The organism is Micromonospora sp. BQ32 (assembly GCF_059358895.1).
The window spans coordinates 56,451-169,912 of the sequence record NZ_JCADBI010000002.1 but is presented as its reverse complement, the minus strand read 5'-3'; the positions used below and the strand labels follow the sequence as shown (position 1 = coordinate 169,912).

The following is a 113,462-nucleotide window of genomic DNA, read 5'->3' as shown; positions in this document are numbered from 1 at the left end:
AGTGGCCGCCACTCCTGCCACCGGTCCGGGAACGAAACTCTTCCCAGGTACGCCGCGGTCCGCGCTACGTCCGGCGGATCGAGCACCACGTGGCCCGGCCCGCCGCCGGGGTCCGGTATGTGCCGGCCTCCGAAGACCGGGAGTTCCCGGTCGTCGTCCAGCTGCGACTGGAGCAGGTAAAGCTCATTCAGCTGAAAGAAGCCGCTCTCCAGCCATGCTGCGGTACCTGTCCGGACCCGTCGGCCCAGCTCGTCAAACTCGACATCGAACAGGGCGTCAAAACCTGCTGTGTTTACGGGGAGGCTGGGGGACTCGAGCCCTTGGAAGTAGACCCACATGCTCACCCTCGGCAAACTACCTGGCATCACCGACGGGAGCCCCGAGGCCAACAGACACCGCAGGCACGAGCGCGTCGTCGACGAAGACCAGGTCCAGGCCACCGACAGGTCAAACGCCAGGTATGAGGGCAGCGAACTGAGGCAGCCGGGAGGCAACAGCAAGACCGGCATAGACGACATGGGTCGGCGATGATGCCGGGTGCCGCTGTGTAACGTCAGGCTGACCGACGACGCCGGATGAGTGGAGATCTTGATCTCCACGCCGGCCTTCGCCGTCCTGGCAGGGCCGCAACCTGCGACGTGAGGAACCTATGCTCCCTCGTTCCCTTTCCCGCTCGATCCGACGTACCTTCTCCACCTCGCTGGCCACCCTCGCCCTCGTCGGGGGCGCGGCGGCACTCGCTCCGGCCGACGCGGTGGCGGCCGGGCGACTCCAGCCCGATCTGGTCGTCGATCTGATGATGACCGACGTGCTGAATCCGGCGGAGGGAGAGACCTTCTCCGCCGAGATCGACATCCGGAACTACGGCACCGGAGCGTCGGACCCGATCAGCGTCACTGTGGCGGTGCCCGCCGGGCTCAGGACCACGACCCCGCCGGTCGTTGACCCTGACTGGACCTGCACGGCAGTGAGCACGACGAGCTACACGTGCTCGTATCCGCAATTGGCGGCCAGCGGTCGGGCCAGCCGGCTGTTCGTGCCGTTCGTCGTGGCCGGCGCGGCACCGGGCAGCAGGGTGCCCATCACCACGAGCATCACCCCGCAACGCCGCGAGGCGAACACCGACAACAACACCGAATCCGTCACGGTGGCGATCTCGGGCACGTGCGTCATCCGCGGCAGTGTGTGGCACGACCTTGACCGGGATGGGCAGCGCGAGGCGGATGAACCGGCCATCGAGGGTGGCCCGGAGGGCGTGTTGGAGGTGAGTCTGTCGAGTCCGCAGCGACAGGCAATTGGCGGTGGCTCGGCCACCGTCAACCCGGACGGAACCTGGTCGATCACCGCCCGCACCGAGATGCTGTACGAGGTCCGGCTGGAGGCAGCCGCCACGTACGGCCGGACCGTCGCAGACGTGGGGGACGACGCCACGGACTCGGACATCGTGAGGTCGTACCAGTTCGAGCCGACCCTGCTCGTCGCCAGCGCCGAATTCCAGGCCGTGCATGGCGCAGAGTACGTGGTCGACGCCGGCCTGGTCAGCCAGAGCTGAGCCCCTCGCCGCCCGCCTGAGATGTTTCGGGCGGGCGGCGATGCGGACAGACAGCAGCAGCTGTCGATCGCCGCGCCGTCCAGACGGCTCCAATCGACGACGAGTTTGGCACCTGGCGCCGGGAGCTGACGAAGATATTCTCTTCAGGTGCTGGCCCGTGTGGAGATCGTTGACACGGGTCGGGCACTGCGAAGGGACTATCGACATGCCCCGTGTGGTACCGGCGGTCATCCGCGCGCTCGACGTCCTCGAACTGTTCCTGGACTGCCCTCAGTTGTCGGCCCGCCAGGTGATGGAGCGGCTCGACCTACCCCGTACCACCGTCCACGAACTGCTGGTCACGCTTGAGGCTCGCTCGTATCTGATCTCCGTACCGGGTCAGCCGGTGCAGTATCGGCTCGGCATGCCGCTGTTTCAGCTCGGCGCGGCGTTCGCCGGTCGGCTTGACCTGGTCCGGGAGGCGCAGTGCGTGGCGCGGGACGTGGCGGCCGCGTGCGACGAGGCGGTTCATGTGGCCGTGCTCGACGGTGCCGACGTCATCTACCTGGTGAAGTTCGACAGCACGCACCCTGTCCGGATGGTGTCGGCGGTCGGGCGGCGGCTGCCGGCCCATTGCACGGCGGTCGGCAAGGTGCTGCTCTCCGGCCTCGATCAGGCGGGCCTGGACGCCGTCCTGATGAAGGGTGACCTGCCGGGCATGACGCCGGACAGCATCACCGACCCGGACCGGCTCCGCGAACATCTTGAACGGGTCCGGGCGGAGAGCGTCGCGGTCGACGTCGGCGAGTCCGACAGTGCCATGCGCTGCGTCGCTGCGGCGATCCGGGACCACTCCGGCACCACCATCGCCGCGATGAGCCTGTCCGCGCCGATCATCCGTTGGACGCCCGAGGCGCACGTGGAGTGGACCGGGCTGGTTCGCGAGGGCGCGGCGGCGCTATCGGCTCGCATGGGTTACCGGGCCCAGCCGCGATAGCGGGCCTCCCGTTTTCGGTTCGAAACCACATCGAAACATTGACATTCGTCTTGGCGCTGCTCTAGCGTCGCGACCACTCGATACGGTATCTCGAACTCAGTTCGAAATCTCGAACGGTGGTGGTCTCGTGGCCCGACCGAACTGCAAAGTCAGCGCAGCTTTCTCGGCCCGGTCGCCGATCGCCTCAACCTCGTCGCGCTACCCGGCGAGCGGCACGCGGATTCTCTCGCGCGGCTCGCTCGGCTACCACGACGAAACGTGCGTCAGCGGACTCCCGGCGGTGACCGGCGGCAGGGATTTCCCCACCGCCACCGCGACAACCCCACCAACTCCAACAACGGGTACGCGAACGCGCTGATCGATGCGGGCGACGCGTCCGTGGTCGCCGTCATAGGGACACCTGGAGCACAAGCACGCCTTTGGCGTGCGGTGGTGCGGGAAAAAGAGGAGGCGAGTGTCCATGGAGGACAACCCGATGTGGTCCCGGCGCGGCTTTCTGGGGATGGGGGTGGGGGTGCTCGGCGCGGCTGGTCTGGCCGCGTGTGAGGGCAGCTCCGAATCGCCCACCAGGGTGCAGCCGGAGGTTCCGCAGGAGCTGATCGACGCCGCGGCGGCGATGAAGGGCTCCTCGATGGGGATGCTGTCGCAGAAGCTGTACTCGGCGGCGGCGAACGAGGCCCTGGACAGCTCGATCAAGAAGTTCGCCGACACCACCGGGACGAAGATCGAGAACAGTCTGGTCCAGGCCGACGCCGGTGACGTGGTGGCCAAGATCGACGCCGAGGTCAAGGGCGGGGTGGCCCGTGACCTGGCGTTCATGACCGACTCGCGGTTCGTCGCACAGTTCCAGGCGCTGGGCGACCTGGAGGACGTGACGGACGTCGTCCAGGCGCTGACCGCCAAGTACGGCGAGCCCTGCGCCGAGGCCAAGAACTTCTGCGTCTTCGACGGCAAGTGGTTCGCCATTCCGTACCACTTCATCGGGATCGGGTCGTTCCTGCGCAAGGACTGGATGCAGGACAAGGGCATCTCCCCCAAGGACATCTACAGCTGGGAGGAGCTGCGGGACCTGTGCCTGGAGATCTCCGATCCGGGCAAGCGCCGGTTCGGCTGGGGCATGACGGTGAACCGGTCCGGTGACGGCAACGGAATGATCGAGGCGCTGATCAACGCCTACGGCGGGTCGATCGCCTCCAACGACGGCAGGAAGGTCACCTTCAACACCCCGGAGACGGTGCAGGCGGTGGCCTTCCTCGGCGACATCTACACCAACCCCAAGTACAAGCCGATGTTGCCGCCGGGGATCGCGAGCTGGACCGACACCAGCAACAACGAGAACTGGCTCGCCGGAATCCTCGGCTACACCCGCAACCAGTTCAGCGTCTACGCGGACTCCAGGACCAAGAAGAACCCGGTGCACGCGAACACCCACGTGTTCTCCGACTGCATCGGCCCGGCGACCGACAATCCGCTGCTGCTCGGCCAGTCGCAGGGCTTCGTCGTCTTCAAGGGTGCCAAGAACCCGGCGCTCGCCAAGCTCCTGGCGCAGTACCTGGTCAGCGCGCCCGCACTGCTCGGGGTGGCGAAGGAGGCACCCGGCCTGGTGATGCCCGCCTGGGAGAAGGTCTGGGACGCCGACCCGTTCTTCACCAGCGGCGATGCCGCGTTCCCCATGCTGCGCAAGATCACTGAACTGAAGCTGCCGCTGAACACGAAGAACGGCCTGGCCTTCCCGCAGAAGGCCAGCGCGGGCCAGCAGGCCGTGGGGTCGGCCTACGTCCTCACCGACATGATGCAGCAGGTCGTCCAGGGAGCGGCGCCGGCGCAGGCCGTGACGGCCGCCCACGAGAAGATGGTGCAGATCTTCAACCAGCAGGGGCTGCGCCAGTGAGGTCAGTTCGCCCTGCGCGGGTCCCGGCGGCGAGGAAGCCCCCGCCGTCGGGACCTGGCTCCCTCACGGCGGTCCAGCGGCGGTTGGGGCGTGACTGGCGGCTGGCCGCGCTGTTCCTGGCACCCATGGCCGTGCTGGTCGGCGGGCTCGTCCTCGTGCCGATCGCCCGGTCGATCATCACCAGCACCACGGAACGGCACGGGCAGGACACCGTCTTCGTCGGCCTGGACAACTACCTCGCGCTCGTCGGCGACGAGCAGTTCCACACCGGCGTGGTGAACTCGTTCGTCTTCACCGCGTACGCCGAGGTTTTCAAGGTCGTGCTGGGGTTGGCGGCGGCCCTGCTGCTGCACCATCGACGCCGTGGGCGGGCCGTGCTGGCCGGGCTGCTCCTGGTGCCGTGGGTGGTGCCGACGGTGGTGACGGCGTTCAGCTGGCGCGCGCTGCTCGACCCGATCTTCGGCAGCGTCAACACGCTGCTCACCGCCACCGGGATCGGGCCGCTGCTGGCCAGCGCGCACCTGGTCGACAGCTGGCCCGCGGGCTGGCTCTCCGACCCGTCGCTGGCCATGCCGTCGGTGATCCTCGTCAACGTCTGGAAGGGGGTGCCGTTCTTCACCGTGTGTTTCCTCGCGGGGTTGAAGGCCATCCCGGCGGACCTCTACGAGGCGGCGACCATCGACGGCGCCTCGGCGTGGCAGCGGTTCAGAAGCGTGACGCTGCCCGGCCTGCGCCACGTGATCACCGTGACGGTGACCCTGTCGTCGATCTGGACGTTCAACAACTTCGACCTCGTCTGGTTGCTGACGCAGGGCGGCCCGGGCGACGTGACCGCGCCGTACGTGCTCATCGCCTACTCGAAGGCGATCTTGCAGCTCCAGTACGGTGCGGGCGCGGCGGTCACGCTCGTCATGCTGCCGATCATCGGCGGGCTGGTGTTCGTGCTGGTCCGGTTGTTGCGCCAGGACACCAACATCAAACTGCCCCGGCGACGCCGGGCGGCGCGGTGGATCAGCACGCGGCGGTGGGCCGCGACGGCGCGGAAGGCGCTGCCGTGGTTCGTCACCGCGCTGGTCACGGGTCTGCTGATCTGGGCATCGCCGGAGATCTTCTGGAAGGCGGCGGTGGTCCTCGGGGTGATCCTGCTGATCGCGGCGGGGGTCGGCCGGGTGGTCTCGACCCTTCAGTCGCGGGGCGGGCGCCGGTCGTCGTCAGTGGTGTCGGGGGTGGGGTCCTGGGTCGCGCTGGCCGGTCTGCTCTTCTTCGTGCTGGGCCCGCTGTACTGGATCGCCGTCACGGCCTTCAAGTCCGAGGGTCAGGTCGTCATGCGTACCGACGACCTGTGGCCAACGCCGTGGACCCTGGAGCAGTTCGGCGCCCTGTTCGCCAACCAGCCGTTCGGCCGCTGGTACCTCAACACCCTGCTGGTGTCCGCGGCGTCCACCGCGGTGGCACTGGTCTGCGCCGCCCTGGCCGGCTACGCGCTGGCCCGGCTGCGGTTCCGGGGTGCGCAGGGCTTCACCGTGACGGTGCTGCTCACCTACGTGATGCCGGGCGCGCTGCTGTTCATCCCGCTGTACCAGATGCTCATCGGTGCCCGGCTCACCGACTCGTTGTGGTCGCTGGTGGTGACGTACCCGACCTTCACGCTGCCGTTCGCCACCTGGCTGCTGGTGGGGTACTTCTCGTCGATCCCCATCGAGCTGGAGGAGGCCGCGCTGGTCGACGGTTGCAGCCGCATCCAGGCGTTCGGCCGGGTGGTGCTGCCCCTCGCCAAGCCAGGGTTACTGGCGGTCGCGCTCTTCACCCTGACCAACGCCTGGAACGAGTTCCTCTTCGCCTTCGTGTTCATCACCAAGGACGAGTACAAGACACTCCCGGTGGGGATGCAGTCGATGATCGCCGGAGACGTCGTGCCACAGGGACAACTCGCCGCGGCGTCGCTGCTGGTCAGCATCCCCGTGGTGATCATGTACGCCCTCGGCCAGCGCTTCCTGACCGAGGGGCTCACGGCGGGGGCGGTGAAGGGCTGATCGGGGAGCTGACCGCTCGCGCTACCAGGGGGTGGTGATCATGCGGACTCGTCTCCGGCCTCGGTGCGGGTGTAGGTCAGGAAGAGGGCGCCACTGTCCAGCACGGTGTGGTCGGTCAGCCGCCAGGTACGTGGTGCGAAGACGGCGTCGCGGCCGAACAGCGGGATGCCGGCGCCGATGGTCAACGGGGCAAGCTTGATGATCAGCTGGTCGATCTCGGGATAGAGGGCACCGGCCAGGGCACCACCGCCGATCACCCAGACGTCCCTGCCGTCGTGCCGCTTCAGCTCTCGTACCGTGGCAATTGGGTCCTGGTCGATGACCTCGACGGCCGGGTCCGGGCTGCTGCCCAGCGTGCGGGAGAACACCAGGTGGCGCAGGTGGGGGTACGCGTCGGTCACGCCGGCCTGCAACCCCACGTCGTAGGAGTGGCGCCCTTCCAGCACGGTGTCGAACCGACTGCCCTGGTCGGTGATGCCGAACGCCTGCCGGGCCGGGCCGGGCAGGGTCTCCGGATACTCCGCGACGAGGTGGCGCAGATAGTCGTCCGGAATGGGCCAGAACCCGCCGGGGCCGGTGGGATCGGCGCCGTCGGGGCCGGCGATGAAGCCGTCCAGGGTGGTGGCGATGTAATACACGAGCTTGCGCACGAACAACTCCTTGCCTGAGGTCGGATGCTGATCATCGCTCCGACGTCCCTCAGCCTTCCGCAACGGGTCCGAGGCGGCAAGATCAGATTGTCGACGTACACGCTTCCGCAGCACGCCGCCGTCACCGCTCGATGTGCTTCTCGAACCAGTGATGGGCGTAGCGCTCGGTGTTGTACGCCTCGATCTCCCGGTAACCGGTCGCCCGGTACAGGGCGATCGCCTCGGTGAGGTTGCGGTTGGTGTCCAACCGGACCGCGGTCGCGCCGCGCTCGGCGGCGTACCGTTCCAACTCACCGAGCAGCCGCCGCCCGACGCCGAGCCCGCGTACGGTGTCGGCCACCCACACCCGTTTGACCTCGGCGGGCGCGTCGGGGTGGAGTTTGACCGCGCCGCAGCCGATCGGTTCGCTGTTGAGGGTGGCGAGCAGGAGCACCCCGTTGGGCGGGACGAGCGCTTCGTCGGGGAGCGGTTTGCTCAGTGCGGGGTCGAACCCGCCGTCGAATCGTCGTTCGATGTCCCGGACGTAGGCCCGCAGGCACGCACGGGCTCGCGGGTCGCTCGGTGGGCACGGCTCGATGACGACCATCGAGCCGATGAGCAGCCGTTCGACCTCGGCCATGGCGGTGACGAGTCGTTCGCGGCGGTGTTCGGTGAGCGGTTCGAGGATCGACGCGGCGAGATCGTCCGACCGCTGGTCGAGGTCGGCCCACTGGGTGCGGCCGGCGTCGGTGAGCGTGGCGACGCGTACGCGGCCGTCGCCGCCGGACTGGTTGGCCGGTCCGACGGTGACGAGGCCGTCGTTCTCGAGGGTGCGCAGGAGTCGGCTGAGGTATCCGGAGTCCAGGCCGAGCCGGGCCCGTAACGCGGCGACCTCGGCGCCGGCGGGGCCGATCTCCCAGAGCAGCCGCGCCTGCCCCAGGGGGCGCCCCTGGGCCATGTACTCGTCGTCGAGCGCACCCACCCGCTGGGTGACCGTCCGGTTGAACCGCCGCACGGCGGCGATGAGAGCGGAGTCCACACATCTGACTTTAGTCAGGCTTCTCGGCTACGCGCCAGATCGGCGCCGGTAGGAGCCGATGCCTGCGTGGTCCAGGACGACCACCACAAGCACCACCCCGGTGGCGACCGCGCTGACCGCCAACAACGGCAGCCGCAGAGCGGCCGCCGCAACGCCCAGCACGAACAGGGCGGCCACCCGGGGCCAGGAGAGTCGCCGGTGGATCGCCGCCGAGAAGAGGATCCGCCCGGCCAGGAACAGCGTCGGACCGCTCAGGATCACCAGGACCGCGGTCGTGTCACCGGTCCGCGTAGGGTGGGCGATGCTCAGTTCCGCACCGACGGCGGTGACCACCAGCCCGGCGACCATCACCAAATGCAGGTATCCGGTGATGACCCCGAGCCGGGACGGGTCGGCATGCTCGATGGCCGGGCCGAGGCGCTGACCAGCGGGTGTGACGTAGAGCAGACCGATCAGCACCGCGGTGGCGAAGACCAGCAGGAACGCGGTGGTCTGCGGGAGGGCGAGGTCGGTGTCGGCGTACGAGAGGCCGGCGACCAGGACGAGTTCGCCGAGCGCAATGATCATGATTTGTTGGTACCGCTCGGCGAAGTGCTCGCCGGCCAGGTGCAACTCCTGTGGCCTGGTCCGGCCCATCCATGGCGTGGGCCAGCCGAGTCGAGGGGCGGTGAAATCGATGGCGATGGCGAGCAGCCAGAGCGGCACCCGCCACTCCGGCAGAAACCCACCGGCCAACCACGGTACGGCGGAGACGCTGAACCAGCAGAGGATGCGCAGCGCCCGGATCTGCCGCGGGTGACCGCGTAGCGCGATGGCGGTGACCGCGCCCCGGGCGAGGTGCACCGACACGTACGCGCCGGCGAAGAGCAGGCCCCGCCCGTCCAACGCCTGCGGGATCGCCACCCCGGCCAGCAGGCTGCCCAGCGCGGCACCGACCAGCAGCCAGCGCACCGCCGGGCTCTCCGGGTCGTACCAGTCGGCGAACCAGGTGGTGGTCACCCAGATCCACCAGACCCCGGTCAACAGCACTGCGGTATGCAGCGCGCCGGCCAGGCTGAGGTCATGCAGCAGGTGGGCGGCCAGCTGACTGAGGGCGAGCACGAACGCCAGATCGAAGAAGAGCTCCAGGAACGAGGCGCTCAGCGGCGAGTCGCCACGCCGCAGCAGCCGTTCGGGTCTGCTCGCCATCGGCGCTCCTCCCGCCGGCGCACGCCCTGCGTCCGTCGTACCACCCGAGGCCGGCCACCGGAGGCGAAAGCGAGGTCAGGGGCGGACGCCACGCCTCGGGGCGACGACCCGCTGACCCCTCGTGTCGTTGATCTGGCTGCGCCCATGGTCACCGCTGACCACGGTGGGGGCACCGACTCAACGAGGAGGGACGCCGATGACCGCTCAGCGCGAGACCGTGCAGGTCGACCACGATCTGTTCCGCGCCGTGTACGACTCGCCCGCATCACTGCCCGGCCGACACCGCTGGACCACCCCCGAGTCGGACGTCCGGCGGCTGGAGAAACTGCTCGGCATGCCGGCGCGCAGCATCGGCGCTCCGCTCTGGGTCAGCGGCGACGAACCCGACTGCCCGAAGTGCCGTCGGCGGATCACCTGGTACGACATCGTCTCGTCGGCGCTCTCCGGCCTGCACGACAAGGCCATGATCGCCACGGTCATCCTGGGCGAGCGCAAGTACGTCAACACCGAGATCCCGGCTGCCATCGCCGGGGTGCGCTGCTCCGACTGTCACACCGCGATCGACGGTTTGCGCAGTTTCAAGTGCCACAACTGGGCGTACGCCTTCGAGGCGCTGGAGGCCGTCCGCGAGCGGATGGCCGGCGGCCCCGTGCCGACCTGAGCCGACGCCACGCGGCGGCCGAGCCGGAGCGAGTCGGCCTGAACCGGAGCCGCGGCGGCCCCCGAACCGGCCGGAGCGGCTCAGTCGGCCGAGCGGCGGGTGGGTCGGCGGCCGGGTGGGGAGGGTGGCTCCGGGCCGGGGTCGGGCACCGGCGGCATCGGCCGGGTGACCGGCTCGGCGCCGGTGACCCGCAGCGACTCGCCGTGGTGCCACAGCTCGACCTCGGCAGCTGCGGCGGCGTCGGGCAGCTCGTAGCGGGCCTCGGCCGGAGTCAACGTGACCCGCAGTCGGTGGCCGCGCCAGCGCAGGCTGAACGCCAGCCGGTCGATCCGTCGCGGCAGCCGGGGGTCGAAGGAGAGCACCCTCCGGTCGTCGCGCAGCCCACCGAAGCCCTGCACCAGCGCCAGCCACGCGCCGGCCAGCGAGGCCAGGTGCAGCCCGTCGGCGGTCTTGTCCCCCAGGTCGGCCAGGTCCTGTAGGACCGACTCGGCGAACAGGTCGTACGCCAGATCCAGGTGCCCGACCTCGGCGGCCAGCACGGCCTGCGGGGCCGCCGACAGCGACGAGTCGCGGACCGTGCGGGCCTGGTAGTAGGCCAGGTTGCGGGCCTTCTCGTCGGCGGTGAACTCACCGGGGCAGAGCTGCATGGCCAGCACCAGATCGGCCTGCTTGACCACCTGCTTGCGGTACAGCTCCAGGTACGGAAAGTGCAGCAGCAGCGGGTAGTCGTCGTCGCCGGTGTTCGCGAAGTCCCACTCGGGTTGTTCGGTGAAGCCGGCGGCCTGCTGGTGCACCCCGCGCTCGCGGTCGTACGGGATGGCCATCGCGTCGGCGGCGGCCCGCCAGCCGGCCACCTCTTCGCGGTCCACGCCGAGCCGGCCGGCCAGCTCGGGATGCCCCTCGGCGGCGTCCGCCGCGCCGCGCAGATTGCGCTTCGCCATCAGGTTGGTGAAGACGTTGTCGTCGACCAGCGCGGCGTACTCGTCCGGGCCGGTCACGCCGTGCAGGTGGAAGGTGCCGTCCTCCGACCAGTGGCCGAAGCCGTGCCAGAGCCGAGCGGTCTCCACCAGCAGTTCCAGCCCCGCCTCGGCCAGGAACCCCTGATCGTCGGTGGCCGCCAGGTAACGCAGCACCGCGTCGGCGACGTCCGCGTTGACGTGCAGCGCGGCGGTGCCCGCCGGCCAGTAGCCGGAGCTTTCCCGGCCGCCGATGGTGCGCCACGGAAAGGTCACGCCGGTCAACCGCAGCTCGGCGGCCCGCTCCCGCGCTTCGGGGAGGTGGGCGTGCCGCCACCTCAGCGCCGAGCGGGCCACCGCCGGGGCCAGGTAGGTGAGCACCGGCAGGACGTAACTCTCGGTGTCCCAGAGGACGTGCCCGTCGTAGCCGTTGCCGGTCAACCCCTTGGCGGAGATGGTCCGGTCGGAGTCCGGGCGACCGGCCTGGATCAGGTGGAACATCGCGAACCGAACGGCCTGCTGAAGCTCCGGATCACCGTCGAGCTGCACGTCGGCCACCTGCCAGGCCGCGTCCAGGGCGGTGCGCTGGTCGGTGAGCAGGGCGTCGAAGCCGTCCGCGCGGGCCGCGTCCGCCTCGGCGGCGACCAGGGCGGCCAACTCGTCGGCGGGCGTCGCGTCGACCGCCGCCCACTCGTAGGCGGCGAACTTCGTCAGCCGCAACCGCTCCCCCCGGTGAAGCCGGCCGGTCACGGTCAGCCGTACCCGGTCCGGGGTGCAGTCATCGGTGATGGTCACCGTCCCCGGCCCGTCCAGCAGGTGACTGACCGCGACCGCGACGCGCTGGCCGCTGCGCTCGGGGCGGTGCACCAGCACGCCGTCGAGGCCAGTCGCACGGTACGTCTCGGCGGTCAGCGGGTCGGTGGGCGCCGACGCCGCACGAGGGTCGTCCGAACGCTCCGGCACCGTCTCGTTGGCCAGCAGATCCGAGCAGACCCGCAGCTCGACGGCGGCGTCCAACGGCTCGACCTCGTACCGGACGGCGGCCACCGGGCGATGCGGCAGGGACACCAACCGGGTGCTGCGGATGCGTACGCCCCGCCCGGCCGGTGAGATCCACTCGGTTTCCCGGCGCAGCACGCCGGCACGCAGGTCGAGCACCTGTTCGTGGCTGCGCAGCGTCCCGGTCCGGAGATCCAGCGGTTCGTCGTCGACCCAGAGCCGGATCAGTGCGGCGTTCGGTGCGCTGATGACGGTGTCGCTGGCCGACGGGAACGCGTACCCCTCCTCGGGGTAGCTCAGCTCGCGCCGCTCGTGGAAGCCACTGACGTAGCTGCCCGGCATCCCGCACGGGGCGCCCTCGTCGAGCACCCCACGCCAGCCGAGCCACCCGTTGCCCAACGCGAAGATCGACTCGGTCTCGCCGAGCCGGTCCAGGTCGGCCTCTGTGCGCCGGATCCGCCAGGTCTCGTCGTCCGCCGTCGCGGCGCTGGACTGTGGTTGATCGGTGGCCGAACCGGTCTGCACGAAGCCTCCTGTGGATACTGACGTCGTCCTGGAACAGCCAACCAGGGCTGGCTGTGCGAATCCTGGACGAAGATCGGGCAGACCGCTCGACCTTCGACAGGAGCGGCGCCCCCTGCCGTGTTCCTAGGGTGTCCCCAAGGTGAACAGGGTATGAACGTGAAGTGAGGTGATGCATGGTCGACAACGGCAGCATGGACGTTCCGGAGATCAGCGCCGAGTGGTACCGCGACGTCGTCGACGCCGCCGCCGGCAGCCCAGAGCCGGTGCAGTGGTTCGCCGGACACGCCACCGAGGGGGTGGTCCTGCTGCTCGGCGCGCTGCTGCTGATGGCCGCGCTGAGCCGCCGGTCCGGCGGCCCGCGTAACCGGGCACTCGCCCTGATCGCGCCGGTGCCAGCCCTCCTGGCGTACGTGGGCAGTGAGTTCTTCAAGACCGTGGTGGACGAGGAGCGCCCCTGCCGGACCATCGGCCGGGAGATTATCGCGAGCGCCTGCCCACCCCCGGGTGACTGGTCGTTCCCCAGCAACCACGCCACCATCGCCGGCGCGCTGGCGGTCACCACGTTGCTGCTCTCCCGCCGAATCGGCCTGGTCGCGCTGCCCCTGGCCGCGCTCGGCGCCTTCTCCCGGGTCTTCGTGGGCGTGCACTACCCGCACGATGTGATCGCGGGTGTGCTCTTCGGCGCCCTGGTCGCCGTGGTGGCTACCCCGTTGCTGGCCCGCCCGACCAGCGAGGTGCTCCGCCGTCGGGCCGACCGCTCCGAGGGCCCGGTCCCCAAACTGGCCAGCCGCTCCCGCCCCTGACCAGCGACGCCCCCTGGATCGGCGGCGGCATTCAGCGAATGAGCAGTAGCGCGCCGACCGTGCCCAGCAGCAGGAACGGGCCGAACGGTAGGTGGGTGCTCCAGGTGGCGCGGCGGGTGGCCAGCAGGCCCAGACTCACCAGGGCGGAGAGCCCGAAGGTGAGCAGCAGTCCGAACAGCAGCACCGGCCAGCCGTACCAGCCGAGCAGCGCGCCGACGCTGAGCGCCAGCTTGGCGTCACCCAGCCCGAAGCCGCGGCGGCCGAGCAGCACCGCGGTGCTGGCGAAGAAGAGCGCCAGCCCGGTGCCGCCGATGACGGCCCGCAGCCAGTGCCCCGGGTCGGCGTCGAGCGCGGCCACGCCGAGCAACAGCCAGGTGCCGGCCGCCGCGGGCAGGGTGAGCCGATCCGGCAACCGGTGCACCGCCAGGTCGACGAAGATCGCCGGAATCGTCCAGCCGAGCCACCAGATCAGCGCCGGCAACGCCCCGCCCGGCGGACCGGCGAACGCCAGCAGCACCGCCGCCGTGAGCACGGCCACCTCGACCGTGCCCGGCGGTGGGCCGACCCGGGCGAGGCAGCGACCGCACCGGGCCGCCGGGCCCAGCGCCGGCCAGGGCCGGGTCAGGCCGACCGGCGCGCCGCAGGCGTCGCAGCCGGTCCGGCTGGGCAGGCCCGAGGGTACGGCGTAGCGCAGCGCGGCCAACCGCATCAGCGGGCCGATCGCGAGGATCGCGAACACGGTCGAGACCCGGGTACGCGCCAGCGCCGAGACGAGGCCCGATGCTCGTTCGCCCCGCTGGGCGGGCGCTGCCCGGCGGGCGGGTTCCGTCGTACCGCCGGACGGCGGGAGTGCCGGGCTCCGATCGGGTGGCTCTTCCCGACCCGGGACGGCCGCCGGGGGGCCGGTCAGCGCCATGTCGCCTCCGTTTCGGCTGGATGCGCCCCCGTCATAGCGAACACGGATCGTGACTGAGCACTCGCTCCGGTGTAGCGGATGGCGCAGAAAGCGACCTGCCGACCCAGGCCCGCGAGGATGCTTCTGGCCGCCTCCGGGCCGGGCACCCCGTCGAACGAGGAGGCCGCCGGTCGGCCGGCAACGCCGTTCGAATGCCGGGATGAGGCCGCGATGTCCCACTCCCGCGACCAGTGACGAGACGTCGGTGAGGCCATCCGAGCCGGTGACGCCCCATCAATAACGACCTTTCGCTCCACCATTGCTCGGGATGCGGTGCGGACACCCATCACCACCACCTGTCATCACACAGAGTGTTCACGTGAATTGCCTCTGTTGCATCGGCGAGCGTCAGCCTATGCTCGCCCCTTGGGTGTGACGCAAGCCTCACCTTCAGCATCGGACGACACAGGACCCTGCATTTGTAAAAGATCCGTAACGGTGAATGCAGAAGCGCAATGAACGGCTCCGGATGTGCTGATCCGGGCGCGCTTCCGCATGCCCGACGGCGGTGAACCCGTCACCGCCTCGGGCGACCACGAGGAGGCTCGACGGTGCGCGGACGGCAGCTCAGACGAGCGGCAATCTGCCTGCTGGCGGTCGTGGCGGCGATGCCGGTCACCGCCTGCGCCAGTGGACGGGAAACGGTCGAACGGCCGACGGCAGCCCGCGACGACGGACCCCGGATCGATCCCGACGTCGAACGGCGCGCTGCCGAAAAGGCGGCACTTGACGCGTACTCCGGGTATCTCGCGGCCTCACGCACGGCGGGCCTGCGCAGCGATCCGCGCGCGCCGGAACTGTCCCGATTCCTCGCTGACCCACTTCTCACTCGGGTCCAATTGTCCATTCGCGACGCAAAGGAGCACGGCGCCATGCGTACCGGGACGTTGAAGTCCGACCCGACCGTGACCGCCGTCAGCCTGGACACGAAGCCGGCCACCGTGGAGATCCAGGACTGCCTGGACACGACCGGCTACCGGCTGGTCTACGCCAAGAACAAACGCCCCGTCCCGGGCAGCGGCGGCGGCAGACACCTCTCCACCGCCACCGCGACCCGCTACCCCGACGGCCGCTGGCTGATCAGCTCCGGTACGACGCACCGGGACCAGCCGTGCTGACCCGGGCCGCGACAACCCGACGGGCGATCGCCGGAATCGGCCTCACGCTCCTGCTGGTGGTCGGCGCGACCCTGCCGGCCGCCGCCGCTCGACGGGCCGACCCGGGAGCCGGCTGCCCGCCCGCCCAGCCCGACTGCAGCGTCTGGGACGACGAACCCGGCAACCCGGGCGATCCCGGCGGCGGCGGGGACGACGGTGGGGATGACGGTGGCGGCGGGGGTGGCAGCGGCACCTGTCAGTGGAACGGGCGAACCATCCCCTGCTACGACGAGGTGTTGGGCTGGTTCAGCAGTAGCGACGGCTGCTACTACAAGTTGGCCGAGCCGCAGGGCGAGGCACCCGAGGGTCAGCAGTGGTACGTGAAGACGTGCAACGGCGGCGCCGACGTGGGCAACCAGACCGTCGTGCTGCTGGACGATCCGCCGGCCGGCTTCGGCGCGCCGCCCAACCCGGAGGAGTTGGCCCGTCGCGCCCTGGCGTCGATCAGTCTGCTGCCGGCGAGGCTGAAGGTCGCCCCCCGCAAGGACATCGGGCCGGGCCTGGTCGGTCTGCCGGTATGGATGTGGGCGACACCGACCCCCAGCTACTTCGGCCCGCTGACCGCGTCCGCGTCAGACCGGGGCGTCACCGTCTCCATCGAGGCGAAGGTCGACCGGATCGTCTGGGACATGGGCAACGACGAGTACGTCACCTGCGACGGTCCCGGCACCCCGTACGACCCGAAGGGCAGTCGCGCCGGCCTCACGTCCCCCGACTGCGGCTACGACGAGGGCTACTCGGAGGCCGACACCTACGACGTCACCGCCACCACCCACTGGACGGTGACCTGGCGCGGCGGTGGCGAGAGCGGAGAAATCCTGGTGACCCGTAACAGCGGCATCGTTCAGATTCAGATCAACGAACTCCAGGTGGTCACCAGATGAGCCTCGCGACGCGCAACGGGACCCCGCCGGTGGACGCACCCGTCATCCCGCCCACGGTGGTCCGCCAGCGCCGGGTCCGTCCCGGGCTGCTCGGTCTCGCCGTCCTCCTGATCGCCCTGGGCGGGCTGGGCGCGGCGTTCGCGGTCACCTCGGTACGGGCCACCGGCAGCTATCTGGCGGTGGCCCGCCCGGTGGAGGTGGGCCGGGAGATCAGCGCGGCCGACCTGGTCACCGTGCAGGTCGCCGGCGGCCAGGGGCTGCGCCCGGTGCCCGCCGCACGGCTCGACGAGGTGGTCGGCAAACGGGCCGCCGTCGCGCTGCTTCCGGGCACCCTGCTCACCCTGGGACAGGTCACCGACGACCCGCTGCTCGGCCCCGGCCAGCAGCAGATCGCGCTCGGCCTGAAGACCGCCCAGGTGCCGGCCCGCAAACTGCACCCCGGTGACAAGGTCCTGCTGGTCAGCACCCCGGACAACAACGCCGACGGAGACACGGCCGCCGCCGGCACCCGGTTCGCGGCCACCGTCATCGACATGGTCAGCCCGGCCAACGACGACAAGGTCCTGTACCTGGCGCTGCTCACCCGCGATGTGCCCGCGGTGGTGGCGCTCGCCGCACAGGAACGGCTCGCCGTCGTGCTGACCGAGGCGGCCTGAGCATGGCGATCATCGCGCTGGTGTCCGCGAAGGGTTCGCCCGGCGTCACCACCTCGGCGCTGGCCTGCGCGTTGGCCTGGCACCGGCGGCTGGTGGTCGCCGAATGTGACCCGGCCGGCGGATCGATCCTCGCCGGATATCTCGGCGGCCAACTGGACGGCCCACGCGGCATCGGAGAGCTGGCCGTCGGGGAGTTGCGCGACGGCAACCTGGAAACCGCGTTCTGGTCGCAGCTGGTCGACCTGGACGCGCCCCGTCGGGAACGGCTTTTGCTGCCCGGCCTCGTCGACCCGGCCCAGAGCGGCAGCGTCACCCCGCTCTGGCAGCGCTTCGCCGACTACTTCGACGCCCTCGACCGCGGCACTCCCGGCTACGACGTTCTGGTCGACTGCGGCCGGCTGCACGTCACCGGGCCACCATGGCCGCTGCTGCGGGCCGCCTCGGTGGTGCTGTTGGTGACCCGGGCACACCTGCCGGACCTCTCCGGCACCCGCGCGGTGGTCACCACGATCGAACGGGACTTCGCCGAGCACCGGGTGCCCCCGGGCACCCTGCGGCTGCTGCTGGTCGGCGACGGACACGGGCGGGCCGAGATCAGCCGGGCCCTGAAACTGCCGGTCATCGCACGGCTGCCGCACGATCCGCGTACCGCCGGGGTGCTCGCCCTGGGCGGGACCGTGCGGGCCGGTCGGCCGCTGATGCGCGCGGCGGCCGCGCTGGAGGTGCCGGTCGGGGCGCTGCTGGAACGGCGGCGGGCCCGGTTGTCGTGGCCCGTGCAGCAGGGGGTGCCGGATGCGGTTTGAGCCGGTCTCCACCGACCCGCGCCAACAGCCACCGGGCGTGACCTCCACCGCGCCGCCCCTGGCCGCGCCGAACGGTCGGCACCACCAGTCCGTGCCGCTGCCGCAGCCGATGCCCGCGGCCACCCCGCCGCCGGAATCGCCGCCGCGGCCCCGGATGGACTTCCAGGTGGTCCGGGAACTGCGCCGGGAACTCACCGAACGGCTCACCCTGTGGCAGCGCGGCCGGGAGTTCACCGTCGACGAGGAGGACACCGAGCGGGCCCGACTCGCCGTCACGGTGGTCGCCGCGTACGCGGACTCGGTGCGCCGGTCCGGCACGCCGATGGCCGCCGGCGAGGAACGCCTGCTGCTCGACCAGGTGACCGCCGAGCTGGTCGGGCTCGGCCGGCTACAGACCCTGCTGGTCGACGACACCATCGAGGAGGTGCACATCCTCGGCTGCGACCAGGTACGCATCACCCGGCACGGCGGTGGGGTGGACTGGGCCGAACCGATCGCCGACAGCGACGCCGAACTGGTGGAGATCCTCCAGGCGGCGGCCCGCCGGGCGGGCGCGACCGAGCGGTCCCTCTCCACCGTGAAGCCCACCCTCGACCTGCAACTGCCCGACGGCAGCCGGCTGGCCGCGGTGTTCCTGGTCAGCCACCGCCCGTACGCGGTGATCCGCAAGCACAACACCCTGGACGTGAGCCTCGACGACCTTGCGGGCGCCCGAGGTGACCTGGACGAGATGATCGACCCGCTGCTGCGCGACTTCCTGCGCGCGGCGATGCGCGCCGGCCTGAACATCATGGTCGCCGGGTTGGCCGGCGCCGGAAAGACCACGGTCATCCGGGCGCTGATGAACGAGATCCCGCCCGACGAGCCGTACGTGCTGCTGGAGGAGAGCCGGGAGTTGCTCCCGGCCCGCCGCCGGGAGCGGCACCGGGCGGTGATGAGCTTCGAGGCTCGGGAGGGTCACGGCGAGCGCGGCTTCGACGGCCGCCCGGCCGGTGAGGTGACCATCGCCGACCTGATCCCGCTGTCGCTGCGGATGGGCGTCCTGCGGATCATCGTGGGCGAGGTGCGGTCCCGGGAGATCGTGCCGATGCTCCAGGCGATGACCACCAGCCGGGGGTCGATGTGCACCATCCACGCCCGCACTTCCGCCGGCGTGGGGGAACGGATCGTCGAGCTGGCCTTGGCGCACGGCCGCGAGATGACTGTCGACCAGGCCCGCCGGATGGCCGGCAACGCGCTCGACCTGATCGTCTACGTCACCATCGAGGACGAGACCGCGATCGGCGGGCGGAAACACCGGTTCGTCTCGCATGTGGAGGAGGTGATCGGGGCCGGCGAAGCGGGCCGGATCACCACCACCACGGTCTTCGGGCCCGGCCCGGACGGTCGTGCTGTCCCCCGGCACCTGCCGGAGCGGGTCCGCGACCAGTTGCTGCGGGTGGGTTACGACGCGCGGCTGCTGACCCGGTGGGTCGAGGCCGGTGCCGGTGCCTGGCGGCGGCCCCGGCAGACCCGACTGGCCCGGCGGTGACCTGATGCTCGGCAGCCTGGAGTTGATCGCGGTGGTCTCCGGGGCCGCCTGTGTGGCCGGGCTGCTGCTGGCCGTGGTCGCGCTGGTCGGCACCCGCCGGCCCCCCGGGCCGCGGCCAGGCAGCGGGCCGGGGCTGAGCCGACTGTGGCGTGGGCCGGGCAACACCCCGGCCGAACAGCGGGCCTACCAGGCGCTGCTGGTCGCCGCGCTGGCCGCCGGCGCGTTGGCGTTCCTGCTGACCGGGCTGCCGGTGGTGGGCCTGCTGGTGGCGGTGGCGGTGCCCGGCACCCCGTGGCTGTTCGGGGTCGGCAAGGCCGAACAGCGGGCGATCGCCCGGATCGAGGCGGTCGGCGAGTGGACCCGCCGCCTCAAGGACGTCTCCGGCACCGGGCAGGGTCTCCAGCAGTCGATCATCGGCACGATCGGCAGCGTGCCACCCGGCATCGAGGACGAGGTACGGCTGCTCGCCGCCCGACTCCAGGCCGGCTGGATGGCCCGCTCCGCGCTGCTGGCGTTCGCCGACGAGATCGCCGACCCGGTCTGCGACCAGGTCGTCGCGGCGCTGATCCTGCACCTGTCGGACCGGGGTGAGCGGCTGGGCGACGTGCTCGGATCGATCGCCGGCGCGGCGTCCGCCGAGGTGGCCACCCGGCGGGAGATCGAGGCCAAGCGCACCCAGCCCCGGTTCGCGGTCCGCTTCCTCACCGGAATGACCCTGGCCACCCTGGCGTACGGGCTGATCAACACCGAGTACATCAGGCCGTACGGCACGCCGGTGGGCCAGGTGGTGATGGCCGCCCTCGGCGCCGCCTTCATCGGCCTGCTGGCCTGGGTGCGGTCGATGAGCCAGCCGCAACGGCCGGCCCGGTTCCTGCCGGCGCCCGACCCCAGCGAGGTGATCGCGTGAGCGCGCAGCGGAGCCCGGCAGTCGCGACCGAAGGGCGGCTCCCGTGATCGTCAACTGGCAGTTGGTCGTCGCGGTCTGCGGTGGTGCCGGGATCGGCCTGGGCGTCTTCCTGGTGGTCCGGGAGCTGGTGCCGGCCACACCGGCGCTCGGGCCGGCGCTGCGCCGACTGCATCAACCGCCGGGCTCCGGCCGGCCCGCCACGCCCGCGTCCCGGCGACTCGACTGGCTGACCGGCATGTCCCGCTGGTTACGGCCGCCGCAGATGCAGCTCGCCCTGATCGGTCAGACCTCCGAGCAGTACGCCCTGTCGGTGCTGCTCTCCGCGCTGATCGGGTTGGCCACGCCGACTCTGCTCGGGGCGGCGTTGTGGGTGCTCGGCGTTCCGTTTCCGCTGGTCGTGCCGGTGCTCGGCAGCCTCGGCCTGGCGCTGCTGGGCGGCCTGCTGGCGCACCGCGCCGTGCTGACCAAGGCCAACGCCGCCCGCGACGAGTTCCGCCAGGCCGTCTGCACCTATCTCGACCTGGTGGCGTTGCAGCTCTCGGCGGCGCACGGGCCGGTGCAGTCGCTGGAGCGGGCGGCGGCGGTCTGCGACGGTTGGGTGTTCGACCGGCTCCAGGAGTCGCTGCGGATCGCCCAGATGCAGATGCACGCGCCCTGGGACGAGCTGCGCGACCTCGCCGACAAGATCGGCATTCCGGAGTTGGGTGACGTCGGCGCGATCATGCGCTCCTCCGGCAGCGAGGGCGCGCAGGTGCACGAGACGCTGCGCAGTCGGGCCGACTCGCTGCGCGACCAGATCCGCACCGACAACCTCGCCCGTGCCGAGGGGATCACCAGCAAGCTCGACATCCCGGGCGCGCTGCTCGTCTTCGTGCTGCTCGGGTTCGTCCTCTATCCGTTCATCGCCCGTGTGTGACCCGTCCCCTGAAGGAGTACGCCATGTCCATCCTCAGCTACCTGCACGTCGTGGTGACGACGCGCCTGGCCGAGCTGCGCCGCGACGGCGAGCGCGGCGACAGCCCGGTGCCCACAGCGGTGATCATCGCCGGCCTGGTCGTGGTCGCCATGGCTGTCACCGCGCTGGCCCTGACCAAGGCAGAGAACTGGATGGACAACATCCCGGACTACACGGAGCCGGAGTAACCGGGATGCGCCGAGCCGCGTTCGCAAGGTGGCACCGGGCGGTCACCGCCGTCCGGCGCCACCTCGCGGCCGGCGACCGGGAGCAAGGTGCCAACCCGGTCGAGTTGGCCGTGATGATGCCGCTGATCCTGGTGCTGCTCTTCGCCTCGATCCAGGTCGCGGCCGTCTTCCTCGCCCGTTCCACCGCGTTGAACGCCGCGCAGAGTGGCGTCAACGCGCAGCGGACGTACGAGGCGCGCAACGGCGCCGGGGTGGACAGCGCCTCCCGCTTCCTCACGGCCGCCGGCGGCTGGCTGGTGGGCTGGGACACGCCTGGCCCGACCTGCGTGACCACCACGACCGACGTGACCTGCACGGTGAGCGGCCGGTCCCTGTCGGTGGTGCCGGGCGTGGACTTCGCGGTGCGGCAGACCGCCCACGGAACGGTGGAGCGGGTGACCCCGCCATGACCCGTGCCGCCGAGCGGGGCTCGGTCTCCATCGAGGTGGCGGTGCTCGCGCCCGCGTTCATCGCGCTGATGGTGCTGGCAGGTGTGGTCGGGCGCAGCGCGGTCGCCGCGGAGGCGCTCGACGCGGCCGCGCACGACGCCGCGCGGGCCGCCTCGATCTCCCGGGATTCCGACACCGCCAAGGAAGAGGCGGCGGAGGCCGCCCGAAAGCAGCTCGACTGGCACGGTCTGGCCTGCTCCAACGACCTGAACCCGACGTTCACCGGCTCGATGGCCGGTAGTGACTCCAGCTTCGACGAAGCCTTCAGCAGCTCGGTCGGTACGGACGCCACGGTGACGGTGACGATCAGCTGCGTGGTGTCCTTCCGGGACATCACCCTCGACATCCTGCCCGGGATGGAGAGTGAACGGCTGATCACCGCGGAGTTCACCTCCCCACTCGACCGTTACCGGGGTCGGCAATGACGGCCATCACGTCGGCTGCCAGGTCCTCGCGGTCAGGTGAGCACGGCCGGGTGAGCATCTTCCTCGCGGTGACGATGGTCGGCGTACTGGCCATCATCGGCCTCTCCTTCGACGGCGCCGGGCAACTCCGCACCCTGCAACGCGCCCAGAACCTGGCCGCCGAGGCGGCCCGGGCCGGCGGTCAGGCCATCGACCGGGCCACCGCCATCGAGGGCGGGCCGAAGCGGATCAACGAGCCGGGGGCGCGCGAGGCGGTCGCCAACTACCTGGCCGCCGTGGACACCGCCGGCCACACCGTGAGCTTTCCCCAGGTCGACGGGGAGACCCTGATCCAGGTGACCGTCTCCATCACCTACCACCGCTCGATGATCGGACCGTTCGTCCAGGACAAGACGGTCACCGTCACCGGCGAGGCGACCGCGCGTGCCATCACCACCGCAGCACCGTAGGAAGGAAGGCAGCCATGCCCGTTTCGGGTGGGTCCGTCGTACGGCGGACCGGACGGATCCTCACCGGCATCGGCGCGCTGGCCGTGCTCCTGGTGTTGCTGGTCGGCGCGCCGATCGCGCTGCTCGCCTTCGCCGGTAACCCGCTGCCCGACCACCTACCCACGATCAGCGAGGTGGGCACCGCGCTGACCAGCCGGGACGACGGTCAGCTCTTCCTGCGGGCGTTGGCGGTGGCCGGTTGGTTCGGCTGGGCCACGTTCGCCTTCTCCGTTCTCGTCGAGCTGGGTGCACAAACCCTGCGCCGGCCGGCGCCGAAGCTGCCCGGGATGGGCCGCCAGCAGAAGGCCGCCGCCGCGCTGGTCGGCTCGGTCGCGCTGATCCTGGTCGCCAGCCCGGCCGCCGCCAGCGCCGCAGCGGTCTACGGCGCCCCGGCGTACGCGAGTACGAGCGCACCGGCCGTCACCACCCTGGCCGCGCCGACCCGCGCCGCGACGACACCCGACACGGCCGCGCCGGTGTACCGGGTGGCGCGGGGCGACTACCTCGGGGAGGTGGCCGACCGGTACCTGGACGAGTTCGGCGACTACCGACAGCTCGCCAAGTTGAACAAGCTCGACGACCCGGACCGGATCCGCCCCGGCCAACTGCTCCGACTGCCCACGGAGGCCGCCGACCAGGGGGCCCGGCAGCACGCCACCGGCCGGCTCGTCGACCAGCCGGCGGCGCCGAAGCCGCCTGCGCCCCGGCCGGCGCCCGAGCGGGCCGCACCGCCGCGGGTGGCCCCGGCACCACCCAGCGGTACGGAGTCAGCGGGCCAACCACCAGCGATGACGGTCGGTGCAGCCGGGGCTGGTGCCGCCGATCGGGTGAACCGCCCGCTGGCGGTCTCCGCCGTACTGGCGGTGGCGAGCATCGTCGGTGCCCAGATCGGCGCGGTCCTGGGGCTGCGCCGCCGCCCAGCCACCGCCGGAGCGGCTCCCCGGCTGGCCGCGTCCTCCCGCAAGGCTCGGGGTGGCACAGGCCGGACCAGCGGTGGAGGTGCAGGCCGGAGCAGCAGTGGCGAGGGCCGGCGGGCCAGTGGTGGGGCGGCCGGGAGCGGTGCCGCCTGGGCTGCCAGCCGGGCGGCGGTGGCCATCGAAGCTCCCGCGACAACGAGCGGCGGTACGGCACCGAGCGGGAACGACTTTGGACCTCACGGCGGCGGATTGACACCCGGCAGTGGGGGGGCACCTACGGGCAGCGGGTTGGCACCTACCGGCAGCGGGATGGCAGCTACGGGCGGCGGAGCGGCACCCGCCGGCAGCGGCATGGCTTTCCCCGGCAGCACGGCGTTCCCGGGTAGCGGGATGGCTCTCTCCGGCGGCACGACACCCCCCGGCGGAATGGCGACCGCTGGCGCAGCGGGGTGGAGTGGCGACGACGGCTGGGCCGGTGCTGGTGGTGAGGGCGGGCTGTTCGACGGCGGGCACGGCCTGGACTCCGTACCGGACGGTCCGCCGGTCGGCCGACACCGACGCACCTGAGCGGCCGGCACGTGCCGCGACGGTTGCCGGGTGGCACACCGCGACGCCGGAGGCACCCGGGGTGGGCCAGCGAAGCCGGGCCAGGGCAGGCGGGTCAGGGCAGGCGGGTCTGGAGCACGCCGTTCTGGATCCGGGTGGGCAGGATCTGCTGGTCGTTGCCGGACGGTCCCTGCACGACCTCACCGCCGTTGAGCCGGAACGCGCTGCCGTGCCACGGGCAGACCACGCAGGCGTGGCCGTCGATCTCCTGCACCTCACCCTCGCCGAGCGGCCCGCTCTGGTGTGGGCAGCGCTCCAACATCACGGTCACCTCGTCACCGTGCCGGTAAAGGATCACCGAGATGTCGTCGTCCACCTCGCGGGTGATCAGGGTGCGTTGCGGCAAGGTCGCCATGTCAGCCAGCGAGTGCCAGCCGTCGCTCATCCGGCGCAGCTCGGAGATGCTCTGGTTGACCTGCGCCCCCTGCTTGTACGCCAGGTGGCCCCCGATGTACGCCCCGAGGCTCACGCTGGAGAGCCCGAGGAAGCCGAGGGCACGGCCCATTCCGTGGCGGCCGGAGAGTCGGGCGGCCAACGAGCCGGCGTAGAGCGTCAGGCCGAGGGTGTTGGCGGCGGCGTGCACCAGGCCGACCCGGCGCTGGTCCCGGGCGAGGGCCGCCCAGTCGTTCAGACCGGCGACCGCCGCCGGCAGCGCGCTGACGGTGCCCAGACCGACCAGTACGGTGGCGGGCCGGCGCTGCCCGGGCATGAGGTCCAGCACCGCGGCGCTGATCCACGCGCCGACCGGCACCTGCACCATCGCCGGGTGCAGCGGATGCCCGAGGGTCACCCCGTGCAGCAGGTCGCGCAGCCGGCGCGGACGCAGCGTTCCCAGGACCACCTTCTGCAACCGGTCACCCGCGCGGTCCAGCCGGGAGTCCTGCTCAACTTTCGTCAAAAGTGCTCGCACGAGTACCGACTTCCCGGCGATCGCCGTCGCAAACCGGTCGGCGGCGACAAACCTGCCGCACCGCCCCGCACCGCCCCACGCCGCCGATCTTGCAGGTTCTGTTCCGAGAATCCGGGGCACAAGCCGCAAACCAACAGCCCAACCTGCAAGATCGACGGGGATTGTGGGGGTGGGGCGGGGCGGGCATGCTGGCGAGATGGGTGTGCGGGTGGAGCGGGTCGGGGCGGTTAGCACCGTGGTGCTGGATCGGGCCGAGGCGCGGAACGCCGTGGACGGTCCTACGGCGCGGGCGTTAGCCGACGCCTTTCGGGCCTTCGAGGCCGATCCGGACGCGGCGGTGGCCGTGCTCTGGGGCGCCGGCGGCACGTTCTGCGCCGGCGCTGACCTCAAGGCGATCGGCACGCCGAGCGGCAACCGGGTCGAGCCGGAGGGGGACGGCCCGATGGGTCCGACCCGGATGACGCTCAGCAAACCGGTGATCGCGGCGATCTCCGGGTACGCGGTGGCGGGCGGGCTCGAACTGGCGCTCTGGTGTGACCTGCGGGTCGCCGAGTCCGACGCGACACTCGGGGTGTTCTGCCGCCGCTGGGGGGTGCCGTTGATCGACGGTGGCACCGTCCGGCTGCCCCGGTTGATCGGCGAGAGCCGGGCGATGGACCTGATCCTCACCGGCCGCCCGGTGCCGGCCGACGAGGCGTACACGATGGGGTTGGTCAACCGGTTGGTGCCACCCGGCCAGGCGCGGGCCGCGGCCGAGGAGTTGGCGGCCGCGATCGCCCGGCATCCGCAGACCTGCCTGCGCAACGACCGGGCGGCGCTGCTGGCCGGCGCGGGGCGAGGAGAGCCGGAGGCGCTGGCGACCGAGTTGGCGTACGGGATGAACTCACTGGCCACGGACGCGGCGGCCGGCGCGGCCCGGTTCGCCGCGGGCGAGGGCCGACACGGCGCGACGCCGCCGGGAGGGGTACGCCCCCCGGCGGCGTCGGCTACCGGCTAGCTCAGTTGCGGTTGATGGTGAAGGTTGTCGTGGGGTTCTGGATGTCCACCGCGTTGTTGCTCAACCGGAGGTTGTTGAAGGTGACCGACCCGACGGCCGGCCCCTGCCCGGCCTCCGGCATCGGGTTCGCCCAGATAGCGAAGCCGGACTTCGCGTCGTAGGCGTCCCCGCTCTTGCGGGCACCGCTGATGGAGATGTTCGTGAAGACCGTGTCGGTGATCGGGTTCTGCGGCTGCCCGCCGACGTAGTTGGTCTGGAACATGATGCCGCTGTAGGTCGGATCGATGATGTCGACATCGCTGACCCGGATGCCCTGGAACACCTTCGAGGCGGAGAAGACCCAGATCGCCGGGAAGGTTTGTGAGCCCCAGAAGTGCCCACCGGCCCGCACGATCGAAATGTTCTCGAACCGGGTGGGCGGGCTGGCGCCGAAGCCGTTCATCGGATAGCCGAAGTCGAGCGAGCTGATGGTGATGCCGGAGTAGACCAGCGTGTCCGCGATGTAGATGTTGCGGAACGTGTTGCCGTAGCCGCCGTACACGGCGACACCGGCTGCCCGCCAGGTCAGGGTCGAGGTCAGGTTCTCGTAGATGTTGTCCTTCATGTCGGCGCCGCCCGCGTCGATGGCCGAGAACAGCGCGAAGCTGTCGTCGCCGGTGGCCCGGGCGTCGTTGTTGCTGACCAGGTTGTTGGTGCTCCCGTTGGTCATGTTGATGCCGTCGGCGAACATGTTCCGGATCCGGGAGTTCTTGATCGTCATGTAGTCGGTGTTCGCGCCCCAGTAGAGGCACACCATGTGCTCGTTCCAGATGTTGTCGATCACGATGTTCGACACGTTGGAGAAGTCGAACACCTTGCCCGGACCGTCGATCCGCGAGGTGTAGTTGCCGAAGTACGCGAAGTTCTTGAACGACGAGTTGGCCGCCGAGTTCTCGGCCCGGAAGCCGATGTCGGTGTTGTCCTGGCCCGACGGCGCGTTGAACCGGGTGTACCAGGGGCCGGCGCCGGTCACCTGGACCGCCTTGCCGTACACCTGGAACTTCGACGAGGTGGAGTAGTTACCGGCCGGCAGGTACACCCCGATCAGGTTGCCGGTGGTGTCCATCCGCACCCGGTCCAGGGCGTTCTGCACGTCCTGGTGGGTGAAGCCGGTCGGCGTGGTGTAGCGCGCCGGGTCCGGGTTGGCGATCGGCGCCACCTGCTCCGTGTTGATGAAGTCGATGGCGTACGTGGTGGTGTTGGCCGGGTCCTTCTGAAGGCGGATCTTGCTGCCGGCCGGAACGGTGGAGTTGAGCATGACGTTGGCTTCGTCGTAGATGTGCCGCGGACCGCCCGCGCTCGGCGAGTTGCCCGGGCTGGTCTCGTTGCCGTACAGCCAGGCGTACCGGGACGTCAGATCGATGGCCTTGTGGAACGTGCCATTGACGTAGACGTTCAGCGTCGAGTTGATCCCGCCACCGCCGGGGGCGTCCGGGATGGAGAAGCGGGTGACCAGCGTGTTGGTGCTGGCCCGAGTGGTGAACTCGACGTAGCTGCCGTTCGAGTTGAGGGTCACCGCCCGCCGACCGGACGCCTCGCCGGCCAGGTCGCCGACCTCCCGGTTCGGTCCGACGACGGTGGCGCCGCCGCCGATCACGCCGTCCTCAGCCTCGTACATGTCGTACGGCATGTTGGCACCGCGCCCCACGAAGAGCGGCCGGTCGCTCGTGTTGTTGGCCTGCTTGACCGGCAACTCGTTGCCGTCCACGGCGAGTACCACCCGAACGGTGTACTTGCCGTTCGCGGCGGTCCAGGTGCCCAGGCTGATCGGGCCGACCGTGGCGCCGGCGTTGATCACGCCGGAGTACGAGCCGGTCAGGGTGCGGACCACGGTGCCGGACTCGTTGAGCACGGTCAGGGTGATGCCGTGCGCGCCGGACGCGGACGCCTGGTTGCCGGCGTTGCGGATGGACACGGAGAAGGTCACCGTGTTGCCCGCCGACGGGTTGCCCGGCGACCAGGCGACCGCCGAGGCGACCAGGTCGGAGCTGGCGACCGCGGCGACGACCAGTGGGCTGGGGTTCGTGTAGCTGTTGTTGGTGTCGTCCTGCTCGACGACGGTGTTCGACTCGTCGACCTTGGCGCTGAGCGGGTAGCTGCCCGAGTCCCGGGTGCCGATGCTGGCGCTGACCGTGGTCGAGGCACCGGCCGCGAGACCGCCGACCGAGGCCGTGCCGACCCGGGTGGAGCCCAGGTAGAAGTTGACGTTGGTCGCGGCGGAGGCGGCCGAGCCCGCGTTCCGCACCGTCGCGGAGAGCGTGATGGTGCTGGTCTCCACCGGTGCGGACGGGCTGAACGACATGCCGGTCACGGTCAGGTCCGGGTTCGGCGCCGGAGTGCCGAAGACCTGGAACTCGGCCACCTGACCGGCCGGAGCGCCGGTGTTCGAGGCGATCGAGAGCCGTACGTCGGCCGCCGCGCCGGAGACCGGGATGGTCACCGTGTTGCCGCTGCCCGGGTTGAAGGCGTAGTTCGCCGCGCCGACCAGGGTGGTGAAGCTCGACGAGCCCTGGTCCCGGCCGAGCACTGTGATGTTCTGGGTACGCGCGCCCCACGCCGAGTCCGGGTTGAGCTTCACGACGACCTGGCTGAGGCTGGCGTTCGCGCCGAGCTGCACGGTCAGCGTGCTCGGGTTGCCGTTGCCCTCCCAGTAGGTGGCCACGTTGTTGTCGTTGGCGTTGGTGGCCACGAACGTGTGCACGTACCCGGAGGCGGTGATCGGCTTACCGATCGCCAGGTTGGAACCGGTCGGGTTGCCGGTGCCGGTCCGGGTCACGGTGTTGCTGTTCGCCGACTGGTTGCCGGCCGCGTCCTTGGCCCGCACGTAGTACGAGACCGTGGCACTGGTCGGCTGGCTGTCGGTGTACGTGAGCGTCGAGCTGTTGACGCTGCCGCGCAGCGCGCCGTTGGCGTAGACGTCGTACCCGGTCACCCCGACGTTGTCGGTCGACGCCGACCAGGTGAGCCGGATCTGCCCACTGGCCGGCTGGGTGTAGGCCAGGTTGCCCGGGACGCTTGGCGCCTGGGTGTCGGTGCTGCCGGTGGCGCCGTAGACCTCGACCTCGGAGAGCTGCGCGGCCGGCCACCCGGTGTTGGCGGTGACCTGCACGCGTACGTAGCGGGTGCTGGCGGCGGTGAAGCTGACCGTCGCGGTGTTGCCGCTGGCCGGGTTGAAGGTGTAGCCGGCGGACGCCTTCAGGGTGGTGAAGGACGAGCCGTTGGTCGAGCCCAACACCGACAGCGTCTGGGTGCGGGTCTGCCAGTCCGACGCGGGCGGCAGCTTGAGCACCACCCGGTCCACGCTGACGGTGGCGCCCAGGTCCGCCTGGATCCACTGCGGGAACGCGTTGTTGGCGCTCTCCCAGTAGGTCGACGCGTTGCCGTCGTTGGCGTTGCCCGCCACGTAGTTCTGGTTGTGGCTGCTGGCGGTCATGGTGGCGGAGAGCCCGGCGAGCATGGCCACCCGGGCGGCGGCCGCGGACGGGTCGGCCGCCGGTGCCGCGCTCGCCATGGGGGTGACGACCGGGGCGGTGGCGAGGAGCATCCCGGCGAGCGCGCCGGCGAGCATCCGACGGCGGCCCGTGCGGGCGGTGCGGGGGACAGTGGTGGGCGCGCCGGTTGGCGGCGTGCCTCGTCTGGTGCCGGTCCTGGACATGGGGTCGCTACACCTCTTTCGGGGGTGGGTGTGGGTGCGTTGCCCGGCGACGGGTGCAGGGGTACGCCCGTCGTTCCGCGACAGGTGGGGGACGGTGCGGGTTGGGGACGGGGGGTCGGACGGCCGGCGCGGCGCTGCGCCGGGGCGCCCGGCCTAGCTGGAGTAGACCTCGAACTCGCTGAGCTGGCCGGCTGGCCAGCCGCTGTTGCCGGTGACGGTCAATCGCAGGTACCGCTGGGTGGTCGCCGTGAAGGTCACGGTGACCGTGTTGCCGCCGGCCGGGTTGAAGCTGTAGCCGGCGGACGCCTTGAGCGTGGTGAACGTCGAGCCGTTGGTGGAGCCGAGCACCGCCAGCGTCTGCGTACGCGTCTGCCAGGCCGATGACGGTGGGAGCTTCAGCACGACCCGGGACACCGACCGGTCGGCCCCCAGGTCCACTGTCAAGGACTGCGGGAACGCGTTGTTGGCGCTCTCCCAGTAGGTGTTCGCGTTGCCGTCCACCGCGTTGGGGGCGGCGTACACGTCGGAGTGGCTGGTCTCGGTGATCGACCGCCCGGCCGCCAGGTTGCCGCTGGGCGGCGGCGTGGTCGGGGGCGGGGTGGTCGGCGGCGGGGTGGTCTGGGTGCCGCCGTACACCTCGACCTCGGAGAGCTGCGCGGCCGGCCAGCCGGAGTTGCCGGTGACGGTGACCCGGAGGTAGCGGCGGTCACCGGACGGCAGCCCGATGGACACGGTGTTGCCCGCACCGGGAGCGAAGACCCGACCGGCGGACGACGCCAGCGTGGTGTACGACGAGCCGTCGGTGGAGCCGAGCACCGACAGGGTCTGGGTGCGTTGCTCCCAACCGCTGGGCAGCTTGAGCGCCACCCGGTCGACCGACCGGGACGCGCCCAGGTCGATGGTGACCGACTGCGGGAAGGCGTTGTTGGCGCTCTCCCAGTACGTCGACGCGTTGCCGTCCACCACGTTGGTGGCCGCGTAGCTCTGGTTGGTGCTGGTCGCGGTCGTCGATCGACCCAGCGCCAGGTTTCCGCTGGTCGGGGGCGGGGTGGTCGGGGGCGGCGGGGTGGTCGGCGGCGGCGAGGTGGGGCCGCCGCCCCACTGGGGGTTTGGCCACGGCCCGCAGTACGGGGTCGGGGTGTACCAGCCGGAGTTGCCGGAGCCCTGGGTGATCTGGAAACCGGCGCCGACGCAGTTGTGCATCGGGTTGCTCTGCGCGATGTTGGTGGCCCGCACGTTGGTGAACGACACCTGACTGTTCGCCTGCACCTGGAGCGCGTAGGTGCCGGCACCGTCGATCCGTACGTTGTTGAGGTTGATCCCGTTGGTCTGGCCCTCGATCCAGTGCAGCGCCGCGTACGAGCTGTCCAGGATGTCGGTGTCGGTGATGTTGATGGTGGGGTTCTGGAACGCCTCGTTGAGCGCGGAGAACCAGATCGCGCCGACCCCGAAGTTCCAGTTGTAGTCCGAGTTGCCGTTACGGATCAGCGTGTTCCGGGCGATCGTCCAGGTGCCCTGGACTCCGGTGGCGCCCTGCACGCCGGGGTAGCGGTTCGCCACGTGGATGCCGCCGCCGTTGGTCAGCGAGTCGGCCGTCACGTTGTCGGTGATCTTGATGTCCCGACCGCCGTAGCTGACCAGGTGGTTCGCCAGCAGGGTCACCCCGATGGTGTTGCGGGTGAAGGAGTTGTTGACGTTCGGCACGCCCTGCGCCCACATCGCCAACGCGTCGTCGCCGGTGTTGCGGACGAACGTGTTCGTCACCGTCGAGTTGGTCACCCCGGTGTGGAAGTTCACCCCGTCCGCGGTCTGGTCCAGGATCCGGCTGTTACGGATGGTGAAGTTGTCCATCGGGCCGTCCATCCACGCCCCGACCTTGGTGTTCTCCAGCCAGAGGTTGTCGACCACCGAGTTGGTCATGGCCCCACCCAGGGCGTTGACCTGGTCGTCGTCGACCCGCTCGCGGATGTCGCCGATGATGGCGAAGTCCCGCAGCGTGACGTTGCGGCTGGGCCCGTTCGCCTCGTGCGCCCGGACCGGGCCGGTGTAGCCGCCACCGGGGACGTACTTGCCGTAGATGCCGACGGACCGTTTCCGGTCGGTGGGGTGCCGGCCGCCGAGCACCGAATACCAGGGGCCCGCGCCGCGCAGGGTCACCCCGTCGACCACCACGTGATCCCAGAGGGTGAAGGTGCCGGTCGGAATCCAGACCGCCCGGCCCTGGGCCTTTCCGGCGTCGACCGCCGCCTGGAACTTCGCCGTCGAGTCGGTCGCGCCGCTCGGGTCGGCACCGAAGTCGGTGACCACGTCGAGCACACCGGAGGGCTTCGTGATCGCCGGGGCGACCAACTCGAAGTCGGCCAGGTCGATGGTGAACGTGGGCGACTGCGCGGTCGAGGAGACCTGGAGCCGGATCTTCGTGCCGGCCGGCTGGGTGCTGCCGAACATCGCCCGGGTCTCGTCGTAGAAGTGGTGCGGGTTGGTGTCACCCGGGTTGTTGTTGAACGGGTATCCGCCGTAGTACCAGCCGAACCGCGACGTCACCGGGACCGACTTCAGCAGCGCCCCGTTGGCCCGCAGGTCGATGGCGGCGTCCCGGCCGGTGCCGGCCGGGCTGTCCGGCAGGCTGTAGCGGAAGGTGACCGCGTTGGCCGGGGCGCTGAGGGTGAACTCGACGTACTCGCCGACGGCGTCCAGGGTGACCGCCTCCCGGCCGGACGCCTCGGACGGCAGCGTGCCGTAGCGCCGGTCCGGGCCGATTTTCGTGCCGTTGTGGGCGGCCTCCTCCGCCTCCTGCTCGAGAAACGGGACGGTGGCGCCCCGCCCGGAGATGTCGAAGGGGGACAACCCGGCCGCCGAGGCCGGAGTCGCGGTGCCGGTGACCGCGAGGACGGTCACCGAGGTGGCGGCGAGCAGGGTGGCGGCGATGGCGGCCAACCCTGCCCGGGCCGGGTGTCGAAGGTGGTGCGGGGTGCCGGTGGTGTGGTTGGCCATGAGCTGCGCTCTCCCTTTCGTCAGGCAGGCCAGATCCCCCCGTGTCGGTGCGGTGTCGCGCGTTCCCCCTCGGTTCTCCCTTCTTGGTGGCGTGGTGCCGGCGGCCGGGACGGGCCGCCGGCACCACGGCGAACAGAGTCAGGTCAGGCCGGGTCCGTCCGCCGCGCGCGGCCCGTCCGCCGATTCGGCGGTACGCAACCAGACCGCGGTGTCGGACGGCAGCAACCCGTCGTCGAGCGGCCCGCTGGCCAGCAGCAACTCCCCCTGAGCTGGCATCGGCACCGGCGCGGCGGAGAGGTTGACCAGGCAGGTGAAGCCACCGCCGCGGCTGAACGCGAGCACCCCGTCCGGGGCGGACAGCCAGGTCAGCTCGCCGTCGCCGAGCGCCGGGTCGGCCCGCCTGGTCTGGATCGCCGACCGGTACAGCTCCAGCATCGAGGCCGAGTCGCCGGTCTGCGCGCTGGCCGTGCGGTCCTTCCAGTCGGCCGGCTGCGGCAGCCAGGGTGTCGCGGCACCCTCGGGGCTGAACTCGAACGGCGGCTCGTCCCCGCCCCAGGGCAGCGGTACGCGGCAGCCGTCCCGACCGGGGTCGATCCGGCCGGACCGCTCCCACATCGGGTCCTGCCGCAGCGCGTACGGGATGTCCTCGACCTCGTAGAGGCCCAGCTCCTCGCCCTGGTAGACGTAGGCGGCACCGGGCAGCGACAGCGAGAGCAGCGCGGCGGCCCGGGCCCGGCGGGTGCCCAGCTCCAGGTCGGTGGGGATGCCCTCCCGTTTGGCGGCGAAGCTGAACCGGGTGTCCGCCCGACCGTAGCGGGTGACGTGTCGGGTGACGTCGTGGTTCGAGAGCACCCAGGTGGCCGGCGCGTTGACCGGCGCGTGCGCGCTCAGCGTCCCGTCGATGCTCTCCCGCAGCGCGGAGGCGTCCCAGGCGCAGCCGAGGAAGTCGAAGTTGAATGCGGCGTGCAGCTCATCCGGGCGCAGGTAGTTGGCGAACCGCTGCCGGTCCGGCAGCCACACCTCACCGATCAGGGCCCGGTCGGCGTACTCGTCGGCGACCCGACGCCAACCCCGGTAGATCTCGTGCACCCCGTCGAGGTCGTGGAACGGGTGCGGCTGGTCCTCCAGGACCTCGGGCAGCGTCCCGTCCTTGACCAGGAGCCCGGCCGAGTCGATCCGGATGCCGTCCACGCCCCGGTCGAACCAGAACCGCAGGATGTCCTCGAACTCCTCCCGCACCCGCGGGTGGTCCCAGTTGAAGTCCGGCTGCTGGGGGGCGAACAGGTGCAGGTACCAGTCGCCGGGGGTGCCGTCCGGGTTGGTGGTGCGGGTCCAGGTCTCGCCGCCGAACTCGCCGACCCAGTCGGTGGGCCGCTCGTCGCCGTTGGGACCTCGGCCGGGTCGGAACCAGAACAGGTCCCGTTCGGGCGCGCCGGGTCCGCCGGCGAGCGCGGCCTGGAACCAGGGGTGCGCGTCGGAGCAGTGGTTGGGCACCACGTCGACGATGGTCCGGATGCCCAGCGCGTGCGCCTCCGCGATCAGCGCCTCCACCTCGGCCAGGGTGCCGAAGACCGGGTCGATGTCACGGTAGTCGGAGACGTCGTAGCCGGCGTCGGCCATCGGGGACGGGTACCAGGGGCTGAACCAGATCGCGTCGACGCCGAGCGCGGACAGGTGGTTCAGCCGGGACCGGATGCCGGCGATGTCGCCGATGCCGTCGCCGTTGCCGTCGGCGAAGCTCCGGGGATACACCTGGTAGATCACCGCTCCCCGCCACCACGGACTTCTGTCAGCTGTGGACACGAGCACCTGCTTTCTGCGTCAGTACGTCGGCGGGTTCGCCGGACCTGGTCATGTGTCGGGCGAACGGTCGTTGTTCGCCGCGCGGAAGAACATGGTGGCTATCCCTTGATGCTGCCCGTGGTCAGACCGGACATGATGTTCCGTTGGAAGATCAGGAAGATGATGACGGTCGGGATCGCGGCGATGACCGACGCGGCGATCACCACGTTCATCGGTGTGCCGCCGGCGAATGCGTAGATGCCGACGCTGACCGTCCGGGTCTCGGGCGACGGCATGACCAGCTTCGGCCAGAGGAAGTCCTTCCAGACCGCCGTCACGGCGAAGATCGAGACTACGCCGAGGATGGGACGCGACAGCGGCAGGATGATCGACCACAGCGTGCGCAGCGACGTCGCCCCGTCCATGAGGGCGGCCGCCATCAGCTCCTCGGGGATCGAGTCGAAGAACCGCTTCAACAGGAAGATGTTGAACGCGTTGGCGACCAGGGGCAACCAGATCGCGAACGGTGAGTCCAGCAGGTTGATGTGCACGATCGGCAGGTCGATCACGGTCACGTACTGCGGAACGATGAGGACCATCGCCGGGATCATCAGCGTCCCCAGCATCAGGGCGAGGATCACGTTGCCGAAGATCGGTCGAAGCTTGGACAACGAGTACGCGGCGGCCGTGTCGAAGACCAGTTGGAACAGCACCGCGCCGATGGCGTAGTAGAAGGTGTTGAACAGCAGCTTGGCGAGGGCCAGGTTGTTCCACGCGTCGATGTAGTTCTGCGGCTGCGGATCCTTCGGGAACAGTGACGGCGGGGTCTGCGCGATCTCCTGGCCGGACTTGAGCGCGCCGGTGACCATCCAGTAGAGGGGCCCGAGAAAGACGAGCGTGAACCCCGCCACGACCACGACCAGCAGCGTCCAGTAGACGACCCGGCCGCGCCCCCGGCTGAGCTGGGATTGGGAGATGAGGGTCCGGGTTCCGGAATCCTGTGCCATTCCTCGCCGTCCTAGTCCTGTTTCGCAGTCAGCCGCACGTACACGGCAGAGAAGCCGGCCAGCACCACGAGCATGATCACGCCCAGTGCGGCGGCACCGTTGAGGTCGTTCTGGAAGAACCCGTGCTGGTAGATGAGGTACGCCACCGAGGTCGCCGAGTCCTCCGCGCCCGCGCCGTTGGCGAGGATCAGGGGCTCGATGAAGAGCTGCATCGTGGCGACGATCTGCAACATCGCCAGGAGCGCGAGGATCAACCGGGTCTGCGGGATCGTCACGTGGACGATCCGCCGCCAGATCCCGGCGCCGTCGAGCTCCGCCGCCTCGTAGAGCTCGCCGGGGATGTTCTGTAACGACGCCAGGTAGATCAGCACCGCGCCACCCATGTTCATCCAGGTCGACGCGAGCACCATGGCCGGCATCGTCATCTCGGGCGACTGCATCCACTGCGAGGTGGGCAGGTGTAGTGCCTTGAGAATCGCGTTGAAGAGCCCGGCCTCGCTCGGGTCGTACGCGTAGAACTTGAAGAGGAACAGCGCCGAGGCCGGCGGCAGCATCACCGGCAGGTAGACCAGGATCCGCAGGTACCCCTTGGCGTGCCGGAACTCGTTGAGCAGGATCGCCACGAAGAACGGCACCACGTAGCCGAGGGCCAGCGCCAGGACCGTGAAGTAGAAGGTGTTCTGCCAGGCCGTCCAGAAGCTGGGGTCGGCGATGATGCGGGAGTAGTTGTCCCAACCCACCCAGGTGGTCTCGCCGCGCCGGGTCCGCTGGAAGCTCATGATGATGCCGCGGACCATCGGGTACCAGGAGAAGACGACGAAGCAGAGCACCGCTCCGATCAGGAACGCGTGACCGGTGAGGTTGTCCCGTACCTTGCGGCCGAGGCTGGTGCGCTGCGGCCTCGCCGAGTACGGCGACGGCGGGCGGCCCGGTTTCCTGGGGGTCTCCGGGACGGTGGTGATCGCCAAGGCAACTCCTGGGTGAGTCGGTGACGTCGAGATGTGGTGCGAGTGGCGTGGGGGTCGGGTCGGCGTCCCGACCCCCACACGATCGGTCAGCTCTCGGCGGCGAGGAGCTGGTTGACCTTCTCCTCGGCGGTCTTGAGCAGCGCGTCGATGTTCGAGTTCGGGTTGGTCAGCACACCCGACATCGCGGCGTCGAGCACCGCGTAGACGGCCTGGGCGTTGCGCGGCTCACCCTTGATCGGGACCGGGGTCGCCTCGAAGAGCGCGAAGTTCGCCGTGTCGACGTTCGCGTTCGCCTTACGCAGCTCCAGCTCCTGCTTCTGGGCGTCACTGCCGTTGGCGAAGAGCAGCGGCTGGGGCAGACCCACCGGGTAGTTCTGCGGCTTGGCCCGGACGTAGTCGAACTGGCCCTTGCCCGGGGTGAGCTTCTGGTACGCGATCCACTTCAGACCGGCCTTGACCTGCTCGGGAGTGAGGTCCTTCTTGAAGAAGTAGCCCTCACCACCACCGAGCGTCCCCTTCGCCGCGCCGTCCTGGCCGGGCAGCGGAGCCATCGCCCAGTCCTGGAACTTGCCCTGGAACTGGCTGACGATCGCCTGGGTGGCGTCCGGCGCGCCGATGAACATGCCGACCTTGCCCGCGCCGGCGTTCGTCAGCAGGTCTCCCCACTGCAGCAGCTGGCGGGCGCCCATGCTGTTGTCGCCGTACCGCATGTCCTTGAGGTTCTGCAGGACCTGCTTGCCCATGGCGTTGTTGAAGTCGGCCTTCTTGCCGTCCTCGGTCAGCACCCGGCCGCCCTGCGAGTAGAGCAGGGAGGTGAAGTGCCAGCCGCCGGTGTTGCCGGCGCTGTACTCCGAGTAGCCGGCGATGCCGTTGCCGAGCGCGGAGATCTTCTTGGCGGCGGCCCGGACCTCGACCCAGGTCTTGGGCGGGTTGTTCACGTCCAGCCCGGCCTGCTGGAACAGGGCCTTGTTGTAGACCAGACCCATCGAGTAGTTCTTCACCGGGACGGCGTAGAGCTTGCCGCCGTCGGTGAAGACCTCCTTGAGCGCCGGGTCGACGCTGTCCCAGGTCGGGATCGTGTCCTTGCTGACGTGCTGACTGATGTCCATCGCCTGACCGGAGTCGAGCACCTGCTGGAGATCGGTCATGTACCCGTAGAAGACGTCGGTCACGGTGCCGCCGGCGAGGCGGGCGGTGAAGTCCGGCGGGTTGTTGCACTGCTCGCCGACGCTGACGCTCTTGACGGTGATGTCCGGGTTCTGCTTCTGGAACTCGGCGACGTCGTCGTTCCAGTTCTTCAACAGCTCTTTCTGGGCGCCGACCGGCTGGCAGTCCACCGTGATGGTGACCTTGCCGCCGGCGTTCGAGCCCTTGTCGTCGCTCTTCGTGGAGCATGCCGTGAGGCTGAGCCCCAGGCCGGCCACGAGCGCGACCGCCGCAGCCTTTCGGTATTGCGGTACGGACATCTGTCCATCCCTTCGGGAACGGGTGTCTCCAATGACCTTCGCTGATCTGCGGTGATACGACCTGACGCCCAGTAGCTGCGTCGGAGCCAGGTGTGAGTGGAGTCACTGTAACGAGGCCGACTCATTTCGGCAAGGTATCGACCCTGCTCCGAAAGGACACGACGTGATTACGGCAGATGTTGGCAAGGCACTGAAAGCAGCCCGTTTTGCCAGCTATTGATCCCTTATGGTGGGTCATTCGGCCCGGTCGATGTCGACCGTGCCGAGCAACGACGAAAACGGCCGCCGACCGCGAGAAGCGGTCGACGGCCGAAGCGTCGTTCGGTGTGGTGCCTAGCGTCCGGGGGCCGGCGCGGTGGAACCCCGCACCACCAACTCCGGCTCGAACAGCAGCTCGTCCTGGAGTACGCCGGCACCCTCGATCTGGGTGACCAGCAGATCCACGGCGGCCTGCCCCATCGTCTCGATCGGCTGCCGCACCGTGGTCAACGGCGGATCGGTGCACGTCATGAAGGCGGAGTCGTCGAAACCCACCACCGACACGTCGGCCGGCACCGAACGACCCAGCCGCCGGGCCGCGCGGATCGTGCCCAGCGCGAGCACGTCGCTGGCGCAGATGATGCCGGTCACGCCCCGCTCGACCAGCTTCGTGGCGGCGACCCGCGCCCCCTCCATCGAGAAGCTGGAACGCTCGACGCACTCGGCGTCGCCCTCGTCCCAGCCGGCAGCCTGGATCATCGCGTCGAGCTTGCGCCGGGACGGCACATGCCCCTCCGGGCCGAGCACCATTCCGATCCGTTCGTGCCCGAGCGAGCGCAGATGCCCGTACGCCTGCTCCACCGCCACCGCGTCGTCAGTGGAGACCCGGGGGAAACCCAGCTCGTCCACGCCCGCGTTGACCAGCACGACCGGAAGCCCTCGGTCGGTCAGCCGACGGTAGTGGTCGTGTCGAGCGTCGGCGAGCGCGTACGAGCCACCAGCGAAGATCACCCCGGAGACCTGGTGGTCGAGGAGCATCTCCACGTAGTCCATTTCGGAGACCCCGCCGATGGTCCGGGCACAGAGCGCCGGGGTGTAGCCGCGCTGGGCGAGAGTGCCGGTGACGACCTCGGCCAGCGCCGGGAAGATCGGGTTCTGCAACTCGGGCAGCACCAGCCCGACCAGCCGGGCACGTTCGCCGCGCAGCTTGGTCGGCCGCTCGTACCCGAGCACGTCCAGCGCCGTCAACACGGCGGTCCGGGTCGCCTCGGAGACCCCGTCGCGGCCGTTGAGCACCCGGCTGACGGTGGCCTCGCTGACGCCCGCCTTCTTGGCAACTTCAGTCAACCGCTTGGTCACGGTCGCAATCGTACGTCACTTGAATGAAAGAAATGAACAGCTAATTGCCCGGCGTTTGCTGGCTGGCTGCCGCATTCTTCCCACCGCCGACCATTCCGACCCTACGACCCGCAACACCGAACGCGGAAGTGCGCCCTCGCCGACGTCCGGCGTTCGGCACGAACGCTGACGCCCGGCCACGAGCGCTGGGGTTCAGCAGGAGCGCTGACGCCGGGCACGAGCGCTCACGTCCGGCAACCCGAGCGGCCGAAGTCCGCGCGCCAACCACGGCCATCCGCGCCAAGTCCACCCCTGCGACGCGAGGCCCAGCCCGACGGCGCAGTTTGCCCGATATGTGGTCGCCCAGCTCGGCCGACCCGGTCCAGGCGGTCATGATCGACTCGGTTTCAGTGATACCGGGGTGTCCCAATGCCCCGGATACCGCGACATCCTGAAACGCGAGTGGATCATGCCCAGCTGCCGCGCTGGCGCGCGGCATCGCGGGGCGGCGGGATCGCGGGGCACCCCGAGCCGCGAGGCAGCGCGCGGGGCACCGCGGGGCGCGGGATGCGGTGGCCTCGGGTGGGGCTGGGGTCAGGACAGGTCGCGTAGGGCGGTTTCGATGGCCCGGTGGAAGGTCGGGTACGCGTAGATCATGTGTCGGAGCTGACTCAGCGGCACCGCCGCGTGCACCGCCACCACCAGTGCGGACAGCACCTCGCCGCCAGCCGGGCCGACCGAGGTCGCGCCGATCAGTACGCCCTGGTCCGCGTCCGCGACGACCTTGATGAAACCGTCGTCGCCGACCCGGTGGATCCAGCCCCGGGTCGAGCTGCCGAGTTTGGTGAAACCCACCTGCACGTTGATGCCGCGCTCACGGGCCTGCTGCTCGGTGAGCCCGACCGCGCCGATCTCGGGATCGGTGAAGGTCACCCGGGGCAACGCGCGGTAGTCGGCTCGCGGGACGGTCCCGGCAGATCCGCTCGATCCGCTGGCAGCCAGCGAGCTGGAAGCGCCCATCGCACCGCCGACCACGCTGGAGGTGCCGCTGGCGTCCGCCCCGGCCTTCGCCTGCCGGGCGCGGGCCAGGATGTCGGCGATCACGATCCCCGCCTGGTACATGGCGATGTGGGTGAAGGCGCCCTCGCCGGTCAGGTCGCCGACCGCCCAGACGTGGTCGGTGACGTGCAGACGGTCGTCGACCGGGAGGTAACGCTGGTTGGCGTCCAGGCCGATGGTGTCCAGACCCAGCTCGGCCAGGTGGGCCTTGCGCCCGGTCACCACCAGCAGCCGTTCGGCGGTGAACTCGGCGCCGCCGCCACCGCGCACTGTGAACCTGGTCCCGTCGTGCTCGACCCGTTCGGCGCGTACCCCGGTGTGGATCTCCACGCCGTCGGCGCGCAGCGCCGCGGCGGCGACCTCGGACGCCTCGGGCTCCTCGACGGCCAGCACCCGGTCGAGCGCCTCGACCACGGTGACCCGGACTCCGAAGCGGGCGAAGACCTGCGCCAACTCCAGACCGATCGCGCCGCCGCCCAGCACGAGCAGCGACTCCGGCAACTCCTCGGCCTCGATCGCCTGGTGGTTGGTCCAGTACGGCGTGTCGGCCAGGCCGTCGATCGGCGGCACCGACGGACGGGTGCCGGTGCCCAGCACCACCCCGTGTCGGGCCTCGAACACCTGGTCACCGACGCGCACCCGGCGCGGACCGTCGAGTCGGCCGCTGCCCCGCACGAGCCGGCCGCCCTTGCCGATGAACCGCTCCGCCGCGACCGTGTCGTCCCAGGTGTCGGTGGCTTCCTCGCGGATCCGCTTCGCCACCGGCGCCCAGTCCGGCTGGACCTGCGCCGTCCCGGCGAGCCCGTCGACCCGGCGGGCCTCGGCGAGCGCGTTGGCCGCTCTGATCATCATCTTGCTCGGGATGCAGCCCCAGTACGGGCACTCCCCGCCGACGAGATCCCGTTCGACGCCGACGACGCTGAGGCCGGCCTCGGCGAGCCGTTCGGCCACCTCCTCGCCGCCGACCCCAAGCCCGACCACGACAACATCCACCAGCTCCGGCTCCGCCACACCGAACAGCATCCCCCAGCGACACCACCCCGACCACCGGGGTCGGCGGAAAAGTCGGCACGCTCACCGGCCCGGACGCCTACCGTGGCCGGATGCACGCACGCTTCGCTCCGGTCCGGGACTGTTTCCACGACCTGCTCGCCTCCGGCCGGGAGACCGGCGCCGGCCTGACCATCTGGTACGACGGGCAGCCGGTCGTGGACCTGGTCGGTGGCTACCGCAGCGGCCACGGGCCGGGCGGCGAGCCGTGGCTGCCGGACACGCTGGTGAACGTCTACTCGGTCGGCAAGCCGGTGGCCGCGCTCTGCCTGCTGCTGCTCGTCGACCGGGGAACTGTCGATCTCGACGCGACCGTGGACCGGTACTGGCCGGAGTTCCGCGCTCCCGCCACCGTGCGTCAGGCGTTGGCGCACACCGCCGGGCTGCCGGCCTTCCCGGTGCCCCGACCGGCCGCCGCGATCGCCGACTGGGCACTGCTCACCGGGGACCTGGCCGCCGCCGACCCCGAGTGGCCGCCGGGCTCGGTCGCCGGGGAACACGCCTGGACGTACGGGCATCTGGTGGGCGAGCTGGTCCGTCGGGTCGACGGACGGTCGGTGGGCCGGTTCCTGGCCGAGGAGATCGCCGACCGGTGGCAACTCGACCTCGGCTTCGGGCTGACCGAGGCGGACCAGCTGCGCTGCGCGGACCTGCGGTACGGCGACCCGCGGTGGCCGAGCCGGAAGCTCGGCGAACCGGGGTCACTGCGGGCGCGGGCGCTGGGCAATCCGGCCGGCGGGCTGGACCTGGCGGTGCTGAACAGCCCGCTGTGGCGGGGCGCCGAGATGCCCGCGGTCAATCTGCACGCCACCGCGCCGAGCCTGGCCCGGCTCTACGCCGGTCTGTTGGCCGGTGGTGTGCTGGACGGCGTTCGGCTGGTCAGCCCGGAGCTGATCGAGGAGGCGACCCGGGTCCAGTACGACGGGCCGGACCTGGTGCTGGACCGCCCGGTCCAGTGGACGCTGGGCATGCAGCGGGAGCCGGACGGCAGCTGGGGCATGGGCGGCATCGGCGGCAGCAGCGCGTGGGCCGACCCCGACCGCGGCTACGTCTTCGCGTACGCCACGGCGCACCTCGCCGAACACGACCGGGTGGACGAGCTGGTCGAGGTGTTGCACTCGGTCCTCTGAGGCGGTCAACGCAGCCAGACCGGGTCGGTGCCGGGCACCGACAGCGGCGGCGGGTAGTCCAGGGTGCGCCGGAGCTGGTCCGGCAGCTGCCACGGTTGGTGCACCGCCTTGCCCTGCACCCCGGCCAGCTCCGGCACCCACCGGCGCACGTAGTCGCCGGCCGGGTCGTACCGTTCGGCCTGCCGGACCGGGTTGAACCCCCGGTAGGGCTTCGTGTCGTTGCCGGTGCCGGCGACCCACTGCCAGTTGCCGGAGTTGTTCGCCACGTCCCCGTCGAGCAGCCAGCGGAAGAACACCGCCACCCCGGACCGCCAGTCCTGCCCGAGGTGCTTGGTCAGGTAGCCGGCGGTGATCAGCCGGGCCCGGTTGTGCATCCAGCCCTGGGTCCGCAGCTGCCGCATCCCGGCGTCGACGATCGGCATCCCGGTGCGTCCCTCGGTCCAGGCCGCCAACGCGTCATCGTCGTAGCGCCACTGCTCGGTGGCCCCCCGCCGGTACGCCACGGTCGAGATGTCCGGGAAGGCGGCGGTGACCTGGTAGTAGAAGTCCCGCCAGCAGAGCTGCCGGACGAACGGGCCGGACCGGTCCCCGGCGCGGTTCGCCACCGCCAGCGGCGACACGCAGCCGAAGCGCAGGTACGGGCTGAGCCGGGAGGTGTCGTCGCCGGCCATGTCGTCGTGCTGATCGCCGTACCGGGTCAGGTCGGGCAGCCAGTCGGTGAGCCGCGCCTGGGCGACCCGCTCGCCGCCGCTGGCCGCGTCCGGCGAGTTGCCGGCCGGTAGCGCCGGCAGTCGGCCCACGCTCACCCGGTCGGGCAGCGCGATCCGGCGCGGGGCGGCCAACTCCTCGCGCCATCGGTTGGCCGCCCAGGCCCGGTGGTACGGGCTGAACACCCGGTAGTGGTCACCGCCGCCACCGGGCCGCAACGCGCCCGGCTCGATCACTGTCAACCCGGAAAACAGTCGCAGGTGCAGCCGGTGGCGCTCGCACTCGGCGCGGAGTCGCCGCTCCCGGCGGCCGGCGTGGTGGCTGACGTCGGCCGAGAGCGCGACGGCGGTGGCGCCGACCTCGTCGGCCAGCCGGATCGTCTCGGCCACCGGGTCGCCGTGCCGGATCACCAGGTCACCACCACGGTCACGGAGCTGGGCGCGCAGGTCGGCGAGGGCCTGGTGCAGGAAGCGGGTGCGGTTGGCGGAGCGGCCGGCCAGCGCCGGGTCGAGCACGTACAGCGGCACCACCTGGTCGAAGGCCGCGCAGGTGGTGGCCAGTGCCGGGTGGTCGTGCACCCGCAGGTCGCGGGTGAGGAGCACGATCGCCGTGCTCGCGGTCACCGGCTCTCCGGGTGGATCGTCAGCCCGGGGATGACGACCGGCGTACCGGCCGAGCTGAGCAGCGCCCGCGCGGCCACCGCCATCCGTTGCCGCTGCGGCACCAGAGCCCGCCGGACGAAGACGTCGTAGTCCTGCGCGGCCACCTCGTCGAGGATGCCGCCGTAGAGCGCGTACGCGGTGCGCATGCAGGCCTGCGAGGCGGGCGCCAGCATGGTGATGCCCGGCGCGGCGGCGGCGTAGTGGGCCTGGGCGCGGGTCACCTCGTACTCGATCAATTCGCGGATCCGGGGCGTAGCGCGGCCCCGGGCGCGGGCCTCGGCCAACTCCTCGCGGGTGATCCCGAACTTCGCCAGGTCCTCGTCCGGCAGGTAGGTGCGGCCCCGGTCGAGGTCCTCGGCGACGTCCCGGATGAAGTTGGTGAGCTGGAAGGCGAAGCCGAGCTGCCGGGCCGGCTCCCGGGCCGCCGCCGGGTCGGAGCTGCCCAGGATCGGCAGCATCATGGTGCCGATCACCGCCGCCGAGCCCTCCATGTAGTCGAGTAGGTGGTCATAGGTCGGGTACGTGGTGACCGTGAGGTCCATCGCCATGCTCTTCAGAAACGACGCAAAGTCGTCCCGGTCGAGATCGAAGACGGCGATCGTGTGCAGCACGGCCGGCAACAGTGGGTCGGCGACCGGCGCCCCGTGCAGGCCGGCCACGAACTGGCTGGCCCAGCGGTCCAGCAGGGCGGCCCGCTCGGCCGGCGGAAGATCCTCGGTGCGGTCGACGATCTCGTCCGCGTACCGCGTGAACCCGTAGAGGGCGTGCACATGTCGTCGTTTCCAAGCGGGGAGCAGGCGGGTGGCGAGATAGTAGGTGCGGCCGTGGCGTTTGTGCAGCTCACGACACCGGTCATAGGCGGCGGTGAGATCAGTTTCCACCGGCCCTCCTCCATTTATCGACGCACCAATCGACGCAACTCGTAGCCTAGGGTACGCTCAACCGCATGGCCAACGACGCAGTTGCGGGCAACGTGACCCGCGTGGCGCCGGCAGGGCCGGGAGACGGGGACGATCCGGTCCGCGCCGTTCTGGCCGCTTATACCCACGATCTGGTCACGGCGGTCGACGAGACCCTGGACGCCTTCCTCACCGCCGAGGTCGACACCCTCAACGACATCGACACATCGATGGGCAGCTTCGCCGCCACCGCGCGGGAAGCCGTCCTGGCCGGCGGCAAACGGATCCGGTCCACGTTCGCCTACTGGGGTTGGCGCGGGGCGGTCGGCGGCACCGCGGCCCTGCCGCCCGTCCTGCCCGCGCTCGCCGCGCTGGAGCTGCTGCACACCTTCGCGTTGGTGCACGACGACGTGATGGACTCGTCCACCACCCGCCGCGGCCGGCCCACCGCGCACGTCGCGCTCGCCGAACAGCACATCGCCGCCGGCCACCGAGGTGATCCCGGCCGGTTCGGTGAGGCCGTCGCCGTGCTCATCGGCGACCTCTGCATGGTCTGGGCCGACCAGTTGCTGGCCCACGCCTCGGTGCCATCGACTCGCCTCTTCGAGGTGCGCCGTTGCTACGACCAGATGCGGGTGGAGACGGTCGCCGGGCAGTATCTCGACGTGCTCGGCGAGAACGACCCGGCCAACTGGTCGGTGGACCGGGCGCTGCGGGTGGCCCGCTACAAGACCGCCAGCTACACCGTCCAGCGACCGCTGCTCTTCGGGGCCTGCCTGGCCGGGGTGCCCGCCGACGATCCACTAATCTCCGCGTACACCCGCTACGGCCTGGCTGTCGGCGAGGCGTTCCAGCTCCGCGACGACCTGCTCGGCGTCTACGGCGACCCGGCGGCCACCGGCAAACCGGCCGGTGACGACCTGCGCACCGGCAAGCCGACCACGCTGCTCATGCTGGCCCGGGAGCTGGCCACGCCGGCCCAGCTCGCGGCGTTGGAGCGGGCCGCCGGCGGACCAGTCGACACGCTCGCCGGGCTGGTCGCCGAGACCGGCGCGGTGACCCGGGTGGAGCAGATGATCGCCGAGCGGGTCAGCGACGCGCTGGCCGCGCTCGACGCCGCACCCGTGGACCAGACGGCGCGGACGGCGCTGACCGGGCTGGCCACCGCCGCTGCCAACCGGCGGGCCTGATGAGCGACTTGAGCGAGGAGGTGGTGACGTGCGGACGGTGACAGGACGGACGGACCGGGTGGTGGTCGTCGGGGCCGGGCTGGGCGGGCTCGCCTGCGCGCTGCACCTGGCCGGCAGCGGTCGACAGGTGACCGTGCTGGAACGCGAGCCGGTGCCCGGTGGGCGGGCCGGACGGCTCGGCGTGGACGGCTACGAGTTCGACACCGGCCCGACCGTGCTCACCATGCCCGACCTGATCGCCGAGGCGCTCGGCGCGGTCGGCGAGGAGCTGCACGACTGGCTGGACCTGACCCCGCTCGACCCTGCCTACCGGGCGTACTACCCGGACGGCTCGACCCTCGACGTGCTCACCGACACCACCCGGATGGCGGCCGAGATCTCCCGGGTCTGCGGGCCCCGTGAGGCAGACGGCTACCTGCGTTTCGTCGAGTACGCGCGGGAGCTGTGGCGGCTGGAGCGCACCGACTTCATCGAGCGCAACCTGGACGCGCCGACCGATCTGATCACCGGCAACCTGCTCAAGCTGCTCAGCGGCGGGGCCTTCCGGCGCCTCCAAACGAAGATCAACCAGTTCTTCCGGGACCCGCGTACCCAGCGGATCTTCTCGTTCCAGGCGATGTACGCCGGCCTCGCGCCGCACGACGCGCTGGCCATCTACGCGGTCATCGCGTACCTCGACTCGGTGGCCGGGGTCTACTTCCCGCGCGGCGGCATCCACGCGGTCTCCAGGGCGATGGCCGGCGCGGCCGAGAAGCACGGCGTGCAGATCCGGTACGACACCACGGTGACCCGGGTGGAGACCGCGAACGGCCGGGCCACCGGCGTGCTCACCGCCGACGGTGACCTGGTGCCTGCGGACGTGGTGGTGCTCAACCCCGACCTGCCGGTCGCGTACCGGGACCTGCTCCCCGCCGCGCCACAGCGCCGGCTCACCTACTCGCCGTCCTGCGTCGTTCTGCACGTCGGCTCCCGACATGCCTATGCGAAGATCGCCCATCACAACATCCATTTCGGACGCGCGTGGAAGGGCACCTTCGATGAGGTCATCCGACGGGGTGAGCTGATGACCGATCCGTCGCTGCTGGTGACCAACCCGAGCCGGACCGACCCTGCGGTGGCCCCACCGGACCGGCACACCTACTACGTGCTCGCCCCGGTGCCCAACCTGCACCGGGCGCCGTTCGAGTGGCGCGGCGACCTGACCCAGCGCTACACCGACCAGCTGATCGGCACCCTGGAAGAGCGCGGCTACGTCGGCTTCGGCGCCGGGGTCGAGGTGCTGCGGGCCATCACCCCCGCCGAGTGGGAGGAGCAGGGGATGGCCGCGGGCACTCCGTTCGCGGCCGCGCACACCCTCTTCCAGACCGGCCCGTTCCGCCCGTCCAACCTGCACCGCGACCTGTCGAACGTGGTGTTCGTCGGCTCCGGGACCCAACCCGGCGTCGGCGTGCCGATGGTGCTCATCTCCGGCAAGCTCGCCGCCGGTCGGATCACCGGGGAAGGCCGATGAGCAGCCGGGAGAAGCACCTCGTCGAGCTCGTCGACGAGACCGGCAAGGCCCACGGCGAGACGACCGTCGCGGCCGCGCACCAACCCCCGGGGCAGCTGCACCGGGCCTTCTCGGTGTTGCTGGTGGACCCGGACGGGCAGGTGCTGCTCCAGCGCCGAGCCGCCGTCAAGACCCGGTTCCCGCTGCGCTGGGCCAACTCCTGCTGCGGCCACCCCCAGCCTGGGGAGTCGCTCGCCGAGGCGGCGAACCGACGGCTGAGCGAGGAGTTGGGCGCGGGCCCGGTCGAGCTGACCGAGGTCGGCATCTACGTCTACTACGCGGAGGACCCGGCGACCGGTCGGGTCGAGTTCGAGTACGACCACGTACTGCGAGGCGAGTTCCTGCCCAGCGCGCCGCTCCTGCCGGACCCGGGCGAGGTGGCCGAGCTGCGGTGGGCCGACCCCACCGCGCTGGAGGCCGAGTTGGCTCTCGACCCCCGGTCGTACGCGCCCTGGCTGGGCGGGGTGGTAAACCGGCTGCTACGCCCCTCGGGGTCCCGGTCGGGCGCAACCGGCCCGGTCATGACCCCGCCCGGATCGTCGGCGGATGACACGGCGGAGTGGTCGGGTGGTCGATGAGGCGCTGAGCGCGGGCGCGGTCGCACGCCGGCTGGGGGTCGCGGTGACGACCCTCCGCACCTGGCACCAGCGCTACGGGCTCGGGCCCAGCGAACACATCCCCGGTCACCACCGCCGCTACACCCCCAGCGACCTGGCCCGCCTCGAGATCATGCGACGACTCACCGCCGAGGGGGTGAGCCCCGCCGAGGCGGCCCGCTGGGCCCGTCAGGCATCGGATCCGATGCCCAACGGCACCGGCACCGTCGCTCCCGCCCAGATCCACCCGACCGGCCGTGACGGCGGCGGATCCATCCCGGTCGGCCGTGCCGGCCCGGCGGCCCGCGGGATGGCCCGGGCCGCCATGCGGCTGGACGCGGCGGCGATCAGCGAGACGATCGCGCACGCCTTGGGCGCCGGAGGGGTCGTCGCCACCTGGGAGGGCCTGCTGCGCCCGGTGCTCGCCGGCATCGGTGAACGGCACGCCGCCACCGCCGGTCTGATCGAGGTGGAACACCTGGTGTCCCGCTGCGTCTCGGAGGCGCTCGCGGCGGCCAGTCGCGCCAAGGTGCCCACCGGGCCGGCCCGGATCCTGCTCTCCTGCGCCGACGAGGAGCAGCACACCCTGCCGCTGGAGGCGTTGGCCGCAGCTCTCGCGGAGGCCGGTGTCAGCTACCGGATGCTCGGTGCCCGGGTGCCGGTGGCCGCTCTCGTCGAGGCGGTCAACCGGACCGGGCCGGCCGCCGTGGTGCTCTGGTCGCACACCCGGGCCACCGCCGACCCGACCCAACTCAGGGCGCTGCTCGCCGCGCCCCGGCGCCCGTTGCTGGTGCTCGCCGCCGGCCCTGGTTGGCGAGCCGACACGCTGCCCGCCGGGGTGGTACGGCCGGTCGACCTGGCCGAGGCGGTCTCGCTCTCCGCCGCCGTCCGCGATTCGCTGGACCAGTCGAGGCGTGATTGATCGCACTGTCGCCGACTGGCGGCGTGAACTACCGTCGGGCGGGTCCGCCTACCCCGACCCTCCGGGAGCGAGCAGATGCAAGCCCGCGCCGTCCTGGCGTCCGTCCTCGCCATGGCGCTGGTCTTGTCCGGCTGTGCCCAACCGGACCACACCATCGCCGCCGCCGGCCCTCCCAAACCGGTGGAATCCACCACGCCGCCCACCCCGACGCCGCACCCCAGCGTCACCAAGCCGGCCAAGCCGCCACTGCGGCCGCTGCCGGCCAAGCTCCCCGCCGGCCTGGATCGCAACACCGGCGTACGCCCGGTGGCCCTGACGTTCGACGACGGGCCCAGCCCAGCCTGGACGCCCAAGGTGCTCGACCAACTGAAGGCCGCGAAGGTCACCGCGACCTTCTGCGTCGTCGGCCGCGAGGTGCAGCGTCACCCGGAGTTGGTCCGGCGGATCGTCCGGGAGGGACACCAGCTCTGCAACCACAGTTGGCGACACGACCTCGATCTGGCCCGGCGACCTGTCGGCGAGATCCGGGCCGACCTGGACCGCACCAACAAGGCCATCCAGAAGGCCGCTCCCGGCGCGAAGGTGCCGTTCTACCGGCAGCCCGGCGGCCGGTGGACGTCGGAGGTGCTCGGGGTGGCCAAGAATCTCGGTATGCGCCCACTGCACTGGTCGGTCGACCCGCAGGACTGGGACAAGCCGACCGCGGCCACCATCGGCAAGCGAGTCCACGCCGCCACCCGCCCCGGTGGCATCGTTCTCCTGCACGACGGGGGTGGAAACCGGGCCGCGACGCTCGCCGCCTGCCCGAAGGTGATCGCCGACCTGAAGCAGCGCTTCGGCATCACCCGACTCCGCTAGAACCGCTCTGACCTGCGTTTATGGCCCGTCCCAAGCCCTTGCCGACACCGATTTTGTCGACCGACGGAGCATCACGTATGCTTTCCAAGCCTCCGGCGGGGCCGGATGGGAGCAAGTCCGCTTGAAGTTGCGAATGTGCAATGATGGCGGGGCCGCCCTCATCGTCTAGCGGCCCAGGACGCCGCCCTTTCAAGGCGGTAGCACGGGTTCGAATCCCGTTGGGGGCACGACCGGCGCAAGCCGGAGCAAGGCACGACCGGCGCAAGCCGGAGCAACACAAGCTAGGTCCTGTGGAGCAGTTGGAGTGCTCGCCGCCCTGTCAAGGCGGAGGTCGCGGGTTCAAGTCCCGTCAGGACCGCAGCGCTAGACGCCGCGCCCCGCGCGGCGTTCTGCGTATCGGAGCAGGTCGCCTTGCCACCGGTTCGTCCGGTTGCCGGGTAACATGAGCCGAGCGACACGGCCAGGTAGCTCAGTTGGTACGAGCGTCCGACTGAAAATCGGAAGGTCGGCGGTTCGACCCCGCCCCTGGCCACATAGCCTTTCGCCGGGCTACAGAGATCCCCACCAGCGGAAACGCAGGTGGGGATCTTGCTGTTTCCGGCGCTTCTGCCGACACCCCGGTGCCTGGCGCGGACCAGACCTCCGCCCCTCCCACCGGCCCGCGTGATCAACAACACCACGGGCCGCACGATCGACTCGGCTTCCGTGAAGTCGGGGTGTCCCAGCGCTCGCAACACCGCGACATCAAGGAAACCGAGTCGATCATCGCGCGGCGGCGCGGCGGACGTGACGCGCGGCGGCGCGGCGGACGTGACGCACGGCGGCGCCGCGTCAGTGGTCGCGGCGACCCTGCGGGCGATGCTGGGCCACGCTGCCCTGGATCGCCTCCCACACGCTGCGTCCGGCCTCTCGCAGCGTCTCCCCCGCCTGCTCGGCGAGCTGGGCAGCGCTCTGCGCCGCGCCCGGCAGACCACCGTCGCCGTCCCCGGACGGGCTGGGACCGGGCGCAGCCGCCTGACCGGGCTGGCTGTGGGCTTCTTCGGCGTGACGCGGTCCCTCGTGCCGCTGGCCTTCCGGGCGGTGCCCAGCTGGCGGGCCGGCCTCCGGCTCACGGCCCTGTGGATGACGTCCCTCCGGATGCGCCTGGTCAACCGGTCCTGGGCCGCCAGCTCGCGGCCCGGGCCCCCCGGCACCCGGTCCCGAGCCGACCGGACCAGCCCCGGACCGACCTGGATCTGGCCGACCAGAACCCGGCCGGTCTGGACCCGGCCGATCTGGACCCGGCCGACCGAAACTCGGCCGATCTGGACCCGGCCGATCGGAACTTGGCCGATCTGGACCCGGCCGATCGGAAGCCGGCCGGTCGCGGTCGACCACCGGGCTGGCCGCGCCGACCTGCCGGCCCGGCTCGTCGCGGACGCCGTCCGAGCGCCGACTCGACGCTTTGATCTCCGCTGCGCCCGCGGCCAACTGCTGGCTGCTGCGGTTCACGTCGTCAACGGCGGTACCGGTCGTACGTGCGAGCGCCTCGATGATGTGTGGGTTGTGGTCGAGCGTGTCCAGCGCTCGCCCCAGGATCCTGGTCAGCTGCTCCAGCCGCACCCTCAGCTGCGCCTCGGCGTTCACCCCGTTGACGTCCAACTCGCCGCAGTTGAGGTGCACCCGTACGCCCGCGTCGACCTGGAGCAGATTGGCCACCCGGGCCCGTAGCGACAGGTCGGCCTCCAGACCGTCGACCGCCAGCCGGATGGAGTCGACGGAAACCTTCGGAATGTCGAGCAGGACGTCCGGGTTCCCGCTGTTGACGTCCCGGTCCGGCTCCCGCTGCTGCCCGCTCTCGCTCATGCTCTCCCGCCCCGCCCGCAGTACCGGCCCGGGGGTCCGAGCCGTTCGGCGCGGTTACCCGCTTTCCGCGGGGCATCCCGTCCGTGACGACTCGACGACCCTCTGTCTGAAAAAGGCATCGTGTGAAGCTGCACACGCGGGCATCAGCCGGTATGGTCCGGGCCTATGGGACAGGAAATGACTGATCCGGCCGACATCAGGCAGGACGGCGACCGGTTCTCCTTACGGTGCAGCCTCTTCGTCCCAAGCTCCGCTGAGCACGCGTTCGCGGTTTTCACCAACGAGCTGGCCGACTGGTGGGTCACCGAATACACCTGGTCCGGCCCGGACGCTCTCGCCGAGCTGGGGATGGAACCACAGGCCGGAGGCATGCTCTACGAGATCGGCCCGTACGGTTTCCGGGCCGACTGGGGCCGGGTGCTCACCTGGGACCCACCGAGGCGGCTGGTCTTCGTCTGGCAGATCGGACCCGACCGGGCGCCCGTGCCGGACCCGGCCCGGGCCAGCGAGGTCGAGGTGCTGTTTCATCCCGACGGACCGGAGCGCACCCGGGTCGAGTTGGAGCACCGGCACTTCGACCGGCACGGCGAGGCTGCCGAGGGATATCGCAAGGCGCTCACCGCCGGTTGGCACGAGTTGCTCACCCGTTACGTCGCCACGGTGTCGCGCCGCCCCACCACGTCGGCCTGACGAGACCGCCGGATCACCGGCCGAGCCGCCGGGCGGCGGCGGAGCCGCCGCCGAGGTCCCGACCACCCAGGTTGGCGCGTTGGCCCGCCTCCGCTCCCGAGCCGAAGCCGGTGCCGCCCAACCGGCGCGGTGGTGCGGTGCGCAGCCGCGGGTACTCCTCGGTGAGCCGTCGCTGCACCCGGTCGGACCGGTCGGCGAGCACCAGCGCCATCGACGGCATGCCCGACTCGCTGGCCGCCGTCGACTCGGCGGCCCAGAGCCGGCCTCCGACCACCTGCGCGAAACCGGCCAGCCAGGAGCGGCGGAAGGCGGCGGGATGGTCGTCGGCGGGCACCTCGGTGGCGGCCAGGCCGTGCGCCGCCTGCACGAGCAGTGAGGTGAAGAGCAGGTCGACCCGCTCCAGGTCGCTGGCGAAGCCGAAGAGGTGCAGGGCGAAGCCGTTGCCCTGCCGACGGCGTACGCAGCGGCAGCGCAGTGGCTCGGCCACCGCGGCGAGCAGGCCGACCTTGTCGCGGGCGTACGGGGCGACGACGTCCAGCACTCGATCGCCGACCGGGTCGGTGGCCGGGTCCCGGGCGGCGAGCAGCGCCCGGTCCACGCCGTAGCGGGCGATCAACTCGGTCGCCTTGGCGGTGAACGCGGCCGACTCGGCCGGCGTGCAGGCTGGGTCCTCGGCCTGGGCCAGCAGCTTGCGCACCTTGCTGAGCATGGCCTCGGACATGCCTACAGAGCTACCACACGGGCCGGACGTCATCGGGGCCGCGCCGGAATCGATCGATACGTATCATCGTCACGGTCGGATGATCAGTCCAATACGGACGGTCAGTTAACTGTTTCCGGAGGAACGAACGAATGCCATCCCCGACCGCTCGCCTGCTCGCCGTCGCCACGGCCACCGCACTGCTCTCCGCCGGTACGCCCGCGCGGGCGGAGCCGACAACACCGACCGCACCGGTCAGCTCCGGGCCGAACGCGTTCGCCCCGCTCGCCACCTGTTACGGCGGGGCGGTCCGGTCGTACTTCGAGACCGGCCGCTACGGCGGCTCGGCCGGCCAGTACCGCACCACGACGCGCTGTCGCGACATCAACGTCCGTAACGCGAGCGTGTACGCCACCGAAGCGTGCGTGATCTTCGTCGACAAGACGAGCGCCTGCAACTACTGGACCTACCTGCCGGCCAACTCGGGCTGGATCACGGTGGCGACCAACGTCCGGGACGGCGTCAACTTCCGGGTCCGCTTCGAGAACCTGCGGTACGAGTACGAACCGCTGATCGCGTACCACGCGTTCTGACTGGCCCGCGCGGTCGCGGCGTCCGCCCCCCGACGGACGCCGCGACCCGCCGACGCGGCCGCATTACCGGGCGCGGCTGCGCAGGGTGGCGATCGTCGAACCGGCGAGCGTGAGCAGGCAGTCGGGGAGCAGCCCGTCGGCCGCCGCCGCGCCGAAGAGGGCTTCCCCCGTCGGTTCGTCCCGATTCGCGTACGCGCTGACGAAGCGGGCCACCCAGCGGGTGTCGTACCCGGCCTGGTCGATCCCCGGGAAGTCGAGCGCCGCCCCGCTGGCCGCCGGCGCGTCACCGAGCATGGTCGCGGCCAGGCACCAGGCGACCCCGTACGCGCCGCTCAGGCCGGCCCGGTCGACGACCGCGTCGAACGCTCCCACCACCGCGTCTCCATCGCCGGTCAGCGCCGAACGGAGCACGGCGGCCGCGTCATCGAACGTCTGCTGTGGTAGGTCGGTCACTCAGCGCACAGTAGGACGGGTGGTCAAGCCCTCCAGCAACCGTCACTGTCCGTGTTCAACGCGAGCTACCTGCGCATTACGCCACCTCCACGGTCCCGCCGCCGGCCTCGGCACGCTAATGTGCGCAGCGGACCTTCGCCGGAGGAAGGACGACCATGTTCGTATCACGCCGCTCGCGGGTAGCCACACTGGCTGCCTGCGCGACGATCCTGCTCGCCACAAGCGCTTGCGGGGAAGACAAGCCCGAGGAGGCGAGCGCCCAACAGGTGCGCCTCTACGGCACGGACGGCAACATGCTCAACTCCTATCCTGCGGAGTTGAAGGAACGGGCCAGTCTCGTCGACGGGATGAAGGGCACCACGCCCCTCGTTCCGCTGCCGGACGACTTCAAGAGCCGGCTACGGGCCGTCAATCCGGCGCTGACGGACTACCTGTACTCCGCCGAGACGTACGACGCGGTGGTGATCGCCGCGCTCGCCGCTCAGCTGGCCGGCAGCACCGACCCCGCTGCCATCGCGAAGCAGATCGTCGCCGTGACCAACGACGGGCAGCGCTGCGAGGACCCCGCCAGTTGTCTCGCGCTGGCCCGCAACGGGCAGGACATCGAGTACCGCGGCGTGTCGCTGACCCGAGCGGGCTTCACCGACAAGGGCGAGCCGGCCACCGCGAGCTACGCCACGCTGACCTTCGACGGGCAGCAGATCAACGACGGCAAGACCGAGTTCGTCGGCGCGGGCATCGAGTCGGCGGCGAGCACCAAGACGCCGCCGAAGCCGAAGAAGCAGCGCGCGGGGGGCAACGCCGACCAGGAGCCGCTGATCCTGGGCGGCCTGCTGCCGAAGACCGGTGACCTCGCGATCGCCTACCCGCCGATGGCCGCCGGCGCCGCGCTCGGGATCAAGGAGATCAACGCCGCCGGTGGCGCACTGGGCAAGCCGGTGACGTGGCTCGACGGCGACGACGGCACCAACCCGACGGTGGCCAAGGCCACGGTGGCCAGGCACGTGACGGACAGCGTCAGCGTGATCATCGGCGCGGGTGGTTCGGGCATCTCCCGGGCAGTGCTTCCGGACGTGGTGCAGGCCGGGAAGATCCTCTTCTCCCCGTCCAACACCGACAGCAGCCTGACCGACGTGGACGACCAGGGTCTCTACTTCCGCACCGCCCCGCCGGACAGCCTCCAGGGCCGGGCGCTGGCCGACGTGATCCTCCGCGACGGCTCGCAGAAGATCGTCATCGTCGCCCGCAAGGACTCCTACGGTGAGGGCCTGCAGGGCACGGTCCGCGACGAGTTGGAGAAGGCCGGTATCGCCAACGACCGGCTCAAGCTGTTGACGTACGAGCCGCCGGCCGACGCGAAGGCGGCACCGGTCGACTTCAGCGGCGGGGCGAAGGAGATCAAGGAATTCGGCGCGGACGCCGTACTGATCATCGGCTTCGGTGAGTCCGCCCAGGTGATTCGCGGCTTGGCCGACGCCGGGGTGCAGATCCGGCAGTAAGCAGGAACCAGGCTCACCACGGCCGCACCGGCTTCCCGCCGGTGCGGCCGTTTCTGGTACGTGAGATCAGCGGGAGCGGCGGCGCTCCAGAAACTCGGTCATCCGGCGGTGCTTCTCGTCGTCCTCGAAGAGCACCGCCTGGCTGACCAGGTCCAGATGCGGGTGCGCGGCGGCGGGCGCGTCCACCGCCAGCTTGGTCAGCCGCACCGCCAGCGGCGAGCCCAGGGCGATCTCGTCCAGCAACGCGTGCGCCACCGTCAGCAGCTCGCCGGGCTCGTCCACCACCCGGTTCACCAGGCCGATCCTCAGCGCCTCGGTGGCGTCCACCCGCCGGCCGGTGAAGAGCAGCTCCTTGGCCCGCCCCTCGCCGATCAACGCGGGCAGCCGGTGGGTCGCGCCGGCGCCGGCCAGGATGCCCAACCGCACCTCCGGCTGACCGAAGACCGCCCGCGTCGTGCACACCCGCAGATCGCAGGCGTACGCCAGCTCCGCGCCACCGCCCAACGCCGGGCCGTCGACGGCCGCCACGGTCGGCATCGGCAGCGCCCGGATACGGGCGAAGGCGGCCGAGTTGATCGCGGCGAGGGCGTCCGTGCGACCCCGTTCGCGGAGCTGGCCGATGTCGGCGCCACCGGCGAAGATGCCCGCCGCGCCGCCGGTGAGCAGCAGCAGTCGCGGACGCGCCTCCAGCTCTGCGCAGACCTGGTGCAGCTCGGCGATCAGGTCGGCGTCGATGGCGTTGCGCTTCTCCGGCCGGTCCAGGGTGACCACCAGCCGGTCCGGCCGCTCCTCGATCCGCAACCCGCTCACTGTGCTGACCTTTCGTTCGCGACCGTGGGGCTCGCAAGCGCACTCCTCGCGCTCACTGTGCTGACCTCTCGTTCGCGACTGTGGGGCTCGCAAGCTCACTCCTCGCGCTCACTGTTTGCCCCCGCCTTCCCAGCGGTAGAAGCCGTGGCCCGACTTCTTACCCAGCCGCCCGGCGGCCACCATCTCCACCAGCAGCGGCGGCGGCGCGAAGCGGTCCCCGTACGCGGCCTGGAGGGTGCGGGCGATGTCCAGCCGCACGTCGAGGCCGACCAGGTCGGTGAGCTCCAACGGCCCGATCGGATGCCGGTAGCCGAGCACCATGGCCTTGTCGATGTCCGCCGGGCTGGCCACCTCGTCGGCGACCATCCGGATCGCCTCCAGCCCGAGGGTGACCCCGAGCCGGGAGGTGGCGAAGCCGGGCAGGTCGCGTACGACGACGGGGTCCTTGCCCAGCCGGCCGGCGAGCGCGACAGCCGCGGCGGTGGTCTCCTCGGCGGTGGCCGGGCCGACCACGATCTCCAGCAGCGCCATCGCCCAGACCGGGTTGAAGAAGTGCAGGCCGAGAAAGCGCTCGGGCGCCTCCAGCTCGGCGGCCAGATCGCCGATGGCGATGCTGGAGGTGTTGCTGCCCAGCAGCGCCGGGCGCAGCGCGGCGGCGTCCCGCAGCACCGCCCGCTTCAGGTCCAGGCGCTCCGGCACCGCCTCCACGATCACCTGCGGGGCGGGCGCGACCTCGGCGAGGGTCGGGCGCAACGTCACCCGCTGCCGGTTCGCGGCGGCCTCGTCGGCGCTCAGCTTCCCGCGCTGCACCGCCCGCTCCCACAGCTCGGCGAGCCGGTTCAGCGCGGCCGCACCGCGCTCGGGGTCCACCTCGACCAACTCGACGGCGTACCCGGCGCCGGCCGCCACGTACGCGATGCCAAGCCCCATCGTGCCGGCACCGACGACCACGAAACGATCGCTCATCACGCCTCCCTGTCCCGTCCGCCGGCGCGCGGGATCCCCGCCGCACCGGCGCGGGTGTGCCGCCCGCTCCGCTCACTCATGGTGCGACCCTAGACAGCGCGACGACCCGGCCCATGCGTGGGGGAGCGCCGGATCGGGTACTGACGGCCCGTCAACCGAGGGAAGGACCGCATCGAGATGAGCCAGGCACCGGAGAGCGTCACCGACGGGGAGACCGTGGAGACCCGAGGCGACGAGCGGGTCGAACTGCTGCGCGCCGACACCAACAACGACGGCAAGACCGACGTGTGGGTGGTGGACACCGACGGCGACGGCAAGGCGGACCTGTTCCAGTTCGACACCGACGGTGACGGCAAGGTGGACATCACCATGGTCGACATCGACGAGGACGGCCAACCGGACGAGGTGGTCGACGGCGACGGCGGCCTGCCGCCCGAGCAGCTTCCCCCGACCGTCCAGGTCTGAGACGTACGACGGGCCCCTGCCTCCGCGCCCGGCGGAACGCGGGGGCCGTCGCTCAGTCCACGAGGCGCAGGGTGGCCAGGTAGTAGGGGGCGTCGCGGTCGTCCACATCGGTGAGCCGCCAGCCGGTGCCGTGCACCAGGCTGGCGAACTCGTCCGCCGAGCAGACCAGGTAGTCGAACCATTCGGTGCTCAACTCGCGATAGCGCAGCCGCAACCGCAGTTGGCCACCGAGCCGGCCGCGCCGCCGGTTGCGCTCGTGGTAGCCGGTGTGCAGCGGGTCACGGGTGCCGTACGGGTCGGTGCCCTGCGCGATGATCTGCGCCCCCGGTCGGGCCAGCGCGGCGAGCGCGGCCAGGAACTCGGGGGCGCGCTCCCGCCCCTCGAACAGCCCAAGGTTGTTACCGAGCAGCAGGAAGGTGTCGTACCGCGAACCGTCGGCGATGTGCGTGTCGACGGTGCCGTGCACCAGCCGCCGGACCCCGCGACGCCGGCTCACCTCCAGCGCACCGGCGGAGGTGTCCAGCCCGGTGACGGGTACGCCGCGCTCCTGGAGCAGCAACGCGATCCGGCCGGCTCCGGTGCCGATGTCCAGCGTCTCGCCGTGCGCCCGGTCCACCGCGCGGTGGTCGTACGGTTGCCACTCGGCCGGCCCGTCCAGGTAGTGCGCGGCCGGGGCGCCGTTGATCAGACCGTCGTCCCGTTCGATGATCTCGATGACCGGTCGCGGCAGTCGACCACCGACCAGGGGGCGGGGGCCCACCCCGGTGGCCACGGCGAGCGTGTCCCGCAGCAGTTCGCCGATCACGTCACCGATTAGAGGCTCAACCGTCACGACGTTCACGCTATCCGGCCACTCAGTGGCCCGCGCCGGCCGTATCCTGGCGGCGTGACCACGCTGGACCGGCTGTCGGCCGAGAAGTACATCCTGCTCACGACCTTCCGCAAGGACGGTCGGGCGGTGCCGACCCCGGTCTGGGCGGTACGCGACGGCGAGGCGTTGGCGGTCTGGACCCGGGCCGACTCGGGCAAGGTGAAGCGGATCCGCCACAACGGCGAGGTGACAGTGGCCCCGTGCGACGTGCGGGGGCGGCCCCACGGGGCGGAGGTGCCGGCCCACGCGACGATCTACGGGGGCGGTGACACCGGTCGGGTCCGCGACCTGCTGAAGCACAAGTACCGCCTGATCGGTCGGCTGAGCCTGCTGGGCAGTCGGTTGCGGCGCGGCGAGGGCGGCACGGTTGGCATCCGGGTGACGTTGGCCGAGCCTCAGCGCTGACCCGCGCGGCCGGTGTCAGGCTCGGCGGGGCATGAAAAGGGGCGGCGGATCGAGATCCACCGCCCCTGACGAAAAACTCTGCCGGCTCAGTCGCCCTGCCGCTGCTGCGGGATCTGGCCCTGCAGCAGCGCCCTGACCTCCGACTCACGGTACCGACGGTGGCCACCCAGGGTGCGGATGGCACTGAGCTTGCCAGCCTTGGCCCACCGGGTCACCGTCTTCGGGTCGACCCGGAACATCGACGCCACCTCGGCCGGCGTGAGTAGCGGCTCTGGTTCGTGCGTTCGCGATGCCATCGGTCACTCCTCCACATGTATAGACATCGGCCGGGGTCCCGCCGGCCGACGCGTCTCCCATGGTCCGGCTAGTCCCCGATGTCCGACATGGGCCGAACGGATGAAGGTCCCTAGACGGACGGATGAACCATGCCCGATTTTTACGACTTTTACACGGCAGAAAGTACCTTATTCGGACTCATGATCACGGTTCGTGATGCGTCAACTACGAGCGCAACTCACCTTGGGAGCGCTCCTAGGGTGATATGTCCTAGTTACACCGCTCCAACAGCTGCACCGCGCGCCACCGTGCCACCAACTTGTCGTACGCGGCGGACGCCTCCTCGGCCTCACCGCGCGCCAGCCCCGCGAGGCCACCGGCGACCAGTTCCGGCGAGTCGTCCGCGGCGAGGGTCTCGTCGGAGAGCAGGTCGACCAGACCGCCGTAGTCCAGCTCGACGACGGACCGCGGATGGAACTCCTCCAGCCAGCGGGCCGCCTCCTCCACCGCCTCGGTGATCGGCGCCTCGCCCACCGACTTGCGCAGCACCGACAGCGCCCGGGACGAGCGGCGTCGTGCCTTGGAGATCTCGGTGCGGTAGCGCAGCGCCCGCCGGCCCGGCTGGGTGACCATGTCCCGCTCCGTTGGATCGAAGAGCACGAACCAGCGCAGCGGTACGCCCCAGGTGGCGATCTGCTCGTGCACCCGGGGCACCCCGTGCTCCAGCACCCGGGCGCCACTGCGCCAGTCGTCCACCACCGCCCTGGCCTGCCCGGCGAGCACTGGCGGCACGAAGGCGTCGGCGAGCACCGAGGGCACCCCGTCCCGGGCGCTGAGCGCCGCCTCAGCGACCCGGATGCGCAGGTTCCACGGACAGACCAGCAGGCTGTCGTCCGTCTCCAGGACGTACGCCTCCTCCGGCAGGTCCGGCAGCCGGGTCCAGCCCGCGCCCAGCGCCTCGATCACCGCCGTCCGCTGCCGACCGGGCCCCTCGACTGGGGCGACCGCGCGCCCCTCCGAGACGTAGCGGCGCCAGTAGCTCTGCCGGTCTCGGTCGAAGGCGGCCAACGGTTCGTACACGCGCAGGTAAGAAGCGAAGAGCGACGGCACCGCGCGATCCTCCCACGAACCACGCCCGTACGCGCTCAGCGGCCGGAGCACGCGCGCCGCAACGTGGGACGGCGGTGGCGCGTCGAGCGCGCGCACGGCGGCCGATACTAGGCTCGATCACGCCGGCAGCATCCCCGCCGGGGTCCACCAGGTCCGCGTTCCACAAGGACGCACACCATCGTAGGAGCCAACCATGGGCGTATTCGCGAGCACCGACGACCCGGTATCGACCGGTCACGAACAGGTCGTGTTCTGCCAGGACAAGCAGAGCGGCCTGAAGGCGATCATCGGGATCTACTCCACCGCGCTGGGCCCGGCGCTCGGCGGCACCCGCTTCTACCCGTACGCGAGCGAGGACGACGCCCTCGCCGACGTGCTGGACCTGTCCCGCGGGATGGCATACAAGAACGCGCTCGCCGGGCTGGACCTGGGCGGCGGCAAGGCTGTCATCTGGGGCGACCCGGAGCAGATCAAGAGCGAGGCGCTGCTGCGCGCGTACGGCCGCTTCGTGGAGTCGCTGGGCGGTCGCTACTACACCGCCTGCGACGTCGGCACGTACGTGGCGGACATGGACGTCGTGGCCCGGGAGACCCGCTACGTGACCGGGCGCAGCGTGGAGCACGGCGGCGCCGGCGACTCGTCGATCCTCACCGCCTGGGGTGTCTTCCAGGGGATGCGGGCCGCTGCCGAGCACGTGTGGGGCACCCCGAGCCTCCGGGGCCGGCGGGTCGGCGTGGCCGGCCTGGGCAAGGTCGGCAAGTACCTCACCGGGCACCTGCTGGAGGATGGCGCCGAGGTGGTCGCCACCGACGTCAACCCGAAGGCGCTGGCGTGGGTGCGCGCCAACCACCCGCAGGTCTCCCTGGTCGACGACTCCAGCGCACTGGTCGCCGCGGACCTCGACGTATACGCGCCGTGCGCGCTGGGCGGCGCACTGAACGACGACACCGTTCCGGCGCTGCGCGCCAAGGTGGTGACCGGGGCGGCGAACAACCAACTCGCCCACCCGGGCATCGAGAAGCTGCTGGCCGACCGGGGCATCCTCTACACCCCCGACTACGTGGTCAACGCGGGCGGCGTCATCCAGGTGGCCGACGAGATCGAGGGCTTCAACTTCGATCGGGCGAAGCTGCGGGCGACCCGGATCTACGACACCACCCGCGAGATCCTGCACCTGGCCGACGCGGAGGGTGTGCCACCGGCCGTGGCCGCTGACCGGCTGGCGGAGCGGCGGATGGCGGACGTCGGCCGGCTGCGCGCGATCCACCTGCGCTGAGCGTTCCCGGGGGCGGATCGACGAGATCCGCCTCCGGGCCCCCCGGTGCCGGCGCGGCTGGGTAAGCTGAGCCCGGGTCAATTTTGATGCGGTTTGTCCGGTGTCACGGGTGCTAACCGTTCCGCTCCTTACCCGGTACACTGGGTGACGGCCGGATCGACGCGACGCGCAGAGCCGGCTGACGGTAACCCGAGGTGCCGAACGGTGGCATCCCCATGTACCGTAAGAGCCACGAGAGATGCCTGACGTCATCGGGGCCCGCCTTCGGGCTGCCCCGCATTCTGTGCGAGGGGGTCGAGCCATGGGGCGCGGCCGTGCTAAGGCCAAGCAGACTAAGGTGGCGCGGGAGTTGAAGTACCACTCCCCGAACACCGACCTCACCGCCTTGCAGCGCGAACTGGCGGGTGCTGGTAAGTCTGAGCACCACTTCGACGACGACTCTAAAGAGTTCGTCGACGACGATGATGAGGATCACGCGGACGACGATCCGGATCCCTGGGTCCGTCCGACCCGCTGACCTCTCGACGCAGCTGAGCACGCGGTAACCCCCGCGTGCTCACGCACGTCCCGTGCAGGTGCAGTCGCCGACGCTCAGGGGCCTGGCCCGACCGGAACCACTCCGGCCGCTCGACAGGCCCCTGACCACGGCTCTCTCAGCGCGGGCGGTTGTTCCAGTTGTAGAAGGTCGGGATGTTCTCGAAGTGGTTCCAGGCGCAGACCGCGCTGGAGCCGTCTCCGCCCGACACCTCCGAGCGCAGCCGCCGTGCGTCCTCGGCCTCCTGGAGCAGCGCGACGAGCGCGGGAGCCGCGTCTCGCACCCGTTCGGTGACTCCGTCGTCCGCTTCGCGCTCAGGCCGCCGGTGACTCGTGGTCTCGGGCATGCTCCAACACTCCCTCCAATAGGCGGATCTTGCTGTTGCGGCAGTGCTCGGTCTCCGTACCGTCAAAACGCCCCAGCTCGAAGTAACGGTTGGCGGCATGGCCACCGCCGCAGAAGCCGAAGTACGGGCAGGACGAACGACACGCTTCCACCCCGGCCAGGAACTCCCCCACCCACGGCGTCGCCGCTGCGTTGCCGAGGATCTGCGCCAACGGGGTCGTCAGCACGTTGCCGCTGCTGAAGTCGCCGTAGCGCGGATCGGTGAAGCCGGCCAGTTCCGGGGAGAGCACGATCACCGAACCGTCGTGACCGATCGTCGGGATCGGGTCCAGTTGGCGGGGCAGCACCGCGTCCGCCGAGTTGTCGAGCACCGCCGCGGCGTAGCGCAACGACCACTCGATCTCGCGGAGGTGGATCCGGGGCTCCCGGCGCCACGCCCCGACCAACTCCGCCCAGAACGCGGACACCGCCGAAGGGTCGTGGTGGTTGTCGCGGGTGTTGACCCCTTCGGTCTCCTCGATGTTGATGCCCAGCACGTCGCAGCCCAGCTCAAGGAAGTAGTCGTACAGCTCGGTGGCGAGCCCCGGCGCCGGTCGGGACACCACGGCCAGCGCGGAGAAGGGCAGCCCGCGCCGGCGCAGCGCCGAGATGCCGTGCAGGATCCGGTCGTACGCCGGCTGACCGCCCCGGTTGACCCGGTCGCCGTTGCGCGCCCGGGGCCCGTCGACGCTCACGCTCACCCGCATCTCGTGCCGGACGAAGAAGTCGCACCAGTCGTCGTCGATCAGGGTGGCGTTGGTCTGCACGTGGTGCTCGACCTCGGGCCCGAACGGTGCGATCAGCTCGGCCAGGTGCTCTCGACCGGCGGCCAGGGGCTCGCCGCCATGCCACACCACGGAGAAGCGACCGTTCGCCGCCCAGGGATTGACCGCAGCCGCGACCGCCTCGGCCACCGCCACCGGCATCCGGCGGTCGGCGGCCCGAAACGGCAGGTAGCAGTACGCGCAGTCGAGGTTGCAGAGGGTGGTGGGCTGCATGACGACGTACGACGGGACGGCGGCCAGACCGCGCATCCCGCTGAACGACTGTCCCCGAGCAGCCATCGCCCTCCTCCGCCTAGCCTGAGGGTGCCCTTCAGGCTAGGCGGCATTGGCCACTCGGGTGAAGCCCTGATCAGGTGCCCGTACGATCACCGGAGAGTGGTCATCCTCGGGTGTGCTGACCAACCATCTGCACGTTGCCAGTGCCCTCGATGATCTCGCCGGCCTGCCAAGCCTCGACGCCACGGCCGGTCAGGGTGGCCAGCGCCCGGTCAGCGTCCTCGGCCGACACGATGGCGAACATGCCGACGCCCATGTTGAAGGTCGACTCCATGTCCTGGTCGTCGATCCGACCCTTCGACTGGATCAGGTCGAAGATCGGCTGCGGCTTCCAGGTGGACCGGTTGACCACCGCGTCGACGTGCTCGGGCAGCACCCGGACCAGGTTGCCGGGGATGCCGCCACCGGTGATGTGGGACAGCGCCCGCACCTCGGCCTCGGCGATCAGCTTGAGGCAGTCCTTGGCGTAGATCTTGGTCGGGGTGAGCAGCTCCTCACCGAGGGTGCGCTGCCGACCGAAATCGTCGATCACGATGTCCAGCCGCATCCGGGCCGCGCCGAGCAGCACGTGCCGGACCAGCGAGTACCCGTTGGAGTGCAGGCCGGAGGAGCGCATGGCGATCACCACGTCACCCACCTCGACCCGCTCAGGGCTGAGGATGTCGGCTTCCTCGACCACGCCCACACCGGTCGCGGAGATGTCGTACTCGTCCGGGCGCAGAACGCCGGGGTGCTCGGCGGTCTCCCCGCCCAGCAGCGCGCAGCCGGCGTAGCGGCAGCCGTCGGCGATGCCCGCGCCGATCTCGGCGACCTTGTCCGGCACGACCTCGCCGGTGGCGATGTAGTCGAGCAGGAACAGCGGCTCGGCGCCGCAGGCCACCAGGTCGTCGACGACCATCGCGACCAGGTCGATGCCGACCGTGTCGTGAATGTCCATCTGCTGGGCGATCACCAGCTTGGTGCCCACCCCGTCGGTGGAGGACGCCAGGATCGGGCTCTTGTACTTCTTCGTGTCGAGCCGGAACAGGCCGGCGAAGCCACCGAGGTCACCGAGCACCTCGGGACGGCGGGTCTGCCGCACCTTCGACTTGAGCAGCTCCACCGCGCGGTCGCCCGCGTCGATGGAGACACCGGCGTCGGCGTACGAGACCGAGCGTTTGCGCGCCTGGCGGCCAGCACCGCCCGTCCAGGGCTGGCGGTCGCCGCCGGCGCCGGTCGGGCTGCTTCCTGCGCCGCTGCGCTCGGACACGTGCGTCACGGTTCTCCCCTTTGGTTCTCGGTGCCGCCGGCGGTGGCCGGGCCGCGCCGGTTGGTGCTACGGGCGGTTTGCGGTAACGCCACCCGGAGTGGCGACGGACGAGCCGTTGGTGTGCGGGGTCTCCGACGCCGAGTTGGCGACGCGTCGACCCACCCCTTCGAGCACGTGCTTGCCGATCAGGTTGCCGGCCGGCAACTCGATCGGGTACTCCCCATCGAAACACGCCCGACACAGCCGGGTCTTCGGCTGCTCGGTCGCGGCGATCAGGCCAGGAAGCGAAACGAAGCCCAGCGTGTCGGCGCCGATGGAGCGCCGGATGCCGTCGTTGTCCAACCCGTTGGCCAGCAGCTCCGCCCGGGTGGCGAAGTCGATGCCGTAGAAGCACGGCCAGCTGACCGGCGGGGAGGAGATCCGGACGTGCACCTCCAGCGCCCCCGCCTCACGCAGCATCCGCACGATGGCGCGCTGGGTGTTGCCGCGCACGATCGAGTCGTCCACGACCACCAACCGCTTGCCGCGGACGTTCTCCCGCAGCGGGTTGAGCTTGAGCCGGATGCCGAGCTGACGCAGGGTCTGCGACGGCTGGATGAAGGTACGACCCACGTACGGGTTCTTCATCAGGCCGGCGCCGTAGGTGATGCCGGACGCCTCCGCGTACCCGATGGCGGCCGGCGTGCCCGACTCGGGCACCGGGATCACCAGGTCGGCCTCGACCGGGTGCTCCTTGGCCAACTGCCGACCGATCTGCACCCGCGCCGAGTGGACGTTGCGCCCGGCGATCGTGGCATCCGGGCGGGCGATGTAGACGTACTCGAAGAGGCAGCCCTTCGGCTCCGGCGCGGCGAACCGGGTGGAGCGCAGCCCGTTCTCGTCGATCGCGATCAGCTCGCCCGGCTCGACCTCACGCACCACGCTGGCGCCGACGATGTCCAGTGCGGCCGTCTCGCTGGCGACGACCCAGCCGCGCTCCAGGCGGCCGAGCACCAGCGGACGTACGCCGTGCGGATCGCGGGCCGCGTAGAGGGTCGACTCGTCCATGAAGACGAAGCTGAACGCGCCGCGCAGCTGCGGCAGCACCTCGAGCGCGGCCGCCTCGACCGACAGATCCGGTCGGCTGGCGAGCAGCATCGTCACCAGGGAGGTGTCGTTGGTCGAACCGTCCGCGATGAGGCCGCGCTCGGCGACCTCCTTCTCCAGCTCGGCGGTGTTGACCAGGTTGCCGTTGTGGGCCAGCGCGATGGTCGTGCCGGAGGTGGTCGACCGGATCGTCGGCTGGGCGTTCTCCCAGTTCGACGCGCCGGTGGTGGAGTATCGGGCGTGCCCGATCGCCAGGTGACCCCGCAGGCTCGCCAGGGTGGGCTCGTCGAAGACCTGCGCCACCAGGCCAAGGTCCTTGTAGACCACCACGCCGGAGCCATCGCTCACCGCGATGCCCGCCGCCTCCTGGCCGCGGTGCTGTAGGGCGTAGAGGCCGAAGTAGGTCAGATTGGCAACCTCTTCGCCGGGGGCCCAGACACCGAAGACGCCGCAGGCATCCTGTGGGCCGGGTCGTTGGGGGTCAAGGTCGTGGCTCAGCCGGCCGTCGCCTCGGGGCACCTACCGCTCCCTCATGCTGGTCTGGACCGGCCGGGCGGGGATCACGGGCGGATCCACACTCCTCTGCCGGGACCACTGTCATCGCCTGACAGTGTACGCGAATCGGCGTCAATACAGAAAGTCACGATCTCACCGCTCTCCGTCACGCTGAGTGGGACATCGGGACGACTAGAGGGGCAGATGCGCCGAGAGGTCCGCGCGGTTGCCACTCGTCTGGACGCGACCGTCGGTGACCGCCTCCGCCCAGCCAACCCTGCCGGTTGCCAGCTCCAGCCAGGTATTCGGGGCCATCTCGACCACGTTCGGTGGATTTCCCCTGGTGTGTCGAGGCCCCGCTACGCACTGGATCGCCCCGTATGGTGGGACGCGCACCTCCACCGATCGGCCGGGGGCGCGCTCCGCGAGGACGGCCAACAACGACCGGACCGCCTCTCGGAACACCGGCCGTTCGGGTGTACGCCCCTCGTCGAGCGCCGACAACGCGGCCGTAACGGCAGCGGACTTACTGTGCGGAGAGGACACGACGGGACGATACGACCCCGAGGCCAGACACGCGACGCTGGCCCTGGGTCGCGCTCATGCAGTCGGACAAGGCATAGTTGCCGACGGCGTATTCGTACCGTGATGATCCCCGGCCCGGCGCCCCGCCGGTCAGAGGGAAGTCAGCCCGGAAGGCGGTGGACGTGTCAACACACCGACGTGCCTGGAAGCAGCGGGCCGGTGTGGTCGTAGCGCTGGTTGCCGGCGCTCTGCTCGCCGTCCCCGCCACACCAGCCATGGCCGCAGAGGTCAACGTTTCCCCTGGCTCGATCACCGTAAACGCCGGCAGCGACGCCACGATCACCGTGAGCGTCACTCCGGGTAACGGCGACGACAAGGCGACGATCAGCCTCGCCGGCCTGCCCTCGGGTGTTCGCTGCGCCAGCGGTTGTGGCGAGGTTGAATTCACCGGCCTGGGCAATCAGCCGAGATCGCAGCTGGTCAGGATCGCGGCCAATGACAACGCTGGCGACGCGACCGCGACCGTCACGGTGGCCGTCGAGGCCGAGTCCGGCCCGGACACCGCCACCGTCTCGCTGACCGTGAAGGGCAAGGCCGCTCCGCCGCCGCCGCAGAACCAGACCGTGCGGTCGGTCTCCGGCAAGGTGGTCGCGCAGGCGGACGGCAAGGCCGTGCCGAATGCTTTCGTGGTTCTCCAGGACACCGCCGGTCACCGCTACGACGCCACCAGCAACGGCAGCGGCGACTTCCGGTTCACCGGCACCACCGACAAGCCGATCGCACCCGGCCGGATCGACCTGGGCGCGTCGTTCGACAACATCAAGGCGTTCAAGTCCCTGAACGCCAGCGCCGGGCAGGCCGTCACCGGGCAGCGGCTCAGCCTCGCGATCAAGGTCGAGGTGACGCCCAGCGCCACCCCGTCCGCCACTCCCGAGGCCACCCCCACCGATGAGGCGACCGAGGAGGGCACCGAGGAGGAGCCCACCGAGGAGGCCAGCCAGGGTGCTCCGGCGAACGCCGCGAACAACGAGGACAGCGGCGGCATGAGCTCGTACCTCATCATCCTGCTGGGTGGTTTGCTGGTCGCCGCCGGTGTCGGCACGATCGTGCTGCTCTGGATGAAGCGCAAGGAGAACGGCGACGACGACGATGCTCCGGCGGCTGCCGGTGGCGGCGGTGTGGTGCCGCCCTCGCGGGGCGGGTTCCGCGGCGCCGACGACCAGACCCGGGTGGTCGGCGGTCGTCCCGGAGCGGATCCGACCATGGTCGGCGGCGCGGCGCTGAGCGAGGCACCGACGATGATGCACCGCCCGGTGGTCGACGACGTTCCGCCGGACCCGTACGGCGCGCCTGCGCAGGCGTACGGCGCTGCGGGTCAGCAGGGCTGGGGCGGCGCCGGCTACGGCGACGAGCCAGCGCCCGGTGGCTACGGCGCGGGCGGTTACGGCAACGCTCCCGCCTCTGGCGGCGGCTACGGCGCCCCGTCCGGCCCTGAGGGCGGCTACGGCGCTGGCGCGGCCGGTGACGGCTACGGCGCCGCACCCGGTTCCGGCGCTGGCTACGGCGGCGCGCCGGCCTCCGGCGGCGGCTACGGCAACGCTCCGGCATCCGGCGGCGGCTACGGCAGCCGTGACTACGACGCCCCGGGCGGTACCGCCGCCTACCCGCCGGCTCCCGCTGGCGGAGCGGCCTACGGCGAGCGGTTCGACGAGCCGACCGGCCGGTACACCGGCGACAGCACCCAGTACCCGGCCCCGGCCGACCCGTACGCCACCGGCGTCTACCAGCCGGAGCAGGGGCAGGGGTACGGCCAGCCCGATGCCGCCCCGTACGGCGGTCGCGCTGCCGAGCCGACCGCGGGGTACAGCGGTCCGGAGGCTGGCGGGTACGACCAGGGCGGCTACGGCCAACCGGCCGGCGGGTACGACCAGGGCGGCAACTACGGCCAGGAGCCTCCGCAGCAACGCGGCGGCGGCGGTTACGACGACCGTGGCTACGACCAGGGCGGCTACGGCCAGCCCGCCGGCGGGTACGACCAGGGCGGCAACTACGGCCAGGAGCCTCCGCAGCAACGCGGCGGCGGCGGTTACGACGACCGTGGCTACGACCAGGGCGGCTACGGCCAGCCCGCCGGGCGGAACCGACCGGAGACCCCGCCGCCGACCGAGCGCGGCGGTCGCCGCCTCGACTGGCTGGACGACTGACCCACCACAACGCACGGAAACGGCCACCCGGAGATCCGGGTGGCCGTTTCGCTGCAAGACCCACTCGCGATCAATGAAGTCGGGTCATCCCGCAGCCCTGGACACCCCGACTTCCTGAAAGCCGAGTTGATCACATCGCGCGTGCCGGCGCGGTCAGGCAACGCGGTCAGGCGGCGGAGAAGACGCCCTGGTGGAGCACCGGCACGACGTCCGACACGCCGATCCGGACGGCGACATCCACGTCCGCGGCGAAGCCGCTCTCGGTCAACTCCCGCCCGGAGACGCTGCCCCGCACGGCGGCGGGCACATCCGGGGTGCTCGCCAGCGCGGCGAGCGCCATGGCCGCCTCCACCGAGAGCCCACCCGGCACGTCGGAGAGGGCGTCCAGCACCGATGCGGCACCGAGTTGGTCCTCCACGGACGGGCGCAGCGACCCGTCCGGCCACCGCTCGCCCGAGGCGATCACGCCGATGGGGGCATTCACCGTGCCGTACCCCTGGCGGCGCAGCCAACGCCCGACGGCGCGGGCGTTGCGCAGGCACGCCGCGACCACCGGCAGGCCGGTGGCGCTGGCGGCGGCGCTGATGGCCGAGCCGTTCGGGGAGGGCAGCACCAGGTCCGCCACCAGCGGCGCGCTGCTCAGCGCGGCGGGCGAGAGCGACCACGGATGTTCCGGGGTCGTCTGCCGCCGCCCGACCGCCGCGGTCGCGCCGACCCGGACGGCGTACTCGGCGGCCTGCTCACCCCAGGGGAACGGGTGCACCCGCATGCCCCGGGCGACCGCCACCTCCACGGCGGTGGTGAACGAGAGGACGTCCACCACCACCAGCGCCGCGCAGACCCGACCGAGCTCGGCCGCCCCGGTCAGCCCCCAGTCGAACCGGGCACCGGATCCGGGTTGGCCGTAGACGGCGGCCGCCAACGCCTCAGCGCTCGTCAGGCGACGGCTCGGTGTCACCGGGGTCAGACTCGGACGCCCCGCCGGGCTGCTCTGACCCGATCGGCTGGACCGCGTCGGTCTCCGGGGAAGGACCCGAAGAGGCGATCGGCTCGGAGACCACCGCTGCCGCGTCGACCGGTTCAGCCGGCGCGACCGGCAGCGGAACGGCCTCGACCGCACCCGCCACACCGGCAGCCGGTGCGGGCACCTCGACGGCCGCCGAGCCCCCGAAGAGGCGCGGCAACGTCTCGGTGTGCGCGGTGCGCAGCTCGTCCAGGCTGATCCGGAACTGGCCGTGCACCTCGAGCGCCCCACCGGACGGGTTGGTGACGCCGATCAGCTCGAACGGCACGCCCCGCTCGGCGCAGAGCGCCGCGAACGCCTTGTCGTGGCCGCGCGGTACCGACACCAGTGCCCGCGTGGCGGACTCGCTGAACAGGTAGACGAACGGCATCGAGCCCTCGGTGAACTGCTCCGGAACCGCGACCCGCGCACCGACGCCGCGCCGCAGGCAGGACTCGACCAGGCTCTGGGCGAGACCGCCGTCGGAGAGGTCGTGCGCGGAGCTGAGGTGACCGACCCGGGCCGCCTCGGCCAACAGCTCAGCCAGCGCCTTTTCGCGGAGAAGGTCGACCTGCGGCGGAATGCCACCGAGGTGCTCGTGCGTCACCCAGGCCCACTCCGAGCCGGACAGCTCGACGTTCGTCTCGCCGAGCAGGTAGAGCTGGTCGTGGTCGCCACCGGCGCGCGGCACGAAGCCCATCGGCACCCGGTCGGCGACGTTGTCCAGCACGCCCAGCACACCGACCACCGGGGTCGGGTGGATGGCCGCCGCGCCGGTCTGGTTGTAGAAACTGACGTTGCCGCCGGTCACCGGGATGCCCAGCTCCAGGCAGCCGTCCGCCAGGCCGCGCACGGCCTCGGCGAACTGCCACATCACCCCCGGGTCCTCCGGGGAGCCGAAGTTGAGGCAGTTGGTCACGGCGATCGGCTTCGCGCCGGTCACCGCCACGTTCCGGTACGCCTCGGCCAGGGCCAGCTTGGTGCCGTTGTACGGGTCCAAGCGGGTGTACCGGCCGTTGCCGTCGACCGACAGCGCCACGCCGAGACCGGTCCGCTCGTCGATCCGGATCACGCCGCCGTCCTCCGGCTGGGCAAGCACGGTGTTGCCCAGCACGTAGCGGTCGTACTGCTCGGTGACCCAGGTCTTGTCGGCCAGATTGGGCGACGCGATCATGCGCAGCACGGTCTCCCGCAGCGCCTGCGGGTCGGCCGGGCGGGGCAGCGTCTCGGCCCGGTCGGCCTGCAGCAGGATCAGGTCGGCCGGCTCACGCATCGGCCGGGCGTAGACCGGGCCGTCGTCGACCAGCGATCCCGGCGGCACGTCGACGACCAGGTGGTCCTGCCAGGTGATCAGCAGTCGACCCGGGCGGCCGTCCGGCTCCGGTGCGGTGACCTCACCGATCGCGGTGGCGAGGACGCCCCACTTCTCGCAGGTCTTGAGCACCGCGTCGAGCTTGTCCGGCTCGACGACCAGCAGCATCCGCTCCTGCGACTCGCTGGCCAGGATCTCGTGCGGGTCCATCGAGGGCTCGCGCAGCGGAACCCGCTCCAGCCAGACCCGCATGCCGGTGCCGGCAGCGGCGGCGGTCTCGGTGAGCGCGCAGGTCAGGCCGGCGCCGCCGAGGTCCTGGATGCCGACGACCAGTTGGCCGTCGTACAGCTCGAGGCACGCCTCGATCAGCAGCTTCTCGGTGAACGGGTCGCCGACCTGCACGGCGGGTCGGCGTGCCTCGCTGCCCTCGTCGAAGGTCGCGCTGGCCAGCACCGAAACGCCGCCGATGCCGTCCCGGCCGGTCTTGGCGCCCATCAGCACGACAACGTTGCCCGGGCCGGCGGCGGCCTTGTTCTGCAACCGGTCGACCGGCAGCACGCCCAGGCAGAGCGCGTTGAGCAGCGGGTTGCCCTGGTAGGAGGGGTCGAAGACCAGCTCACCACCGATGTTGGGCAGGCCCAGGCAGTTGCCGTAGCCGCCGACGCCGGCAACCACGCCGGTGAGCACCCGGGCGGTGTCCGGGTGGTCCGCGGCACCGAAGCGCAGCGGGTCCATCACCGCGACCGGGCGGGCGCCCATGGCGAGGATGTCCCGGACGATGCCGCCGACGCCGGTCGCCGCGCCCTGGTACGGCTCGACGAAGCTCGGGTGGTTGTGCGACTCGACCTTGAAGGTCACCGCCAGCTCGTCGGAGACCTGCACGACACCGGCGTTCTCACCGATGCCGGCGAGCAGCCGGTCGCTGTGCGGGGCCTTCTCACCGAACTGGCGCAGGTGCACCTTGCTCGACTTGTAGGAGCAGTGCTCGCTCCACATGATCGAGTACATGGCCAGCTCGGACTGCGTGGGCCGGCGGCCGAGGATCTGCCGGATCCGGTCGTACTCGTCGTCGCGCAGGCCCAGCTCGGTGTACGGCTGAAGCTCGCCCGGGGTGCCACCGGCGCGCGGCACGGTGTCCACGCCCTCGGTCCAGACGGCGGCGGCCGGCTGGGCGGGAGCGGTCGCCGGTGCGACCGGCTGCGCCGGGCTCGGCTCGGCCGGCTGCGCCGGGGCGGAGTACGCCTCCGGTGTGTCCCGTACCGGGTCCGGATGGGTGGTCATGACCTCTCCTCGCTGCGCTCGTGCCCGCCAGACCGGCGGTTGAGCTGACCGATGATCGTGCCGCCGGTCACGCCGGCGCCCCCACCAGGTGCTTGAGGACCGACGTGAAGAAGCCGAGGCCGTCCAGCGAAGGGCCGGTGAGCGCCTCCACCGCGTGCTCGGGGTGCGGCATGATGCCGACCACGTTGCCGGCGGTGTTGGTGATCGCGGCGATGTCGCGCTGGGACCCGTTGGGGTTGCCGCCGACGTAGCGGGCGACCACCCGGCCCTCGGCTTCGAGCTGGTCCAGCGTCGCGGTGTCCGCGACGTAGCAGCCCTCGCCGTTCTTGACCGGGATGAGCACCTCCTGGCCGGGCTGGAACGCGTTGGTCCACGCGGTCCCGGCCGACTCGATGCGCAGGACCTGGTCCCGGTTGCGGAAGTGCAGGTGCTGGTTGCGGGTGAGCGCGCCGGGCAGCAGGTGCGCCTCGCACAGGATCTGGAAGCCGTTGCAGATGCCGAGCACCGGCAGACCACCCCGGGCGGCGTCCACGATCGTCTCCATCACCGGGGCGAACCGGGCGATGGCACCGCACCGCAGGTAGTCACCGTAGGAGAACCCGCCGGGCAGGACGACCGCGTCGACGCCGTGCAGCTCCGGGTCACCGTGCCAGAGCCGGACCGGCTCGGCGCCGGCGATCCGGACGGCCCGGGCCGCGTCCCCGTCGTCGAGCGAGCCGGGGAAGGTGACCACACCGACCCGGGCGGTCACGAGCGGGCGTCCGCGGTCTCGTCGGCCTCGACCAGGCGGACGGTGAAGTCCTCGATGACCGGGTTGGCGAGCAGTTTGTCGGCAATCTCCCGAGCGCGGTCCAGGTCCGGTTCCCCGGTGAACTCGATCTCGATCCGCCTGCCGATCCGAACCGAGGCGACATCACCGACGCCGAGCCGGGGCAGCGCGTTTGCGACGGCCTGGCCCTGCGGATCAAGGATCTCGGGCTTGAGCATGACGTCGACGACGACGCGAGGCACTGGGCACTCCTGACTGTGTACGCAGTTGGGTGCCGACCCACAACGGGCGAGCGCAGCCAGCGTACCTGGCAGATATCGCCACGGACGCACCGGCCGGGTGCAGTTCAGGCAGTGATCAACCTTACCGACGCTCAGGGTGACCCGTCAGGCGCGACAGGTGGCCTCAGCAGGACATATACGGCGCAGCGGGTGGCCGAATCGTTACATTGGTCAACCTCGATCAAATCCTTGATAAGGATCGCGTCGGGCTCTACTGTACATCGACGTAAGTCGATTCAGGTGGCTCGCGGGAACCCCCGCTGCCGCCCCATCCGCACCCGGCGATCCCGGGCCCGCCCCGTCCAAGGAGTCCACCCGATGCGCATCCGCCCCCTGCTCGCCGTACTCAGCACCGCGCTGGTCGGCGCCCTCGGCGTCACGTCCGCCGCGTCCGCCGCCCCAGCCGGCCCGCAACCGATCATCGGCGGCGGCACCGTCTCGTCCGCGCCGTGGGCCGCCGCAGTATTCAGCAACGGCTCGTTCACCTGCTCCGGCAGCGTCATCGCCGCACAGTGGGTGCTCACCGCCCGGCACTGCATCAGCGGCACCATGTCGGTGCGCATCGGAAGCGTGAACCGCACCTCCGGTGGGGTCACCCGCACGGTCAGCGCCACCTACACCCGCTACGACCTCGCGCTCATGCGGCTCTCCAGCACCGTCAGCACCTCCGCGGTGAGCCTGGCCAGCAGCAACCCGCCGATCAACTCGACGAACTCGATCTACGGCTGGGGCATGACCTGCTACAGCGGCTGCTCGGCGTCCACCCAGCTGAAGACCGCCACCGTCCGGGTGACCAGCAACAGCGTCACCGACGCGTACGGCGGCCAGGCGATCCGCAGCACCCGGATCAACGGCAACGCCTGGCGCGGTGACTCCGGTGGCCCGCAGTTCTACAACGGTCAGCAGGTCGGCGTCGCCTCCACCGCCGACGGGTCGAGCATCCAGAACTACGGCAGCGTTGCGTACAACCGGGCCTGGATCACCTCGGTGGCCGGTGTCTGACGGTTAGCGCCCCGCTCGGCGCGGATGGTCGGCCACGTGCCGGCCGTCCGCGCCGCGTCGTTTTGCAGCATCCGATCAGGTGAACAATGCACACGATCGGGTCGCGCCACTCCTGACAGCATCGGAAACGTGCTGGTCGTGACGACAGAGCAACTGCCCGGCTACGAGATCCGCCAGATTCTCGGTGAGGTGGTGTCATCGATGGCCAGGACGCGCAACCCGTACCGCGAGGGTGTGAAGAACCTGCGCGGTGGCGCGTACGACCCGATGGCCCCGGACAACCTGACCCGGTGGCGCACCGATTCGGTGGCCCGCCTCGGTGAGGAGGCCCTGCGGCTCGGCGCGAACGCGGTGATCGGCATGCGGTTCGACAGCCGGGACTGCGGCGAGATGTGGATGGAGATCTGCGCGTACGGAACGGCCGTGGTCGCCGTACCCACGATGCCCGAGGTCATGCCGGCGGACCAGCCGGCGGTCGCCGCGGAGACCGCGGAGACCGCGGGCTTCACCGGATCTCCCGGCGGTATCGCCGAACCGGCCAGCGCCCCCAACCTGAGAACCGCCGCCGAAACCCCAACCGGCGAATAACCCCACCACCCCCACGGCCGCCATCTCCATTGATCATGAAGTTATTGCCCTACGCATCGGCGTGTCGCGGCGATAACTTCATGATCAACGCGCAGGGGGGGTGGGGGTTAGAGGATGGGGGGTGGGCTGTAGGTGGCGGCTTCCGGGTGGGCCGTTACCACCTTGGTGATGCGGCTTGTCACCGCTGCCACCTGGGCTTGGGCGGCGCCCACGAAGGCGTTGCGGTCGGCGACCAGGGTGTCGATGTCGGCGCGGGACAGGCCGAGCCGACCGTCCGCCGCGAGCCGGTCGAAGAGGTCGTTCTCCGGTGAGCCCTTCTCGCGCATCGCCAGCGCCACTGCTACCGCGTGCTCCTTGATCACCTCGTGGGCGACCTCCCGACCGACGCCCCGACGGACGGCCGCGACCAGGATCTTCGTGGTGGCCAGGAACGGCAGGAAACGCTCCAGCTCCCGGTTGATCACTGCCGGGTACGAGCCGAACTCGTCGAGCACGGTGAGGAACGTCTGGAACAGCCCGTCGGCGGCGAAGAACGCGTCCGGCAGTGCCACCCGGCGGACCACCGAGCAGGACACGTCCCCCTCGTTCCACTGGTCACCGGCCAACTCGCCGACCATCGACAGGTAACCCCGGATGATCACGGCGAAGCCGTTCACCCGCTCCGAGGAACGGGTGTTCATTTTGTGCGGCATCGCACTGGAACCGACCTGGCCCGGCTTGAAGCCCTCGGTGGCCAACTCCTGACCGACCATCAACCGGATCGTGGTGGCCAGCGACGACGGCGCGGCGGCCGTCTGGGCCAGCGCGGCCAGCACGTCGAAGTCGAGCGAGCGCGGGTAGACCTGCCCGACGCTGTCCAGCACCCGGGAGAACCCCAGGTGCTCGGCGACCCGCCGCTCCAACTCGGCCACCTTGTCGGCGTCGCCGTCGAAGAGGTCGAGCTGGTCGGCGGCCGTACCGACCGGTCCCTTGATCCCCCGCAGCGGGTAACGGGCGATCAGCTCCTCCAGCCGCTCGTACGCGATCAGCAGCTCCTCCGCAGCCGACGCGAAGCGCTTGCCCAGCGTGGTGGCCTGCGCCGCCACGTTGTGCGAACGGCCGGTCATGACCAGCTCGGAGTGCTCGTGGGCCAGCCAGGCCAACCGGGCCAGGGTGGCCACCACCCGGTCGCGGATCAGCTCCAGCGAGGCGCGCACCTGGAGCTGCTCGACGTTCTCGGTCAGGTCCCGGGAGGTCATCCCCTTGTGCACGTGCTCGTGCCCGGCGAGCGCGCTGAACTCCTCGATCCGGGCCTTCACGTCGTGCCGGGTGACCCGCTCCCGCTCGGCGATCGAGGCGAGGTCGACCTGGTCGAGCACCCGCTCGTACGCCTCGACCACACCGTCCGGCACCGGCACGCCCAGGTCGCGCTGAGCGCGGAGAACGGCGAGCCAGAGCCGCCGCTCCATCCGCACCTTCTCCTCCGGGGACCAGAGGGCGACCAGTTCGGGCGAGGCGTACCGGTTGGCCAGCACGTTGGGGATCGTCGTCACGTGCCTCATTCTCTCCTACCCGGCGACCCGTCCGGCCAGCAGGCCAGGGCGGGTGCCGGTGGGGCCGGGTGGCCGTTTTGTCGCCCGGGGCGGTGCAGCTACCAGCCGGTATCGGATCATGGTCTCCATCTGATCTCCGGCGAAGCCGAATCCACCTTCACGACAGAGGGCACGCATGCGTAGAAGATCCCTCGCCGGCCTCACCGCGATCGCGGTGACCGGCGGCACCCTGCTGGCCACCGGCGGATCCGCCCAGGCAGCCGAACCCGTGATCCTGTACGTCAAGCAGGCCGACGCGAACTGCACCGACCAGGGGCCAGGCTCCGAAACCACGCCGTTCTGCACGATCGGTGCAGCAGCCGCCGTGGTGACCGCCGGCACGACGGTTTTTGTCGACGGCGGCACCTACGCCGAGCGCGTCACCCTCACCAGCTCCGGCACACCCGAATCGTCGATCTCCTTCATCGCCAGGACCCCGCGCACACCGGTGACGCTTGTCGGCCCGAACGCGGGCCTGGTCGTCGACGGCCAGCACGACATCTACATCCAAGAATTCAATGTCAGCGGGTCAGCCGATGTACCCGCCATCGATCTGCGTAACGCCTCGAACATCGTGATCGCGGGCGGCACGTTCACGATGGCGAACGTCGCGACCGCGCCCGCCATCCGACTCGCCAACGTGACGACGGCGCTGCTGGAACAGGTCATCGCCAGCGGGACGGCGCTCGCCGGCGGACTGACCATGGATGCCTCCACCAGCGAGGTGATCGTCGACGACACGCTGGTGGCGACCGACCCGAAATACATTGCCGCCGATGGCGGCGTGGGCATTCGAATCGACGGGCCGCGCAACACGATCGTCGGCGGCGATGTCGCCGGCTTCTCCGGAGCTGCCATCTCGGTGGGCCCTGCCGCCTCCGCGACGGTGATCGCCAACAACCGGATCAAGGGCGGTATCGGATACGGCATCCACAACCGCGGAGCCGTGGGCACGGCAATCGCCAACAACGACATCCAGGACCGTTGCCTGGGCGGCGTCCGGGTCGACGGGGCGTCGTCCCAGGTCTCGGTACAGAACAATCTGCTCCGCAACAACGGCGCCTTCAACCAGGGCTACTGCGATCCGCAGGCTCCCGCGGGAGCCGAGATCGGGGTCTACGACGCGGCGCTGAGCGGCACGGTGATCGATTACAACAACACCTGGCACCAGTTCACGTCCGCGACCGGCTACTCCTGGAACGGAACCAGGATGGGTCTCACCCAGTTCCGCGCCGTCTCCGGGCAGGCCGCACACGACCGGTACACGTCGGATGTCCGGGACAACGTCGACTCGGCGAACTCGACGGCGCCCGGCTACCAGGATCTCGACACCGAGGGGAAGCCACGCCGGGACGATCCGGCCGTGCCGAACACCGGCGCCGGCCCGATCGTGTACGCCGACCGCGGCACTGCGGAGGCCATCAAACACCCGGTGTCGTCCTTCGACGTCACAGTGGACCTCGCCACGAGCACGGTCAGGGTGGACGCCTCCGCCTCCACGCCGGGCTTCGTCCCGATCCGTGATTACGAGTTCCGTTGGGGCGACGGCACCTCCACCACCAGCCAGTCCGGTCCGATCGCCACGCACAAATACACCACGCCGGGCACCTACGACATCACCGTCACCCCCACAGGGACCGACGGCCTGTCCGGCAGTAGCACCGAGCAGGTCAGCGTGCTGCGGCGGACCGCTTCCGTGGGCCTGCTCGCGTTGTCCAACCGTCGGTACGTGGGTACGTCCGCGCCGGTTCTCCTGCCGAACCAGGTCGGGTTGACCGCCGCCGCGCAGTACGACCTGGCGGACGCCGGCAACGGCCAGGTGGCCCTCGTCGCGCGGGCCAACGGCCGCTACGTCACGCAGTCGGCCAACGAGTCCCTGAACGCCGCGGGCCAGGTGGTCGGCACCACCGAGAAGTTCACCGTCGTTCGCAACAGTGACGGCACCGTCAGCCTCAGGGCGAGCAACAACCTGTACGTCACCGCCGACGCCAGCGGCACCGTCTCGATGAGCGCCAGCCGATCCACCATCGGCGCCTCGGAGAAGTTCGCCCAGGTTCCGGTCGCCGACGCGAACAGGTCGCTGAAGGCCAGCGTGAACGGCCGCTTCGTGATAGCCGACGGTGCCGGTGTGAAGCCGTTGATCGCGAGCGCGGCGACCGCCGGCAGCTGGGAGCGGTTCGACTTCGCCGACCTCGGTAGCGGTCAGATCGCCCTCGTCGCCCGCGCCAATAGCCGTTTCGTGTCCGCCGACGGCGCAGGCGCCAAGCCGCTGATCGCGAACGGCCCGACCGTCAGCACCTGGGAGCGGTTCACCATGGTCCGCAACAGCGACGGCACGGTCAGCTTCAAGGCCGGCATCAACAACAAGTACGTCAGCGCCGATGGCGCGGGCAGCAAGCCACTGATCGCCAACGGCCCGGCCATCAGCACCTGGGAGAAGTTCATCCTCGGCTGAGCCGGCCCCACTTGATCGACGCCCGCCGGGACCCTCGGGTCCGGCGGGCGTCGTCGTGCGAGGGCGAGTCAGCGCAGCTCGTAGACCGTGACGCTGCCGGAGACGAGGCGTACCTGGGCCAGCCCGGCCAGCACGGGCGACACCTCGCCGGCCCGGGTGTCGGCGAACAGCCAACGGACCCGGTAGTCGACGCGCAGCCGGTCCAGGTCGGCTGCGGTGGGTGCCCGGAACACCCTCTCGTACCGGCCCGTTCCGGACGCAGGTGGCATCGAACGCACGCGCACCTCGTTCGGGGGTGCGGACGGTCACCGTTGCCCGGCAACCTCACGGGCGGTCAGCCACCCGTTGAACAGGACGTGAACGTCTACCTGCCGGCCGCTTCGATCCGCCCGACCGGGACGTCACGAGGCGGTTGGCCGTTTTGTCACCCGGGTCAGCGCCTCGCCTGTCGATCATGCAAGATCACCTTTATCTGACTCCCGGCGTCGCCGGATCCTCCTCATCTTCGAGGCCAGCATGCGTAAATCCCTCTTCGCCGGTTTCGCGACCGTCGTAATGACCGGCGGTGCCCTGGTGGGCGCCGCACTGCCTGCCCAGGCGGACGTTCCGACGACGCTCTACGTCCGGCAGAACCCCGCCACCGGCTGCTCGGACCAGTTTCCGGGCACCTTGACGCAGCCGTTCTGCTCGATCGGCGCCGCAGCAGCGATCGTCACCGGCGGGCAGACCGTCGACATCGGCGGCGGTGTCTACATGGAGCGAGTCAGCGTCACCTCGTCCGGCACTCCGCAACAGCCGATCGTGTTCGTGGGCAGCTCCACCTCCGCCACCCTGAGCGGCGCATCGGCCGGTTTCGTCATCGACGGCCAACACGATGTGGTGCTTCAGAACATCGGCGTCGTCGGATCGGGTGACGTGCCGGCCGTGGATGCGCGCAACTCCTCGGGCGTCACCATCCGGGGCGGCACCTACGCCCTGGACAAGCCCGCGACGTCACCGGTGATCCGGTTCGCCGGTGTGACCAGCTCGAGCCTGTCGAAGATCACCGTCAGTGGGTTGACCTCCACCGCCGGCATCACCATGGACGCCGCGAGCAGTGACGTAAACATCCAGGGCACGACCGTGCAGGGCTATGCCAACTACGTCCTTGCCGATAACACGGTCGGCGTCCGGATCGACGGGCCGGGCAACTCGTACATCGGTGGCCGTGTCGACGGCTTCACCAGTGCGGCGGTCGCGCTCGGGCCTGGCGCGGCCGGCACCGTGGTGGCCAACAACGTGATCTCCGGGGGCGCCGGCCACGGCGTGCACAACAACGGGGCCACCAACACGGCGATCACCAACAACACCATCAAGGACCGCTGCCGCGACGGGATCCGGGTCGACGGAGCTTCGTCCGGCGTTTCGGTGCAGAACAACGTGCTCGCTCTGAACGGTTACTTCGGTCAGGTCCACTGCGACACGAAGGTGCTGGACGGGGTCGAGATCGGCGTCTACGGCGGGGCCGTCGGGAAGACGGTCGTCGACTACAACAACGCCCACCACTACAACAACGACTCACCGCAGATCTACGCCTGGAACACCCGGATGGGTCTCGCCGCGTTCCGGGCCGCCTCCGGCCAGGCCGCGCACGACCGCGAGACGGGACAGGCCCAGGACAACATCGACTCGGCGAACTCGGCCGCACCCGGTTACCCGACCCTCGACCGCGCCGGCTCGCCGCGCATCGACGACCCGGGCGTGCCGAACACCGGTGCCGGCCCGGTCCCCTACGCCGACCGTGGAACCGTGGAAGCCGTCCGAGGCCCGGTGGTGTCGTTCGACGTCGCCCTGAGTCTTCAGGCGCGCTCGGTGACCGTGGACGCGTCCGCCTCCACCCCCGGCCTCAACCCGATCGCGTCCTACTCGTTCTCGTTCGGCGACGGCAGCGTCGTCACCCAGACGAGCCCGATCGCCTCGCACACCTACGCGAACCCGGGCAACTACCTCGTCATCGTCACGGTCACCGGCACCGACGGTCGGTCGACGGCTCACAACAGGCGGATCAGCATGCTGCGGCCGACCGGGGCGGTGGGTCTGCGCGCCCTGTCCAACCGCCGCTACGTGAGTTACCAGACCGGCTTCGGGTTTCGACCGAACCTGGCCGAACCGAGCACCATTGCCCAGTTCGACCTGGCGGACGCCGGCAACGGCAAGGTCGCCCTCTTCTCCCGGGCGGTCGGTCGCTACGTCGCCATCTCCCAGTTCGACCTCGCCGCGTTGACCGCGGACAGCATGATCGTGGACGTAACCGCGATGTTCACGCTGGTGCGCAACGGCGACGGCACCATCAGCCTCCAGGCGCCCGTCACCAACAAGTACGTGACCGCCGACGTCAACAGCGCCGTTCCGATGAGCGCCAGCCGGTCCACCATCGGCACCTGGGAGAAGTTCCTCCAGGTCGTCGTACCGGACGCGAACCGGTCCCTGAAGGCCCGGGTCAACGGTCGTTTCGTCAGCGCCGACGGCGCGGGGACCAAGCCGTTGATCGCGAGCGCGGCAACCGCCAGCAGCTGGGAGCGGTTCGACGTGGTGGATCTCGGCAACGGGCAGGTTGGCCTCCTCGCCCGCGTCAACAACCACTTCGTGTCCGCCGATGGCGCAGGCGCCAAGCCGCTGATCGCGAACGCACCGACGGCCAGCACCTGGGAGCGGTTCACCATGGTCCGCAACAGCGACGGCACGGTCAGCTTCAAGGCCGCCGTCAACAACAAGTACGTCAGCGCCGACGGCGCAGGATCCAAGCCTCTGATCGCCAACGGCTCGGTCATCAGCACCTGGGAGAGGTTCACCCTCGGCTGAGCCCTACCGCACTACCGACGCCCGCCGGGACCCTCGAGTCCGGCGGGCGTCGCCTTGCACGCTCCGCTCAGCGCTCCAAAATGGCGGTCACGCCCTGGCCACCGGCGGCGCAGATGGAGATCAGCCCGCGCCCGCTGCCCCGCTCGGCCAGCAGCTTGGCCAGGGTCGCCACGATCCGTCCACCGGTGGCGGCGAACGGATGTCCGGCGGCCAGCGACGAACCGTTGACGTTGAGTCGGTCCGTGTCGATCGCGCCCAGCGGGGCATCCAGGCCGAGCCGGTCCTTGGCGAACTCCGGCGACTCCCAAGCGGCGAGGGTGGCCAGCACCTGCGACGCGAACGCCTCGTGGATCTCGTAGTAGTCGAAGTCCTGCAACGTCAGCCCGGCACGGGCCAGCATCCGGGGCACCGCGTACGCGGGGGCCATCAGCAGCCCCTCGTCGCCGTGCACGAAGTCCACCGCCGCCGTCTCCGACCAGCTGAACCAGGCCAACACCGGCAGGTGGTGCGCCGCCGCCCACTCCTCGCTGGCCAGCAGCACCGTGGACGCGCCGTCGGTGAGGGGCGACGAGTTGCCGGCGGTCATGGTGGCCTGCTCGGCGTCCGGGCCGCGGGTGCCGAAGACCGGCTTCAGCGAGGCCAGCTTCTCCAGGCTGCTGTCCGGGCGCAGGTTCGCATCCCGGGTGAGCCCCAGGTACGGCGTCATCAGGTCGTCGAAGAAACCCCGGTCGTACGCGGCGGCGAGGCGCTGGTGCGAGCGCAGCGCCAGCTCGTCCTGCGAGCGCCGGTCGATCTGCCAGCGCAGGGCGGTGCGGGCGGCGTGGTCGCCCATGGACAGGCCGGTACGCGGCTCGGCGTTGCGCGGGATCTCCGGCTTGAACGGTTGGAGTGGGCGCAGCTTCGCCGCGATCTTGAGCCGTTCGCCCAGCGTACGGGCCGAGTTGAGCTTGAGCAGCGTGCGGCGCATCTCCTCGTTGACGGCGAGCGGGGCGTCGGAGGTGGTGTCGACACCGCCGGCGATGGCCACGTCGAGCTGACCGAGGGCGATCTTGTTGGCGACCAGGATCGTCGCCTCCAGACCGGTGCCGCAGGCCTGCTGGATGTCGTACGCCGGGGTGTGTGGGTCGAGCCGGGAGCCGAGGACCACCTCGCGGGTGAGGTTGAAGTCGCGGGAGTGCTTGAGCACCGCACCGGTCACCACCTCGCCGATCCGCTGCCCGGCCAGCCCGTAGCGGGCGATCAGGCCGTCGAGCGCCGCGCCGAGCAGGTCCGCGTTCGACGCGTCCGCGTAGCGGGAGTTGGAACGGGCGAAGGGGATGCGGTTGCCCCCGATGACCGCGACCCGCCGAATGCTCTGCACGATCCGCCTCCTCGACATGTGTTGCTCGAACCCTACTCGCCAGTAGGCTACGCCCATGACCGACAGGTACGCGAGCTTCGTCCAATCGGCCGCCGGCCGCGCGCTGGTCAAGCGCCTCGGGCTGCCCGACCCGCCCCGACTGCGCCGGCACCGCCCCGGCGACCCGCTGCTGGCCGGGCCGGCTCTGCTCGGCGCGGCCACCGGCGGCCGGCTCGCCGAGCCGATCACCACAATCCTGGCCGCCGCCGGGGTCGAGCTGGCCGACCCGGCCGCGGCCAACCCGCAGCGGTACGGGGCACTGCTCTTCGACGCCACCGGGATCACCGACTCGACCGAGCTGCGCCAGCTCTACGACTTCTTCCACCCGCAGGCCCGGGCCGTGCTGCCCAGCGGCCGGGTGATCGTGCTGGGCACTCCACCGCAGGAGTGCCCGACACCCCGCGAGGCGACCGCCCAGCGCGCCCTCGAAGGGCTGGTCCGCAGCATCGGCAAGGAGTTCGGCCGGGGCATCACCGCGCAACTCGTCTACGTGAGCAGTACCGCGGCGGACGACCCGGCCCACTCGGCCGGCACGATCACGAGCCTCGAATCGACAGTCCGGTTCCTGCTGTCCGGCCGGTCGGCGTACGTGTCGGGGCAGGTCGTCCGGGTCGGCAGCGGCGCGGCGAGCGTCCCGGCCGACTGGGACCGCCCGCTGGACGGGCAGGTCGTGCTGGTCACCGGCGCCGCACGGGGTATCGGCGCGGCGCTGGCGAAGGTGCTCGCCCGCGACGGCGCGCAGGTGGTGGCCCTGGACATCCCGGCCGCCGGCGACGCGCTCGCCGCCGTGGCGAACGACATCGGCGGTACCGCTGTCCAACTCGACCTGACCGCGCCGGACGCGCCGACCCGACTCGCCGAGCACCTGGCCAGTCGGCACGGCCGGGTCGACGTGGTGGTGCACAACGCCGGCATCACCCGGGACAAGACGCTCGGCCGGATGGACGCCGACTGGTGGGACCAGGTCATCGACGTCAACCTCTCCAGCCAGGAACGGATCAACGACGTGCTGCTGAAGCGGGAGCTGATCCCGGCCGGCGGGCGGATCATCTCGGTCTCGTCGATCGCCGGGATCGCCGGCAACCGGGGGCAGACCAACTACGCCACCAGCAAGGCCGGCGTGATCGGGCTGGTCGACTCGCTCGCGCCAGCCGTGCGGGAACGCGGGATCAGCGTCAACGCGGTGGCCCCCGGCTTCATCGAGACCCGGCTGACCGCGCGCATCCCGCTGGTGGTCCGTGAGGCGGGCCGGCGGATGAACAGCCTGGCCCAGGGCGGGTTGCCGGTGGACGTGGCCGAGACGATCGGCTGGCTGGCCTGGCCGGCCAGCGGCGCAGTCAGCGGAAACGTGGTCCGGGTCTGCGGCCAGAGCCTGCTGGGGGCGTGATGGGCGCGCGACCGGAGTCGGGCAGCCGCAACCAGGTCGAGCTGCCCCGCATGCCGGCGGTCGGGGCGCTGCACCGACGGGCGTTGCTCGGCGCGGTGCCGGGTCTCGGCGGTGGGCGGCGCGGGCCCGACCTGCCGGCGGTCGAGTTGACTGTGGGCGGGGTGAGCGTCGACCGGGCGCAGCTGGCCGACTACGACCGGGTCTGCGGGTTCCGGCTCACCGATCGGCTGCCTGCGACGTTTCCGCACGTCATGGGCTTTCCGCTGGCCCTGCGCCTGATGACCGCGCCGGACTTCCCCCTCCCGCTGATCGGCCTGGTGCACGTCGGCAACCGGATCACCACGCACCGCCCGGTCACCGCCGACGAGACCCTCGACTTCACCACGTACGCGGAGAACCTGCGCCCGCACGACCGGGGGCGGCAGGTGGACGTGGTGCTGATCGGCTCGGTCGACGGGGAGGAGGTGTGGCGCGGCGTCTCGACGTACCTCGGTCGGGAGCGCACGCCGAGTGGACGCGAGCCCGGCGAACGTCCCGCGGCGCCGACGGCCACCGCCCGCTGGCGGGTGGAACCGCGCGTCGGTACGGAGTACGCGCGGGTCTCCGGCGACCACAACCCGATCCACACCTCCCGGATCGGGGCGCGACTGTTCGGCTTCCGCCGGCCGATCGCCCACGGAATGTGGAGCAAGGCGCGCTGCCTGGCCGCGCTGGAGGCCCGGCTGCCGGATGCGTACACCGTCGAGGTCGCCTTCAAGCTGCCCGTGCCGCTGCCGAGCACGGTGAGCTTCGCGCTCCAGCCCGACGGCGGGTTCACCCTGCACGACTCGCACGGCCGACCGCACCTGGCGGGTTCCGTGCGCTGAGCGCACCTGGCCAGCTCCGTGCGCTGAGCGCACTGCGCTGGCTCCGTGCGCTGGATTGCCCTTGGCAGGCGCGCACTTCTGCGCTAGGTTGTTCTCAGGGCGAGATGTTCTCAAGATGAGAGAGACGTGATGAACGAGCAGGAGTTCCTGGCCGCGTACGACCCCCGGGCCTACCCGTCGGTCGCCGTGACCGTCGACGTGGTGGCGCTGACCATCCGCGACGGCGCACTGCACCTGCTGCTGATCCGGCGCGGCGAGGCGCCCTTCGCCGGGCACTGGGCGCTGCCCGGGGGCTTCGTCCGCCCCGACGAGGATCTGACCACTGGCGCCCGACGGGAGCTGGCCGAGGAGACCGGGCTCGGCGGCGAGACGCTGCGCCGCGTACACCTGGAGCAGTTGGGCAGCTATGGCGCGCCCGACCGTGACCCGCGGATGCGCATCGTCTCGATCGCCCACCTCGCGTTCGCCCCGGACCTGCCGGATCCGGCCGCCGGCACCGACGCCGACGAGGCGATCTGGCTGCCGGTGACCGCGTTGACCAGTCGACAGCTCGCCTTCGATCACGGCCGGATCATCGACGACGCGCTGGAACGGGCCCGGTCCAAGCTGGAGTACACCCCGCTGGCCACCCGCTTCCTCGCCGCCGAGTTCACGATCAGCGAGCTGCGCGCCGTCTACGAGACGGTCTGGGGGCACCCGCTGCACGCCGGCAACTTCCACCGCAAGGTGCTCTCCGTGCCGGGCTTCGTGGAGAGCACGGGCACCAGCACCGAGCGCGGTGGCGCCCGAGGCGGCCCACGCGCCCGGCTCTACCGGGCCGGCGACGCCCGGCTGCTGCACCCGGCGCTGCTGCGCCCCGCCCGCGAGGAGACGGTGCGGTGAGGACCGCGGAGGCCATCCGCCTGGTCGCGGCCGCCCGCACGGACGTCGACCTGTTCGGCGCCGACCAGCCGGCCCGCCGCTACCGCGAGCTGGTCGCGGCCCTACACCCCGACCGCCTGCCGACCGACCCGGCGGTACGCGCCGAAGCCACCGAAGCCTTCATCCACGTCACCACCCGGTGGCAGGCCCGGCAGATCACCGTCCTCGGCGACTACCGCCTCGGCGCGCCGGCCCACTCGGGCGACCTGGCCGACCTCTACGACGTCGGCGACGACCGGCTGCTCAAGCTCCCCCGGCGGCCCACCGACAACGACCTGATGGCCCGCGAGGCGCACGCCCTGCGCACCATCGCCGAGCGGGGCGACCCGCGTTACCTGCCGTACGTGCCCCGGCTCGTCGACGAACTCCGGCACCGCGACCCGGCCACCGGCGCGGAACGGCGGATCAACGTGCTCGCCACCGCACCCGGCCTGCACGACCTCGACGAGGTGCGGCGCGCGTACCCCGACGGGCTGGACGCCCGGGATGTGGCCTGGATGTGGCGGCGGCTGCTGGTGGTGCTCGGCCTGGCCCACCGGGCGGGCGTGGTGCACGGCGCGGTCCTGCCACGACACGTGCTGATCGAGCCGGACGCCCACGGCGTGGTGCTCGTCGACTGGTGCTTCTCCGCGACCGTCGGGAGCACGATCCCGGCGGTCGTGCCCGGCCACGGCTGGAACCCGGAGGAGGTCCTCGAGAAGCAGCCCTGCGGCCCGGGCACCGACATCGCGATGGCCAGCCACTGCATGAGCTGGCTGATGGGGCCACGCGCACCCCGCGAGCTGCACACCTTCGCGCAGGGCTGCCGGCAACGGTCCCTGTACGCCCGGCCCGACGACGCCTGGCGCCTGCTGCGCGAACTCGACCAGGTGCTGGACCGCCTCTACGGGCCACGCACCTTCCGACCCTTCACCCTCACCCCCTAAGGAGCTGTCATGGGCAGTGGAATCTGGTCCACCGACGTGTACGACGCCGCCGACCGCTACCGCCGGTCCACCGGCAAGAGCGCCTTCTCCTACAGCGACAGCGGGGCGCGCACCGTGCACCCCGCGCTCGACCCCAGGGACGCGAGCCGGGAGAGCCGCGACTCCGACGAGCACCCCCGGTCGACGCCCGTCGCGGTGCTCTTCGACGTGACCGGCTCGATGCGCACGGTGCCGCGGGTCCTGCAGACCAAGCTGCCGCAGCTGCTCGGGCTGCTGCAACGGCAGGGCTACGCCAGCGACCCGCAGATCATGTTCGGTGCCATCGGCGACGCCACCTGTGACCGGGTGCCGTTGCAGGTGGGCCAGTTCGAGTCGGACAACCGGATGGACGACGACCTCGGCCGGATCGTGCTGGAGGGCGGTGGCGGCGGGCAGATGAGCGAGTCGTACGAGCTGGCCATGTACTTCATGGCCCGGCACACCGTCACCGACAACTGGGAGAAGCGCGGCCGGCGCGGCTACCTGTTCATCATCGGCGACGAGCTGGCGTACCAGCGGGTGAAGGCCCGGGAGGTGGCCGGCCTGATCGGCGACGACCTCTCCGAGGACGTGCCGCTGCGGCAGGTCGTCGACGAGGTGACCCGCCGCTGGGACACCTACTATCTGCTCCCCGCCGGCAGCCACTACGCCGGCAACGCGAAGGTGCTCGACTTCTGGCGGGACCTGCTCGGGCAGAACGCTGTCGTACTCGACGATCTGGACGCGGTCTGCGAGACCATCGCACTCACCATCGGCCTCGGCGAACAGGCCATCGACCTGGACGAGGGCCTTCGCGACCTGGACCGCGCCGGCTCCGGCGCCACCGGCACCGTGTCGAAGGCGCTGGCCCGCCTCGGCCGGGAACGGCGGGCCGAGGTGTCGACGCTGCCGGCGTTCCGCGACACGGCCAGCGGGGTGACCCGGCTGTGAGGCACCTGGCGGTGGTCGATCTCGGCTACGGCGACGCCGGCAAGGGCACGGTGGTGGACTGGCTCTGCGACACCCGTCCCGTACACACGGTGGTCCGCTTCAACGGGGGCGCGCAGGCGGCGCACAACGTCGTGCTGCGCGACGGGCGGCACCACACGTTCGCGCAGTTCGGCGCCGGCACGTTCCATCCCGGTGTCCGTACCCACCTCTCTCGGCACATGGTGGTGGACCCGTTGGCGCTGGCCGCCGAGGCCGACCACCTCGCCACGGTCGGGGTGCCCGACGCGCTGGACCGGCTGACCGTCGACGGGGACGCGCTGCTCGCCACCCCGTACCACCGGGCCGCCAACCGGGCCCGCGAGATCGCCCGGGGAGCCGACCGGCACGGCTCCTGCGGGCTGGGGGTGGGCGAGGCCGTCGGGTACGGTCTCGCCCACCCCGACGACGCGCCCCGGGTCGCCGACTGCCACAGCCCAGCGCTGCTGCGCCGCCGGTTGACCACCCTGCGGGACCGGCTCACCGCCGAGCTGGGCCCGCTGGACGCGCCACCGATCGAGGACTGCCTGCCCGCGTTCACCGGGTTCGCCGGGCGGGTCGCCATCGTCGACGGCAGCTGGCTCACCGGGGCGTTGCGCACCGGGACCTGCGTCTTCGAGGGCGCGCAGGGGGTGCTGCTCGACGAGTGGCACGGCTTCCACCCGTACACGACCTGGAGCACCACCACGTTCGCCAACGTCGACAGCCTGCTCGCCGAGGCGGGCCGGTCCGGCGAGGTGACCCGGATCGGGGTGCTCCGCGTGGTCACCACCCGGCACGGGCACGGTCCGTTGGTGACCGAGGACCCGAGCCTGCCGTTCACCGACCCGCACAACGCCACGAACTCGTGGCAGGGCCGGTTCCGGTTCGGCCACTTCGACGCGGTCGCCCACCGGTACGCCCTCGCCGCGGCCGGCGGCGTCGACGGCCTGGCGCTGACCCACCTCGACCTGGCCGGCCCGGATCTGCGGATCTGCCGCCGCTACGACACCACCGACCGGCTCACCCCGGGCCCGCCCGGTGACCTGGGCCGGCAGGCCGCGCTCACCGCCCGCCTGCTGCGCTCCCGCCCGGTGTACGACGAACCGCCGGCGGACTGGGCCGAGGCGGTCCGCGCGGAGCTGGACACCCCAGTGGTGCTCACCTCGCACGGCCCCACCGCCGACGACAAGACCCCACACGGCCCGCTGCTCGCCACACCGGCCCTGGCCCGCACGGCCTGACCCACCCCGCCCCAACCCCGTCGATCTTGCACTTTCGGTCGTTGTTCTGCGGCTTTTGCAGGGGTTGGTTCGGACACAAAGTGCAAGATCAGCGCGGGGAGAGGTGGGGGTCATCCCGCGGCTTCCGCCACCGTGCGGGTCGCACCCGGCGAGCATGGGGGCATGGACTCCGCGCTCGACCTGCTCCGACAGCTGGTCACCTCACCGTGGGTGTACCTGCTGATCTTCGGGCTCACGGCGGTCGACGCGTTCTTTCCGGCCGTACCTGGCGAGGCGGCCGTCATCACCGCCGCCGTGCTCTCCACCAGCGGAAATCCCAAGCTGGTGGCGGTGATCGTCGCCGCCGCGCTGGGCGCCTGCGCCGGTGACCACGTCTCGTACGCCATCGGGCGCGGTGGCGGCGCGAGACGCCTCGCCGGTTTTCCCAATGGCAGCCGCCGACGAGCCAGCTCGGAGTGGGCCCGGCGCGCGCTGAACCGGCGCGGCGGGCTGATCCTGACCACCTCCCGGTATCTGCCGGGCGGGCGGACCGCCGTCACGCTCACCATGGGCGCGGTGCGCTATCCCCGCCGGTCGTTCCTGCTGTACGACGCGATTGCGACGGTCACCTGGGCCCTGTACTGCGGGCTGCTCGGCTACTTCGGTGGGCTGGCCTTCGAACGGCACCCCGTCAAGGGCATCCTCGCCGGGATCGGCCTGTCGGTGATCGTCACGCTGGGCATCGAGGGCATCCGTTGGCTGCGCCACCGGGCGCGCCGCCGCGCCGCCACCACCACCGACCGGGCCGGATCGACCTGACACCCGTCACAGCAGGTCGGCGTCGTGCACCAGGATGGCCAACTGCACCCGGTTGCCGGCGTGGAGTTTCGCCAGCGCCCGGCTGACGTGCGCCTTGACGGTGGCCTCGCTCATCGTCAACCGCCGGGCGATCTCCGCGTTGCCGTGCCCGCGTGCCACCTCCCGGACGATCGCCAGCTCCCGCTCGGTCAGCGGTGCGAGCCGCTCACGGGCCGCGTCCCGGCGGGCCGGACCCCGCTCGGCGAACGAGCTGATCAGGCGGCGGGTCACCGTCGGGGCGAGCATCGCGTTCCCGGCGGCCACCGTACGAACAGCGGCGGCCAGCTCGCGGGGCGGGGTGTCCTTGAGCAGGAAGCCGACCGCGCCGGCCCGCAGCGCCCGGTGCACGTACTCGTCGAGGTCGAAGGTGGTCAACATGATCACCTTCGGGCCGGCGGCGACCACCTCGGGCGCGACGGTCAGCCCGTCGACGCCCGGCATCCGCACGTCGAGCAGCACCACGTCGGGGCGTAACCGCTGAGCCTGCTCCAGCGCGCCGACGCCGTCCGCCGCCTCACCGACGACCGTGATGTCCTCCGCCGCCTCCAGGATCAGCCGTAGCCCGGCCCGGACCAGTTGCTCGTCGTCGACCACCACCACCCGGATCACGCCGTACCCGCCAGCGGGATCAGGGCCCGGACCAGGAAACCGCCGTCCACGGGCGCCGCCTCCAACCGGCCGCCGAGCAACTCCACCCGCTCACGCAGCCCGAGCAGCCCCTGCCCGGCGCCGGGCAGCGCGGGCCCGCCCTCGGACGGGCCGTTGCGGACCAGCACCTCCAGCCCGTCAGGCAGGTAGCGCAGGCAGACGGTCGTCTCGGCGTCGGCCGCGTGCTTGCGCACGTTGGTCAGCGCCTCGCGGACCACCCGGTACGCGGTGCGCCCCAGCGTCGCCGGTAGTGCCGTCGGCGCGCCCTCGTCCTGCCGGGACACCCGCAGCCCGGCGGCGCGGGACTCCCCGATCAACTCGTCCAACGTGTCGAGCCCTCGCTCCGGCGTCACGGCCGGGCCGGCCTGGCGCAGCACACCCAGCACCTCGCGCAGGTCGGTGAGCGCCTCCCGGCCGGTCGTCCGGATCAGCGCGGCGGCCTCGACGGTCGCCGGGTCCGCGGCGGTCACCTCCAGCGCCCCGGCATGGACCACCATCAACGAGACCCGGTGCGCCACCACGTCGTGCATCTCCCGGGCGATCCGGGTCCGCTCCTCGGCACGGACCCGGTCGGCGCGGGCCTCCTGCTCGCGTTCCAGCCGCTCGGCCCGGTCCCGCAGCGCGGCCAGCGTGTCCTGGCGCGCTCGCACCCACAGGCCGAAGACCAACGGGAGCCCGACCAGACAGGCGGCGAGCAGCAGCACGTTGCCGCTGGTGGCGGTGGTGATCCGGCGTACGCCACCCACCGCCAGCCCGACCAGCACCCCACCGGTCAGCACCAGGGCCGCCCCGGCGAGGTAGCCAGCGAGTTGGCGACCGCGCAGCCGCAGGCCCGCCTGGTACGAGGCGACCACTCCGGCCGCCGCCGCGGCGAGGACCAGCCAGCCGACCGCGGCGGCCAGGAACAACGGCCATCGGCGGGTACGAACCGTGCCGGCGGCCCAACCCGACACCACCGCGAGGAGCAGCGCGACGCCGCTCGGCAGCGGTGAGCGGACCCCGATGTCACCGGTTGCGCTGGCCCAGACGGCAGCGGCGACGACGACGGCGAGCAGCAGCGGGGCGTACCGCTTGACGACCCGCCGGGAGACGACCGCGCTGGAGGTCACGCAGCGAGCGTAGGGCTTCACGGACGGATCGGGCCGCCGTGCGCCGCCGGACCGGGGCCCGGTGGGGGAAGACCCCTACCCGCCCTCGGGGACGGTCGCTACCTAAGTAGTGGCATCGGCCTGACCACTGGCCGATGCCGGGAGCTGGGGCCCGGACCAGCATCGGAGTCATGGATCTGCTCGACCTGCTGCACGACACGATGTCCTCGCCCTGGGTGTACCTGGCGATCTTCGCGATCGCGGTGCTCGACGGCTTCTTCCCGGTGGTGCCGAGCGAGACGGCGGTGATCACCGCGGGGGTGTTCGCCGCCTCCGGAGCGCCGTACCTGCCGGCGGTGATCCTGGTCGCCGCCGCCGGGGCGCTGGTCGGCGACCACATCTCGTACGCCATCGGGCGGGGCGGTGGCACCCGGCTGCTCGACCGGCTGCCGCCCGACGGTCGACGCCGAACCGCCATCGACCGGGCCCGTCGGGGGATCGCCACCCGGGGTGGTCTGATCCTCACCGTGGCCCGATACATCCCGGGCGGCCGGACCGCGGTCACCCTCACCATGGGTGCGGTGCGTTATCCCCGGCGACGGTTCCTGGTCTTCGACGCGCTGGCCGCCGGCTCGTGGGGGCTCTACTCGGCGCTGGTCGGCTACCTCGGCGGGTTGGCCTTCGAGCAGGACCCGCTGCGCGGTCTCCTGCTCGGTCTGGGCCTCGCCCTGACGGTGACGGTGATCGTCGAGGTGGTCCGCTGGCTCCGCGGGCACCGGCGCCACGCGGCGCGGGTCGGCGAGCCCGGCACCGACGCTGTCTCCGCCGGGGCCGTCAGTCGGCCGGCGGACGCCAGGTGACGCCGTGCAGGAGTTGGGCGGCACCGAGCCAGGCCACGTTCATCATCCGGGTGGCCGTCTTCTCCGGCTCGGCCTCCGGGTGGTCCGCGAGCCAGTCGGCCAGCGACTCGGTCGCGCCGACCAGGGCGTACGCGACGACCTCCAGATCGAGGGCGGCGATCTCGCGGCCCTCGGCGCGCAGCGCGTGGTCGAGCATCCCGGCGACCACCTCGACCAGCCGGGCCCGCATGGTGGCCAGCTCGCCGGCGAACGGCTGCTCGCCCCGGGCCTGCCGGTAAAGCACCGCCCAGCCGTCCCGGTGGGCGCCCACGAAGCCGAAGAACGCCCTCAGCCCGCGCCAGAGCCGCTCGTCGGCCGGCAGGTCGGGAGCCGCCGCCCCGGCGATGGCCTGCATCATCCGGGTGCCCTCCCGATGCAGGCAGGCGACGAAGAGCTCCTCCTTGGTGCCGAGGTACGCGTACACCATGGGTTTGGAGATGCCGGCGTCCTCCGCGATCTCGTCCATGCTGGCGGCGTGGAAGCCACGTCGGGAGAAGACCTTGACGGCCGCGTCGAGCATCTGCTGCTCGCGGACGGCGCGAGGCAGGCGCTTGAAGGCGGGGACGCTGGACACCTTGCGAGCATACCTACTCGTGCGTAGGGTTACGCGCGAGTAGCCAATTCTTCCGGAAGGCGCACCTGATGACTGACTTCGACCCGGCCACCTTCGCCAACGTGGGCCCCAAGGAGTTCGCCCAGCTGGTCAAGTCCACTCCGGACGACAAGATCGCCCAGGTGATGTCCGGCGACCTGCGCGGCAAGGTCCTGGGCGAGGTGTTCGGCCGGATGCCGTCGCTGTTCCGCGCGGACCGGGCCGGTTCCACCAACGCGGTCATCCACTGGGTCATCACCGGGCGCCCCGACGGCGGCAGCGACACCTACGAGGTGGTCATCGCCGACGGCAAGTGCGTCGTGAACGAGACCCCGCAGCACGACCCGAAGCTGAGCCTCACCATGGGTCCGGTCGAGTTCCTGAAGATCGTCTCCGGTGGCGCCAACCCGGTGATGATGTTCATGACCGGCAAGTTGAAGGCAAAGGGCGACCTCGGCCTCGCCGCCAACATCGCCAACCTGTTCGACATCCCCAAGGCCTGACATGGCTGAGTTCTCGCTCGACCTGAACGAGGAACAGCGGGATCTACGCGACTGGGTGCACGGCTTCGCCGCCGAGGTCGTGCGCCCAGCCGCCGCCGAGTGGGACGAGCGCGAGGACACCCCGTGGCCGGTGATCCAGGAAGCCGCCAAGGTCGGCCTCTACGGCTTCGAGTTCCTCGCCACCTGCTGGGCCGACCCGACCGGGCTATCCCTGCCGATCGCCAGCGAAGAACTCTTCTGGGGTGACGCCGGCATCGGCCTGAGCATCTTCGGCACCTCGCTCGCCGTCGCCGCCATCTACGGCGCCGGCACCCCGGACCAGATGGTCGAGTGGGTGCCGCAGTGCTTCGGGGACGTCGACTCACCGGCCGTCGCCGCCTTCTGCACCAGCGAGCCGGAAGCCGGCTCCGACGTTGGCGCGATGCGCACCCGGGCCGTCTACGACGAGGCCACCGACGAGTGGGTGCTCACCGGCCAGAAGGCGTACGCCACCAACGGCGGAATCGCCGGAGTGCACGTGGTCACCGCCTCCGTCGACCCCGCGCTCGGCTCCCGGGGCCAGGCGGCGTTCGTCGTACCGCCGGGCACCCCCGGCCTGGCCGCCACCCGCAAGCTGCGCAAACTCGGCCTCCGCGCGTCCCACACCGCCGACGTCTTCCTCGACGGGGTACGCGTACCCGGCCGGTGCCTGCTCGGCGGACGAGACGCCCTGCTGGAACGCCTCGACCGGGCCCGCTCCGGTCAGCGGGCCACCGGGCAGGCCGCGATGCGCACCTTCGAGCTGTCCCGGCCCACGGTCGGGGCCCAGGCGCTCGGCGTGGCCCGGGCCGCCTACGAGTACGCGCTGGACTACGCGAAGGACCGGGTCCAGTTCGGACGCCCGATCATCGAGAACCAGGCGGTCGCGTTCGCGCTGGCCGACATGCGGATGGAGATCGACGCGGCGCGGCTGCTGGTCTGGCGGGCCTCGTGGATGGGCCGCAACAACCGCCCGTTCACCGCCGGCGAGGGGTCGATGTCCAAGCTCAAGGCCGGCGAGGTGGCGGTGTCGGTCACCGAGAAGGCAGTGCAACTGCTCGGCGGGGCGGGCTTCCTGCGCGACCACCCGGTCGAGCGCTGGTACCGGGACGCCAAGATCTACACCATCTTCGAGGGCACCTCGGAGATCCAACGACTGGTGATCTCCCGGGCGATCTCCGGGATGCAGATCCGCTGACCGTCGCCGGCCCGGCCCCTCTGCACGGGTCGGGCCGACGGCGGCCCGGATTCCACGATCTGTGCCGTCTTCGTCACCCCACGCCGACGCCAACTGGGCCTTCAGCCGCGCCCAGTGCATGATCAAGGAAAGAAGCCCTGATGGACGGGCAGGCCACTGCCCCGTCCGCGCACCACCCCGAGGAGGTCTGCGGCATGGACCTGCCGTTCATCGTTGCCACGCTGACCCGTCGCGGGCTACTCACCCCCGGCAGCCCGATCCGGGTCGCCTCGCAGCTCAACGCGTTGCGGACGTGGGGGTGGAGCCTGGCAGGCGAGCTACGCCAAGCAGCTGCCCGGGACCCGGGCCGCCCCGCCGTCATCGACGAGAACGGCGTCGAGCTGACCTACCACGACCTGCTCGACCGGGCCGAGCGGATGGCCCGCTCGATGCGGGCCGGGCTCGGCGTACAGGCCGGCGACCGGATCGGCGTGCTCTGCCGCAACCACCACGGGCTGATCGAGACGATCGTCGCCGCCACCCTGCTCGGCGTCGACGCGGTGCTGGTCAACACCGGGCTCAGCGCCGCCCAACTGGGCACCGTCGCCGAGGAACAGCGGCTGCGGCTCCTCGTGCACGACGACGAGTTCGCCGAGCGGGTCCTCGGCCTCCCCGCCGAACTGCCCCGGCTCGACGAACGTGCCCGCGAGGAGTTGGTGGCCGGGGCGCTGCCGGGTGACCTGCACCCGCCGGAGCGCGACGGCCGAATCATCGTGCTCACCTCCGGCACCACCGGTACGCCCAAGGGCGCTCGTCGGCCGACGCCCAGCGGCTTCGGCCCGCTGGTGTCCATCATCGACCGGATCCCATTGCACGCCCGGGACCGGGTGATGATCGCCGCGCCCATCTTCCACACCTGGGGATTCGCCGCCCTCCAGGTCTGCCTGGCACTACGGGCCACCATCGTGCTGCACCGCCGCTTCGACCCGACCGCCACCCTCGCCGCCCTGACCGAGCACCGGTGCGACGCGCTCTTCGCCGTACCCGTGATGGTGCAACGGCTGCTGGAGGTGCCCCCGCCAAACCCGCGCCCCCCGCTGAAGGTCGTCGCCGTCAGCGGCTCCGCCCTGCCCGGCGGGCTGGCCCCCAAGTTCATGGACGTCTACGGAGACGTCCTCTACAACCTCTACGGATCCACCGAGGTCTCCTGGGCCTCCATCGCCGACCCGCAGGACCTGCGTCAGGCACCCACCACCGCCGGCCGCCCGCCGCACGGCACCCGGCTGGAGCTGCTCGACGACGACGGCCAGCCCGTACCGGACGGACGGGTCGGGCGGATCTTCGTCGGCAACGAAATGCTCTTCGAGGGCTACACCTCGGGTGCCAACCGGGAAACCCACGACGGCCTGCTCGACACCGGGGACCTCGGCCGGCTCAACGCCGAAGGGCTGCTCTTCGTCGACGGCCGGGCCGACGACATGATCGTCTCCGGCGGCGAGAACGTCTTCCCCTCCGAGGTGGAGGACCTTCTCGCGCAACTGCCGCAGGTCCGCGAAGCGGCCGTGATCGGCGTGCCCGACCCCGAGTACGGCCAGCGCCTGTCCGCATTCCTCGCCCTGCACCCCGGCGAGACGCTCGACCCCGAGGCGGTACGCGAATACGTCCGGCACTTCCTGGCCCGGTTCAGCGTCCCCCGGGACGTGATCTTCGTGAAGTACCTGCCCCGCAACGCCACCGGCAAGGTACTCGCCCGCGAACTGCGCCGCTACTACGGCTGACCGCTGTTCAGGGGTAGAGGGTCAGGCCCGGCGCCCGCGCCAGTTCGACGAGTTCCTGCGAGGTCAGCAGCGCCTCGCGGGCAGCCCGGTCGACTGGGCCGCGGTCCCCGTAGAGGAGGTTGCCGACGGTGACCGTCACCGACGTGCCGTCCACCCGCATGAGCTGCACCCAGCGCAGCGTGCCCCCGGCCGGGTCCGTACTGGTGCTGACCATCAACCTCCCGTCGTCGTCCAGCCCCCGCACCTCGCAGTTCCGAGGGTCAGGCGCGTCCGCACAGTCCGCCTTCGCTTCGACCCCAGTGGGGTACACGGCGACCTTCAGATGGCTGTGCCGCCCGTCGCGGCTGAGAGTCGCGATCGTCTCGTACTGCCGGTATGGAGGTTGGTACGCGAACTGCGGCCGATCGCACTCGGGCACCGTCCCGGTCACCGTGAGGTCCGTGGGCACGGTGGTGGCCAGCGCCGCCCTCAGCGCCGCGGTCAGCCGAGGTACGCCCGCCTGCCAGGGCTCCGTCGGGCGTGCGCGCACCGTGTCGTACGTCTGCAACGACGGCTCCGGTCCGCTGGGCAACGGGATCGGTGCCAGGCAGAGCGACGCGTCACCTGACCCGGAACTCATCGGCGGCAGGGCCATCCCGCCCGGTCCCGGCGCGGCGACCAGGGTCGGCACCGCGACGGCCGCGACGGCCGCGGCCACCCCGGTGCCAGTCAGCGTCCACGCCCGGTGTCGACGGCGCTGCCGGTCCGCGGCGATCAACCCGTCCAGATTGATCCGGCTCGGCGGCGACCCGGCCACGGCGTCCCGGAAGTGCTTCGTCAGCTCATCCATCGGTTCGTACCTCCTCGATTCGAGTCGGCACGTCGACGAGGCGACCACGCAGCGCCTCGATCGCACGAGCCGACTGGCTCTTCACGGTGCCGGCGGTGCAGCCCAACTCTCGGGCGGTCTCCTCGACGGAGAGGTCACAGAAGTAGCGCAGCACCAGGACCGCCCGGCGACGCGGAGGCAGCTCGGCCAGCAGAGCGAGGATGGTCAGTCGGTCGGCGGCGCCGTCCGTGCCGCCGGCCGCAGCCGGATGGTCCGGCACCTCGGCCCAGGCGGCCTCGCGTCGCCACGGCCGGCGTCGCTCGTCCAGCCAGACCCGCAACAGGGTCCGCCGGACGTACGCGTCCGGGCTGTCCATGACGGACACCCGCGGCCAGTGCCTGAGCAGCTTGACCAGCGCCGTCGACACCAGATCGTCGGCCGTGTGCCAGTCGCCGCACAACAGGTACGCCGTGCGACGCAACGGCTCCAGCCGTGCGCCGACGTAGTCGCGGTAGCCCTCGACATCGACCGGCATCCGCCGCCACCCCCTCGTCTCACTGAGCAAACGGAGACGAGGCGGGCGAGGGTTGCCCGGTTTCAGCGGGGAATCGTGATCCGATCCTCGATCGCGGCGGCGGCGATGTCGGTACGGTGCTGCGAGCCGGCCAACTCCACCCCGTCCACCAGCGCGTACGCGGCGTCCCGCGCGGCGGCCAGGTCGGCGCCGGTGGCCGTACCGCAGAGGACCCGGCCGCCGGCGGAGAGCAACGCGCCGTCGCTGGCCCGACGGGCGGTGCCCGCGTGGATGATGCCCGGTCGGTCCGCGCCGGTGATCACGTCACCGGTACGCGGCGCGGCCGGATAGTTCGCGGAGGCGAGCACCACGGTCACGGCGCTGCCGTCCCGCCACCGCAGCGGCGGGTGCTCGGCCAACGTGCCGGTGGCCGCCGCGTGCAGCAGCCCACCCAGCGGGGTCTCCAGCAGCGCGAGCACCACCTGGGTCTCCGGGTCACCGAAGCGCGCGTTGAACTCGATCACCCGAGGGCCGGCGGCGGTGATCGCGAGCCCGACGTAGAGCAGGCCGGCGAACGGGGTACCCCGGCGACGCATCTCCGCGAGCGTCGGGTGGACCACGTCACGCATCACGTCGTCGACCAGGCCGGGCGGGGCCCAGGCCAGCGGCGCGTACGCCCCCATGCCGCCGGTGTTCGGCCCGGTGTCGCCGTCGCCGAGCCGCTTGAAGTCCTGTGCCGGCAACAACGGCAGCGCCGCCTCGCCGTCGGTGACCACGAAGAGGCTGACCTCCGGGCCGTCGAGGAACTCCTCGATCACGACACGCCCACACTCGCTGGCGTGCGCCAACGCGGCGGACCGGTCGTCGGTCACCACCACGCCCTTGCCAGCGGCGAGCCCGTCGTCCTTCACCACGTACGGCGCGCCGAACTCGTCCAGCGCCCGAGCGGTGCTCTCCTCGTCCGTGCAGACGTACGCGCGGGCGGTCGGCACGCCGGCGGCGGTCATCACGTCCTTGGCGAACGCCTTGGAGCCCTCCAGCTGAGCGGCCGCGCCGGACGGACCGAACACGGCGATGCCCTTGGCGCGTACCGCGTCGGCGACCCCGGCGACCAACGGTGCCTCGGGGCCGATCACCACCAGGTCAGCCGCCGTCTCCACGGCCAACGCCGCCACCGCGGCCGGGTCTGTCGGAGTCACCGTCCGCAGCTCCGCCACGCCCGCGATCCCCGGATTACCCGGCGCGGCAATCAGCGCGGAAACGCCCGGATCGCCCGTCAGCCCAAGCGCAAGCGCATGCTCCCGCCCACCACCACCCACCAAAAGAACCCGCACGCCCGAGATCCTACTGTCCCCCACCCGAACCCCCGCCGAGCCTCGGTGATCAAGAGGTTTGCGTCATCGGTGGACTCGTTCTTGACGCAGACCTCTTGATCACCTTCGATGGGCGGCGGCGATCGCTTGGCGGACTGTGTGGGGGGTAGGTGGGGTGGAGGGTGTCCTGCCAGGTGAAACGGAGGATGGTCCAGCCGGCGTTGACCAGGCGGTTCTGGCGACGGCGGTCGGCGAAGGCGGCCTCCGGGGTGCCGTGCGCGTCTCTACCGTCCGCCTCGGCGATCAGTCTTGAACCGCGCCAACCCAAGTCGCCGATGCCGAGCAGATAGCCGTCGTCGTCGCGCACTTCCAACTGCAGCGTGTCCGGCGGCACCCGGCCGTCCACGCACCGCAGCCGGCTACGCGTCTCCAGCGGCGACTGCGCCCGCCCGTCCGCCTCGGCCAGACATGCGCGCGCCACGACCGCGCCCCGCCGCCCCCGAATCAGGTTCGGGATGGCCGCTAGGTGCGCCGGATCGATGCGACCCTGGTTCAGCGCCGAGTCGAGGACCGAGACCGCTGGGTAACGATCAACCCGGAGGATGACGTCCGAGACGGTGCGGAGTGGAGAGGTTGCCGGGATGCCCGCAACCTTGACGACATCGCCGGGGCCGACAGTCAGCTGATGCACGGTCAACCACGGGACCAGGGTGCGCTGGGGCCGGGGTCGATCGACTGGCACCGAGACGTGGACCTGTGACGTCCGGCGAAGACCCGCGATGCCGTGCAACTCCAACGCCGAGTCCAGAACAGCGAAGGCGCCTGGGTCGAGGCTCATGACCGCCGCGCGGATTCGCGCCCGCCGACGCGTCGAATCACTCAGCTCCGCTTCTGGAACGAAGCAGCCACGGAGAAGCCGCTGCCACCTGCCGGACCGGTGCAACTGCCGGATCTGGTCCCTGGTCAGGCCGGCACGCAATGCCTGGCTCAGGGTGACCATGCCGTCCTGCCCGGCCGCGATCTGGCAAAGAAGCTGGTGTGCACCCACACCCACACCCTGCCGACCCCACCCCGCCCGAGCGAAGCCCCTGTGGACAACCCCCGAACGCCTGTGGATAACCCCACCGCACGCCCCGGTGATCAAGAGCCTTACGTCAACCTCACGGGGAAATCTGACGCAAACCTCTTGATCACCGAGCCGAAGGAGGCCCGGGGGTGGGGGTTAGGGGAGGAGGGGGTGGAGGTGGACGTTTTCTTCTCGGCCTGGGCCTACGCCTACGACGCTCACCCTGGTGTTGCAGAGTTCCTCGACCCGGGCGATGTAGCGGCGGGCGTTCTCCGGGAGGTCGTCGATGGTGCGGGCCTTGGTGATGTCCTCCCACCAGCCGTCGAGCTCCTCGAAGACGGGCTTGGCGTGGTGGAAGTCCGTCTGGCTCATCGGCATGTCGTCGACCCGGACACCGTTGATCTCGTAGCCGACGCAGATCGGCACCTTGGGCAGGCCGGTGAGCACGTCGAGCTTGGTGATGACCAGGTCGGTGACGCCGTTGAGCCGGCAGGCGTACCGGGCCACGACCGCGTCGAACCAGCCGCACCGGCGCTCCCGCCCGGTGGTGGTGCCGTACTCCGCGCCGATCTTGCGCAGGTGGTCACCGTTGGCGTCGAACAGCTCGGTCGGGAACGGCCCGGCACCCACCCGGGTGGTGTACGCCTTACTCACCGCGATGACCTTGTTGATCGCGGTCGGCGGGATGCCCGCACCCACGCAGGCGCCACCGGCGGTCGGGTTGGACGAGGTCACGAAGGGGTAGGTGCCGTGGTCCATGTCGAGCATGGTGGCCTGGGCGCCCTCCAGCAGCACCGTCTCGCCCCGGTCCAGGGCGTCCCAGAGCATCGCCCGGGTCTCCGCGATGTACGGCTTGAGCCGCTCCGCGTACTCCAGGTACTCCTCGACGGTCGCCTCAAGGTCGATCGCCTTGCGGTTGTAGACCTTGAACAGGATCTGGTTCTTCTCGCGTAGCGCGAGCTCCAGCTTCTTGCGCAGGATGCCCGGGTCGAGCAGGTCCTGGAGGCGGATACCGATCCGGGCGACCTTGTCGCCGTACGCCGGGCCGATGCCCCGGCCGGTGGTGCCGATCCGGGACGAGCCGAGGTAGCGCTCGATGACCCGGTCCAGCGCCCGGTGGTGCGGCATGATCAGGTGCGCGTCACCGGAGATCCGCAGCCGGGACACGTCGACGCCGCGCTCGGCCAGACCGTCGATCTCGGCGAGCAGCACCTTCGGGTCGACCACCACACCGTTGCCGATGACGATCATCGCGTCCGGCGAGAGCGCGCCGGACGGCATCAGGTGCAGCGCGTACTTCTGGCCGTCCGGGGTGATCACCGTGTGTCCGGCGTTGTTGCCGCCGGAGTAGCGCACGACGTAGTCGACCCGCTCACCCAGCAGGTCGGTAACCTTGCCCTTGCCCTCGTCGCCCCACTGAGCGCCGATGAGCACGATCGCTGGCATCTTTTCCGCCTCCAGAAGGCTCGGGTGCCAGGTGGCGACCGCTCGGCGAGCCCGGGGTGTCAGGTTAACAAGTAGTGACGGCGTGGCCGGCAGGGGTCGCGTCGAGAGGCAGGAGGCTCCTTCCGTGTACGACGTGGTGCTGCTCACCCTCGGTTCGGAGCGGGACGCTCCCGGGGGCTGTGGCAGCGGCGGGGCCTGCTGCGGCGGGGCGACCGGGGCCGACACCGCCCCGACGAGCCAGACCGACGCCGGCCAGACCAGCAACGACCAGAGCGACGCCGCCCCGACGAGCCAGACCGACGCCGGCCAGGCCAGCAGCGGCCAAACCGACACCGAGCAGTGCGCGACGGAGCGGCCACGGGTGCCCGTGCTGGCCTGCGCCGACGCGTTGAACGCCCGGGGCGCCCGGGTGGAGACGGTCACCGCCCGCTCCGACGCGGAGATCGACGCGGTGTTGGCCCGGCTCGACGGTCCGGTCCGCCCGGACGGCCTCACCTGGCCGGACCCGGACAGCAAGATCCGGCTGGTCGTCGCGACGGCCAGCGACGGGCAGTTGCGCGCCGTGCTGCGCCGGCTGGTCAAGCGGTACGCCCCGGCGCCCAGCAAGCGCCCGGCGGATCTGCCCGGCAACCGGACCCTGCCCGACCTGCCGCCGGTGGCCGTACTGCCGCTTGATCCGGCCCGTGGCGGCACCCACCGGGACCTGGCCGCCCAACTCGGGCTGCCCCGTGACCCGGCGGCGGTGGCCGCCGCGGTGTTGGACGGCACGCCACGCCGGCTGGACCTGCTCCGCAACGACGGCGGCTCGGTGACCCTGGACGGCGCGCTCCTCGGCGCCGCCGACGACGCCGGCCGGCCACTGCACTGGCGCGCCCGGGTGGAGGTCGACGACACCATTCTCACCGACGGCGCGGAACCGCTGCTGGCCTGCGCGGTCGGCAACGCCGGCGGGTACGCGACGCTCGACGACGTGACGCTGCTGACCGCGCCGGACCCGGCCGACGGCCAGGTCGAGGTCGCGGTGGCCGTGCCGGTGGTCGTCCGCTCGGCGTGGGGGCGCAAGCGGGTACGCCTCGAAGTTCGGCGGGCCCGTGGGCGGGCGGTGTCGGTGCTGCCCAGGGAGGGCAAGGTGCCGTACCTCGACGATGGTGTCGAGGGCGAGCTGACCCGCAAGCGTTCCTGGTGGGTCGAGCCGGGTGCCTGGGCGGTCTGGTCGATCTGACCTCGACCGGATCGATCGGCCGAGCTGCCTGCGCCGATCGGCCCTGCTGGGTGAATGGGCCTATCCTCGCAGGAGGACTGGGGAGGGCCGTAATGGACGAGAACGCCGACCGGGCGCAGGTGCCCGGCCAGCAGCCGGTGCCGGAGCGGGACATCGAACCACTCTGGCCGCCAGATCCGGGTGACCGGGGCGCGGTGCCGCCCTGGGCTGCGGTCGCCGAACAGCGGGGTGGGCCGTCGCCGGTCACGCAGCCGGTCACGCCACCGGTGGCCGCGCCGCCGATCGGGCGACCGCCGGTTCCCGGCCAGCCCGGCGCTGCGGCCCAGTCGCCGCCCTCGCCGTCGGACTACCCGTCGCTCAGCGGCGCCGTCCCGGCACCCGGGGGGTGGGGGGCCAGCGGGCCGTCCGGCACCGGGTCGGGTTGGGCGCCGGCGCAGCCGAGTTGGCCACCACCGACCGACCCGGCCGCCGCGTCACCGCCGCCCGCGCCGCCAGCGACCGGTGGCCAGCCGACGCCGCCGGCAACCGGTGGGAGCAACGGCGGGTCAGCCGGCGCCGGCTTCCCCGCTGCCGCTGCAACACCGAACGTCACCCCCGGGTCGAGGGACGGCCGACCCGCCGCGAGCGACGCGGCCAGTGCCACGGCCGACGCGGCCAGCCAGGCAGGCGAAGCGGCGCAGGTACAGCCCGGCGATCGGGGCCCGGCCGCCGCGCCGATCACGCCGGGCGGCGTCGACCTGAACCTGCCGTTCACCCTGGACCACCCGACCGCCACCGACCGCTCCACCGCGGCGGCACCTGCCGACCGGCCCGTCCCAGCCGCCACCGCGTCCGCCACCAGCCCGAACGCCACCGACAGCCCGACGGCCGCCGGCTCCGGGCCGGCCTCGGCCGTAGGCCCTGCGGCGGCCGTGCCGGCACCACAGCCCGGCAGGCCCGTGGCCCAGCCTGACGGGCCGGCACCACAGCCCGGTGCGCCGGCACCGCAGCCTGGCGGGCCCACGCCCCAGGCCGGCGGGCCGGTGCCACAGCCCGGTGCGCCGGCACCGCAGGCTGGCGTGCCCACGCCCCAGGCTGGTGGGCCGGCACCACAGGCTCGCGGGTCGGTGCAGCAGCCTGGCGGGCCGGTGACCCAGGCCGGGGGGCCCGGCGCGGACGGGTCCGCCGACGGGCCCGCCGACGGGCCGGCACGGCCGATCGCCGAGTCGCCGTGGGCGTATCCGCCGCAACGCCCGGCCGGCGCGGCTGCTCAGGACGAGGCCAGCGCGATGCCTCCGGTTCCGCCGCCGCCCGTCGTCCCGCACGCCGGTCCCGCGCAGGCACACCCCGGGCAGCCGTTCACTCCGGCCATTCCCGGCCAGGCCGGGCCGGCGCAGATCCCGCCACCGCCCGACCTGACCCAGTTCGCCAACCCGCCGCACGGCCAAGCCGCACCGCAGCACGCCCCTCCACAGGCCGGGCCGGCGACCCCACCTCCTGGGCCCTTCCCGCCCGCACCGGGTTGGTACCCACCGCCCTGGCAGCAGGGCTCGCCCGGCGGCACCCCTGGACAGCCGTACCAGGAGGCCGACGGGGTGACCCGGGTGCCGGCCCCCGCGTACCCGGACGCGACCGCGTACCCGGACGCGAGCTGGACACCGGACACCACCGCCGCGCCGACCGCCGAGGACTTCGCCCGACGCCGCCAGGTTCGACCCGCCGACCCGGTGGCGACCATGGGTGTCCGCGCGGTGGTCAACAAGATGGGCCTGCTCCGGCTCTCACCGGGGCGGCACGAGCAGGAGCTCAAGCGGGACATCGAGATGGTGCGCCGCAACTTCGGTGGTCTGCGGCAGGTGACCGTGGTCAACCCGAAGGGCGGCGCCGGTAAGACGGTGGCCATCCTGCTGCTCGCCATGACGTTCGGTCAGAAGCGCGGCGGCTACGTGCTGGCCTGGGACAACAACGAGACCCAGGGCACCCTCGGGATGCGCGCCCAACAGGACTTCCACTCCCGCACTGTCCGGGACATGCTGCGTGACCTCGGGCAGTTCCAGGGCGCGCACGGGCGGGTCGGCGACCTGTCGCAGTACGTCCGCTCGCAGGGCGAGGGGATGTTCGACGTCCTGGCCTCGGACGAGTCGGCCACCGGTGGCGAGATGTTGACCGCGGCCGCCTTCGCCGAGATCCGCGAGGTGGTCAGCCGGTTCTACAAGTTGATCTTCGTGGACACCGGGAACAACGTCCGGGCGCAGAACTGGCAGGCGTCGATGGACGCCACCGACCAGTTGGTGGTCACCATGTCGGCCCGTAACGACTCGGCCGAGACGGCCGCCCGGATGCTCGACCACCTGGAGCAGAGCGGCCGGCAACGGCTGGTCCGTCAGGCCGTGACGGTGGTGTCGATGCCACCGTCCCGCAAGGAGATCGACCTGCCGGCCATCCAGGAGCACTTCGCGGCCCGTACCCGGGCGGTGCTGCTGGCCCCGTACGAGCGGCTCATCGACAGTGGGGAGCCGATCCGCTACGGCGGGCTCTCCTCGGCCACCCGGGACGCCTGGCTGAAGATCGCCGCCGCGGTCGCCGAAGGGTTGTAACCCGCCGACGGCCGGCCCGGTGTCGGGCCGGCCGCCGGAGCGGGGTCAGTTGCTCGCCAGCGCGTCCGCCGCTTCCGGGTCGCAGTCGCGCAGGAACTGGGCACAACGGGCCGCCTCGTCGGCCTCGCCGATCTCGTCGGCAGCGCGGGACAGCACGTACAGGCAGCGCAGGAAGCCCTGGTTGGGCTCGTGTGACCACGGCACCGGGCCGTGCCCCTTCCACCCACTGCGGCGCAGCTGGTCAAGGCCCCGGTGGTAGCCGGTGCGGGCGTACGCGTACGCCGTCACCACCTGGCCCTGCGCGAACGCCCGCGCCGCGAGCTCCGCCCAGGCCGCGCTGTAGGTCGGGAAGCCGGCCGCCACGTTGGCGTACGCCTCATCGGTGCCGGCCTCGTCGGCGGCGGCCAGGGCGGCGTCGGCCTCGTCGTTCACGGGCAGGCGGGTGGCCGGTGGCTCTGGCAAAAGGTTCTGCATCGCCCCATTCAACCCGCTGGACAGGGCGACACGCGAGCGGGTCGGCCGACGTGTTCCGCTGAACGGCTGAGGAGTTGGTCACGCCTGCGGCCTATGCCGCTGCCTGGTGTTTTCCGCTACAACTAATGGTCCGGAGCCTCCCCAGGAACCGGTTATGCGGGAGCCCGGTGGCCACGACCACCGGGCTCCTGTCGGTTCCACCCCGGCCCGAGGTTTGACCGGCCCCGGCGGACGGGCAGGATGGCCCGGTGCCGACCCCACCTCCCGCGGACGTCATCGAGCCGCACCTGCACGCCGATGAGATCCAGACCCGGGCCGAGTTCGATCAGCAGTTGGCCACCGGTCGGCTGACCGGACTGACCGTGCAGGGCCTGCGGCTCGACCTCGCGCCGGTGCCCGACCTGACCGGCGTCGACGTCGCCGGCACCCTCTTCGTCGGTTGCCGGTTCGCGTCCCGGGACGTGGGCGCCGACCTGGTCCGGCGCGGCGCGAACGTGGTGCCGCCGTTCTCGGGGTTGCCGTACCCGACCCAGCCGACGCACCTCTACACCCCGGAGGAACTGGCCGCCGGGTTCGCCGAGGGCGGGTTCACCGGGATGTACGACACCCGGGTGTACGACCACTACCGAGCGCACGGCGGCGCGCTGCCGGACGTCAAGGAGGCGCTGGGTCAGCGGCTGCACGACCACGGCGTGGACAACGCGCTGGCGGACGCCACCCGGGTCTGGCTGGCCGCGCACGGGCCGCAGTCGGTGGTGGGCATCATGGGCGGGCACGCGGTGCGGCGGGGCAGCTCCGCGTACCGGATGGCGGCCGTGCTGGGTTGGGAGCTGGCACGGGCCGACCGGCTGGTGGTGACCGGCGGCGGCCCCGGGGTGATGGAGGCCGCGAACCTCGGCGCCTACCTGGCGGACCGGCCGGCGACCGATGTGACGGCGGCGATCGACCTGCTGGCCACCGCTCCCGACTTCACCGACCACCACCGGTACACGTCCACGGCGCTGACGGTCCGGCAGCGGTACGCGGGGGTGCCCCGGCAACGCGGCGACGATCTGGGCTGGGCTCGTGCGGGTGGCCTGGCCATTCCCACCTGGCTGTACGGGCACGAGCCGGCGAACCTGTTCGCCGGGCGGATCGCGAAGTACTTCTCGAACGCGATCCGGGAGGACACCATCCTGCGGCTCGCCCGGGGCGGCATCGTCTTCGCGCCGGGGCGGGCGGGCACGGTGCAGGAGGTGTTCCAGGCGGCCACCAAGACCTACTACGGCACCGACGGCGCCAGCGGGGCGTACATCTTCCTGGACCGCGCGTACTGGACCGGGGAGCTGCCGGTGGAGGCGCTGTTGCGCCCGCTGCTGGCCGCGTCCCCGTTCGGCGACCTGTCGTCGACGATCCACCTCACCGACGACGTTCGCGAGGCCGTACGCCTGCTGACGACCTGACGACGACGGCCGGCACCCCGTGCGGGGAGCCGGCCGTCGGGTGGGACGTCGTTACTTGGTCATCGTGGTGCCGGTCGAACGCAGGTGCTCGCAGGCCTCGACGACCCGGGCGGCCAGGCCGGCCTCGGCGGCCTTGCCCCAGGCGCGCGGGTCGTACTGCTTCTTGTTGCCGACCTCGCCGTCGATCTTCAGCACGCCGTCGTAGTTGCGGAGCATGTGGTCCGCGACGGGGCGGGTGAAGGCGTACTGGGTGTCGGTGTCGATGTTCATCTTCACCACGCCGTAGTCCAGAGCCTCGCGGATCTCGCTCAGCAGGGAGCCCGAGCCGCCGTGGAAGACCAGGCTGAGCGGCTTGTCCTTGCCGTACTTGGCGCCGACGGCGTCCTGGATCTGCTTGAGGATCTCCGGACGCAGCTTGACGTTGCCCGGCTTGTAGACGCCGTGCACGTTGCCGAAGGTCAGCGCCGCCATGTAGCGGCCCTTCTCGCCGAGGCCGAGCGCCTCGACCATGGCCAGACCGTCATCGGTGGTGGTGTAGAGCTTGTCGTTGATGGCGTTCTCGACGCCGTCCTCCTCGCCACCGACGACGCCGACCTCGATCTCAAGGACGATCTTGGCCTTGGCGGCCTCGTCGAGCAGCTGCGCGGCGATCTCAAGGTTCTCCGCGACCGGCACGGCCGAGCCGTCCCACATGTGCGACTGGTAGAGCGGCTCCTCGCCGCGCTTCACCCGCTCCTGCGAGATGCCCATCAGCGGACGCACGAACCCGTCCAGCTTGTCCTTCGGGCAGTGGTCGGTGTGCAGGGCGATGTTGACCGAGTACTTCTTGGCCACCTCGTGCGCGTACGCGGCGAACGCCACCGCGCCGGTGACCATGTCCTTGATCGAAGGGCCGGAGAGGTACTCGGCGCCACCGGTGGAGACCTGGATGATGCCGTCGCTCTCCGCGTCGGCGAAGCCCTTGAGCGCCGCGTTCAGCGTCTGCGAGGAGGTCACGTTGATCGCGGGGTACGCGTACCGGCCAGCCTTGGCGCGGTCCAGCATCTCCGCGTAAGCCTCGGGGGAAGCGATGGGCATGTGATGTGCTCCTTACTTACCACTCTCGGCCGTGCTGGCCGCTGTTCTTCATTTGTGCGCCGGACCGCGCTGTCCTCCGCCCGGAAGTATCCCGCAGGTGAGGTGTGCCGGAACAACCGACCCGGGTGCTAGCCGTTCACCGGCGGTCCAGGTTGTCCGGCACGATGACGCTGATCAACCAGGTCACCACGGTCATCACGATGGCTCCCCAGAACGCCGGCCAGAATCCGTCCACCTGGAACGGCAGGTCGAGTCCGCGGGCGATCCGGTCGGTGAGCAGGAACAGCAACGCGTTGACCACCAGCGCGAACAGGCCCAGGGTCAGCAGGTAGAACACGCAGCCGACAACCCGGATCACGGGCTTGAGCACCGCATTGATGACGCCGAAGATCAGCGCCACCACGATGAGGGTAAGGACGGTGTTGCCACCGGAGCGGCCGTGCACGTCGACTCCGGGCACGATCAGCGTGGTTATCCACAACGCGACCGCGGTGATCGCCAGTCTGATGAGGAAGCCCACGGCCCCATCCTGGCACCGGGTCACGTCGCCGAGGGCTGATTCCGCCTACTCCGCTTCCGGGCGGCGCGCCGGCTCAGCCCGTACGGTGGGTGGGAACCGTGCCCCGAGACCCCCGGGAGGGATGATGGGTCAGCCCGACGAGGACTTCACCCCCGGCGACCACCTCGCGCCCAACGAACGCGACCCCGAGGCGGACCCGGCCGACGCGGTCGAGCAGGCCACGGTCGCCGGCCCCACCGACGTCGACAGTGAGCCGCACCGTGGCCTGGAGGTCGACGACTGGGACGCGATGGAGCAGGCCCGGGTGGTCACCGGGGACGAGGACGACTACCGCTGACTCCGTCGTAGGGTCGGCTGCCCGTTGCGACAGAGGTGTTCAGCCGTTCGGATCATTAGACAAATATCGATCCGAAGGGGTTACCGGAGAAGTCGGTGCGTCCCTAGGTTGGACGAGCGCCACCTGTATCTCCACGGGAGGACCCCCATGCTCAAGCACTCGCTCCGCTGGCTGACCGGGCTCGGCGCCGCCGGCGCGTTGGTCGCCGCCTCCGCCACCCCCGCCGTCGCCGCGCCCACGATCGAGCCCTACTTCCAGGACGCCACCCTGGCCATCGGCGCGACGCCGACCAGCCGCACCCTGTTCCTGTACGCCGACGAGCCGACGGTCCTCAGCGACGTCTCCGTGCGGTACGACTACCGCTCCCTGGCCAACAAGATCACTGTGACTCCCGCCGACGGCCAGAAGTGCACCGCGCCGGAGCCGGGCGTTCTCGTCTGCACGGAGCCCGCCGATGTCGTCCTGTACGAGATGGCGCCGCTCGGCAGCGGGGTCTACCGCAACGGGGCAAAGCAGGTTCGCATCGCTGCCACCGACGATGCGCAGCTCGGCGACTCCGGGGAGGTCGCCGTGAGCTTCCAGGCGGCCGGCGGGTGGCGCGGCAGCTACACCTCGCGCGTCCGGGTCGGCGAGGGGGTCGACCTGGCCGGCGGCGAGTTCACCACCCTCTCCGCCAAGCCGGGTGGGAAGTTCACGGTGCCGCTGGCCGTGGCGAACGCCGGCGACACGGTCGTCAACGGATTCGTCGCGGTCTTCGACCTCGCCTACTCGATCCGCACCAAGGACCGGTTCAGCAACTGCCGCTACTCCGATGACCACCTGGTCTCCTGCCAGTTCGACGAGGACATCCCGGTGGGCACCGGGCTCGTCGCCACGCTGAACCTCGAACTCGGCAAGGACACCTACGCGCCGACCAACCAGTCCGGCTACGCCCAGTTCATGACCACGGCCGACTTCGAGGACCTGACCCGGGTACGGGCAGCCGTCGGTGCCCGGGCGGCCACCCGCGGCAGCGGTCCGGAACTGACTCTGACCGAGGCACCCGGCAGGATGCGAAAGGCCGACCAGACCGACGTCGCCCCGGGCAACGACTACACCGGATGGATCATCAAGGCCACCGGCACGAACGGCACCGACCTCGCGGCGATCGGCGCCACGCTCAAGGGCAGGGCCGGCGCCGTCGTCACGGCGACCGTCGGTTTCCGGAACAACGGCCCGGCGACGCTCGACAAGACGAACGGAGACTTCGAGGCCGCCACCCACACCGCAGTGGAGCTGCCGCCGGGCACCACCGCCGTCGAGGTGCCCGACAGCTGCCAGTTGCGGCAGGACACCACCCGCACGTACCTGTGCGCCTCGAAGATGCTGCTGGTGGCCGGGCAGAGCTACACCACGAAGTTCCGGCTACGCATCGACAAGGTCATCCCCAACGCCCGGGGTGCGGTGCGGGTCAACGCGCCGTGCGAGTGCCCTGCCGGCGGGGGCTTCCAGGACGACATCAAACCGGCCAACGACAGGGCCACCATCGTGGTCAACGCGGCCCAGGGCGGCGGTGGCCAAGGCGATGACGAGGGCGATGGCGATGGTGGCGGTGGTGGTGGTGGTGGTTCGCTGCCCATCACCGGCGCCCCCACCAACCTGATCGCCGGCATCGGCGCCCTGCTGCTCGTCACCGGTGTGGGCAGCTATCTGCTCGCCCGACCCCGGCGCACCCGCCCCGTCGCCTGACCAACCCCGCTCGACCGGCGCCCCGCCGCCCGTACCCGGGCCGGCGGGGCGTCGTCGCTAACTCCTCGTCCGTCACTGCACCTCCCGGGGGCTCCTGCCTCAGATGACGGAAGCGGACCGATCGAACATTGCGGTGACTCTGATCAACCTTTTGGTTCGTCTTGCTCAGCGGGCGGCTTTGAGGGCTGCCGTCAGCCTTAGCGGTTCCTTAAGATCCGCAGGCTCCACCTGATCCCCCAACTGGAGGAACCCCCTCATGCTCACCCACTCCACCCGGCGTTGGCTCGCCGGACTGGGCGTAGCAGGCGCGTTCGTCGCTGCCTCCGCCAGCCCGGCCGTCGCCGCTCCTGCGGCCGAGTTCGACCTGTACTTCGAGGACGTCACCGTCGCCGCCGACTCGCCTGGCGTCGTGCGGTCACCGGCCCTGTACGGCAGCGAGTCCACGGTGCTCAACGAGGTCTCGGTTCGTTACGACTACAGCAGCCTCGCCGGCAAGATCACGCTGGCGGGCGAGAGCGGTAACGACTGCACCGCCGACGGCGAGGGCGTCCTGCTCTGCCGCGAACACGCGCCGGTCACCGTCGACGAGTTGTACGGCGGCTTCTTCGGCGAGGTCGTCATCGCACCGACCGGCAAGGCGGCGAACGGCGACACCGGTGAGCTGAAGATCAGCCTCAAGGCCGCCGGCAAGGACGTCGCCAGCTACGCCTCCCGGATCCGGGTAGGCGAGGGTGTCGACCTGCAGGGCGGGCCGGATACCAAGGTGACGGCGGCACCCGGCGGCAAGTTCCAAGCCCCGGTGACGGTGTTCAATGTCGGTTCGACTGAGGTCGATGGCGTCGTGGCCATGTTCGACACCGACTACGGCATCCGGACCAAGGAGCGGTTCGACAACTGCCTCTACGCCGAAGACTTCCTCTTCGCCTGCGAGTTCGATGAGAAGATCCCGGCCTCCGGGGGCGCGACGGCGACCTTCAACTACGAACTGGCCACCGACACCTACGCGCCAGGTCGCGAAAACAGCTACGCCTGGTTCATGACCCCGGCCGACTTCGAGGACCTCCTCGGAATCCGCGAGGAGGTCGGTGCCCAAAAGGCCCA

General features: G+C 71.1%; 102 protein-coding genes, 3 tRNA genes and 2 pseudogenes (2 of these 107 cut by a window edge). 59 read left to right on the top strand and 48 right to left on the bottom strand.

Annotated features, from left to right (window positions below):
* On the bottom strand, positions 1-344 hold the 5' portion of the coding sequence (locus AC5L30_RS04345) for a hypothetical protein (protein WP_494865531.1). 124 nt of this gene lie to the left of the window's left edge; only the first 344 of its 468 coding nucleotides appear in the window; it begins with the start codon at positions 342-344; its stop codon lies beyond the left edge, outside the window.
* Here AC5L30_RS04345 and AC5L30_RS04340 point away from each other — a divergent pair.
* The 5 genes from AC5L30_RS04340 (at position 337) to AC5L30_RS04320 (ending at position 6,452) form a co-directional block, all read left to right on the top strand.
* The gene (locus tag AC5L30_RS04340; RefSeq protein ID WP_494865529.1) at positions 337-531 is read left to right on the top strand and encodes a hypothetical protein; all 195 of its coding nucleotides are present in this window, start codon (positions 337-339) and stop codon (positions 529-531) included. The genes AC5L30_RS04345 and AC5L30_RS04340 overlap by 8 nt on opposite strands.
* Before the next feature lie 118 nt (positions 532-649).
* A complete protein-coding gene (locus tag AC5L30_RS04335) occupies positions 650-1,552 on the top strand; it encodes an SdrD B-like domain-containing protein (protein WP_494865527.1) in 903 nt (300 codons plus the stop codon).
* A 205-nt stretch (positions 1,553-1,757) separates the two neighbouring features.
* On the top strand, positions 1,758-2,528 hold the full coding sequence (locus tag AC5L30_RS04330; RefSeq protein ID WP_494865526.1) for an IclR family transcriptional regulator: 771 nt from the start codon (positions 1,758-1,760) through the stop codon (positions 2,526-2,528).
* A 460-nt stretch (positions 2,529-2,988) separates the two neighbouring features.
* Positions 2,989-4,419 (top strand): extracellular solute-binding protein, encoded by a 1,431-nt coding sequence (locus AC5L30_RS04325; protein WP_494865524.1) that lies wholly within the window; start codon positions 2,989-2,991, stop codon positions 4,417-4,419.
* Positions 4,416-6,452, top strand: a complete 2,037-nt coding sequence (locus AC5L30_RS04320; protein ID WP_494865522.1) for an ABC transporter permease — start codon at positions 4,416-4,418, stop codon at positions 6,450-6,452. The genes AC5L30_RS04325 and AC5L30_RS04320 overlap by 4 nt, the downstream gene beginning before the upstream one ends.
* Before the next feature lie 38 nt (positions 6,453-6,490).
* Here AC5L30_RS04320 and AC5L30_RS04315 read toward each other — a convergent pair whose 3' ends face one another.
* The 3 genes from AC5L30_RS04315 to AC5L30_RS04305 form a co-directional block, all read right to left on the bottom strand.
* Positions 6,491-7,102, bottom strand: coding sequence for a dihydrofolate reductase family protein (locus AC5L30_RS04315; protein ID WP_494865520.1), 612 nt, complete (start codon positions 7,100-7,102; stop codon positions 6,491-6,493).
* Between the two features lie 121 nt (positions 7,103-7,223).
* Positions 7,224-8,120, bottom strand: a complete 897-nt coding sequence (locus tag AC5L30_RS04310) for a GNAT family N-acetyltransferase (protein WP_494865519.1) — start codon at positions 8,118-8,120, stop codon at positions 7,224-7,226.
* A 27-nt stretch (positions 8,121-8,147) separates the two neighbouring features.
* Positions 8,148-9,308, bottom strand: coding sequence for a low temperature requirement protein A (locus AC5L30_RS04305; RefSeq protein ID WP_494865518.1), 1,161 nt, complete (start codon positions 9,306-9,308; stop codon positions 8,148-8,150).
* 196 nt (positions 9,309-9,504) lie between these two features.
* Between AC5L30_RS04305 and AC5L30_RS04300 the strand changes: the two genes are divergently transcribed.
* The gene (locus AC5L30_RS04300; RefSeq protein WP_494865517.1) at positions 9,505-9,969 is read left to right on the top strand and encodes a DUF8243 domain-containing protein; all 465 of its coding nucleotides are present in this window, start codon (positions 9,505-9,507) and stop codon (positions 9,967-9,969) included.
* Between the two features lie 80 nt (positions 9,970-10,049).
* Here AC5L30_RS04300 and AC5L30_RS04295 read toward each other — a convergent pair whose 3' ends face one another.
* Complete coding sequence (locus tag AC5L30_RS04295) at positions 10,050-12,449, bottom strand: glycoside hydrolase family 65 protein (RefSeq protein WP_494865515.1); 2,400 nt, start codon at positions 12,447-12,449, stop codon at positions 10,050-10,052.
* Positions 12,450-12,622: 173 nt separating this feature from the next.
* Here AC5L30_RS04295 and AC5L30_RS04290 point away from each other — a divergent pair, with 173 nt between their 5' ends.
* Positions 12,623-13,252: a phosphatase PAP2 family protein gene (locus tag AC5L30_RS04290; RefSeq protein ID WP_494865514.1), complete on the top strand. Its 630-nt coding sequence runs from the start codon at positions 12,623-12,625 to the stop codon at positions 13,250-13,252.
* 31 nt (positions 13,253-13,283) lie between these two features.
* Here AC5L30_RS04290 and AC5L30_RS04285 read toward each other — a convergent pair whose 3' ends face one another.
* Entirely contained in the window at positions 13,284-14,168 is an 885-nt protein-coding gene (locus AC5L30_RS04285) for a prepilin peptidase (RefSeq protein WP_494865513.1), read from the bottom strand.
* A 647-nt stretch (positions 14,169-14,815) separates the two neighbouring features.
* Between AC5L30_RS04285 and AC5L30_RS04280 the strand changes: the two genes are divergently transcribed.
* From AC5L30_RS04280 to AC5L30_RS04220, 13 genes and pseudogenes are all read left to right on the top strand, one after another.
* Entirely contained in the window at positions 14,816-15,325 is a 510-nt protein-coding gene (locus AC5L30_RS04280; RefSeq protein ID WP_494866071.1) for a hypothetical protein, read from the top strand.
* Positions 15,319-16,248: a hypothetical protein gene (locus tag AC5L30_RS04275; RefSeq protein ID WP_494865511.1), complete on the top strand. Its 930-nt coding sequence runs from the start codon at positions 15,319-15,321 to the stop codon at positions 16,246-16,248. Before AC5L30_RS04280 ends, AC5L30_RS04275 begins: the two co-directional genes overlap by 7 nt.
* Positions 16,245-16,904 carry an SAF domain-containing protein gene (locus AC5L30_RS04270; RefSeq protein ID WP_494865509.1) on the top strand — a complete coding sequence of 220 codons (660 nt, stop codon included), beginning with the start codon at positions 16,245-16,247 and terminating at the stop codon, positions 16,902-16,904. The genes AC5L30_RS04275 and AC5L30_RS04270 overlap by 4 nt, the downstream gene beginning before the upstream one ends.
* Before the next feature lie 2 nt (positions 16,905-16,906).
* A complete protein-coding gene (locus AC5L30_RS04265) occupies positions 16,907-17,707 on the top strand; it encodes a CpaE/TadZ family protein (protein ID WP_494865507.1) in 801 nt (266 codons plus the stop codon).
* The gene (locus AC5L30_RS04260; protein ID WP_494865505.1) at positions 17,697-19,238 is read left to right on the top strand and encodes a TadA family conjugal transfer-associated ATPase; all 1,542 of its coding nucleotides are present in this window, start codon (positions 17,697-17,699) and stop codon (positions 19,236-19,238) included. Before AC5L30_RS04265 ends, AC5L30_RS04260 begins: the two co-directional genes overlap by 11 nt.
* Positions 19,199-20,145, top strand: a pseudogene (locus AC5L30_RS04255) (type II secretion system F family protein). Before AC5L30_RS04260 ends, AC5L30_RS04255 begins: the two are co-directional and overlap by 40 nt.
* Before the next feature lie 46 nt (positions 20,146-20,191).
* Positions 20,192-21,061 carry a type II secretion system F family protein gene (locus tag AC5L30_RS04250; protein WP_494866070.1) on the top strand — a complete coding sequence of 290 codons (870 nt, stop codon included), beginning with the start codon at positions 20,192-20,194 and terminating at the stop codon, positions 21,059-21,061.
* 23 nt (positions 21,062-21,084) lie between these two features.
* Positions 21,085-21,288, top strand: coding sequence for a hypothetical protein (locus AC5L30_RS04245; RefSeq protein ID WP_494865504.1), 204 nt, complete (start codon positions 21,085-21,087; stop codon positions 21,286-21,288).
* Between the two features lie 5 nt (positions 21,289-21,293).
* The gene (locus AC5L30_RS04240; RefSeq protein WP_494865502.1) at positions 21,294-21,737 is read left to right on the top strand and encodes a TadE/TadG family type IV pilus assembly protein; all 444 of its coding nucleotides are present in this window, start codon (positions 21,294-21,296) and stop codon (positions 21,735-21,737) included.
* Complete coding sequence (locus AC5L30_RS04235; protein WP_494865501.1) at positions 21,734-22,201, top strand: TadE/TadG family type IV pilus assembly protein; 468 nt, start codon at positions 21,734-21,736, stop codon at positions 22,199-22,201. Before AC5L30_RS04240 ends, AC5L30_RS04235 begins: the two co-directional genes overlap by 4 nt.
* The gene (locus AC5L30_RS04230) at positions 22,198-22,650 is read left to right on the top strand and encodes a pilus assembly protein TadG-related protein (protein ID WP_494865499.1); all 453 of its coding nucleotides are present in this window, start codon (positions 22,198-22,200) and stop codon (positions 22,648-22,650) included. Before AC5L30_RS04235 ends, AC5L30_RS04230 begins: the two co-directional genes overlap by 4 nt.
* 14 nt (positions 22,651-22,664) lie before the next feature.
* A pseudogene (locus AC5L30_RS04225) lies at positions 22,665-23,689 on the top strand (LysM peptidoglycan-binding domain-containing protein); the annotation flags it as partial.
* A 307-nt stretch (positions 23,690-23,996) separates the two neighbouring features.
* The gene (locus tag AC5L30_RS04220; protein ID WP_494865497.1) at positions 23,997-24,173 is read left to right on the top strand and encodes a hypothetical protein; all 177 of its coding nucleotides are present in this window, start codon (positions 23,997-23,999) and stop codon (positions 24,171-24,173) included.
* 94 nt (positions 24,174-24,267) lie between these two features.
* On the opposite strand, the gene AC5L30_RS04215 is transcribed toward AC5L30_RS04220, so the two are convergent.
* A complete protein-coding gene (locus AC5L30_RS04215) occupies positions 24,268-25,122 on the bottom strand; it encodes a Rieske (2Fe-2S) protein (RefSeq protein ID WP_494865495.1) in 855 nt (284 codons plus the stop codon).
* 196 nt (positions 25,123-25,318) lie between these two features.
* Between AC5L30_RS04215 and AC5L30_RS04210 the strand changes: the two genes are divergently transcribed.
* Entirely contained in the window at positions 25,319-26,119 is an 801-nt protein-coding gene (locus AC5L30_RS04210; RefSeq protein ID WP_494865493.1) for a crotonase/enoyl-CoA hydratase family protein, read from the top strand.
* Position 26,120: 1 nt separating this feature from the next.
* Here AC5L30_RS04210 and AC5L30_RS04205 read toward each other — a convergent pair whose 3' ends face one another.
* From AC5L30_RS04205 to AC5L30_RS04170, 8 genes are all read right to left on the bottom strand, one after another.
* On the bottom strand, positions 26,121-29,813 hold the full coding sequence (locus AC5L30_RS04205; RefSeq protein WP_494865492.1) for a galactose-binding domain-containing protein: 3,693 nt from the start codon (positions 29,811-29,813) through the stop codon (positions 26,121-26,123).
* A 153-nt stretch (positions 29,814-29,966) separates the two neighbouring features.
* A complete protein-coding gene (locus tag AC5L30_RS04200; protein WP_494865490.1) occupies positions 29,967-32,807 on the bottom strand; it encodes a galactose-binding domain-containing protein in 2,841 nt (946 codons plus the stop codon).
* A gap of 138 nt (positions 32,808-32,945) precedes the next feature.
* The gene (locus AC5L30_RS04195; RefSeq protein ID WP_494865489.1) at positions 32,946-34,610 is read right to left on the bottom strand and encodes a glycoside hydrolase family 13 protein; all 1,665 of its coding nucleotides are present in this window, start codon (positions 34,608-34,610) and stop codon (positions 32,946-32,948) included.
* A gap of 98 nt (positions 34,611-34,708) precedes the next feature.
* Positions 34,709-35,596 carry a carbohydrate ABC transporter permease gene (locus AC5L30_RS04190; RefSeq protein ID WP_494865488.1) on the bottom strand — a complete coding sequence of 296 codons (888 nt, stop codon included), beginning with the start codon at positions 35,594-35,596 and terminating at the stop codon, positions 34,709-34,711.
* Positions 35,597-35,607: 11 nt separating this feature from the next.
* Positions 35,608-36,564, bottom strand: coding sequence for a carbohydrate ABC transporter permease (locus tag AC5L30_RS04185; RefSeq protein WP_112586243.1), 957 nt, complete (start codon positions 36,562-36,564; stop codon positions 35,608-35,610).
* A gap of 86 nt (positions 36,565-36,650) precedes the next feature.
* Positions 36,651-38,030 (bottom strand): ABC transporter substrate-binding protein, encoded by a 1,380-nt coding sequence (locus AC5L30_RS04180; RefSeq protein ID WP_494865487.1) that lies wholly within the window; start codon positions 38,028-38,030, stop codon positions 36,651-36,653.
* Positions 38,031-38,363: 333 nt separating this feature from the next.
* Positions 38,364-39,368, bottom strand: a complete 1,005-nt coding sequence (locus tag AC5L30_RS04175) for a LacI family DNA-binding transcriptional regulator (protein ID WP_238657870.1) — start codon at positions 39,366-39,368, stop codon at positions 38,364-38,366.
* 573 nt (positions 39,369-39,941) lie between these two features.
* Entirely contained in the window at positions 39,942-41,429 is a 1,488-nt protein-coding gene (locus AC5L30_RS04170) for a dihydrolipoyl dehydrogenase family protein (RefSeq protein WP_494865486.1), read from the bottom strand.
* A gap of 80 nt (positions 41,430-41,509) precedes the next feature.
* Between AC5L30_RS04170 and AC5L30_RS04165 the strand changes: the two genes are divergently transcribed.
* A complete protein-coding gene (locus tag AC5L30_RS04165) occupies positions 41,510-42,586 on the top strand; it encodes a serine hydrolase domain-containing protein (RefSeq protein ID WP_494865485.1) in 1,077 nt (358 codons plus the stop codon).
* A 5-nt stretch (positions 42,587-42,591) separates the two neighbouring features.
* Here the strand turns inward: AC5L30_RS04165 and AC5L30_RS04160 are convergent, their stop codons facing one another.
* Together AC5L30_RS04160 and AC5L30_RS04155 are read right to left on the bottom strand one after the other, a co-directional pair.
* Positions 42,592-43,917 (bottom strand): cryptochrome/photolyase family protein, encoded by a 1,326-nt coding sequence (locus tag AC5L30_RS04160; protein ID WP_494865483.1) that lies wholly within the window; start codon positions 43,915-43,917, stop codon positions 42,592-42,594.
* A complete protein-coding gene (locus AC5L30_RS04155; RefSeq protein ID WP_494865482.1) occupies positions 43,914-44,837 on the bottom strand; it encodes a phytoene/squalene synthase family protein in 924 nt (307 codons plus the stop codon). Before AC5L30_RS04155 ends, AC5L30_RS04160 begins: the two co-directional genes overlap by 4 nt.
* A gap of 65 nt (positions 44,838-44,902) precedes the next feature.
* Between AC5L30_RS04155 and AC5L30_RS04150 the strand changes: the two genes are divergently transcribed.
* The 8 genes from AC5L30_RS04150 to AC5L30_RS04115 all read left to right on the top strand — a co-directional run bounded on the left by AC5L30_RS04150 (position 44,903) and on the right by AC5L30_RS04115 (position 50,502).
* The gene (locus AC5L30_RS04150) at positions 44,903-46,045 is read left to right on the top strand and encodes a polyprenyl synthetase family protein (RefSeq protein WP_494865481.1); all 1,143 of its coding nucleotides are present in this window, start codon (positions 44,903-44,905) and stop codon (positions 46,043-46,045) included.
* Between the two features lie 28 nt (positions 46,046-46,073).
* On the top strand, positions 46,074-47,555 hold the full coding sequence (gene crtI / locus AC5L30_RS04145) for a phytoene desaturase family protein (protein WP_494865479.1): 1,482 nt from the start codon (positions 46,074-46,076) through the stop codon (positions 47,553-47,555).
* Entirely contained in the window at positions 47,552-48,172 is a 621-nt protein-coding gene (idi, locus tag AC5L30_RS04140) for an isopentenyl-diphosphate Delta-isomerase (protein ID WP_494865477.1), read from the top strand. The genes crtI and idi overlap by 4 nt, the downstream gene beginning before the upstream one ends.
* A complete protein-coding gene (locus AC5L30_RS04135) occupies positions 48,162-49,112 on the top strand; it encodes a MerR family transcriptional regulator (protein WP_494866069.1) in 951 nt (316 codons plus the stop codon). The genes idi and AC5L30_RS04135 overlap by 11 nt, the downstream gene beginning before the upstream one ends.
* A 75-nt stretch (positions 49,113-49,187) precedes the next feature.
* Positions 49,188-49,970, top strand: a complete 783-nt coding sequence (locus AC5L30_RS04130; protein WP_494865475.1) for a polysaccharide deacetylase family protein — start codon at positions 49,188-49,190, stop codon at positions 49,968-49,970.
* Positions 49,971-50,124: 154 nt separating this feature from the next.
* Positions 50,125-50,197: transfer RNA gene (locus tag AC5L30_RS04125), tRNA-Glu, on the top strand.
* A gap of 57 nt (positions 50,198-50,254) precedes the next feature.
* Positions 50,255-50,328: transfer RNA gene (locus tag AC5L30_RS04120), tRNA-Asp, on the top strand.
* Positions 50,329-50,428: 100 nt separating this feature from the next.
* Positions 50,429-50,502 (top strand) — tRNA-Phe (locus AC5L30_RS04115).
* Between the two features lie 299 nt (positions 50,503-50,801).
* Here AC5L30_RS04115 and AC5L30_RS04110 read toward each other — a convergent pair.
* Positions 50,802-51,815 carry a hypothetical protein gene (locus AC5L30_RS04110; protein ID WP_494865473.1) on the bottom strand — a complete coding sequence of 338 codons (1,014 nt, stop codon included), beginning with the start codon at positions 51,813-51,815 and terminating at the stop codon, positions 50,802-50,804.
* A 165-nt stretch (positions 51,816-51,980) separates the two neighbouring features.
* Here AC5L30_RS04110 and AC5L30_RS04105 point away from each other — a divergent pair, with 165 nt between their 5' ends.
* Entirely contained in the window at positions 51,981-52,505 is a 525-nt protein-coding gene (locus AC5L30_RS04105) for an SRPBCC family protein (RefSeq protein ID WP_494865472.1), read from the top strand.
* Between the two features lie 13 nt (positions 52,506-52,518).
* Here AC5L30_RS04105 and AC5L30_RS04100 read toward each other — a convergent pair whose 3' ends face one another.
* Positions 52,519-53,226: a DUF2786 domain-containing protein gene (locus AC5L30_RS04100; RefSeq protein ID WP_494865470.1), complete on the bottom strand. Its 708-nt coding sequence runs from the start codon at positions 53,224-53,226 to the stop codon at positions 52,519-52,521.
* Between the two features lie 131 nt (positions 53,227-53,357).
* Between AC5L30_RS04100 and AC5L30_RS04095 the strand changes: the two genes are divergently transcribed.
* Positions 53,358-53,798, top strand: a complete 441-nt coding sequence (locus tag AC5L30_RS04095; RefSeq protein ID WP_494865468.1) for a hypothetical protein — start codon at positions 53,358-53,360, stop codon at positions 53,796-53,798.
* Positions 53,799-53,861: 63 nt separating this feature from the next.
* Here the strand turns inward: AC5L30_RS04095 and AC5L30_RS04090 are convergent, their stop codons facing one another.
* A complete protein-coding gene (locus AC5L30_RS04090; RefSeq protein WP_494865467.1) occupies positions 53,862-54,251 on the bottom strand; it encodes a hypothetical protein in 390 nt (129 codons plus the stop codon).
* A gap of 155 nt (positions 54,252-54,406) precedes the next feature.
* On the opposite strand from AC5L30_RS04090, the gene AC5L30_RS04085 reads away from it, so the two are divergent.
* Complete coding sequence (locus AC5L30_RS04085) at positions 54,407-55,750, top strand: ABC transporter substrate-binding protein (protein WP_494865465.1); 1,344 nt, start codon at positions 54,407-54,409, stop codon at positions 55,748-55,750.
* A 66-nt stretch (positions 55,751-55,816) separates the two neighbouring features.
* Here AC5L30_RS04085 and AC5L30_RS04080 read toward each other — a convergent pair whose 3' ends face one another.
* Both AC5L30_RS04080 and AC5L30_RS04075 read right to left on the bottom strand, forming a co-directional pair.
* Entirely contained in the window at positions 55,817-56,560 is a 744-nt protein-coding gene (locus tag AC5L30_RS04080) for an enoyl-CoA hydratase/isomerase family protein (RefSeq protein ID WP_494865463.1), read from the bottom strand.
* 108 nt (positions 56,561-56,668) lie between these two features.
* Complete coding sequence (locus AC5L30_RS04075) at positions 56,669-57,526, bottom strand: 3-hydroxyacyl-CoA dehydrogenase family protein (RefSeq protein WP_494865462.1); 858 nt, start codon at positions 57,524-57,526, stop codon at positions 56,669-56,671.
* A 177-nt stretch (positions 57,527-57,703) separates the two neighbouring features.
* On the opposite strand from AC5L30_RS04075, the gene AC5L30_RS04070 reads away from it, so the two are divergent.
* A complete protein-coding gene (locus tag AC5L30_RS04070) occupies positions 57,704-57,991 on the top strand; it encodes a hypothetical protein (RefSeq protein ID WP_238660820.1) in 288 nt (95 codons plus the stop codon).
* A 52-nt stretch (positions 57,992-58,043) separates the two neighbouring features.
* On the opposite strand, the gene AC5L30_RS04065 is transcribed toward AC5L30_RS04070, so the two are convergent.
* Entirely contained in the window at positions 58,044-58,823 is a 780-nt protein-coding gene (locus AC5L30_RS04065; protein ID WP_494865461.1) for a class I SAM-dependent methyltransferase, read from the bottom strand.
* Positions 58,824-58,877: 54 nt separating this feature from the next.
* Here AC5L30_RS04065 and AC5L30_RS04060 point away from each other — a divergent pair, with 54 nt between their 5' ends.
* Positions 58,878-59,267, top strand: coding sequence for a PPOX class F420-dependent oxidoreductase (locus AC5L30_RS04060; protein ID WP_425858907.1), 390 nt, complete (start codon positions 58,878-58,880; stop codon positions 59,265-59,267).
* Positions 59,268-59,353: 86 nt separating this feature from the next.
* Here the strand turns inward: AC5L30_RS04060 and AC5L30_RS04055 are convergent, their stop codons facing one another.
* Together AC5L30_RS04055 and AC5L30_RS04050 are read right to left on the bottom strand one after the other, a co-directional pair.
* Positions 59,354-59,563 carry a BldC family transcriptional regulator gene (locus AC5L30_RS04055; RefSeq protein ID WP_007073996.1) on the bottom strand — a complete coding sequence of 70 codons (210 nt, stop codon included), beginning with the start codon at positions 59,561-59,563 and terminating at the stop codon, positions 59,354-59,356.
* A 250-nt stretch (positions 59,564-59,813) separates the two neighbouring features.
* Positions 59,814-60,653 (bottom strand): DUF8083 family protein, encoded by an 840-nt coding sequence (locus AC5L30_RS04050; protein WP_494866068.1) that lies wholly within the window; start codon positions 60,651-60,653, stop codon positions 59,814-59,816.
* Between the two features lie 193 nt (positions 60,654-60,846).
* Between AC5L30_RS04050 and AC5L30_RS04045 the strand changes: the two genes are divergently transcribed.
* Complete coding sequence (locus AC5L30_RS04045; RefSeq protein WP_494865460.1) at positions 60,847-61,929, top strand: Leu/Phe/Val dehydrogenase; 1,083 nt, start codon at positions 60,847-60,849, stop codon at positions 61,927-61,929.
* 301 nt (positions 61,930-62,230) lie between these two features.
* Positions 62,231-62,446 carry a DUF3073 domain-containing protein gene (locus AC5L30_RS04040; protein ID WP_030332207.1) on the top strand — a complete coding sequence of 72 codons (216 nt, stop codon included), beginning with the start codon at positions 62,231-62,233 and terminating at the stop codon, positions 62,444-62,446.
* Positions 62,447-62,582: 136 nt separating this feature from the next.
* Here AC5L30_RS04040 and amcA read toward each other — a convergent pair whose 3' ends face one another.
* The 5 genes from amcA to AC5L30_RS04015 form a co-directional block, all read right to left on the bottom strand.
* Positions 62,583-62,810 (bottom strand): multiple cyclophane-containing RiPP AmcA, encoded by a 228-nt coding sequence (gene amcA / locus AC5L30_RS04035; RefSeq protein WP_124821604.1) that lies wholly within the window; start codon positions 62,808-62,810, stop codon positions 62,583-62,585.
* Positions 62,779-63,882 carry a cyclophane-forming radical SAM peptide maturase AmcB gene (gene amcB, locus AC5L30_RS04030; RefSeq protein WP_494866067.1) on the bottom strand — a complete coding sequence of 368 codons (1,104 nt, stop codon included), beginning with the start codon at positions 63,880-63,882 and terminating at the stop codon, positions 62,779-62,781. Before amcB ends, amcA begins: the two co-directional genes overlap by 32 nt.
* A 130-nt stretch (positions 63,883-64,012) precedes the next feature.
* Positions 64,013-65,167 carry a phosphoribosylformylglycinamidine cyclo-ligase gene (gene purM, locus AC5L30_RS04025; RefSeq protein ID WP_130406149.1) on the bottom strand — a complete coding sequence of 385 codons (1,155 nt, stop codon included), beginning with the start codon at positions 65,165-65,167 and terminating at the stop codon, positions 64,013-64,015.
* 57 nt (positions 65,168-65,224) lie between these two features.
* A complete protein-coding gene (gene purF, locus AC5L30_RS04020) occupies positions 65,225-66,763 on the bottom strand; it encodes an amidophosphoribosyltransferase (RefSeq protein WP_494865458.1) in 1,539 nt (512 codons plus the stop codon).
* A 168-nt stretch (positions 66,764-66,931) separates the two neighbouring features.
* Positions 66,932-67,285: a sterol carrier family protein gene (locus AC5L30_RS04015; protein ID WP_494865457.1), complete on the bottom strand. Its 354-nt coding sequence runs from the start codon at positions 67,283-67,285 to the stop codon at positions 66,932-66,934.
* Between the two features lie 161 nt (positions 67,286-67,446).
* Here AC5L30_RS04015 and AC5L30_RS04010 point away from each other — a divergent pair, with 161 nt between their 5' ends.
* The gene (locus AC5L30_RS04010; RefSeq protein WP_494865456.1) at positions 67,447-69,468 is read left to right on the top strand and encodes a hypothetical protein; all 2,022 of its coding nucleotides are present in this window, start codon (positions 67,447-67,449) and stop codon (positions 69,466-69,468) included.
* Between the two features lie 166 nt (positions 69,469-69,634).
* On the opposite strand, the gene AC5L30_RS04005 is transcribed toward AC5L30_RS04010, so the two are convergent.
* The 4 genes from AC5L30_RS04005 to purS form a co-directional block, all read right to left on the bottom strand.
* Complete coding sequence (locus tag AC5L30_RS04005) at positions 69,635-70,390, bottom strand: 2-phosphosulfolactate phosphatase (protein ID WP_494866066.1); 756 nt, start codon at positions 70,388-70,390, stop codon at positions 69,635-69,637.
* A 4-nt stretch (positions 70,391-70,394) separates the two neighbouring features.
* Positions 70,395-73,064: a phosphoribosylformylglycinamidine synthase subunit PurL gene (gene purL / locus AC5L30_RS04000; protein ID WP_494865455.1), complete on the bottom strand. Its 2,670-nt coding sequence runs from the start codon at positions 73,062-73,064 to the stop codon at positions 70,395-70,397.
* 67 nt (positions 73,065-73,131) lie between these two features.
* Positions 73,132-73,815, bottom strand: a complete 684-nt coding sequence (gene purQ / locus AC5L30_RS03995) for a phosphoribosylformylglycinamidine synthase subunit PurQ (RefSeq protein WP_433265746.1) — start codon at positions 73,813-73,815, stop codon at positions 73,132-73,134.
* The gene (purS, locus tag AC5L30_RS03990; protein WP_030491392.1) at positions 73,812-74,075 is read right to left on the bottom strand and encodes a phosphoribosylformylglycinamidine synthase subunit PurS; all 264 of its coding nucleotides are present in this window, start codon (positions 74,073-74,075) and stop codon (positions 73,812-73,814) included. The genes purQ and purS overlap by 4 nt, the downstream gene beginning before the upstream one ends.
* 357 nt (positions 74,076-74,432) lie before the next feature.
* Between purS and AC5L30_RS03985 the strand changes: the two genes are divergently transcribed.
* Entirely contained in the window at positions 74,433-75,116 is a 684-nt protein-coding gene (locus tag AC5L30_RS03985; RefSeq protein WP_494865453.1) for a S1 family peptidase, read from the top strand.
* 24 nt (positions 75,117-75,140) lie between these two features.
* Positions 75,141-75,704, top strand: coding sequence for a YbjQ family protein (locus tag AC5L30_RS03980; protein ID WP_494865452.1), 564 nt, complete (start codon positions 75,141-75,143; stop codon positions 75,702-75,704).
* Positions 75,705-75,811: 107 nt separating this feature from the next.
* Here AC5L30_RS03980 and purB read toward each other — a convergent pair whose 3' ends face one another.
* A complete protein-coding gene (gene purB / locus AC5L30_RS03975) occupies positions 75,812-77,236 on the bottom strand; it encodes an adenylosuccinate lyase (protein ID WP_410819774.1) in 1,425 nt (474 codons plus the stop codon).
* A 175-nt stretch (positions 77,237-77,411) separates the two neighbouring features.
* On the opposite strand from purB, the gene AC5L30_RS03970 reads away from it, so the two are divergent.
* Entirely contained in the window at positions 77,412-79,730 is a 2,319-nt protein-coding gene (locus AC5L30_RS03970) for a PKD domain-containing protein (protein WP_494865451.1), read from the top strand.
* 68 nt (positions 79,731-79,798) lie between these two features.
* Here the strand turns inward: AC5L30_RS03970 and AC5L30_RS03965 are convergent, their stop codons facing one another.
* Positions 79,799-79,999 carry a hypothetical protein gene (locus AC5L30_RS03965; protein ID WP_494865450.1) on the bottom strand — a complete coding sequence of 67 codons (201 nt, stop codon included), beginning with the start codon at positions 79,997-79,999 and terminating at the stop codon, positions 79,799-79,801.
* Between the two features lie 247 nt (positions 80,000-80,246).
* Here AC5L30_RS03965 and AC5L30_RS03960 point away from each other — a divergent pair, with 247 nt between their 5' ends.
* Positions 80,247-82,571, top strand: coding sequence for a PKD domain-containing protein (locus AC5L30_RS03960; RefSeq protein ID WP_494865448.1), 2,325 nt, complete (start codon positions 80,247-80,249; stop codon positions 82,569-82,571).
* A 67-nt stretch (positions 82,572-82,638) separates the two neighbouring features.
* Here AC5L30_RS03960 and AC5L30_RS03955 read toward each other — a convergent pair whose 3' ends face one another.
* Positions 82,639-83,931: an acetyl-CoA C-acetyltransferase gene (locus AC5L30_RS03955; RefSeq protein WP_494865447.1), complete on the bottom strand. Its 1,293-nt coding sequence runs from the start codon at positions 83,929-83,931 to the stop codon at positions 82,639-82,641.
* A gap of 55 nt (positions 83,932-83,986) precedes the next feature.
* On the opposite strand from AC5L30_RS03955, the gene AC5L30_RS03950 reads away from it, so the two are divergent.
* From AC5L30_RS03950 to AC5L30_RS03920, 7 genes are all read left to right on the top strand, one after another.
* Positions 83,987-85,357: a 3-oxoacyl-ACP reductase gene (locus AC5L30_RS03950; RefSeq protein ID WP_494865446.1), complete on the top strand. Its 1,371-nt coding sequence runs from the start codon at positions 83,987-83,989 to the stop codon at positions 85,355-85,357.
* Positions 85,357-86,223: a MaoC/PaaZ C-terminal domain-containing protein gene (locus AC5L30_RS03945; RefSeq protein WP_494865445.1), complete on the top strand. Its 867-nt coding sequence runs from the start codon at positions 85,357-85,359 to the stop codon at positions 86,221-86,223. Before AC5L30_RS03950 ends, AC5L30_RS03945 begins: the two co-directional genes overlap by 1 nt.
* Before the next feature lie 129 nt (positions 86,224-86,352).
* Complete coding sequence (locus AC5L30_RS03940; RefSeq protein ID WP_494865444.1) at positions 86,353-87,105, top strand: NUDIX hydrolase; 753 nt, start codon at positions 86,353-86,355, stop codon at positions 87,103-87,105.
* On the top strand, positions 87,102-88,070 hold the full coding sequence (locus AC5L30_RS03935) for a BUD32 family EKC/KEOPS complex subunit (protein ID WP_494865443.1): 969 nt from the start codon (positions 87,102-87,104) through the stop codon (positions 88,068-88,070). The genes AC5L30_RS03940 and AC5L30_RS03935 overlap by 4 nt, the downstream gene beginning before the upstream one ends.
* Positions 88,071-88,079: 9 nt before the next feature.
* Entirely contained in the window at positions 88,080-89,039 is a 960-nt protein-coding gene (locus AC5L30_RS03930; RefSeq protein WP_494865442.1) for a hypothetical protein, read from the top strand.
* Positions 89,036-90,298 carry an adenylosuccinate synthetase gene (locus AC5L30_RS03925; protein ID WP_494865441.1) on the top strand — a complete coding sequence of 421 codons (1,263 nt, stop codon included), beginning with the start codon at positions 89,036-89,038 and terminating at the stop codon, positions 90,296-90,298. Before AC5L30_RS03930 ends, AC5L30_RS03925 begins: the two co-directional genes overlap by 4 nt.
* 162 nt (positions 90,299-90,460) lie before the next feature.
* Complete coding sequence (locus AC5L30_RS03920) at positions 90,461-91,096, top strand: DedA family protein (RefSeq protein WP_494865440.1); 636 nt, start codon at positions 90,461-90,463, stop codon at positions 91,094-91,096.
* 6 nt (positions 91,097-91,102) lie between these two features.
* Here the strand turns inward: AC5L30_RS03920 and AC5L30_RS03915 are convergent, their stop codons facing one another.
* On the bottom strand, positions 91,103-91,744 hold the full coding sequence (locus AC5L30_RS03915; protein WP_494865439.1) for a response regulator: 642 nt from the start codon (positions 91,742-91,744) through the stop codon (positions 91,103-91,105).
* Entirely contained in the window at positions 91,741-92,892 is a 1,152-nt protein-coding gene (locus tag AC5L30_RS03910) for a sensor histidine kinase (protein WP_494865437.1), read from the bottom strand. The genes AC5L30_RS03915 and AC5L30_RS03910 overlap by 4 nt, the downstream gene beginning before the upstream one ends.
* A 170-nt stretch (positions 92,893-93,062) precedes the next feature.
* On the opposite strand from AC5L30_RS03910, the gene AC5L30_RS03905 reads away from it, so the two are divergent.
* On the top strand, positions 93,063-93,731 hold the full coding sequence (locus tag AC5L30_RS03905; protein WP_494865435.1) for a DedA family protein: 669 nt from the start codon (positions 93,063-93,065) through the stop codon (positions 93,729-93,731).
* Here AC5L30_RS03905 and AC5L30_RS03900 read toward each other — a convergent pair.
* Positions 93,706-94,344, bottom strand: a complete 639-nt coding sequence (locus AC5L30_RS03900) for a TetR/AcrR family transcriptional regulator (RefSeq protein WP_494865433.1) — start codon at positions 94,342-94,344, stop codon at positions 93,706-93,708. The genes AC5L30_RS03905 and AC5L30_RS03900 overlap by 26 nt on opposite strands.
* Positions 94,345-94,412: 68 nt before the next feature.
* Between AC5L30_RS03900 and AC5L30_RS03895 the strand changes: the two genes are divergently transcribed.
* The 3 genes from AC5L30_RS03895 (at position 94,413) to AC5L30_RS03885 (ending at position 97,838) form a co-directional block, all read left to right on the top strand.
* Positions 94,413-94,865 (top strand): SCP2 sterol-binding domain-containing protein, encoded by a 453-nt coding sequence (locus tag AC5L30_RS03895; RefSeq protein WP_363608757.1) that lies wholly within the window; start codon positions 94,413-94,415, stop codon positions 94,863-94,865.
* 1 nt (position 94,866) lies between these two features.
* A complete protein-coding gene (locus tag AC5L30_RS03890; protein WP_112586166.1) occupies positions 94,867-96,081 on the top strand; it encodes an acyl-CoA dehydrogenase family protein in 1,215 nt (404 codons plus the stop codon).
* Between the two features lie 194 nt (positions 96,082-96,275).
* A complete protein-coding gene (locus AC5L30_RS03885) occupies positions 96,276-97,838 on the top strand; it encodes an AMP-binding protein (RefSeq protein WP_494866065.1) in 1,563 nt (520 codons plus the stop codon).
* 7 nt (positions 97,839-97,845) lie between these two features.
* Here the strand turns inward: AC5L30_RS03885 and AC5L30_RS03880 are convergent, their stop codons facing one another.
* The 5 genes from AC5L30_RS03880 to AC5L30_RS03860 form a co-directional block, all read right to left on the bottom strand.
* The gene (locus tag AC5L30_RS03880; protein ID WP_494865430.1) at positions 97,846-98,667 is read right to left on the bottom strand and encodes a hypothetical protein; all 822 of its coding nucleotides are present in this window, start codon (positions 98,665-98,667) and stop codon (positions 97,846-97,848) included.
* The gene (locus AC5L30_RS03875; RefSeq protein ID WP_494865428.1) at positions 98,660-99,181 is read right to left on the bottom strand and encodes a SigE family RNA polymerase sigma factor; all 522 of its coding nucleotides are present in this window, start codon (positions 99,179-99,181) and stop codon (positions 98,660-98,662) included. Before AC5L30_RS03875 ends, AC5L30_RS03880 begins: the two co-directional genes overlap by 8 nt.
* Before the next feature lie 62 nt (positions 99,182-99,243).
* Positions 99,244-100,494 (bottom strand): phosphoribosylamine--glycine ligase, encoded by a 1,251-nt coding sequence (purD, locus tag AC5L30_RS03870; protein ID WP_494865426.1) that lies wholly within the window; start codon positions 100,492-100,494, stop codon positions 99,244-99,246.
* Between the two features lie 49 nt (positions 100,495-100,543).
* The gene (locus AC5L30_RS03865; RefSeq protein ID WP_494866064.1) at positions 100,544-101,521 is read right to left on the bottom strand and encodes a type IV toxin-antitoxin system AbiEi family antitoxin; all 978 of its coding nucleotides are present in this window, start codon (positions 101,519-101,521) and stop codon (positions 100,544-100,546) included.
* Positions 101,522-101,695: 174 nt separating this feature from the next.
* Positions 101,696-102,985, bottom strand: coding sequence for an adenylosuccinate synthase (locus AC5L30_RS03860; protein ID WP_494865424.1), 1,290 nt, complete (start codon positions 102,983-102,985; stop codon positions 101,696-101,698).
* Between the two features lie 124 nt (positions 102,986-103,109).
* Here AC5L30_RS03860 and AC5L30_RS03855 point away from each other — a divergent pair, with 124 nt between their 5' ends.
* Positions 103,110-104,207: a diacylglycerol kinase family protein gene (locus AC5L30_RS03855; protein ID WP_494865422.1), complete on the top strand. Its 1,098-nt coding sequence runs from the start codon at positions 103,110-103,112 to the stop codon at positions 104,205-104,207.
* A 716-nt stretch (positions 104,208-104,923) separates the two neighbouring features.
* Positions 104,924-106,783 carry a MinD/ParA family ATP-binding protein gene (locus tag AC5L30_RS03850; protein ID WP_494866063.1) on the top strand — a complete coding sequence of 620 codons (1,860 nt, stop codon included), beginning with the start codon at positions 104,924-104,926 and terminating at the stop codon, positions 106,781-106,783.
* Positions 106,784-106,828: 45 nt separating this feature from the next.
* Here the strand turns inward: AC5L30_RS03850 and AC5L30_RS03845 are convergent, their stop codons facing one another.
* Positions 106,829-107,257, bottom strand: a complete 429-nt coding sequence (locus tag AC5L30_RS03845; RefSeq protein WP_112586150.1) for a DUF3151 domain-containing protein — start codon at positions 107,255-107,257, stop codon at positions 106,829-106,831.
* Between the two features lie 248 nt (positions 107,258-107,505).
* Between AC5L30_RS03845 and AC5L30_RS03840 the strand changes: the two genes are divergently transcribed.
* Complete coding sequence (locus tag AC5L30_RS03840) at positions 107,506-108,699, top strand: LOG family protein (RefSeq protein ID WP_494865420.1); 1,194 nt, start codon at positions 107,506-107,508, stop codon at positions 108,697-108,699.
* Positions 108,700-108,750: 51 nt separating this feature from the next.
* On the opposite strand, the gene fbaA is transcribed toward AC5L30_RS03840, so the two are convergent.
* Together fbaA and AC5L30_RS03830 are read right to left on the bottom strand one after the other, a co-directional pair.
* On the bottom strand, positions 108,751-109,776 hold the full coding sequence (gene fbaA, locus AC5L30_RS03835; protein WP_091396140.1) for a class II fructose-bisphosphate aldolase: 1,026 nt from the start codon (positions 109,774-109,776) through the stop codon (positions 108,751-108,753).
* Positions 109,777-109,912: 136 nt separating this feature from the next.
* On the bottom strand, positions 109,913-110,296 hold the full coding sequence (locus AC5L30_RS03830) for a phage holin family protein (RefSeq protein ID WP_030491363.1): 384 nt from the start codon (positions 110,294-110,296) through the stop codon (positions 109,913-109,915).
* A 124-nt stretch (positions 110,297-110,420) separates the two neighbouring features.
* Between AC5L30_RS03830 and AC5L30_RS03825 the strand changes: the two genes are divergently transcribed.
* From AC5L30_RS03825 to AC5L30_RS03815, 3 genes are all read left to right on the top strand, one after another.
* Positions 110,421-110,633: a hypothetical protein gene (locus AC5L30_RS03825; RefSeq protein WP_196928848.1), complete on the top strand. Its 213-nt coding sequence runs from the start codon at positions 110,421-110,423 to the stop codon at positions 110,631-110,633.
* 147 nt (positions 110,634-110,780) lie between these two features.
* On the top strand, positions 110,781-112,361 hold the full coding sequence (locus tag AC5L30_RS03820) for an LPXTG cell wall anchor domain-containing protein (RefSeq protein WP_494865417.1): 1,581 nt from the start codon (positions 110,781-110,783) through the stop codon (positions 112,359-112,361).
* A 256-nt stretch (positions 112,362-112,617) separates the two neighbouring features.
* Positions 112,618-113,462, top strand: the 5' portion of a protein-coding gene (locus AC5L30_RS03815) for an LPXTG cell wall anchor domain-containing protein (protein ID WP_494865415.1). 724 nt of this gene lie beyond the right edge of the window; only the first 845 of its 1,569 coding nucleotides appear in the window; the start codon lies at positions 112,618-112,620; its stop codon lies beyond the right edge, outside the window.

Bases quoted from the DNA above. Each gene is read 5' to 3' on its own strand.
- AC5L30_RS04340 (WP_494865529.1), top strand. From the start codon at position 337: ATGCTCACCCTCGGCAAACTACCTGGCATCACCGACGGGAGCCCCGAG.
- AC5L30_RS04335 (WP_494865527.1), top strand. From the start codon at position 650: ATGCTCCCTCGTTCCCTTTCCCGCTCGATCCGACGTACCTTCTCCACC.
- AC5L30_RS04330 (WP_494865526.1), top strand. From the start codon at position 1,758: ATGCCCCGTGTGGTACCGGCGGTCATCCGCGCGCTCGACGTCCTCGAA.
- AC5L30_RS04325 (WP_494865524.1), top strand. From the start codon at position 2,989: ATGGAGGACAACCCGATGTGGTCCCGGCGCGGCTTTCTGGGGATGGGG.
- AC5L30_RS04305 (WP_494865518.1), bottom strand. From the start codon at position 9,308: ATGGCGAGCAGACCCGAACGGCTGCTGCGGCGTGGCGACTCGCCGCTG.
- AC5L30_RS04300 (WP_494865517.1), top strand. From the start codon at position 9,505: ATGACCGCTCAGCGCGAGACCGTGCAGGTCGACCACGATCTGTTCCGC.
- AC5L30_RS04290 (WP_494865514.1), top strand. From the start codon at position 12,623: ATGGTCGACAACGGCAGCATGGACGTTCCGGAGATCAGCGCCGAGTGG.
- AC5L30_RS04285 (WP_494865513.1), bottom strand. From the start codon at position 14,168: ATGGCGCTGACCGGCCCCCCGGCGGCCGTCCCGGGTCGGGAAGAGCCA.
- AC5L30_RS04280 (WP_494866071.1), top strand. From the start codon at position 14,816: ATGCCGGTCACCGCCTGCGCCAGTGGACGGGAAACGGTCGAACGGCCG.
- AC5L30_RS04270 (WP_494865509.1), top strand. From the start codon at position 16,245: ATGAGCCTCGCGACGCGCAACGGGACCCCGCCGGTGGACGCACCCGTC.
- AC5L30_RS04265 (WP_494865507.1), top strand. From the start codon at position 16,907: ATGGCGATCATCGCGCTGGTGTCCGCGAAGGGTTCGCCCGGCGTCACC.
- AC5L30_RS04260 (WP_494865505.1), top strand. From the start codon at position 17,697: ATGCGGTTTGAGCCGGTCTCCACCGACCCGCGCCAACAGCCACCGGGC.
- AC5L30_RS04245 (WP_494865504.1), top strand. From the start codon at position 21,085: ATGTCCATCCTCAGCTACCTGCACGTCGTGGTGACGACGCGCCTGGCC.
- AC5L30_RS04240 (WP_494865502.1), top strand. From the start codon at position 21,294: ATGCGCCGAGCCGCGTTCGCAAGGTGGCACCGGGCGGTCACCGCCGTC.
- AC5L30_RS04235 (WP_494865501.1), top strand. From the start codon at position 21,734: ATGACCCGTGCCGCCGAGCGGGGCTCGGTCTCCATCGAGGTGGCGGTG.
- AC5L30_RS04230 (WP_494865499.1), top strand. From the start codon at position 22,198: ATGACGGCCATCACGTCGGCTGCCAGGTCCTCGCGGTCAGGTGAGCAC.
- AC5L30_RS04220 (WP_494865497.1), top strand. From the start codon at position 23,997: ATGGCTCTCTCCGGCGGCACGACACCCCCCGGCGGAATGGCGACCGCT.
- AC5L30_RS04210 (WP_494865493.1), top strand. From the start codon at position 25,319: ATGGGTGTGCGGGTGGAGCGGGTCGGGGCGGTTAGCACCGTGGTGCTG.
- AC5L30_RS04205 (WP_494865492.1), bottom strand. From the start codon at position 29,813: ATGTCCAGGACCGGCACCAGACGAGGCACGCCGCCAACCGGCGCGCCC.
- AC5L30_RS04200 (WP_494865490.1), bottom strand. From the start codon at position 32,807: ATGGCCAACCACACCACCGGCACCCCGCACCACCTTCGACACCCGGCC.
- AC5L30_RS04190 (WP_494865488.1), bottom strand. From the start codon at position 35,596: ATGGCACAGGATTCCGGAACCCGGACCCTCATCTCCCAATCCCAGCTC.
- AC5L30_RS04180 (WP_494865487.1), bottom strand. From the start codon at position 38,030: ATGTCCGTACCGCAATACCGAAAGGCTGCGGCGGTCGCGCTCGTGGCC.
- AC5L30_RS04170 (WP_494865486.1), bottom strand. From the start codon at position 41,429: ATGCTGTTCGGTGTGGCGGAGCCGGAGCTGGTGGATGTTGTCGTGGTC.
- AC5L30_RS04165 (WP_494865485.1), top strand. From the start codon at position 41,510: ATGCACGCACGCTTCGCTCCGGTCCGGGACTGTTTCCACGACCTGCTC.
- AC5L30_RS04150 (WP_494865481.1), top strand. From the start codon at position 44,903: ATGGCCAACGACGCAGTTGCGGGCAACGTGACCCGCGTGGCGCCGGCA.
- idi (WP_494865477.1), top strand. From the start codon at position 47,552: ATGAGCAGCCGGGAGAAGCACCTCGTCGAGCTCGTCGACGAGACCGGC.
- AC5L30_RS04130 (WP_494865475.1), top strand. From the start codon at position 49,188: ATGCAAGCCCGCGCCGTCCTGGCGTCCGTCCTCGCCATGGCGCTGGTC.
- AC5L30_RS04110 (WP_494865473.1), bottom strand. From the start codon at position 51,815: ATGAGCGAGAGCGGGCAGCAGCGGGAGCCGGACCGGGACGTCAACAGC.
- AC5L30_RS04105 (WP_494865472.1), top strand. From the start codon at position 51,981: ATGGGACAGGAAATGACTGATCCGGCCGACATCAGGCAGGACGGCGAC.
- AC5L30_RS04100 (WP_494865470.1), bottom strand. From the start codon at position 53,226: ATGTCCGAGGCCATGCTCAGCAAGGTGCGCAAGCTGCTGGCCCAGGCC.
- AC5L30_RS04095 (WP_494865468.1), top strand. From the start codon at position 53,358: ATGCCATCCCCGACCGCTCGCCTGCTCGCCGTCGCCACGGCCACCGCA.
- AC5L30_RS04085 (WP_494865465.1), top strand. From the start codon at position 54,407: ATGTTCGTATCACGCCGCTCGCGGGTAGCCACACTGGCTGCCTGCGCG.
- AC5L30_RS04075 (WP_494865462.1), bottom strand. From the start codon at position 57,526: ATGAGCGATCGTTTCGTGGTCGTCGGTGCCGGCACGATGGGGCTTGGC.
- AC5L30_RS04070 (WP_238660820.1), top strand. From the start codon at position 57,704: ATGAGCCAGGCACCGGAGAGCGTCACCGACGGGGAGACCGTGGAGACC.
- AC5L30_RS04055 (WP_007073996.1), bottom strand. From the start codon at position 59,563: ATGGCATCGCGAACGCACGAACCAGAGCCGCTACTCACGCCGGCCGAG.
- AC5L30_RS04045 (WP_494865460.1), top strand. From the start codon at position 60,847: ATGGGCGTATTCGCGAGCACCGACGACCCGGTATCGACCGGTCACGAA.
- AC5L30_RS04040 (WP_030332207.1), top strand. From the start codon at position 62,231: ATGGGGCGCGGCCGTGCTAAGGCCAAGCAGACTAAGGTGGCGCGGGAG.
- amcA (WP_124821604.1), bottom strand. From the start codon at position 62,810: ATGCCCGAGACCACGAGTCACCGGCGGCCTGAGCGCGAAGCGGACGAC.
- amcB (WP_494866067.1), bottom strand. From the start codon at position 63,882: ATGCGCGGTCTGGCCGCCGTCCCGTCGTACGTCGTCATGCAGCCCACC.
- purL (WP_494865455.1), bottom strand. From the start codon at position 73,064: ATGACCACCCATCCGGACCCGGTACGGGACACACCGGAGGCGTACTCC.
- AC5L30_RS03985 (WP_494865453.1), top strand. From the start codon at position 74,433: ATGCGCATCCGCCCCCTGCTCGCCGTACTCAGCACCGCGCTGGTCGGC.
- AC5L30_RS03980 (WP_494865452.1), top strand. From the start codon at position 75,141: ATGGTCGGCCACGTGCCGGCCGTCCGCGCCGCGTCGTTTTGCAGCATC.
- AC5L30_RS03970 (WP_494865451.1), top strand. From the start codon at position 77,412: ATGCGTAGAAGATCCCTCGCCGGCCTCACCGCGATCGCGGTGACCGGC.
- AC5L30_RS03965 (WP_494865450.1), bottom strand. From the start codon at position 79,999: ATGCCACCTGCGTCCGGAACGGGCCGGTACGAGAGGGTGTTCCGGGCA.
- AC5L30_RS03960 (WP_494865448.1), top strand. From the start codon at position 80,247: ATGCGTAAATCCCTCTTCGCCGGTTTCGCGACCGTCGTAATGACCGGC.
- AC5L30_RS03950 (WP_494865446.1), top strand. From the start codon at position 83,987: ATGACCGACAGGTACGCGAGCTTCGTCCAATCGGCCGCCGGCCGCGCG.
- AC5L30_RS03945 (WP_494865445.1), top strand. From the start codon at position 85,357: ATGGGCGCGCGACCGGAGTCGGGCAGCCGCAACCAGGTCGAGCTGCCC.
- AC5L30_RS03940 (WP_494865444.1), top strand. From the start codon at position 86,353: ATGAACGAGCAGGAGTTCCTGGCCGCGTACGACCCCCGGGCCTACCCG.
- AC5L30_RS03930 (WP_494865442.1), top strand. From the start codon at position 88,080: ATGGGCAGTGGAATCTGGTCCACCGACGTGTACGACGCCGCCGACCGC.
- AC5L30_RS03920 (WP_494865440.1), top strand. From the start codon at position 90,461: ATGGACTCCGCGCTCGACCTGCTCCGACAGCTGGTCACCTCACCGTGG.
- AC5L30_RS03905 (WP_494865435.1), top strand. From the start codon at position 93,063: ATGGATCTGCTCGACCTGCTGCACGACACGATGTCCTCGCCCTGGGTG.
- AC5L30_RS03895 (WP_363608757.1), top strand. From the start codon at position 94,413: ATGACTGACTTCGACCCGGCCACCTTCGCCAACGTGGGCCCCAAGGAG.
- AC5L30_RS03890 (WP_112586166.1), top strand. From the start codon at position 94,867: ATGGCTGAGTTCTCGCTCGACCTGAACGAGGAACAGCGGGATCTACGC.
- AC5L30_RS03885 (WP_494866065.1), top strand. From the start codon at position 96,276: ATGGACCTGCCGTTCATCGTTGCCACGCTGACCCGTCGCGGGCTACTC.
- AC5L30_RS03880 (WP_494865430.1), bottom strand. From the start codon at position 98,667: ATGGATGAGCTGACGAAGCACTTCCGGGACGCCGTGGCCGGGTCGCCG.
- AC5L30_RS03875 (WP_494865428.1), bottom strand. From the start codon at position 99,181: ATGCCGGTCGATGTCGAGGGCTACCGCGACTACGTCGGCGCACGGCTG.
- AC5L30_RS03860 (WP_494865424.1), bottom strand. From the start codon at position 102,985: ATGCCAGCGATCGTGCTCATCGGCGCTCAGTGGGGCGACGAGGGCAAG.
- AC5L30_RS03845 (WP_112586150.1), bottom strand. From the start codon at position 107,257: ATGCAGAACCTTTTGCCAGAGCCACCGGCCACCCGCCTGCCCGTGAAC.
- fbaA (WP_091396140.1), bottom strand. From the start codon at position 109,776: ATGCCCATCGCTTCCCCCGAGGCTTACGCGGAGATGCTGGACCGCGCC.
- AC5L30_RS03825 (WP_196928848.1), top strand. From the start codon at position 110,421: ATGGGTCAGCCCGACGAGGACTTCACCCCCGGCGACCACCTCGCGCCC.
- AC5L30_RS03820 (WP_494865417.1), top strand. From the start codon at position 110,781: ATGCTCAAGCACTCGCTCCGCTGGCTGACCGGGCTCGGCGCCGCCGGC.